We start from the raw sequence: 114,411 nt of genomic DNA on the forward strand, positions 1-114,411 counted from the left end.
ACCTCTCCGGCGGCGAGCGCCAGCTGGTCAGTATCTCGCGGACGATGCTCTCGGACCCCGAGATCATCATCATGGACGAGCCGACCAGCGCCCTCTCCGTCGAGGGGGCCGAGCGCGTGCTCGAACTCATCGACCGGATGCAGAGCCAGGGGATCTCGATCATCCTCATCTCGCACAACCTCGACTACATCCGGCGGGCCGCCGACCGCATCCACGTCCTGCACCAGGGCACCGACGCCGGCGTGATCGACGGCGAGACGGCGACACAGGACGACATCGTCAAGCGGATGGTCGCCGGGATGCCCGACGGCGACCAGGGCGGGCAGCCGGCCGACGGTTAGCTCACTCTCGCTTGACGTACAGCACCGGGACGGGCGCGTTCAGCAGGACCTGCTGGGCGTGGTCGCCGAACATCGCCTTCCCGGCCGGCGACCGCTTGGTGCCGCCGACGACGGCCACGTCGGCCTCGACCTGTTCGATCTTGCGTACGATCTGGTCCGAGGCGTTCCCGCCGGAGACGCCGCGGATCTCGTAGTCGATGCCCAGCGACTCCAGGCGCTCGGCCGGCTCCCTGACGCTCTCGTGGCGCTGTGCGACCTCGTCCGGCGTGAGCCCGCTGGTCGTCGTGTCGATGTCCATCTGTTCCATCACCGTCTCGTAGTCGTCCCGGGGGAAGACGTACAGCAGGTAGACGGTGGCACCCGCGGGCTCCGCGAGGTCGATGGCGGCGTCCACGAGGGTGTTCAGGCTGTCTCGGTCTTCGGGGCCGATCGCGAGCAGGACGCGGTCGTGTGCCATACGCGAGAGACTCGTGGGACGGGCAATTAGGTGTTTGGGGTCCTACTCGTAGGTTCGCCGGCCGACGGCGTTGTCCTCGACGTAGTCCCAGTCGTAGTCGACGCCCAGGCCCGGCCCGTCGGGTACCGGCACGGTCCCGTCGGCGTCGATCGCGTCGAGGTCGTCGGCGTAGTCCCCCTCGTACACCGGCGGCGTCGTGTTGGGCGCGTCCGGGTGGACCAGCGCCAGTTCGTAGAACGAGGTGTTGCGCGTCGCCGCGATGCAGTGGCGCTGGGCCGGCCCCGGGGCGTGGAACTCCACGTCCAGACCCAGCCCCTCGGCCGCGGCGACGATCTTCATCGCGCCGGTGATCCCGCCGTCGTACTCGGGGTCCGCCCGGAGGAGGTCCGTCGCCTCCGTCGCCGCGAAGTCGACGTGGGGTTCGAGCCCGCGGACGTGCTCGGTCTGGAGCAGCGGCGTCGACAGCGTCTGTCGGAGCTTCCGGTGACCGTGCTGTGAGATGCCGCCGTCCCGGTAGGGGTCCTCGTACCAGCGGTAGTCGTGATCGTCGCAGGCCCGACCGATCCGGACCGCCTCCGCGAACGTGTCGAGGTCACAGGCCGGGTCGACCATCAGCGCCATCCGGTCGCCGACGCGCTCGCCGACCGCGCGGACGGTCCGCTCCAGCAGGTCCGGGTCGCGCCAGTCGCCGTCCCACCCGTGGACCTTGAACCCCGGATAGCCGCGGTCGAGACAGACCTCGGCGAAGTCGGCGTACGCCGCCGGCGAGTCCAGCCCGCCGCTGCGGTCGCCCTGGTAGGTCGAGGCGTAGGCCGGCAGCCGCTCGCGGTACGTCCCGAGCAGTTCGTGGATCGGGGCGTCGTACTTCTTGCCGGCGTAGTCCCACAGCGCGATGTCGAGCGGGCCGATCCCCATCCGGTCGTACTTCCGCAAGGCGCGCTTGACCTCGCTCCAGTGGTGTTCGTGCCTGGCGGGGTCCCGGCCGACGAGGTAGTCCGCGACGATGTTCATCTGTGCCGCGCCCGGCGAGTTGCTCCCGACGTACGCGCCGACGAGCCCGTCCGAGCACTCGACCCTGACCGCGAACAGGCGGCGCTCCATCGTCGATCCGGGATCGTAGACGATGTCGAACCCGCCCGGGGGCGTCCCCACGTCCGGGAGCGGGTATGCGAACTCCACCGTCTCGATGCGCTCGATCGTGGCCACGGTCACACCCCGTGGATCCGCTCGAAGGTCCGGTGGGCCAGGTAGGAGTAGTCCCGCGCCGAGAGGAACGGGGTCTCCTCGACCCACGAGAGACAGGCCTCGTAGTCCGCCCAGTCGTCCATCCACGGGTAGTCCGAGCCGAGCAGCAGGCGGTCCGCGCCGAACCAGTCCACGAGGTTGCGGACGTACCCCCACAGGTCCTCGTATGGCCAGGCCTCCTCGCTGGATCGGGGGAGCGAGCTCACCTTGACCGCGACGTTGTCGTGGTCGGCCAGCGCCTCGAAGTCCGTCCACGGGGCCTCCTCGGGGTCGGTCGTCTCGTCCGGGAAGGCCATGTGGTCGACGACGAGCTGGACGTCCGGGTGGCGTTCTGCGAGCGTGGCGAGCATCGAGAGCTGCTCGGCCTTCGGGAAGACGAACACGGCCGTCTCCTGCTCGGCCGCCTCGGCCCACACCGGAGCCAGCTCGTCGTCGAGGATCCAGTCGGCGGTGCGGTCCAGCTCCGTCGAGTGCTCCTCGTACGCGAGACAGGCGTGCATCCGGACGCCGAGCATCCGGTCGTGGCCGACGACCCGCCGGAGGTCACTCCGGACGTCGTCGGGGTCGCCGTAGAAGTCCATCAGCCCGACCCCCCAGAGGCGGTCCGGGTACGCCTCGATGGACCGCATCGTGTACTCGTTGGCCCGGACGCCGCGGCCGTACATCGGCGTCGTCACCATCACCGCCTCGTCGACCCCGGCGGCGTCCATATCGCCGACGAGGTCGTGGGCGGTGTAGGGCCCTTCCCAGCCCGGCGGGAGGACGGTCTCGGGCCAGGGCAGTTCCGCGGTGTTCGGTCCCCAGGTGTGGGTGTGGGTGTCGACGAAGCGCATCGTCACTCCAGGTTGCCGCCCCCGCTGACGCGGACGATGTCGCCCACGACGTAGTCCGCGCGGTCGCTCGCGAGCCACAGCACCGCGTCGGCGAGGTCCTCCGGCTGGCCGAGGCGGCCGAGCGGACGCTGTTCGCCTCGGGCTTGCAGTATCTCCTCGGCAGTGCGGCCGGGGTCGTCTCTCGCCGCCTGTTCTGCCTCGTGGCGGGTCTGTGCCGTCTCGGTCACGTCCGTCGAGATCGCGTTCACCCGGATGCCGTGTTCGGCCAGTTCCTGGGCCATCCGCCAGGTCAGCCCGTTGATCGACGTCTTCGAGATGCCGTAGAGCCCGAACGGGCCGGTCCGCCGGTCGCCGGCCTGGCTCGTGTGGTTGACGATGCAGCCCTCGATGCCCTCGTCGATCATGTGCCGAGCGACGCGCTTGGCGGCGTAGTACTGCGCGCGGACGTTGACGGCCATCGTGTGGTCCCACTGCTCGACGTCGGACTCCACGAGCGACTCCTCCTCCGGCCAGACGGCCGCGTTGTTGACCAGCAGGTCGATCTCCCCGAACTCGTCGACGGTCCGGTCGACCAGGTCGTCGATCTCGTCGGTCGAGCCGACGTCGGCGGCGACGCCGACGACCCGGCCCGTCCCCCGCTCGTCCAGTTCGGCGGCGACTGACTCGACGTCGGATTCCGACCGTGCGTTGACGACGACGTTCGCGTCGGCGTCGGCCAGGCCGGCGGCGATGCCGCGCCCGATCCCCTTCGTGGACCCGGTGACTACGGCGGTCTCGCCGCTGTAGTCGTAGTCTGTGTGACCTACCATATCACGTCACACGTCTCGCCACGCCGAAATGAATCCTCCGGTGGTGCTGGCCTCGGCACCTACGTTTATCTGCGGGGGTGTCACATAGTAGGCTATGGCGTCAGAGATTACCAGCATCGAGTCCGTCGAGTTCTCCTACCCCATCGAGGACGTCGGGACGGACCAGCACGGGTTCAACCTCGTGTACGAACCGGGCGCGGTGACCGAACGGAAACTGTTCGGCCTCAAGATCCACACGGACGAGGGCATCACCGGGGAGTACGTCGGCGGGAACTCCCCGGCGGCGGCACAGATCAACACCTTCGCCGACTACCTCGTCGGGAAGAACCCTCTCGAACGGGAGCGTCACTGGAGCGAGATGAAACGGGCGCTGCGGAAGTACGACCGGATGGGCATCGGTCCCATCGACATCGCGCTGTGGGACTACGCCGGCAAGAAGTACGACGCCCCCATCCACGAGATGTTGGGCACCTACCGGACGCGGTTCCCCGCCTACGCCTCGACCTACCACGGAGACGAGAACGGCGGGCTCGACACGCCCGAGGCGTTCGCCGACTTCGCCGAGGACTGCCTGGAGATGGGGTACGGCGGTTTCAAGATCCACGGCTGGGGCGGCAGCGAGGGGTCCCGCGACCTCGACCGGGAGGTCGACGCGGTCCACGCCGTCGGCGAGCGCGTCGGCGACGAGATGGACCTGATGCACGACCCGGCCTGCGAACTGGAGACCTACGCCGACGCGCTGAAACTCGGCCGCGCGCTCGACGAGGAGGGGTTCTTCTGGTACGAGGACCCCTACCGGGACGGCGGCATCTCTCAGCACGCCCACCGGAAGCTCCGTCAGGCGCTCGATACCCCGATCCTCCAGACCGAACACGTCCGCGGGCTGGAGCCGGCGACCGACTTCGCCGCCAACGAGTCCACGGACTTCCTGCGGGCGGACCCCGAGTACGACGGCGGGATCACCGGCGCGATGAAACGCGCGAAGGTGGCGGAGGGCTTCGGGATGGACGTGGAGTTCCACGCGCCCGGACCGGCACAGCGCCACTGTATCGCGGCGATCCGCAACACGAACTACTACGAGCTCGCGCTGGTCCACCCCGACTGCCCGAACACGCAGCCGCCGGTGTACGAGGGCGACTACTCCGACATGCTCGACACCGTCGACGACGAGGGGATGGTCACGGTGCCCGAGGGACCCGGCCTGGGCGTCGACTACGACTGGGACTACATCGAGTCGAACGCCACCGGGAGCGTCCACACCTACGACTGAGATGACCTACAGAGCCGGCATCATCGGAACCGGAGGCATCGCTGGGATGGGCATCCTCGGGATGCACGACGAGGAGGAGATCGGCGAGAAGAAGGTCAGGGCCAGCCACGCCGGCGGGTACGACGCGACGGAGGGCGTCGAACTGGTGGCCGTCGCCGACGTCGACGAGGACACCCTCGAGCGGTTCGGGGAGGCCTGGGAGATCCCGCCGGACCGGCGGTACGTCGGCCACGAGTCGATGCTCGCGGCGGAGGACCTCGACCTCGTCTCCGTCTGCACGCCGTCGTACCTCCACGCCGACCACGTCGTCGACGCGGCCGAGTCGGCGGCAGACCCCGGGCTGATCTGGTGTGAGAAGCCCATCGCGTCGTCGGTCAGCGAGGCCGAGGAGATGGTCGCCGTCTGCGACGAGACGGACACGGAGCTCCTGATCAACCACTCGTTCCGGTTCACGACGAAGCTCCAGCGGCTCCGGGAGCTCGTCCAGACCCAGGACCTGCTGGGTGAGGTCCACGCCGTCGCGACGCAGTTCCGGATGGAGCTGTTGCGCAACTCCACGCACCTGCTGGACACGCTTGTGTACCTGCTGGACGCCCGCGCGGAGCGCGTCTCGGGCTACATCACCGGCGAGAACGAGGCCGTCGACTCGCTGCAGGCCGCGGAACGCGTCGACGACGCCGGCGGCGGGGGGTTCGTGGTGATGGACGACGGGAGCTTCGTCACGATCGACTGTACCATCCCGCGGGAGCCGTCGTCGATGACCCTCCAGTTCGTCGGGAGCGACGGGAAGCTCTACCTCAACAACGACGACGGGGAGTGGCGCTACTGGCGGCTCGACGACGGCACCCACGTGGAGGACGACCTGCCGGGCATCGAGGGGGCCTGGACGTGGGACGAGGACTACCGCGACGCCTTCGCCAACGCCGCCGCCGACGCCGTGGCCGTCCTCGACGGAACCATCGAGAACCCCTCGACTGGCGAGGAGGCGACGCGATCGCTGGAGATCATCGTCGGCTTCTACGTCTCCCACTACACCGGCGGGCAGGTGTCGATCCCGCTGGAGCGCCCGCTTCGAGACGTGACTATCACCTCCTGGTAGCGGGTCGGAGCCGGGCCGGGGATGGAACGCGGCGGCGCGGCGTGAACCGGGGTTTCAGACCGTCGCCACGCCGTTGGCGAGGCTGCCGACGTTCTCGATGTCGATGTGGACCTCGTCGCCGGCCGCCAGCGAGAACCCCTCCTCCGGGACGAGCGAGGTGCCGGTCAGGAGGACCGCCGACTCCGGGACGGTGTTGTGCCGGCGGAGGTACGAGACCAGTTCCTCGCAGGTCCGGACCATCTCGCCCGTCGACGTCTCGCCCTCGTAGACCGTCTCGCCGTCGCGCTCGACGGTCATCGTCATCGCGAGGTCGTGAGGATCGCCGACGGACTCGGGCGTCGCCACACAGGGTCCCAGCGAACAGCAGCGGTCGTACACCTTCGCCTGTGGGAGGTAGAGGGGATTCTGCCCCTCGATGGAGCGGCTGCTCACGTCGTTGCCGACGGTGTAGCCGACGATCTCGCCCTCGTAGAGGACGACCCCCAGCTCCGGCTCCGGGACGTTCCACTCGGAGTCGCCGCGAACGCCGACGGCCTCGCCGGGACCGACCACCCGGTCCCAGGTCGCCTTGAAGAACACCTCGGGGCGGTCGGCCCCGTAGACGTCGAGGTACATCTCCGGCATCCCGCTCTCGGCCTCGCGGGCCTGCTCGCTGATCTCGTAGGTGACGCCGGCGGCCCACACCTCGTCGACGAGCGTCGGGACCCCGACGGCCGACGGTGTAGGTACGGACACCGACTCGGCCGTGTCGAGGAGGTCGCCGGCCACTTCGTCGACGGTGCTGTCGCTCACGTCCGCGACGTACGCGAGGTCCTCGAATGCGGTCACGTTGGGCCGCGCAGTCGTGAGGTCGTAGGCGTCGGCCCCGTCACGGGCGAGGAGGCGGGGACCGTCGGCTCCGACCGTGCGATAGTATCGCATACCCTCTACTGCTACAGGCAGCGACTTGTCGGTTCCGGTGCTCGTCCCAAAGCTTCTCGTAAGTCGGGCGTGTCGATACGGCTGATGACGGACACCTACCACAACTACGTGAACGGCGAGTGGGTCGCCGCCGAGACCGGCGACACCTTCGAGGTCCGGAACCCCGCCGACCGATCCGACGTCGTCGGCCAGTTCCAGCAGTCCGGGACCGCCGACGCCGAGGCCGCGGTCGAGGCCGCCGACGCTGCGAGCGAGGACTGGGCCGGCACACCCGGTCCCGAGCGCGGGCGGATCCTGCGGGCGGCGGGCCAGCGCCTCGCGGAGCGGAAGGACGAACTCACGGAGACGCTCGTCCGCGAGGAGGGGAAGGCCCGCCCCGAGGCCGCCGGCGAGGTACAGCGCGCCGTCGACATCTTCGCCTACTACGCGGCGAAAGCCAGCGACGTCGGCGGAACGGTGAAGGCCTCCAGCAGCGAGGACACGCGGCTGTACACGGTGAACGAACCGGTGGGCGTCGCGGGCCTGATCACCCCCTGGAACTACCCCATCGCCATCCCGGCCTGGAAGATCGCGCCGGCGCTGGCGACCGGGAACACGATCGTGTTCAAGCCCGCCTCACAGGCCCCCGACGTCTCGCGGAAGCTCGTGGAGTGTCTCGACGAGGCCGGCCTGCCGGACGGCGTCCTCAACTACGTCACCGGCCCCGGGAGCGAGGTCGGCAAGACCTTCTCGACCCACGAGGCCGTCGACGCGGTCTCGTTCACCGGCAGTTCGGCCGTCGGCGACACCGTCGGCCAGCAGGCCAACGAGACGGGCAAGCGCGTCCAGCTGGAGATGGGCGGCAAGAACCCCGCCGTCGTGATGCCCAGCGCCGACGTCGACGAGGCCGTGGACATCGCCGCGAGCGGTGCCTTCGGCGTCACCGGCCAGGCCTGTACGGCCACGTCGCGGGCCATCGTCCACGAGGACGTCTACGACGAGTTCGTCGAGGGCGTCGTCGCGGCGGCCGAGGAGATCGAGGTCGGCCCGGGCCTAGACGGTGCCGAGATGGGGCCACAGGTCAGCGAGAGCGAGCTCGACAGCACGCTGGAGTACGTCGACGTCGGCGTCGACGAGGGGGCGACCCTGGAGACCGGCGGCGGCGAGGTCGACGCCGGCGACGGGTTCTTCGTCGAGCCGGCGGTGTTCTCCGGCGTCGAACCAGACATGCGCATCGCCCAGGAGGAGATCTTCGGGCCGGTGCTCGCGGTCATCCCGGTCGGGAGCTACGAGGAGGCCGTCGAGGTCGCCAACGGCGTCCGGTACGGCCTCTCGGCCAGCATCGTCACGCAGGACCTCTCCGAGGGCAACCGGTTCGTCGAGGACATCGAGGCCGGCGTCGTCAAGGTCAACGAGAAGACGACCGGGCTGGAGCTGCACGTCCCCTTCGGCGGGATGAAAGACTCCTCCAGCGAGACCTACCGCGAGCAGGGCGACGCGGGGCTGGACTTCTACACCATCTCGAAGACCGTGTACATGAACTACTGACCGCCGTTTCTCACTGTTCGTACCAGACTTCGAGAATACCAATTCAGCGTATCTTTCTCGCGGCTGTCCCCCGGACCGTCCGATATCGAGTCGTCCGATCACCCGGACAGCGGGTCGTCCGACCAGCGGACGAGGCCACGGTCCCTCGGCACCAGAGTCTGTTTCGACCCGACCGAGTCGCTCCGAGACATCACACGCAGTAGGTGTAGAGATAGGCCGGAGCAGCACGTTCAGCTGTTGACTCGGGAGAGATGCGGGGAGCGAACGGGGGACGATCGAATCGGTTGCTGTGCGTTTCGTCGTTCGGTGCGGCCGCCGACTTCGGCGTTCGGCGGGGCCGTCGATCTCGGCCACCGACGGTATCGTGCATCCGCAGGTGGTTCGGCATCCGCGCGTGGTCCTGATTTCGAAGAGTTGTAGTTCTTCTTAATCTCATCCAGATGTGACAGTAATCGTATCTATTCTGGGGCGCGGATCCCTACCGCCGTGTCGGTCGGTCCGTCACTGCCGTCTCATTCGGTTGTAGTTCCCTTGTCGTCTCCTTCGATTGTGGTTCGTCCCTGTCGTCTCGTTCGGTCGCGGTCAGCAACTGCCGTACCGCTCGGTCGTGGGATCGGCGAGGGAACCCCGTGTTCGAGGGGCGACGAAAACCGCGCCCGTTCAGGAGCCGACATCCGACAGTAGTATAGCTATAAAGTATAGTTCATCTGTCCAGCGAGCCGTAGTCACGAACCTCCCGACGCCGTGGCGCGAAGAGCGCGGCCGTCCGATAGATTTTAACCAACAAAACTACGTTTCGCCGGCTACTGTTGGTTAACACGAACCGATGTCCGACGATCCACCGCGACCGCCGAGCGACCTCCCCGCCGAGGTCGTCGACGCACTCGACGACTGTTCGCCCGAGCGCCTCGCACAGATCGCGACGTACGCCGAGGAACTGGCCGAGTATCGAGAGCGTGAAGCCCGTCCGACGGGCGACGGGGATCGAACCGGGACGGACCGGGAAGATCTTCCTCCGGACGTTCCGTCGAAGGCGACGATCACGGTCAAGGAGATCAACGGCAACCGGTACTACTACTGGCAGTGGCGAGAGGGCGATTCGATCGTCTCGAAGTACAAGGGACCCGTGGCCCCGGACGACTGAGGAGTGGCGAGCCGCCGGCGAGTGGTCCCACACCAGCAAAGGATCGTCCGGACACACTCGGCCGGACACACCTCTATCGATCTGAAGCGACAGGGGTCGTCGTCTGTTCCGTAGCAGGGCCAGTGAGGAGCGGACACCCACACCCCTCTATCGATGTGTTTCGGAGCGGGGTGTCGGGCCGGTCTGGAGGGAACCGACGGGAACGAGAGACGGTCGTCCCGGAAGATATCCTGTCGAGAGAGTCTGAGAGCGGGAGTGAGGGAGGAGTAAGCGTGAGAAGAGAGGGAGGAACCGAACAGATCTACTGAGTAGGGTTCGTCGACGGTCGGAACACATCGAACACATCGATAGAGGGGTGTGTGTGTTCGTTCTAGTCTAGAGAACTAGAAGAAGAAGGAAGACGTCCCACGCTAGCACTGAGTGAGAGACCGGGAGAGTCCGTATCCGCCTCTCACCTCGTGTGAGACCCTCTCGGTACCACTCACGCTCTCTCCGCTCTCGCTCGACCCCCCTCCACCCATCCGTCGCGAACACATCGATAGAGGGGTGTGTGTGTTCGGTCCCTGCGTGGACACATCGTTGACTGTTTCAACGACTCCTCTCTCCCGTGGCCACGAGAGTCGCAGATCGCCTTCTTCAAATCTTATCGACGCCGATCTCACTTCGATAGGGGTGTAGTAACGCTTTTCCCGCTCCCGCGTAAGGTGTGTGTATGGATTCCGAGGACTCCGACACGCTGCCGGACTCGTCCGGACCGTCGGAGGAGGAGACGACGCAAGCGGACCTCGCGAGTTCTTCGCAGTTCGACACCGAGTCGGCGGACGGGGAGACGGACCAGTCCGAATCGCCGGGCGATCCCACTCGGTCGGGACCGGTCCGTGCTCGATCGGAGACGGACGAGGCCGAATCCGACGCGACGACGTCGATCGAGGATATGCTCCTCGAGTTCGACGAACAGGAGGGGCTGATCCGCGAGCGGGCGCTGCTCGATCCCAACCACGTCGTCGAGGAGGACCGCATCGTCGGTCGCGACGAGCAGCTCCAGGAGGTCACGAAGATGCTCCGGGTCGCACTCGGGAACAACCGCCCGCCGAACCTCTTCCTCTACGGTCCCTCCGGGACGGGCAAGTCACTCATCACCAAGGCCGTCTGTAACAAGATCACCAAGATCTGCGAGTCCCGCGAGATCGAGTTCGGGACGATCGAGGTCAACTGCCAGGACCTCGACACGCTCGGCGTGGCCGTCTACGAGCTCGTGACCGAGGCCGCCGACGAAGCCGGTGTCGACGTCGAGGTCCCGAAACACGGCGTCTCGACGAAGGAGAAGTGGGACGAGCTGTTCCGGATCGTCAACGAGAACTTCGACTCGATCGTCTTCGTCCTCGACGAGCTGGATATGCTCGTGGGCCGCCGCGACAAGCAAGATCCGGCCTTCTCACGGTTGCTCTACCAGCTCTCGCGAGCGGGCGGCGACGGGGAACTGGACGCCTACATCTCGGTGGTCGCGATCTCGAACGACACGAAGATGATGGAGTCGGTCGGGAGCCGCGCGCTCAGTTCCTTCACGCCCGAAGACGTCCACTTCGACGACTACGACGCCAACCAACTCCAGTCGATCCTCCGCCGCCGCCAGGACGCGTTCTACGAGGACGTCCTGGCCGACGACGTCATCCCGCTCGCTGCGGCCTTCGCCGCACAGACACACGGCGACGCGCGGAAGGCGATCGATCTGATGCGGGTCGCCGGCGAACTCGCCGAACGGGAGGGCGATGCACAGGTCCGGGAAGAGCACGTCCGGCAGGCACAGGACAAGGTCGAGAAGAACCGCGTCCTCGAAGTGGTCCGTGGTATCAGCACCCAGAAGAAGCTGTGTCTCTACGCGACGGCAGCTGTGGCGGCCGAATCGAACAACGGCTCGGCGCGTAGTACGACTGGATACAAAGTATACCAGTTCCTCACGGACTCGATCGACGCCGACCAGTACCACCAGGAGACGTACGTCAACAAGATGAAAGAGCTCACGACCTACTCGCTGGTCGACTTCGAGCGCCGCAGCCACGGCCCGAGTTCGGGGATGTTCCTCGAGTTCCAGTTCGGCGAGTCCCCCGAGACGATCCTGGAGACGCTCCGTGAGGACTCCCGGATCGATATGGTCTCACAGGACGAAGTCACCTCCGTCGTCCGGGCACAGGTCAAGAACGAGACGTGACTAGTGGGGTCCGGGCCGACGGTGACACACCTCTATCGAAGTGTTCGAAGCGCCGCCGCGAGTACCGAGTACCGAGACCGATACGAACACACCTCTATCGAGATGTGATTCGGCTTCTGAGGGTCTGTGCCGACGATACTCCGCGATCGACTTCCAGCAGAAACAGTACTCGTACGAGGCGGAGTCGCGCGATCGACTGCCGGTCGCTCCCGGGACACACCCCTCTATCGAAGTGTACTGGGATCTCGTGACCGAGGTGCACGCGATCGGGACGTTCCGAACGGATACACCCCTCTATCGATGTGTTCGGAGCGCCGCTCTCTGTCACTCTCGACCACGACCGGAGCGCGACCCGACCGCCGCTCCAGCGGACTCCGTTCCGTACCGTCCCACGCTACCTGGTCCCGGACTCGCAGTCCGCGGCGACCGGATCCTCGTACGTTAACCAACAGACGCGGGGAGAGTCCGACACTGTTGGTTAAGCCCGCGATCGCGCTGGACTCCCGCTCGGCAGTCACCCCGGTCACGCCCAGTCGGGGACCGTCCACCGTCCGAGAGACGCGTGGGTTCGGGCTCCGTCGCCGACTCGTGTCCCCCTACTCCGCCGGCAGGACGTTGAAATTCACCGCCAACGGCGGACTCGTCCCGGCTAGGACGAACCGATGCGTGCCCGGCGTGAACGTCACGTCGGCCTCGGGTCCACTGACGCCCCGCTCGTCGGCCACGCCAGCCGCCGACAGGGGGACCGTCGTGGCCAGGGTGTCGCCCGGACCGATAACGGTCGCACACAGGTCGTGCCACCGCTCGTCGGTCCACACCACGTGGTTCCACGTCCCCTCCTCGTACGACTGGACGGCCCAGGGGACGTTACAGCCCAGATCGATCCGTCCGGACGTACCGGCGTGGTGGACCTCGAACGCGATCGAACCACCGCGACGAGCCGTGTCGGTCGGAGCCCGGAGCCGAAGCGGCTCCCGCTCGTAGACGACCTCGCCGTCCTCCAGGTACGCCGGTTCGGAGGCGGTATCGGCGGGCACGGGATCGACCCCGACGGCGGTCCCGACGACACCGCCCCCGAGGAGTACCGCGCCGGCACCGAGTATCTCTCTGCGTCTCATACCGTCCCTCTCGAGACCACCCGAGATAACGGATCGCGACGCTCAAAACGGCTCTTGAGCGTATCAATCGAACTCGAACAGGCGGCGCAACTCGCGTTCGATCTCGGACGTGAACTCGGCCAGCACGCGCTCGGCACGCTCGTCGGAGCCGGGCAGTGACTCGATACGCCCGTCGACGTCGTCGGGGAGCGTCACGCGGAACCGCCCGTCGCCCTCGTAGACCGGCTCGCTCTCGCTGAGGATCCGCCGGTCGATGCCCCGTAGGACTTCCGAGTCCCGCTCTCCGTGGAGCTCCTGATAGGCGTTCGAGTACGCGGTCTCGAGCTCCTCGAAGTAGTACGTGTACTTCTCCTCGAACTTCTCGGGATCGAACTCGGTCACACGCGAACGGATGGCCCCCGCCGACAAAACGCTGGACATTCCGGGACAGTCTCCCTTCGGCGCTCGCTGCGCGCGGCGAACAAGAGTTCGGCCGCCCCGTCGGTGGCCGTCCCGGTGACCACCGCTCGGAGGCCCGCACAGTCGGCGTCCGCGACACCGACCCGCTCCGCCGGCGGCGTGCCCACGTCGACCGTGATCTACCCGACCCCAGGCGTCGTGAGTCCGCTGACACCGCGTCGCTGGCCGCTGACGTAGACCCCCGTCTCGGTCGCTGCCACGTCTCTGGGCGCGACCGCGAGGTCGGTCCGCCACCGCTCGCTCCCGTCCGTCGCCGAGAGTGCGATCAGCGTGCCGGCCTCGCTCCCGGCTTCCGCGCTCGCGCCGTATCCGACGAGGAGCGTCCCCCCGGCGACGGCCGGCTCGGCGACCCTGAAATCCGCGTCGGGCTCGTCGACGGTCGCGGCGTCCGCGATCGGCTCGCGCGTCAGCCACTCCAGGCCCCCGGTCGCTGCCCGGAGCGCGAAGACGACGAACTCCGACGCGGCCTCGTGGCCCTCGCAGACGAACAGGCGGCTCCCGTCGGCGGCGAGCGACGAGAACGCGGCCGCGCCGGAGCTGGCCAGCCCCGCGAACTGCCAGTCGACGGCGCTGGCTCCCGACACACCGGCCGCGAGTGTTCCCGTCGCGTCCGTCGACCAGATGACGCCGCTGTCCAGCGCCGTCGTTCCCTCGCCGGTCACCAGCGGCCGATCCGGGTAGCGAACGGGGACCGTCGTCCGGTCGACGGCCGGCGCTCCGTCGTGCAGGCGAACGCCGAGGAGGAGCTGCTCCGGTCGCCCGTAACTGGCCAGCACCCGGTCGTCAGTGATCGCCATCCCGCCGGGGTCCTGAAACACGCGTGCGTCGTCGAGTGCGTCCCCGAGGTGGATCCGCCAGCGCTCGCGACCGTTCTCGGGGGCGAGCCCGTGGAGTCCGTAGCTCGTCTGAACGTACACACAGTCGGGCGTCGCTCGCGGGATCGGCGCGAAGCGCTCCGGCGGGTCGTCGGGAGCGGTCAGGTAGCGGTCGGGGACGACTTCCGAGACCCGCTCGTAGAGGTCGATCCGCCACCGGACGGTTCCGTCCGACACGTCGACGGCGATCACGTCCGTCTCGAAGTCACCGAGGTACAGGGTCCCGTCGACGACTCCCCCGAAGTGGGGGTACAGCGAGCCCGAATCCCGAACCTGCCGCCGCCAGCGACGGGTCCCGTCGGTCACGTGGTATCCGGTCAGTACGAGCCCCGCCGCGTACTCGGTGCCGACGACGACGGTGTCTCGGGTCACGGCAGCGAGATGCGTCGACTCCGGTGACTCGTCGTCGGGTGACCGCTGGCGACCCCGCCAGTTACCCGTCGGCGGGTCGTCGTGAGCGACGGCACTGCGCGCGGTGTTGCACAGTCCCGCCCGTGGGAACACCCACTCGCTGTCGGGTGCTGTCCAGTCCGTCCCGAGCGAGTCCGGCGGTCGTGACCTGTCCCCGTCGTCGAGGGACCGCGACGGACAGCCGGCGAGACAGGCGACCCCGGCCGTCCCGAGCATCCGGAGGGCAGTGCGGCGAGTCGGAGGGCACATCGAACCGGACGTTGGCTCGTGTGTACAAAAACGATTTGGCGACCCACGACACTCTCCGGGGTCCCGAGGGGAGAGCGAGCGGGCCACGCGGCGACGATCGGACGACGGCGATCGAACTCAGCAGCGCCGGTCCGCGGTGTCGGTCTCGCTCGGCATCACCGTGACCTGTCCCCGTCCTCGACTTCGACGACGAACGAGCCGTTCTCACCGTCCTCGATCGTGCTCTCGTTGACTCGGAGGTGGATCGATTCGCCGGCGGTGACTCGCGTGACGTTCCCGGCGTGACTCGTCGCGTCGTCGGACGCGTTCGCCTCGCTCGCGGTGGTGTGGGCACCGGCGTCGAGTGACACCGCGTTCGAGGCGTCGAGCGTCACCGGCTCGACGACGGACGTGACGGTCTGTTGATCGAGCCTGACGTCTGCAACGACGCGCGCGTTCCCGGGCGTCTCCATCGGGGCGATACTGACGGACACGACGCCGTCGTGCAGCTTCGAGGCCGTCACCTCGAAGTGCACCGCCGCGTCCGCGGCGAAGTGGCGTCGGACCTCGTCGTTCGCCCAGGCGATCTCTACCGCTCGATCGCCTGCCTCGCCGGTCAGTTCGTCCGGTGTGACGACGTCGACGGTGTGGTTGGCGGGCAATCCAGCAGCCGACCCCGCGTCGGCTGTCGCAGTATCCGTGGTCGCGGTGGCGACACCGCCCACGCCGACCGTGAGGAGTGTCGCGACCGCGAGTGTGAGGGCTTTCGTGTGCATCGGTTCGAACTGTGTCGCGGCGACCCGTCGGGGCTCCGTATCCCGCGGCAGTCAGGGGCCCCGCTTCTCGGCTCGCCGCGGTCGTACGTTGTCTGAAAGCCCTCAAAGCCCTTGATTGGAAAGCGGATCGAAAGCCGTTTGGAAGGGCTCGGAAACCGCTTTCGGCGGGGTGCCTGGTGTGACCGATCCGCGTCGGTACGACTTCTGCAGGCGGTTCGCGGCACGCGGTCGCCCTTCCCTCCGAGGTCACTGGAGTCGAATCGTGTTCCCCATCCCGTCGCGTTTTCGCTCGACGAGTCCCCGGTGTTCCAGCTTGTCGAGCGTCCGACTGACCGTCGCCTTCGAGAGGTCGGTCTCCTCGACCAACTTTCGCTGGGCCATCGTGCCGTCGCTCTCGAGGAGCAACCCGTAGATCGTCTCCTCGTTGTTCGCGAGTCGTTCGAGCGTGTCTTCCCACCGATCTTCTGCCGACGACTCGGCCGCGGGGTCGGCCGAGCGACTCACGCCCGCCGGTCCACCGTTCGGCTCGGCGGGCGGGCGAGACTCCGCCGCCGGGGCGGGTTCCTGTGACGCGAGAACGTGCGTCTGGTCGTGGACGACGAGATACGTGCCGCTGATCCCCGCGAGGAAGGCACTGGCCACGGCGATCGAGACGTCCAGGTAGGTGAAGAACTCGCCGACGTGCGTGGTCTGCGTGCCGCTCTCGCCCAGCGAGACCACCACCGGCGACGGTGAGACGAGCTGGACGGTCAACACCAACACGGCACCGACGAACACCACGGCGGCCAGCAGATGCGTCTGTTGGAGGGCTCGAAAACGCATAGGTGATCCATCCGACACCGACCGTTTATTTTTGTCGGTCCGTATCGCCGCAAGAGCCCGCGAAACGACCGTGAAACGCGTTTCCAACCGATTCCGAACGCGTTTCACCCGGGCACTATTGAGGTCTTTCAGCCAACGGTGACGGTGTGAACGAGATCGTCCGGTCGCGGTTGCTCGTCCTGGTGACTCTCACAGTGATCGGGGTCGGCCTGGCCGGTGGCGGCGTCGCCGTCGGGCTCGCCGGCCCGCTCTCGACCACGGGCCCGTCCGCCGAGTTCGTCGTCTCCGAGGGAGACGTGACCGTCTCGACCGGTGACCGATCGGAACCGGTCGTCGAGAACCTCTCCGGCGTGACGGAGGTCACGATCGAGGAGACCGACGCCGGCCAGTTCACGGTCCGGACGAGAACGGACTCCCCGCTGACCGACGCCGAGCGGAGGCGCGCACGAGCGATCGCGACCGACAACGCGACAGTGGCGCTGGCACTGGACGGGATGGACGCGTACGAGCTGTCGGTCGAGCCCGTGTACCGAGTGAACCGAACCGCGTCGACTCGACGGACGTTCGAGATCCGGACCGACAGCAACCGGACCGACGGTGTGTTTCGTGGCGAGGTGGTCGACGACGAGACCGGGACCGGCGACTCGGACGGCGGAACGGTGACCGTCGAACGCGCCCCCGACCACGTCGACGACCGTGCGGTCGTCCGCGTTCGAGACCCCGACAGAGGCGATCGACACGACCTCCGATACACGGTCGACGTGAACCTGGCGAACGGAACGGTCACGGGCATCACCGACTGGGCGGCCATCAGACGGGAGTCGGCGACGGACTCTTCCTGACCCTCACTCTTTTACCGTCACCCGCCTTCCGAGGCGGGTGTGTCGCTCACCAGCGATCGAGCGGACGGGATCGACGTCTGGAGCGGGAGACTCCTGGCGATCGCCGGCGTGGTCCTCCTCGTCGAGGCCGTCGGCGGTCTCTCCGGCGAGAGTCTCAGCGGACTCCCGTTCTCGTGGCTGCTCACGACGATCCCGTTCGGCGTCGGATTCGCTCTCGCCCCGCTCGTGTTGCTCCGGTCGTACCGCTACCTCGACGACCACGCCCCGCTGTCGGCCGTCGTCGGGGCCGCCTTCGTAGCGGCGCTTCCGGTCGGGACCGTCGTCTTGGTAGTGTGGGGCCTCCTCGGTCTCGCCGTCGGCCCCGTCCCCGGGATCGCCGCCCTGCCAGTCAGCGTGGGGACCGTCTTCTTCGCGCTGCTGGCCGCGTTCGCGCTCGGCGTCGGGACGTTCGGCCTCACGTTCCTCCGGGACGGACGCACACGGCTGCTGGGCGCATCGCTTCTGACCTTCGCGTCGGCGTGGGCCCTCCCGCTGGCCGTGGTCAGACTGTCTGGCGTCTACCCGGACTGGCTCGCGACCGTTCTCGTGGTCACCGTGGCGACGGCGATGATCGCGGTCGGTCACTGCTTCCCTCCCGTGGGACCCGGGCGTGGACAGTGATTCGGAGTCCCAGTCGGGGCCGCTCTCCACGAGACACTTCTCGTACTCGACTCGACCGTCCCGGTCCCGTGCCCGCCACCGTGGGACGTTCCATCGAGGAGCGCCTCCCCGAGCGTCGCCGCGTAGAGCGGCGACGTCAGTTCGGTCGGCTCGATCCGCTCCGCCTCGGACCCCTCGTCGAACCGGAGCCCTCCAGATCGACGGGTCCCGATCGTCGTGTACGGCCGCTCGCTGTCCCGGTGCCGGCGGTGTGAAAGTGGCAAGCTCCCGAGTACTTTCCCGGGGGATTATATCGGCTACCCACGTTGACTAAGACGACACCCTCGAAATCGTGCCTCACACCACAGAAGGGGTCCGGGTCCTGCTCGTAGATAGCGACCCCGACTTTCTGGAGACCGCCGCGTCACACCTCGAACAGGCGGCCGAACCGCTCGCGGTGGAGACTGCGACGAGCGTTCGGGCGGGACTGGACACGTACGAGACCGGTGAGTTCGACTGTGTCGTGTCTGGGGAGGAGCTGCCCGACCGGTCCGGACTGGCGTTTCTCCGGGCCGTCAGGGAGCGGGACGCCGACATACCGTTCGTTATCCTCACCAGTCACGACGAGGCCGGGGCGACCGAGGCCGTCTCGGCCGGGGTGACCGATTACGCTCGGAAGCCGACCAGCGACGCCCAGTACGACATACTGGCGAAACGGATCACGAACGCGGCCGTCGGCCACCGGGCTCGTCGACGGACGAGCTGGCTACGGTCGGTGATCCAGAATATCAGTGAAGGGGTGTACGTGCTCGACAGCGACCACCGGTTACGGTTCGTCAACTTCCGGATCGCGACGACCGAGGGGGCCTCGGAAGACCGGTGGCGTGGGCAGCACATCTCGTATCTCGCGGAGACGGGCGTCCTCTCGGAGGCCGAGGTCACGAGAGTACGACGAGCCGTCGACGAGATCCTCGGCGGCGACGCCGAACAGGTCCACGTCACGATCCAGCCGTCCGTTCCCGACCCGGACCGCACCCTCGAACTCCGGCTCACCCGCATCGAGGCGGCGGACGGAGAGGCGCTCGTCCTCGGGACGACTCGGGACATCACCGCCCGAGAGGACCGACAGACGGAGCTCCGGACGATCCGGGCGCAGTACGAGACGCTGATTCACCACATCCCGGACATGGGCGTGTTCCTGTTCGACGAGGACCTCGAATACACGCTGGCAGGGGGCGCAGAGCTGTCGGAGGTCGATCTCGCGGCGTCCGAGTTCGCCGGACAGACGCCGTTCGATCTGTTCCCCGACGAGCTGGCGACGGAGCTCGCCGAGCACTACCGGGCCGCGTTCGAGGGTGTAGAGAACACGTTCGAACAGGAGTACGAGGGGAGCCACTATCGGATCAAGACGCTGCCGGTCCGGAACGACGCGGACGAGATAATCGCGGGGCTCGCGGTCTCGGAGAACATCACCGAACAGAAACAGAACCAGCGGCAGTTGCGACGACAGAACGAACAGCTGGAGGCGTTCGCGCGGGCGATCAGCCACGACCTGCGCAACCCACTGACAGTGGCGACGGGCCAGCTCGAGTTGGCCCGGCAGAGCGGTGACAGCGAGCACCTCGACAGTGTCGACCAGGCGCTACAGCGCAGTCAAGATCTCATCGACGATCTGCTGGCGCTCGCTCAGTCCGGCGAGCAGCTGGGCGACGTGACCGAGGTCAGACTCGCCGACGTGGCGAGGCGATGCTGGCAGACCGTCGACGTCTCGGAAGCGGGACTCGTGATCGACTCGGATCGGCTGCTGCGCGCCGACGAGAGCCGGCTCCGCCAGCTCATCGAGAACCTCGTCCGGAACGCAATCGAGCACGGCGGTACCGACGTGACCGTCACCGTGGGCGCACTGAGCGACGGGTTCTACGTCGCGGACGACGGCGACGGCCTCGGCGATACCGACCCCGACTCGCTGTTCGAGTTCGGCTACTCGACGAACACGGACGGGACGGGGTACGGACTCGCGATCGTCAGCCAGGTCGCCGATGCACACGGGTGGGACGTGACGACGACGGCGAGTGCTGCGGGCGGCGCTCGCTTCGAGATCACCGGCGTCGACGGACGGGTGGACCCGGACGACGAGGAGACCGAGTGAGCGTCCCGGCGGCACGATGCAGCGCCCGTGTCCCTATTGCCGCCACCGGCCCGGCTGACGGCTTCGTGCCACCGAGCCGATGCTGAGGGCACAGCCGCTCACCGGGTCCGGATATCCACCGCTGACAATCGGACTGCGTGCGCTCCCCCGTCAGAACAACGAGACGAGTGACCGCCACGACGGCCCCTCGACCGGAACCGTCGGTGTCTTCCCGGCGTCGGGTACCGTCGACCCTCGGTGCCTCGGGAGCCGCGGGCTGTAACGGCCCCACGGGCTCCGACGCCACGGACACCGAACCGACAGCGACCGCTCGGCTGACGCTGACGGAAGAACCGAGCACGCCCTCGTCGACACGGACCGCGACGGACGCCGCCCTCGATCTGGCTTCGATTTCGGTGACGCCGGACCCGCCCCGACAGTGCCCGCCCGTGGAGTGTCTTCCGGCAGCCGCCGGTCCCGAGTGGGTCCGGAGCCCGTTCGAGCGACAGTCGGTCGGCTGGCAGTGACGGCGGCGCAACTCACCGCACGTTTCCGACGACCGTTCGAACCGACCGAAACGCCGAACGTGAACTGAATTCGATATGTCCGAGACGGGAGAGCTTGATATGCTAACGTCTTTAAGATAGCCGGTCTCGCCTCTCGCGTCCTTCGCCCCTGATCGCCCCGAAAGTTCCCGGACTGTCCCGTAGGGCGTCCGGCCGAGAGGTATGTGAAACGATGTCACACAGTCTCAGCTTTGATAAAATGGTAGTTTGCTTTACAAGCGTCGAAGCCAAGCCTACGCCATGGTCGTATCAGCCGTTCGACGTAGTTTCGGGGCGAAGCTCGGTGTCGCGTACGTCGCCACCGGCGCGCTCGTCGTCGCGGTCGGGGTCGCGACGAACGACGTGGCGTCGACGGTCGTCGCCGGCATCGCGGGGCTCCTCACCCTGGGGTCGATAAACGCCGCCGAGAGCGTCGCCAGCGTCAAGGAACTCTCGAAGCAGACGGAGACGGTCGCGGACGGCGACCTCGACGCGACGGTCGCCTCGACGCGGACCGACGAGTTCGGGCGGCTGGCGACGGCGATCGACGAGATGCGCCGGTCCCTGCAGGAACGGCTGTCGGAGATGGAGGCCACACAGGCCGACGCCGAAGCGGCCCGGGAAAACGCGGAACAGGCCCGCGAGGAGGCCCAGGAAGCCGAGCGCGAGGCCCGGGAGATGGCGGAGGACTACCGGCGGATCGCCGAGGGGTACGGGGAGACGATGGAGCGTGCCGCCACGGGTGACCTCACCCAGCGGCTCGACGAGGAGACGGAGTACGAGGCGATGGCGACTGTCGCAACCGCGTTCAACCGGATGATGGACGACCTCGAAGAGACGATTCGGACCGTGGCGGACGTCTCGGCCCGGATCGAGACCGAGACCGAGGAGATCACCACGGCCACGCGTGACGTCGAGGACCGAGTGTCCGACGCAGTCGACCGCTCGGAGGAGATCAAAAGCGGCGCACACGAACAGCAGACCCAACTGGAGTCGGTCGCGGCCGACATCGAAGACGTGAGCGCGTCGGCCGAGGAGATCGCGGCGACGGTCAACAGCCTCTCGGAGCGCAGCCGCGAGGTGGCGAACGCGAGCGACGACGCACAGCAGTCGGCGGAGTCGGCGCTGGACGAGATGGCCGCGATCGAGGGCGACGTCGAACGGACCGTCGAACAGGTCGAGTCGCTCCGGGCGACCGCGACCGAGATCACGGAGATCACCGACATCATCGCCGACATCGCGGAGCGGACGAACATGCTCGCGCTGAACGCCTCCATCGAGGCGGCCCGTGCGGGCGAGGGTGGCGACGCCGGTGACGGCTTCGCGGTCGTCGCCGACGAGGTGAAGTCCCTGGCCGAACAGACCCAGTCGCGAGCGGACGACATCGCCGAGATGGTCGAGGAGGCCGCCGCACAGACCGAGGCCGTGACCACGTCGATCCAGCGGACGCGGGACCGCGTCGAGACCGGGTCCGACACCGTCGCGTCCGCGCTCGGCGACATCGAGACCATCGCCGACTCCGTCGAGGAGATCTCCGACTCGCTGCAGGACATCGATCAGACGACGAGCCGACAGGCCGACACCGTCCAGTCGACCGCGTCGACGGTCGACGACGTCACGGCGATCAGCGACCGGACGGCGGCGAACGCGTCGGAGGCCCTCGACGTGGTCCGCTCGCAGCGGGACGTTATCGGATCGGTCTCGGCCTCCTTGCTGGAGTTCCGCGACAGCGACGTCGCACGACTGCAGACGCAGATCGACACGTTCACGATCTCGGAGCAGGGCGACGGCCGCGCCTCCGTCGCCGCCCCGGCGGGGGGTGACGACTGATGGACCCCTCGACGCTCGCCTACTGGACCGCGGCGGCCGCATTCCTCGTCGGAACGGGGGTCGCCGTCCTGTTCTACCGGTCGCTCGGGGAGAGCGCGGCGCGGTCCCGACTCGCGTACCTCGCGGTCATTCCCGCGTTCGCCGGGCTCTCCTACGTCGGGATGGCACTGGGGATCGGGACGATCACGGTCGAGGGCACCCAGTTCGTCGGACTCCGGTACCTCGACTGGGTCGTGACGACCCCGCTCCTGGTCGGCTACGTCGGCTTCGTCGCCGGTGCCTCGCGCCGTGCCATCGCGGGCGTGATGATCGCCGACGCCCTGATGATCGCGTGTGGGGCCGGTGCGGTCCTCACGACCGGCCCGTCGAAGTGGGTGCTGTTCGGGGTCTCGTCGGTGTTCCACGTCTCGCTTTTCGCCTGTCTCTACTACGTCTTCCCCCGACAGGTGCCCGACGAGCCGCGCCAGCTCGGGTTGTTCAGCCTCCTGAAGAACCACATCGGCCTGCTGTGGCTCGCGTATCCGTTCGTCTGGCTCGCGGGGCCGGCGGGGCTGGGGTACACCACGATCGCGGGGACCGACATCACCTTCGCGTTCCTCGACGTGATGGCCAAGGTGCCCTACGTGTACTTCTTCTACGCACGCCGGTCCGTGTTCGACGACGGGCTCCTCACCACGGCGCGGGACGGCACCATCTCACCCGCAGACTGACCTCGGAGACAGATATGCTTCGCACACACTCACGTCCAGAGACGAACGCCCGGGGCACTGAGCGCGGCCGGCAGCCCCCAGGAGTAGAGAGCACATGACCGACTCGAACGCCGACGGGACTCCCGAGCGACCATACCGTCTCCTCCACGTCGACGACCAGCCGGACTTCCTGAGCGTCACGCGGTCGTTCCTCGACCGGGAGCTGCCGGCGGCGGAGGTCGCCACGGAGACCGAGCCGGGTGACGCGATCGCGCGTCTGACACAGGGGTCGTTCGACTGTGTCGTCAGCGACTACGATATGCCCGGGATGGACGGACTCGAACTGCTGGAGACGATCCGGGCCGACTACCCCGACCTCCCGTTCGTCCTGTACACGGGCAAGGGGAGCGAGAGCATCGCGAGCAGCGCGATCAACGCCGGCGTGACCAGCTACCTACAGAAGGGTGGTCCGGAGCAACACCGACGGCTCGCCAACCGGGTCGAACACGCGATCGAAGAGTACCGTGCGAAACGCACATCGGAGCGGTACTCGGCTGTGCTGGGGGCCCTCGACTACCCCGTCTGGGTCGTCGACGTGGACGGCACCTTCGAATACGTCAACGACCCGTTCGTGGACCTGACGGGATACAGCCGCACCGAGTTGCTGGGCAGCGAGCCGGGGCTGATCAAGACGGACGAGAGCGTCGAACGAGCGAACGAGGCACTGCGATCGGTCCTCTCGAGCGACGGACCGGACACCGAGCGGTTCGAGGTGACGATCCAGCCGAAAGACGGCGCGGACGTCCCCTGCCGCGACCACCTCGCACCCCTCCCGTTCGACGACCGGTACCGCGGGTGTGCGGGGATCCTCCGCGACGTGACCGAGCAGCGAGAGCGACGGGAGAAGCTGGAACAGCAGAACCAACGCCTGGAAGAGTTCGTCTCCCTCGTCTCCCACGACCTCCGGACGCCGCTCAGTACTGCGAGGGGGGCGGCCGAACTGGCCGCCGAAAGCGGCGACCCGGAGTACTTCGAGAAACTCGAGACCGCTCACGAGCGTATGGACGGGATGATCGACGAGCTCCTGACGCTCGCCCGGGAGGGCCGGCGGGTGACCGTCGCGGAGCCGGTCAGGATCGACACGGTCGCCGCGGACGCCTGGGAGGGGCTCGCGACCGAGCCGGCACGGCTGACGACCGACGCGCCGGTCGTCGTCGAGGCCGACCCCGAGCGGCTGCGGCGGCTGTTCGAGAACCTGTTCAAGAACAGCATCGAGCACGGTCGCCCCGACGGGCGGTCGTCGAGCGGCGACACCGCCGAGCAGCGGGACGACGGTGTGGAGATCGCGGTCGGCACGACAGCCGACGACGGGTTCTTCGTCGCCGACGACGGGCCGGGTATCGACGCCGACCGGCGCGACGCGGTGTTCGAGCCCGGGTTCACGACGGCGAGTGACGGGACCGGGTTCGGACTCGCGATCGTCAAGCGGATCGCCGAGGCACACGGCTGGGAGGTCGTCGTGACCGAGAGCGACGCCGGCGGTGCCCGGATCGAACTCACCGGTGTCGACTTCGCTCCCCCACGCGAGTCGGCCGACGGGACCTCCACCACCTGAACCGGACGAAGCTCGCCCCGAGGTTCGCCGCGATCTGGGCCGGCGTCGTCGACACGACGGCGTACACCGGCCTCTTCGAGGCGGTCGGCGATCCGGTCCACTTCGAGGCGGACGTCCTCGCGAAGTACGCGCAACGGGGCCGCGGGCTCCCGGACGCGCGGGCCGGCCTGTGGACGCCGCCGTCGCGCGAACCGCCGAGAGACCGACCCCGCCGCTCCGGCCGCGATGATCCAGGCGACACTCTCCCGACTCGACAACTACGGGCCGTGGACGGCGACGCCTGCGCCCCGGCCCGAGATGGCCCTCCGGACGCTCCAGTGAGTCGGGAACGCACAGGACGACGCGCGACGCGGTGTCTGTCGCGGGAGCGCGACCCCGGGCCCGAACCGGCCGGACGTCGCACACTTCGACGTCACCGGCGAGTATACGGACGAAGACGACGCATACGGACAGTCTCTGTCCCTCTCGTCGACCTCCCACACGCTCGCGAGCCACTTCTACCGGACCCACGACGGCCTCGCGTTCTTCGTCCGCGGGGACAACGTCATCGCGGTCTGTCCCGGCTGTCCGACTCGACGTACCGATCGATCCTCGACCGAGTGAACGGGGCGTCGGCGCTCGCGTTCCGCGTCGGCCGCGCCGCCACGGCCGTCGAGGCGGGGATGGCGGCGAGACACGCGCCCGAGGACGGCCGCACCGCTACGTACCGGTTGGTAGCCACTCGCAAGCTCAGTCGGCGTTTGAGCGTTGACAGCGCCTTTAGTGGTGGCGTTCGACCTTCCGATCACCGATGTCCCTCCTTCGCGTTCTCTACCCCTGTCTGCTCTCGGGGGTGAACGTCGGCGTCGGCTGGCTCCTCTACCAGCCGCTGGAATCGACCGTCGGACTGGTGTTGCTGCTCGTGGGCCTGCTCGTCTCGGTGGGCGTGCTCACACAGGCGGTCGGGGGCACGCCGGCGTCGGAGCAGTGAGCGGTCGGCAGCCGCGACCGGCGGTCAGTTCCCGCCGACAGTCCGGTTCTCCGGGCGCGGCCCCGTCGGGACCTCTTCGCCCCAGTTCCTGGCCCACTCGTCGAGTTCCGCCAGCGCGTAGCTCCTCTCCCTTCGTGGTGAGGCCGTAGTAGACGGCGATCGGAGCATCTTCCTCCATCCGACGGCGACGGAAGTGCTACGTGGCTTTCCCCAACTCGATAATCCGCGTGGCCGAGAGGGCAGTCGGAGGAGCGAGATTCGAGACCATCGGTGTCGACGGGTAAGCGGGCTGTCGCGGTTGCTGTACGTCAATTACGGAAAGCCGCGCGAAACCGTATGATCCCAGATACGGTCAGCTATACCTGATCTCCTGTATCTCGCCTGAGATATTATGTGGTCGACGCTCAACGCTGAGTTACGATGCGCGATCGAATCGCCAACGTGGGTATCGGCCGTCAGAGTGCGATTGTTCCCGGAGGCGAGTAATATGGGCAAGCTCATCGATGGGGAGTGGGTCACCGGCCCCGAACGGGGACACGACAGCCAGGGGTTCGATGACTGGATTAGGGACCGGTCCGAACACCCCAACGCGAAGTACGTGGCTGAGTCGGACCGTTACCACCTGTACATCTCCCGTGCTTGCCCGTGGGCACACCGAGCTGCTCTCGTCCGCACTCTGAAGGGACTCGACGACGAGATCTCGGTAGATATCGTCGACCCAGTGCGGCGGGACGATGGCTGGGAGTTCACACCCTCGAAGGACCGTTGTACGCCGGATTCGGTGCACGGGTTCGAGTATCTCCGCGATGTGTACACGACGGCCGATCCCGCCTATACCGGTCGGGTGACGGTACCGGTCCTGTACGACACGGAGACGGAGACCATCGTCAACAACGAATCAGCGGATATCGCCCGGATGCTGGACCGAGCGTTCGGTTCGCTCGGGTCGCGCGATGTCGAGTTGTATCCCGAGGCGAAACAGGATCGGATCGATTCGATCATCGGCGAAGTCCACGACGACATCAACCTCGGGGTGTACGAGGCTGGGTTCGCAGAGACGCAGGTGGAGTACGAGCGAGCCGTCGAGACGCTCTTCGACGGCTTGGAGAGGTGGGACGATGTCCTCCAGGATCGCCGTTTCCTGACCGGCGATCAGCTGACACTCGCTGATGTCTTCCTCTTCCCCACGCTCTTCCGGTTCGACTCGGTCTACTACACGCACTTCAAGTGCAACGTGCAGCGGCTCGTCGACTTCGAGAACCTCTGGCCGTACGCCCGTGACATCTACCAGCTCCCGGGTGTCCGGGAGACGTGTGTGTCCGAGCACGTGAAAGAGCACTACTACCGGAGCCACGAGGAGATCAATCCGACCGGATTCGTTCCGGTCGGGCCGGACACCGACTGGTCAGCAGCGCACGACCGCGACCGACTCGGTGGGACGATTCCCCCCGTCTCGGTCGACGGCTGACCGCGTCTGAGTCGGTCTGCAACCGGTGCAATCCCGACGGGCGAACTCCCGGAGGTGGACGATGCTGCTCACCCCTGAACACGACTGCAGACTGTTCCGGATGTACTGGCGGGACAGCGATGATCCGGACTCGCTCGTTCCGGCAATTCCCCTTGACACTCTATGTCGATGAACCGCTCGGAAACAGACTCTGGGTGGTGCTGGCGATAGCGGTACTCCCCGTTCCGCCGGTCTCGGTGCTGTACACACTGCGCGATGACGGGCACGGCCGTCGGTGCGTATTCGGTGCGGACTGGCTGTCTAATCTACGGCGTCGTGAACCTGTTCGTCGTCGCACTGGTGCTCGGTCCTCTGGACAACCTGTTCGCGTGCGTCAGCGTCGTCGTTGTAGGGTGGTCCCGAGCACCAGCGTGGTCACCTGGAAGTACTGTACCAGACACCTCTGAGCACAACACACGATGGCTGCAACATCCGAGTCACCCGTTCGCCCCTCGATCGGGTCCAACTCGTCTATCAGCAGTTCGACGATACTCTGTGCGAATTCCCGTGCCTCGTTGCGGAACTGTCGTTGCTCGTCAGTCAATCGGAACCCCTACAGGTGAGAACATATCTTAATATTTTGATACTAATGTTTTTTACTGGGTCTCAATTCGGTAGCAGCGGTTATATAATCCCCCAGCGGTCTACCGCGGTATTCCGAAGAAAACCTGATTTAGTATATGTTGTCTGAGATATATTCGAGACGGATTCGCAAGTGGACGTGTATGACAGAAGCGACAGACGCGACGGTCACACTGACCCAGTTCACCGATCCGATGTGCACTTGGTGTTGGGGGTCAGAACCGATCATCAGACACCTGCAGACAGTGTACGGGGACCAGATCGAACTGCGGTTCGTGATGGGCGGACTCATCGAGGACTTCGACGACTTCTACGATGCGGCGAACGATATCTCCGAACCGGGCGAGGTCGGCCCACACTGGCAAGAGGCCTCCGAACACCACGGGATGCCGGTCGATACCACCATATTCGACGAGGACCCGGCGCAGTCGACCTACCCCGCAAGCATCGCATACGTTGCTGCGCGACAGCAAAGTCGTGACAAGGGCCAACGATATCTACGGCGACTCCGGGAGGCGTACGCGACGGAGGTTCGGAACGTCAATCGTCGAGATGAGCAACTAGAAATCGCCAGGTCAGTCGGACTGGATGTTTCTGCGTTCGAAACGGCTGTGGACGACGGCAGCGCCCGAGCGGAGTTTCAAGAGGATCTCGCGAAGGCCCGGGAGTCCGGTGTTCGTGCCTTCCCGACGTATCACGTCGACGGTCCGGACGGTGACCGTCGTGTATCGGGATTCCAACCATTCGAGCGGTTAGACGCTGAACTGCGTGCAGTCGCACCGTCGCTAGAACGCGCCGAACTACCGGAGATTCGAGAGTTCATCGATCGATACGATACCGTCGCGACCCAGGAGGTCGCAGAGGCCTACGACCTCAACTACGGCGAGACGTGTCAGGTGCTCGAATCACTCGTTGACGACGGTGATATCCGGAGCGAAAAACGCGGGAACGGATACCTCTGGATGAGTTCTTCGGAGGGCCGATGAAACGCAATTTCGCTTCTGGTCGGCGTCTCTGGACAAGGCACAGATCGTGGTGGTGACGAGACCAGAGGATGTCTCGCGAAGACGCTGATACAGTTGCTATGACGGGACAGGATAGTGACGAGGCGTCGGTGCCTGGAGACGGCGAGGAACTACGTTTCTCCCGGAGCGGCGCAGTATCGGGATTCCTCTCGTGTGTCCCCGTTGCGCTCGGCGTCGGTGGCTACGGACTCATATTCGGCGTCATCGCACGTGAGGCCGGACTGAGTGTCACCACGGCAGTCCTGATGAGCGCGACCGTCCTGGCCGGCGCAGCACAACTGATCGCCGTTGGACTCTGGGACTGGCCGATCCCCGCCGTCGCCGTCATCGGAACGACCTTCGTGGTCAACCTTCGGTATCTGCTCATGGGAGCGTCGTTGCGACAGTGGTTCACGCGTCTCTCGTCCCGGCAAGCCTATGTGAGCCTGTTTTTCATGGCTGACGAAAATTGGGCGCTGACGATCGAAGATCTCAGAGAAGGCACCGGCCGTGGCGCGTTTCTTTTGGGAAGCGGGCTCGCGATCTGGGTCTTCTGGGTGCTGGCCACTGCCATCGGCGCAGTTGCGGGTGGTCGTATCGCTAACCCGGAAACCTACGGACTAGGGTTCGTCCTGACTGCGATCTTCCTCGCGCTCCTCGTCGGGTTCTGGGATGGACGCACTTCGCTGGCCCCGTGGGCTCTCGCTGCCGTCGCCGCGGTAACAGTCGAGACGATTCTTCCGGGCCGGTGGTACATTCTGGCTGGTGGAGTCGCCGCATGTTTGATCGAGGTGATCCAGGATGGTCGCTGAGGTCTCCCCGGCCGCAGTGATGGTGGTGTTCGGGATGAGCATCGTCACGTTTGCGACGAAGGCCGGTGGGTTCTGGGCGATTGATCGAATTGATCCGGGGCAATCAACTCGAGACGCGCTCGATGCTCTCCCGGGTGGAATCGTCGTCTCTATCCTCACGATTCGCCTCCTCGAAGGCGGGCCATCCGAGTGGGTCGCCGGAATCGTCGTGGTTCTCGTCGCTCGCGCCACGGAGAACGTTCTCTTCGCTCTAGTCGCTGGTTTGGGGACCCTGTTGCTCGTCCGATGGGGACGGCCCGTGCTCTGAAACTCTTTCCAGGGATTTCCCCTAAAGCCGTGTGCGGCGTGTCCGTGAGTCATTCTTGGAGTTGCCCAGTATAGCAGAGGAACCCCGGTGGGGTATAGTCTGACTGAACATTACATGCCATCGATTCGGCTCTCCCGACGTCGGAATGCCGGCAAAGGAAAGGCGATATTCGACGGCCCAGACCCGAGTGACGGCCAATAGACGAGCGCTTCGGGTTGTAACGGACGATTGAACGGCCACAGGACGGGCACACAAATGACCGGGCCGGTCAGCGAGGGGTTGGACGGCATCGCGGTCGGCGAGACAGGTCTCCCAGGTAGTCGGTACGATCGGTTCCCTCGCTACCCGAGGGTACCCAATCGCGGAAGTGACCGAAGAGTCGACTAATGAAGAGACCGTCTTCCTATCGCTGTACGGCCGCCCCCCGACGGCCGAGGGACTGACAGAGTTCCGGACAGTCCTTGTCTCACGTCGGGAAATCCCGGACTCTGTCACGACCGTCATCAAGCATACTTCCCAGGAAGAGAGTTCAACGATGGATGTCTTCCGGATGTGGGGTCGCTGGTTGGTGGCGGGGTCCTGGCTACCGCTTTACTCTCCGGAGTTCATTTCGAGCTGCTGGAGAACATCGGTGCGACGAAGACGGCTCTCGCCTACTACGCACACCCGATCTCGACCGCAATCGCGGGAAACATCTACCTCAACGAGCGAATCACGACCCTCACTGTCGTCAGGGTCGCCGTGGTCTTCACTGGGTTCATCCTTGTCAAGCGACAGAATGTCCCGACAGCGCTCTCTGCGGTTCCTTCGAAGTAGCCGTTCGCATCTTCTTGTTCGCTTGTGGGCTCTCTGGGCGCACTGTCACGGCTCTATGAGTCCTGTCGGGTACTGGTATGACTCACTCGACGGCGACCGATAGGTTCGTGATATCTCCATAGATAGCCTCTCAAACCGGTATACTGCAGCACACCTGGTGTCGTATAATTTGCCTGAAATATATCTGTAGCTGGCCGGTATCCTCACTCGCAACGATGTCGATATTAGACATCCGCTACACGACAATCGGAAGCGAGGCGACGACCAACCCTCCGCGCAGTTATCTCGGAGGTGAGAGCTGATGGCGTTCTCCTCCGCGGTGTCCGGGACGGCGTTCCTGCTCGGCCGGGCACTGTTCGCGCTCGTCATCGGCTACCTCGCGCTGGGGAATCTGCTCGATCTGGAATCCTCCGTCGGGTACGCGAAGAGCAAAGGGGCACCACTCGCATCGATCACCGTCCCGGTCGGGAGCTTCGGACTCGTCGCCGGTGCACTGGCGGTTCTCGCCGGTATCTATCCTGCGCTCGGTGCTATTGCGGTGGTCGGCTTCCTCGCCCCGATTACGGTCATCATGCACGACTTCTGGACGATGGAGGGACAGGACCGTCAGAACGAACAGATCCACTTCCTGAAGAACGTCGGCCTGGTCGGCAGCGCACTGGTCTTCCTGGCGCTCTCGACGCTCTCGTGGCCGTTCGCCGTCGGCGTGGGGCTCTGAGACGGATGGGAACGACCGGGACATCGACGAGCACCACGTCCACAGTCGGCGTTCCGTGGCGGTCGCCGACGCTGTTCGCCATCCTCGCCGCCACCCTGATGACACCGCTTGACGTCCCGCTCATCAGTCCCGCGCTCCCGCAGATCCAGTCGACGTTCGGTGTCTCGGCTCCCCAAGCCGGATCCTTCATCACGGCGTACGCGGTCCCGGGAATACTGCTCGGGCCGGTGATCGGTGCCCTCGCTGATCGATATAGTCGACGATACGTGCTCTCTGGCTGTCTCGTCGTGTTCGGGACCGCCGGCACCGCAATCGCGTTCACCAACGACTTCACGCTCGCGTTGGGACTTCGAGTTCTCCAAGGTTGTGCCGCCGGGAGCATCCTCTCTGCCTTGGCGATGACCGTCGTCGGTGACCGGTACGAGGGCCCACAGCACGACTCGGTGATGGGCGTGACGTCGGCGATGCTGTCCTTGGGGACTGCTATCTATCCCGTCGTCGGTGGTTTTCTCGCCGCCCGCGCGTGGAACGCGCCGTTCCTCGTGTACGGCCTTGCACTGCCTGTCGCGGGGATCGTTTTCTTCGCGCTTGACGGGGCAGCGTCGTCGGCGTCGACGACCGACCGAGGATACGTTCGGGAGGCACTGGCGGTAATTCCGACCCATCGAGCTGTTGGACTCTACGGTGTGATGTTCCTCTCGTTCACACTTCTCTTCGGCGGTCTCTACACGGTCCTGCCGTTCTATCTCTCGGAGACGTTCGAGCTCTCCGCTGCTGCAGTCGGTGCCGTCACGAGTACGGTCCTCCTGGTGACCGGCATCGTCTCGACACAGAACGGGAAGCTGACCGTCCGTGCGTCGGTGACGACACTGCTCGGGACCGGCTTCACGTGCTATGCCCTGGGTCTCCTCGGCGTCGCTTTCGCGCCATCGTTCGCAATCCTCGTCTTCTCTCTGTGCGTGTTCGGCGTCGGGAGCGGGCTCGTCACGCCGACGCTGTTCGGAAGCGTCAGCGCAATCGCCCCCGACCACGTCCGTGCGGGCGTGATGAGTCTCCAGACGACCACGATAGGCGTCAGTCAGGTAGCTGGACCCGTCCTGTTCACGTTCGTTGCCGGTGCCGTCGGCTATCGGGGCTCGTTGCTGATCGCGAGTGGCGCGGCCGTCTTCGGTACGGCCGCACTCGGGGTGGTGAACCTGAACACCTGACAGCCGGCCTGAACTGCCGTAATAGTCGGGTCGTATGGACGGTCCACTCGTTCCGCCGGCGGTCAGAGCTTCCGAGGATAACGAGCAGAATTATCAGGAGTGTTACTTTAACTCACTTCGCCGAGAACTTATCAGATCTCTCCCCGTGTATTCTCTCAGCGATGGCGTCACCCGAGGACGAACACGATGCTGCGCCCTGTGGAGGGGCCACGATAGCCGACGGGCACATCGTTCCCTCGACGCAGTCCTCGAGAAAGTCGGTGAACGGACCGGAACGACCCGGTCCGTCGACTACGCTGGTATCGATTCGCGCTGTGAAATGACCGCCCCTCGTACGACCACCTGACCATGTCTGCTCAAAACGACTCCCGACGGAAAGAGATCGAGCAAGAGAACGCATCGGCCTGCCCAGTCATCAACGCGATCGACCAGATCGGCACCCCATGGCGGATGAACGTCATCCACGCCCTGCGAGACGGGGAGAAACGGTTCAACGAACTCAAGCGTGCGACAGGCGCGCGCTCGAAGACCCTCTCGGACGTCCTCGACGAGCTCGTCGACAACGACGTCGTCGGCCGGCGTATGGAGGAAGATGCTCCGATCGCCGTCTACTACGACCTCACCACCAAGGGCGACGAACTTCTCGAGGCACTCGAGGCACTCGACGAGTGGGCCCAGGACTGGGGGGAGGAGGTTCCGTCCGGATCGGGTCCTCGGTCATAGAGGCGACACCACTGACGGCTCCGCGGTCTTTTCGATGGGACCCCAACGATAGTGGATACAGGTGGGCCCCATCGTGGGATGGAAAGGTACCCGAACCGGAGCGACGCTGGCGGTGACTCCCGTCCTCGGAACGGACCTTGGAGTCCATCCGTTGGTGGCGGTCAGTCAGCAATTGCAGAGGCACCGCCTTCTGCCGCGGCTCGAGACAGGTCCTACCTGGATGTTTTGGATCGTCGCTGCTGGCCCCTGAGCGGCATAGTTTTTTGCAAGCGCGGAAACCACTCGGCGATATGACTGATGACTCTTCTCGCAGAGCCGAAACTGCCGCTGACGCGGAGTCAGCCTTCAAAGTCCTGAGCCACGACCTCAGATTGGAGATCCTCCTCGCGCTGTGGGATGCCCGGGATTATAGACTATCGTTCTCCGAACTCCGGAAAGCCGTGGGGGAGCGGGATTCGGGTAGTTTCAACTACCATCTAGAACAGTTGCAAGACCACTTCGTGACGAAGACCGAGCGTGGATACGAACTCCAGTACCCCGGGCATCGTGTACTCGACGCCATCCAGAGCGGCGTCTTCCACAAGGAGACGAGCATTGGGCCGGTGAGTCTCGATGAAGCCTGCGGGGAGTGTGGCGGGACGCTGACGTTCGAGTACGATACTGACTGCATCGCTCGAATCCGATGCACTGACTGCAGTAACCGTATCCTGGAGTGGCCGTTCGACCCGGGTGGTACGGCAGATCGCGAGCCCGATGCAATCGTCGCTGCATTCGATCGCCGAACCCGGGACATCTGGGCCTGTGCACTCGACGGCATCTGTCCGTTTTGTGCGGGACGAGTCGAGAGGGAACTGACCAGGTCTGTTCAGGAGCAAGGGGCCTGTGTCGGGGTGGTAGAGCAGTTCGAACGGTACGACGAGTATTTCGCTAGTGACCACCCAGCCATTACTTCCGTCAACTGCAATCGGTGTAGCTTCTACAGCTTCGTCCCCGTCGGTGTCGTGCTGTTGAACGACACGATGGTCGCAATCCGACTCCGAGACGCCGGACTCGACGTCGAGGCGACCCCGATGTGGGGGCTCGGCTTTATCGTCGACGCGGCAGCACTCACCATTGATGAAACCGACCCCATACGTATCGAGGTCGCGATTCCGGACGTCAACGAGGATCTGACGTTCACAGTCGACGAGAAACTAGCAGTAACGCAAAAAAGCGCACCTGACGGTAGGTGAGTTTCTGGAGACGGCTCGACTAGTCGGGCCAATGATGAACCCCAGAACGGAGTTCGCTTCTTCGAATCACCCCATTCGACATCACTACCTTCTCGGTGTGCCCTGTGACCACTCCTCTCATCGCCGTCACTCGTTCCGACAGCCGACCGTCGATAACATCAGATACTTTACTGGAAACACTTCCACCGAGAGGTTATCTGGGTGCAGTGCCTTGCTTGTTCCCAGCTATGAAATTAAAAGGAGATGAACATATAGTCGCCCTGTGCGGCAGTCAACGCGACAGTAGTCATACTCATCGAGCGCTTTCCAAGGCGCTAGACGCGGCTGAAGACCGTGGAGCGACGACTGATTTCGTCGAGGTTGCCAGTCTGGACCTCCCGCTGTTTGACCCGGATCACAGCGACGCCGGTGATGCTCCGGAACTCCGCGACCGGATCGGCGAGGCCGATAGCGTCCTGCTTGGTTCACCGATATACCACGGTTCCTACGCTTCGCCGCTGAAAACCGCGGTTGACTACTGTGGGTTCGACGAGTTCGAGGGAAAGACCGTCGGACTGTTGGTTGTCGGAGGGGGTGACTTCCCGACGCCGGCCCTGGAACACCTCCAATCAGTCTCCCGAGAACTGAGTGCTTGGGTGCTACCCAGTGGAGTTGCGATTCCCAGAGCCCACGAGAAGTTCCAAGATGGCCGCCTCACCGACGAGCACCTGGCCGAGCGGATAGACACCTTGGGGGCGGAGCTTGTCCGGTACGCTGGGGTCGAATCGTATCCCGAGACAACGACTGGTTGTGCTATTCCGAGGCCCGATTGATTATGTGTGCGGAGTCAGAGTCCAGACAGGAGGATATCGAACAGCAGAACGATTCGGCATGTCCAATCGTCAGTACCATCGACCAGATCGGCACTCCATGGCGGGTGAACGTGATACACGCCCTCAAAGACGGCGAACAGCGGTTTAACGAACTCAAACGTTCAACCGGTGCGCGCTCGAAGACCCTCTCGGATGCGCTCGATACGTTAGTCGAGAGCGATATCGTCGACCGGCGAGTGGAGGAAGATGCCCCGATAGCTGTCTACTACGGTCTCACCACGAAGGGGCAAGAACTAAACGAAGCGTTAGGGGCATTAGAGGAGTGGGCCAGAGACTGGGACGAGGAGTTCTCATCCGAGTCTGATGGGCCGCTGTGACCTCACGCAAGCCGATTCAAGTTAGCCGTTTAGAAGCCTGGCTATCGACTGTTGTCGAGTCCAATTCCCGGCCAAGGTGCTCGGATTCGACGAGATCGGCGACGGGTTCGGGCCTATTGCCTGACGAATCATAACGGCGTCGCCCCTCGACCTTTTTCGCCAGTTCGTCACGACTGGCAGTGATGAAGTCCCGACGTCGTCAGTGTGGGCCTGCGGGCAGTGAATCCAGACGTCGCTTCCCGTTTTCGTCGTGGTCAGGTAACACAGGTGTAACTCCCTGACGGGGATGTCGCAGAATCGTTATGCAGCACCCCTGAGAAGGGAGACTATGACTTGCTCGTATCTGGAATACCGGAGTGAGTCGGATGGTGAGCAGTTCGACCAGCCTCGGGCATACTGCACCGCTACAGACCAGTTCGTCCAGGCGATGAGAGCGGATATCTGCAACGACCGGTACGGTCTCGATCACGCGGTCCACTGCGAAATCTACCGTGAGAATACCGAGGACTTGACACCGTGACTTACGAGAGCTACCTTGCCGGCACGCCGCTCGTCGTCACCGCGGCGCTGACCGGTGGTGTCCACGGGAAGGAGGCGAACCCGAACCTCCCCGAGACCCCGAAAGAGATCGGGCGCGCGGCCGCCGCCGCCGAGGCCGCCGGCGCTTCGGTCGTCCACCTGCACGCCCGTGAGCCGAACGGCGAGCGCAGCTTCGCGACCGAACGGTTCCAGGAAATCGACGACGAGATCCGCCGACACGCCGACGACGTGATTATCCAGCACTCGACCGGGGGAACGGGCGCACCCGATGCGGACCGTCACCTCCCTTTGCGGACCGATCCGCCCCCGGAAATGGCATCTCTCGACATGGGGCCGCTCAACCGCTACGACCATCTCACCAGTGAGAACACACGCGGGCTGGTTGACTCGTTGCACGACGAGATGCGCGATCGTGGTATCAAACCCGAACTCGAGGTCTTCAATGACGGCCACCTGAACGAGGTCCACGGGCTGCTCGACCGGCGCGACCTCGCCGACCCCGTCTATACGACGCTCATCTTCGGACCCGGAACGCTGACACCGCCGCGGCCGCGGAACTTTCTGAACGCGATCGACAACCTCCCCGAGGGCGCGCTGTTCAATACGCTCGGGTTCGGCCGTCACCAGTTACCGTTCGCGACAATGGGGACGCTACTCGGCGGCCACGTCCGCGTCGGTCTTGAGGACAACGTCTACTACCGCGAGGGAGAGCTCGCCACGAGTAACGCTCAACTCGTTGAACGAGTCGTCCGTATCGCGGACGAGCTCGGGCGGGATGTCGCGACCCCCGATGAGGCACGTGACATCCTCGGTCTCGACCCCTGAAACCGACGTATCTGCCCCTTATGATTCGATAGAACACGTTTGAAATTAGAGCTGGTCCTGTGAACCGAGAGCATCAGCGGGAAATGTCCGCGTGTTCGGACTGTCTGTATCGCTTCGTGCGTATCCGGTAGCACGTCCGAGGCACGTAGTATCGCGGGATGTCAATTGCCTGCAAATGACGTAGTTGTTCTGCAGCGGGGCAGGAGTCACTTGGTGAATTCGCTGAATTGCTCGATCTCTTCCTGTGTCCCGCTAATGAGTAACGCATCGTTCTCGCGTACGGTGAATGACGGATCGATCCCCGAGATTATCTCGCCGTCGCGCTCGACGGCAACAACTGTCACTCCGGTTCGCGTGCGCACTCTCGACTCGGCGAGTGTCTGCCCGGCAAGCTTTGGGGCCTCCCTGTGGACGATCTGCACCCGCTCGGAAGGTGAGAGAGGTCCCCCAGCAGGGAGGATCTCTCCAGCAATCATCTCTCCAGTGACCGTCGCAAGCGCCAGCACGTAGTCAGCACCGGCCCGGTACAGCTTGGGAATACTATCGGCTTCGTTCGCCCGAGCGATGATTTTCACTTCGGGGTTGAGTCTCCGAACGAGAAGTGTGGCAAACACCGCATCAGTGTCGTCTGGCAACGCGAGGATCACAGTCTGTGCCGTTTCGATATTCGCGTCGAGGAGCGCCTCGGGGTTCGTCGCATTACACGTGACATCGACACTCGGCTTGTCCTCGATATCCAGTGTTGTCGGCTCTATCTCGGCGCGTGCCAGCGCGTCCGTGACTGCCGACCCTACCTCGCCCATCCCGGCAACCACGACGCTGTGGTGACCGTGAACGGGTCGGTGGATTCCCGAATTGCCCAGCTGCTTGAGCCGGTCTAGTTGTGGTTTACGACCAACGGCGAGCAGGATCGTTTGTCCGTCGAGAACCGTTTCCGGTGGAATTGGGCTCGTAAATTCGCCCCCGATCCACGCCCCGAGTAGAGCCGCACCGGTCCGCTCGGCGACCTGGTTTTCGGAGAGTGTCTCGCCGACGAGTCCACTCCGAGGCTGGATGGGGACTTCGACGATTTCGAACTCTTCAGAGAGTTCAACGACATCGTCCAAGTTCATCGGCTCCATCGTCGTCGCCTTGTCTACGAGCCGTTCGCCGAGCAATTGATTCGGCGAAAAGACCCGGTCAGCACCGGCATGGCGGTGGTAGTCGGCGAGGTCGTAATCTTCGATGATGCTGATCGTGTATATCTCGTCTGTCGCCTCCTCTGCTGCGAGAACGATGCTAACGTTCACCTCGTCGGATGCATCAGCCACTACGGCTGTCGCGGTGTCGACCTGAGCCTTCCGGAGTGTCTCGGTTACTTCGGGGTCGCCGTACACGACAGAGTGGCCCTGTTCGTACAATAATACGGCAGTCTCCCGGTCCGACTCCACGATGACGTAATCAACGTCGTGTTCACTGAGCTCAGAAATCAACGCATCGCTCTTTCGTGTGTACGAACAGAGGATGACGTGTCCGTGAACGTCATCAACGGCAGTTGGGGGGTCCGTCGCGAGAACATCCTCAATCAGCGGGATAACGAACACGGGGAGGGCAGCGAAAATGAGAAGAATACCAGTTACTTGCATACCCATAACAAGTACGTTCATTATGGGGCTCGTCCACGGTGCATCCTCTCCGTATCCGACGGTTGTAAACGTCTGAAAGACGACCTGGAAAGAGTTTACAAGCGGCTGAGGCCGGTTTTCTAAGGTAGTCATCCCGTAGTCATATGCGAGGGTGAAAACGACGATCGTTCCTACGACCGTAATGAGGTAGTAACGGGCGTACTGTGAATGCTTAGCCATGGTCGCCAATTCCTCTTGTGTAGGTCACAGCCAATATCAGGGCTGTCCGGTTCACTCCGAATATTCGTTTGAACAACAGAAAAGCGACCGGTCGTTCCAAGTTCGGCAAGGGGGATCGACGGCTGGAGGCTGTCAGAGCACTCTGTCCCGGACTCAACGACACTGGGACCGGTGCGTGTTTATGCCGAGGAAAGTCACCGACTGCGTGGCGAACTGAGTGTAATCTTTCGAGCACTTTTTACTGAGTTCTCAGGAGTCTATGATCCGTTACTTCGTACGTCAGGAGGGTGGCGAATGATATGACTACGAACCCCAAGGCGGTCAGTGCTTGGAGTCGAGCGCCGATCGGAATCAAGAGAACAATGACGGCCGCAACTACCAGCCCGGGTGCGGGTATTTGAGCAGTTTCACGCCGCTGAAATTCGCCACGGCCGAATAAGAAGAGCGCTCCACCGCCGTATAGGGCAACCGTCGGGAGCATCTCCAGGGCACTCCCGAGATGAGAAATAGCCTCTCTGATACCGAGAGCAGTGAAGATGATTCCACAAACGATGAGAAAATGGATGTAGCTATAGGAGACGAGCGCTCGAAGCGCACGCTCGTGTCCTTCTGTATCTGCGAGTCGCCGTTCTGCCGCCGAAACGAGATAGTCAAAGTACAGCCACCAAAGCGTGATAACGAACCCCATTCCGAGCACGATACCGAGGATTTGGGCCGGATCCAAGCTCAGTTCTGTTGCACTGAACCCCATCTTAATCAGTATCTCTCCGAGCGCGACGATGATTATGAGGCGATACCGTTCGACGAAGTGCTGAGCATCGATGTAGAAGCCTTCATTCCCGCGGATGTACGGCACACCGTAGTCGATCGCAAGCGCACTGGCCCAGAGTGCTCCCTGGGCAGCCCCGTTGAGAAAGCTGGCAACGATTAAAAGTGCTGGCCCACCGAGAAATCCAGGTGCCAGTCGTCGAACACCCTGTTGAGTCTCCGGTTCAGTACCGAGGATATACAAGCCTATATGTAGGACTCGAACCACGAAATACGCGAGACTGAAGAGTAATGCGTGGCCGTCAAAAGCTCCCGGGACGGCTACTGCAACGACGAACATACTTGTTGTCGCAGTGAGAATGACGAGCCGCCCAGCGAGGGTCTCTGCGGCAGGTATGGCGTCCGTCAACCAGGAGTAGGTTACCCACGCCCACCAGAGCACTCCCAGCAACGCTATACCACGAGCCATCCCTTCCCAAGTTAGATTAGCTGATAGAAAATCTACAACCTGGATGAATCCAAACACGAACACCAGATCGAAGAATAGCTCTAGTGTACTGACCTCCTGTGACTCTTCACGAGTCCTATTTGGAACATCGAGTAGTTCTGAGACCATCTGATATTCCCTCACACGCGATCTATCAACAAATGTCGAGTCGGCAATTCGCGGTCCCTCTCGGCGAGCGAACTGATGATTTGTAACTCTTGCAGAAGGGATTCAGGTACGGCTCTTCCGCACCGCCATCTCTCGAATTCAATTGAAAACCTCTACTCGGCTCCTGCCGATGATATTCACGACGAGATCGTCGTGTTCGAACTCTACCAACACCTGGGCGTCCGCGGAACGCAGCAGCGCATCTACTGCTCCAATATCAATCGATTCATATATCGGCTCTATCTTCGCTGGATGAGTATTTTCTATATCGGCGATAGCCTCGGCAACAATAGCTTCGATCGACTCCTGACTATCGATATGGCGGGTTAGCGCTGGCGTATCTTCTCTTTCCATAGATCTCTTTGAGATTTGGGTCCGGAATTGAGTCCTCTCCACCGACGTATTGGAAGACGGAATTAATGAAATTTATGTGATATGTGGGTGACCTGGTGACGGGCCTGTTACTATATGTGGTCAAGGAAACCAGCGTCGCTCACGACAGGCTCTCGGCCTGCTGTATGCTACTGAGTGACGTAAAATAGTGCATCCCACCTGGTTTTCCTCCCGTTACTACCGTATTTAACGGTCTATAGGCCGGAGTGAGTGATAGCGATGGATATCGTGTTCCACCTGTCCAGCAGCCAGAGTGTAGATGGAGCAGAAGCGCTTGCGAACGTATCCAACCTGTTGGGTGATGAGACCGCTGACGTGGACTCAGTCGTGCTCATCGCTAACGGCGGTGGCGTACAACACCTCCGGTCTGATTCAGATGTTGCTGACCGTGTTCGTGTATTGATGGAACACGGTGTTGAGTTCAAAGCGTGTCGGAACGCGATGAACGCCCAGAACATATCATCCGGCGACCTCGTTGATGGTATCGGAACCGTCCCCAGCGGCATCGGTGGGGTGGCCAATCTCGAATCGGACGGCTACTCGTACATCAAAATCCCCTGACAGAGCACGCTGCCAGAACCGAACAAATATGATGGCGTTTTGATACCACCATTTCCCCGTGCTCAATTTGGCCTTCTCGAGCGGCCAGCATCTCGTGGTCGACTGTTGAATGACCGAGTACGCGAAATCCACCAACCATCCCTTCGGCCCGAGAGATCGTTCCCTACTTGCGTACGTTGTCCTGCAGCCAATCCAGCTGCTGGAGTCGAACTATAGATGTTCGTCAGCCCAGCATTCGATCTCGTCGAACACCGGGCACAGCGACGCACCGCTATCGGTGAGAGAGTAGTAGGTGGCGATCGGTTTATCCTCGACACGCCGCTCAACGAGCCCGCCATCCTCGAGATCTTCAACGACACGCGATAGTGTTCGAGAGTTAGCACCCGTTGATCGCTTGAGTTCGTTGAAACGCTTTTCTTCCGAATTGACGAGATCGTAGAGCACAATCAGCCGCCACTCTGATCCAATCTCGTTCACAGCTTCGACAACCGAACACGCGTTCGGGCTTTTGTCCTCCTGTGCTTTCTCGTCCCGGGAATTAATCGATGCCATCGAGATTGTCTGCTGTCATCTTATTGCTGAAGATACAAATAGGTTCGTATTAGAACCAGGTAATATAATGTAACCAGATATCTAGAGGCAACCCTGCTGTTACTCTCAGTATTGACGTACTTATGAATCTCTCCGAGGTGAGTGCGTGGTGAGGACTGCTGGAAGCGGGAGCGTTCTGCACGTGAACACACGACTCCCCTTCGCTGGTGTCCCCGCAGATATTGGAAACCCGTTCACTACTGTAGTCTTAGTAGACACCGACCAGCTTCCCTTTCATCCGCAGCCAGATAACTGAGAGACAGTACTATATTTTAGCGGTCCATCCGATAATTACACTCGTGCAAACAGTCCTCATCACCGGCGCGACCGGGAATATCGGCTCCGTCGTCGTCCGATTACTCGCTGATTCAGACGTATCCGTGAGAGCGATGACGCGGAGCCCAGAGCGCGTCGGTTGGAGCGAGAATTTGGACGTCGAGGTTGTCAAAGGGGACTTCATGGCTCCGGAGACGCTGGATAACGCGCTCACTGGAACCGACCAAGCGTTTCTACTCTCCCCGAACGTGAAGCACATGGCCGAGATGCAGTCGAACTTCGTCGCTGCTGCCGAACGTGCAGATATAACACACCTCGTCAAACTTTCAGCTGCTGGAGCAGATCCCGATACATCGTGGGACATCGCACGGTGGCACGGACGCGTCGAACAGGAAATAGCCGCGTCGTCCCTCGATTACACGTTCATCCGCCCGGTCAGCTATATGCAAAACCTCCTGAACGATGCAGAGACGATTCGGTCAGAGGGCCAGTTCGGTCGAGCTACGCCGGCAGACGCCAAAATCAACGTCGTTGATACGCGCGACGTCGCACGACTCGTCGCCACGGTACTCCGTAATAACGAGCATCGTGGGGCGGTATACAAACCCACCGGCCCCGAACCAATCACGTTCGAGGCCATGGCACAAGCGCTTACCGAGGCTACCGGTACGGAGGTGGCGTTTCGGGAACTGGCTCCCTCGGAAGCCAAGCGCGCGATTATAAACGACGGTGGTCCGGAGTGGCTGGCAGATGCGATGGTCGGGCTTCAAGTCGCGTTCGGGGATGGACTCGCCGACCTCAACACGAATGACGTGCACCGAGTCACCGGCGAACCGCCCGGGAGTTTCGCTACGTTCGCGCGGGATCACGCCGAGGTATTCACTCCTAACTAACCCGTTGAACACCTGGTGTCCCTCCCTACACCACTCATCAAATTAATCATATTACGGCGCTTAGGAAACCATCCGTGAAGCGAATACCTTACGTCGTAACCCGTACAGGTCGGCGCTCGTTTGAGGGCTCCGGCCCCACGAGGAACGGCCGCAGGTCGAACTGGATTGCACTGTGGAGTGATTCCGACGTAAAGTCGAGTAGCTGCCGACGACCGCTCGTCTGTCCTGCATCCTATAATGACTGCTGACGGATTTTTCCGACCTGACTGGATTTCAGTTTCGGAGAAGCTCTCACCTCCCCTCCACGGGTTCGGAGTGCTCGCAAGTGTCACAGCGTTAATTCTACGAGACGTCACAGATCCGGCGATCGGATTCCCGATCGCAATCGGTCTCCTCACCGGTGTCGGACTACTGTCGTCGTCCCCGTCCACGGAAAGACCAGCAGTCCTTCGCGTAATTTCTGGTGGGCCGACGAGTGGCGGCAAGAAACAAGGCGCGACGATCAAGCTCGTGTTTGCGATTGCGTTACTCTATGCGTCAACGTATCCCACGTTGTTCGGAAGTGGGCCGCCAGTACCGACGGACCTGCTGCTCGGCTTGGCGCTGCTGTCTTCCAGTATCGGAACCACTCTCGAGGCGAAAGCAATCGACAACCGACTAGAGAGTACCGACACCGTCAGCGAGTAGGGCCCGTGTATGCGAGTGAAAGACAGAGTGCGACCGAGTCGCACTCGACGAACCTTCGCCGCTGTACAAGCCACAAAAGACGGCCACGACGTTCAGGCAGTGCTCGACGCCTCGGGCGCAATCAACGACCTCGGACGCGAAGCTGCACTCTGGCGGACGCAGGACGCCGGTGTGACGCCAACGAGCTACAACGCTATCGCATCCGAGTTACTCCACGACTGGGCGGACGAGGAAGGAGACGACCAGGTTACGAAAACGCGAGCGACTGAGGACCGACCACTAGTCCCACCACATAGGACGGCTCCAGATTGTATCTTTTAATATCAAATAGAAACCACGGTACAACGTCGCAACACTCGAACTCGATTCGTTGCAGTGATCAAGAGCAACGGATGACTTTGCGGCCGTACACAGTGTGTATTCAAGCCCCGGGACCGAACTGTCGGTGAACGCGCGGACAGTCGGTTCTCACTCCTACAGAAACCGTTTCCCCCGTGCTATTTCAGTGCTCTCCAGAGCCGATAGACTCGTGATCAAACGGTGGAAGGTGCGCCTCGATCTCCGCGCGTTCGTTCTCCAGCCACTCCGGTAGCGTGAGCCTCGAACCCAGTTCGTCGATGCTCTCGTCCACTGTGAACCCGGGCTTCGTCGTCGCCATCTCGAAGAGGACGCCACCGGGTTCCCGAGAGTAAATCGATTGGAAGTACTTCCGGTCGATGACTTCGGTAACGTGCTGACCGTGGTCGGAGAATGCATCTCGCCAGCGTTCCTGCGCCTCCACATCGGTCACCGTGAACGCGACGTGGTGCACTGTTCCGATTCCCATCCGTCCTCGCTCCAGGTCCGTCTCGACGAGATCAATAACCGATCCAGGGTTCTCGCCAGCCGCGCGATAGCGTCGTCGCCCGTCCGATTCACCATCCAGTTCATAGCCCAACACGTTCGTGAGAACCGACGCAGTCGGCGCGAACTCCGGGACTGCCAGAGTCACGCTATGGAACCCCCGGAGTTGGTGGTCAGCTGGAATCGGGCTGTCGTCCCACGGCTCCGCGTCGGCAGCGGCCGCTGCCTCCGAAGCGACGAGTTCGAGACCGATTCCGTCAGGGTCTTCGAACGCAAGGACCGCCTCACCGAACCGTTGGCTCTGTTCGACGTCTACACCTCTGGATTCGAGTCGGTCGACCCAGTACTCGAGGGAGTCCGGTTCGATCAGGTACGCCGTAGCCTGGGCCTGTCCAGCACCGAACTCCCCTCTTCGGCCGCGGTCGGTCCACGGGAAGAATGTGAAGTTCGTCCCGGGAGTCCCCTCACCGTCTCCGAAGTAGAAGTGGTATGTCTTCGTGTCGTCGTGGTTGACAGTGCGCTTCACGAATCGCAGGCCGAGTGTCTCTACGTAGAACGAGGCATTACGCTCTGGGTCGCCTGCGATCGCGGTCACGTGATGCAGCCCCGGCGTAGTTACCGTCATCGTGGTATTGCATAGGCGATGGATGGGAATATGATTTCCCGGGCGTTGGTATCACCTGGTAACGCTAGCGAAAGTCGCCGACGAGGACGTCGCCAAACCGTTATTCAGTTTCCCCAGAAAGGCACTCTATGGCGTCTCAGTACAGGTCACGGCGGGATGAGTCGGGCAGAGTTCGGTTCGACGACTCTTGTGTATGCTGTAGTGACACGGGACACCTCATCCAGTCGATTCGTGCCAACAGATGTACCGTCCGTCCCAGCCCCTATCGCGTGAACTACTTGACCCTGTATAGTAGCGGTCACGGCACGGCGGCAAATCCGAACCACACTCGGGGGTGTCCTGTGTACTGATGTCGAGTCGATTCGATTTCGGTGATCGAGTCGTCCTCGTGACGGGCGCGAGTGGCTCACTCGGCACCGCCACCGTCAGACAGTTCCACGACGCCGGTGCAACCGTCTGTATGAGCGCCCGTAATCCTCCGGAAGACAGCGAAGCGGCTGACCTCCTCGCTTCAGATCGCGTCCATTTCTATCAGGGGGATTTCACCGAAGAGCCCGCGGTCGAACAAGTGTTTGACTCACTCATCGACGATCACGGGCACCTCGATGCACTCTGTACGCTCGTTGGCACGTGGGAAGGCGGTAATCCGATCGACGAGACCGACGTCGATGCGTTCGATTTCCTCATAGATGTGAACCTCAAGACGACTTTCCTCGCCTCGAAGTATGCCATTCCACATCTCCGCGAATCCGGTGGGACTCTGGTGAGCGTCAGTTCCCGTTCCTCGCTCGAAGGTGGTGAGGGCGATGGTCCGTATCGGGCAGCGAAAGCCGGCGTCCGACTGCTGACCGAAACGATTGCCGAGGAGAACCTCGGGACGGTGCGTGCAAACGCGATCGTGCCGGATGTCATCGATACGCTGGCGAACCGGGAGATGGTGCCCGATGCCGACCCAAGCGCTTGGCCGACGCCAGACGAGATCGCACGCGTGGTCCTTTTCCTCTGCAGCGACACTGCGAGCGTAACGAGCGGTGCCGCGGTTCCCGTCTACGGGGAGATGTGACAGGATGACCTGACCGAGTACCTTGGGCGGCTCAGTCCATCGGATGACGCATTAGCTTGCCGTGTTCGACTTTCATACAGTGGTCCTGAACCACGTCTACTCCGTTTGCTTCTGCCGTTCTTGCAGCCGCTTCGTTCCGAATCCCGGTCTGCATCCAGATGGCCTGAACGTCTTCACGCGCTACCACTTGGTCGACGATGCTCGGGACCTCCTCACTCGGTCGAAATATCTCGACGATATCGATGGATCGGGGGACGTCGCGGAGTGAAGCATAAGCTCGTTTTCCGAAGATCTCGTCTGCCGCGGGATTGACCGGTATGATTTCGTAACCGTGTCGTTGCAGGTACGCGGGGATAATGTGAGCGGACTTCTCGTATGACCTCGAGGCTCCGACGACTGCAACGGTGTTGAGTTCGAGAACCCGTCGGAGCCCATCGTTCTCCTCGATTGGCATACGGGATCTACTCCAGTCATACAAATCAGCGTATCGCCAACGGCTACTCCACGTACTCGGTTCGACGCGCTCTCGTGGCACTTAGTTCAGACGCGTGCCATCACTCCCGGGTGTGAAATGAGCGATCGGCCCCGCCAGAGAAAGCACCCATCACCCCGAGTCTGTCTCGGGGGCGATTACCGGTGGTTGAGTTGGTGCCACCTGATTTCCCTAATATTACATATCTTATAATTTTGTGTCCAGCATAACTGCTAATGTAATGGAACTACCGAAGGCGAAAGACAACGGAACCGATGCGACCGGCAACCCGCGGCTGTACGGTACGGACGCACTCGGCGACAGAGCCGCGATCCAAGCGCTGACCGCGTCACTCGAATTCGAACATCGATTGGTCGACCGGAGGGACATCTCCCCCAACTCTTCTCACCCGAAGACCACGGACGACCGACCAGTGCTCGCTTTCGCGTGACGATGGACACAAACGGACTCCCGCAGGGGGCACGTGTCGGACGGACAGCACTCACTGTCTCGGACCGCGAGGAGATGACCGAATTCTATCGGCGCGTGGTCGGTCTCAGTATGCTAGACAAGTCTCCCACGACCACGGTGCTCGGAGTCGATGGGGACCCTCTCCTCATCCTCGAGGAGCACACGGATAGCAACGCACGACCTGGGCCGACTACCGGGCTCTTCCATATCGCCTTCAGGGTGCCCTCCCGTGGAGCACTCGGGGATGCTCTCGAACGAATCCGAGAGCACTGGCAGCTCGATGGTTCGGCCGACCATCGGGTCAGTGAAGCGCTCTACGTTACAGACCCCGAGGGGAACGGCGTCGAGATCTACCGGGACTTCCCGGAGGCGGACTGGTCTGTCGCCGATGATGGTAGCATTCGACTCGGAAATGACCCACTCGATGTGAACGAGATAGCTGCGGTAGCTGCTGGTGAGACGCAGGCTCCGCCTGAAACAGATATCGGACATCTCCACCTCGAGGTGTCCTCACTGGACGAGTTCAAACGCTGCTACGTCGATACCCTCGGGTTCGAAGTGAAATCGGAGTTGAAAACCGCAGTCTTCGTCTCCGCCGGGCGGTATCACCACCGCATCGCGGCGAACACCGGACACAATAAATCGGAGCCACGCCGCGGCCGGGGGTTATCCTGGTTCGAAATTGTCCTGCCAGAGGCGTCGTCGCTCGAATCCCTTCGAACCCGTCTCGCAGCCAGTCAGTGGACGATAACCGAGCTTGAAGAAAGTATCTCGATAACGGACTCGGACGGCATCGAGATACGGTTCCGACAGCAACAATGACAGGTCCACATCAGGATCGTCCCCTCGTGACGGCTGGCGCACCCCTTGATGCCGCTGAGGCTGCGCTCGTTCTCGTCCACGGTCGGGGATCGACTGCCGGGAGTATCGTCCAGATGGCAGATGAATTCCATCGACACGGTGTCGCGTATTTCGCGCCCCAGGCGGCCCGAAATACGTGGTATCCGAATCGATTCACCGCGCCGGTCGAATCGAACGAACCCGGGCGCTCCTCTGGCTTGGAGGCCATCGACGACGCCGTGTCGGAAGCCAATGATGCAGGTATTCCGACCGAACGGGTCATCGTTCTGGGCTTCTCTCAAGGGGCGTGTTTAGCGTGCGAGTACGTCGCGCGAAACCCACGCTCCTACGGCGGACTCGCAGTGCTGAGTGGCGGTCTCATCGGTGAATCTATCGACCGAGGCGATTACCAGGGCGACCTGAAAGGGACCCCTGTGTTCCTCGGGTGTAGCGACGTTGATCCGCATATCCCCGAAGAACGAGTCCACCAGTCGGCTGAAGTTTTCCAGCAGTTGGATGGTACGGTGGTCAAACGTCTCTACGAGGGGATGAGTCACAGTATTAACCAAGACGAGAGAGAGTACGTCTCGGGGATGGTCGCAGACCTCGTCGAGTAGGTAGAACTGGAGGAGCGTTGTGGAGTATGATTTCCGGGAGTGAGGTAGTGACTTCCGTGTCGGGCATTCCGACTGGCTACATTTGTACGGATTGATCGAAACGTCACCGTGACGCGTCCGGGAGTGAGGTGGGAGTGGGGATGGGCAGGGGCCCGGACGCGGAGGTCTGACAGCACGGTGCCGTGGACGGGAGTAGCTCCACGTGTTTGGCGTCCGTCTGAGGGTGGGACGCCATTAGCGTCTACGTCCCGGGGGTATTAATATGTCATATATAGCTAAAGTTACGAGGTTGCGCTGATGTAACCACCACACCACTAGCCCACTGACACCTGATAACGCTGATGTTAGTTAGTGTGCTAAACACCACTTAGATTATAAATGTGTTCGAACATAAAGCGAGGACGACTTGGCCGACTATACACCAGCCCTGCATCACGTATCAGCGATAGCTGGCGATCCCCAGCAGAACGTCGACTTCTTCACCGAAGTCCTTGGGATGCGACTCGTCAAGCAAACCGTAAATTTCGATGAGAAATTTATGTACCACCTCTACTACGGGGATCACCGGGGTTCACCAGGCTCTCTCATCACTTTCTTTCCCAACCAACGAGGGAGAGAGGGGCGAATCGGTCAACCCCAACCCTCCGCAACGACGTTCGCGGTACCGAACGGGGCCATACCGTATTGGCAGGAGCGACTCGACGATCGAGGCGTCGACGTCGATGAGCCAATCGAACGGTTCGGCGAGACCGTGCTCCAGTTCCGTGACCCCGACGGCCAACGACTAGAATTAGTCGCTCGCGAAACGGACCGGCCTCCAGTGACAGAGTCGTTCCCTCGTAAATACGCAATCCGTGGCCTCTGCGGTGTCACGCTGTTGTCGTCAAGCGTGTATCACACTGCAGCACTGCTAGAGATTCTTGATTTCTCGCCGGTCGACCAGCAGGGCGAACGTGTCCGCTACGGCACACCGGATTCGTCTGTTCCCACGATGGATCTGCTCGATACAGAAACATCGTACGGACGGGAGGGAAGTGGGACCGTCCACCATGTCGCGTTCCGAAAGGGAACCCGATCACTCGAGAAGTGGCGCGAATATCTTTTCGACGCTGGTCTGGAGCCGACGCGAATCAAGGACCGACGGTACTTCAAATCGCTCTACTTCCGTGGTCCGGGTGGAATCCTTTTCGAGATCGCGACCGAGGGGCCTGGATTCACCATCGATGCGGACAGATCAGAACTAGGGGCAAACTTGCAGCTTCCGCCACGGTACGAGCCCGATCGAGAGATGATAACCCGACAGCTCCCCGAACTGGCTCTCCCAGATGAACCAGTTGGGCCAGGTCTAGTGCAAGAATGATGCTCTATCCGCTGGCTGGAGGACGGTTCCGTCTAGAATCCCTGTAGGCCATGAAAATCTCCGCGGGGAACGAGAGGACTCTCGGGCAGACCCGCGCGGGGATTCGGGTCGTTGAACCCACGCGGTGCGACGTCGTTCGGGGAATCCGGATAGAACAACGACGCGAACGCGTGAATATGTTCTCGACCGACGCTCAGTTCCGTCTGCCCGCCACCGTACATCTCGATTCCTTCCTCCAGACAGTACTCGATTGTTTCGAGTGCTGATTCGACGGTACCGAACCGTGAGGGCTTGATGTTCAACCACTCGGGGTCGAACGGAAGCTGCTTGATGCTCTCGACACTCTTGATTGGATAATCCCAGGTCACGCGACGTTCGTGTCCGTCGAACAGGGGCCGTGTCTCCTCCGTGAGCTCGGGATCTTCGATGAGAGCGTCAGGGAACCCATCGATTACGCGTTCGTAGAGGGCTGGGTCAGCTGACTGGTCGACTGGCGTGCCGCTGTATTTCCCTTTCAGATCGACCACTCGAACGGCCCCAGTCCCGGCTAGCTCCCGAATAGTTTCGTCCGTCCAGCTGGAAGTGGGATCGAGTTTGAATTCCAGTGACGGAATCATCTTCAACCAAGTGTGGACGCGATCGGTGCTCGGCGGGTCCCCGAGTCTCGTGCTCACAGTGAACCTGACCGGGTCGTACTCGCGGCCTAGCGCGTCGGCGAGGTCGCTTTCCGCTTGCTTCAACGCCAGATCGAGGGCAGCACTTTCGAACGCCCACCTTCTGTACGGGTGTGAGTCGTCTCGTTTGGGGGTCGCCGCTGGGAAGAGATCGGTATTATCGAGAGTCTCGGAAAACGACGTATGTGTATACTGGCCCGCGATTGGGAGCCGGGTCGCGTTTTCGACAAGTCTCCTGTGTAGCTCGGGCTCGTAACTGACGTCCTCCCCGAGACCTGTCTCACCGTCGCCCGAGAGTCGAACGACGCTCGTTACCCGTTTGAATTCGCTCGATGTCTCCTTCTGATAGAGTCCCAGATCGTAGTTTTCGATTTGAAGCGATAGCTCGGACAGGGGATCATATAATGTCATTCTCGGTCGTTTGTTCAACGTATGCGGACGGCCAGCCGAAACCAGCCTGATCGGTTGCTTCTGATTGGGGCGTCCATCGAAACTCCCGATTCGATGCTTTCGAGAAGGCGGCGAAACCGGCCCGGCGGCTGTTGCCTCCGAGAGCAGCTGCTCCCTCCACGAAAGCGTCATCGTCGGAGTGTTTGTCGAACGATTGGTCACTCACTGTCTATTCCACGAACGCCGTTTTCTGATATGGTGGTCGAGCGAGATTCGTATGTGATTCACGATTGGTTTGGATAGGGATTAATGCTATCTGACACCGACGTTACGTAGTACGACAGGTGTAACCGCCGAAGCAAAATGCGACGGAACAACCCTCTGTTCCAATCGAAAATCGAATGGTTTCGTCCTGTGACTCGGCTGTTCTATCGATTATATTGAAGCAGTTACCTACGATCTATCGAGTGCTGGCTACTGGCCGAAGGCTTCCATCGGGGAACTCTCTCCAGAGACTAATCTTCGCTCGAGAAACCGATTTCACTGTGGGTCCCATCGCAGAATGGTTTGTTCGCCGACCCTCCACACCGACAGAGTGCAGTCGAGGACTCTCGGACCGTTTCCGTTTCGCCCGCCTGCTGGAGTTTGAATCGACCCTGAACCTGGACAGGGCCGTCGGGTATCGGCTTGACCGTTAGCACGCCGTCAGCGTCTTCTCCGCGCGAATCTATTTCGGGGGCTGTCTTCGATCCAGCTGCCTCAAAATCTACGTCGACGTGACTATTGTCACACAGTGGTTTGTTCTCCGACGCCCCACATCGGCACAGCGCAACGCGGGTGTCCTCAAGCAACGTCGTATCGTCTGGGGTTACGATTTCGATATCCCCTCGAAGATACAGTGGCCCGTCAGGAGAGACGATGATGTGGTTCTCGTCCGGAACAGACTCTTCGGGTCCGCTATCTGTCCGTTTGAACTTCAACGCACCAGTCGGGCAGTCCACGATGACCTCTGAGAGGTCGCCAACGTCGGCATTATCCGGATCGATCCAAGGTCGCTTGTCAGGGTCGAACACGTCGGGAAGCCCCCGCACGCACTCTCTGGCGTGAATACAGCGGTTGGCGTCGTAGCTCACTTCGATCTGTTCTCCGGAATAATAGTGGATGTCTTCGTCCATAGTACGCTTCCTACTGCTTCCAGACTGATGTACTCTGCCAAAAAGTGTCAAATTTGGGGTATTACGACCCTGATTATAACTGCCTCGAAAACCCCGCTAATGGGTGTCGCCACTGTACCTGACCGACGTTCGATCAACTTTCGGGGTTCACACTGTGGATCAAAGGCTTGACCAGTTCCCTGCGAGTGACTCGAAAATAGAACCCTCTCGTTTGTTCTACTAATCGGGGGACACTCCAAATAAGGGTGGATGCTGAACGAAGGGGAACACACCTTGCGGTGCGACCAACACTAGCGAAGGGCACTATCACGACGGTGGGAAATATGACTGGCACTATCGCGGGACGGTTGTCGATTACTCGGGTCACGAGGCGATGTTCCGACGACGATTCTTCGTCACCTGACGCGACCTTCCGTCTCCTGTCGGGCGTCCGTACCGGTGAGACCGCGAGCGAAATCGGTGAGGCCAGTACCACAGACCCAAGCGCGGTCGCGTCGGCGTTCCGGGAACATAACGCAGTCTGTGAGTTCGAGGCGTGAACCAAACAGACGACCGATTGCTTACGACGTACGACACGACTGACGTTGATCTGTACGCGTTCGTCGAGAGGGTAGAGTTCCCACCGAACTCCCAATCGAACCTGCCCGCTGCCCGTCGACGAGGATGTCGTATCCGAGCATCCCCGCCAACAGTGTGACCAGGTCGACATCGACGGTACCGTACTCTTGTGATCCGGTCATTAGCTGTCCGTCGGCGGGCCGTCGCGTTAATGTAGCGGCCGGACGGTCCGGACTTGAGGAGGCCTCACTCTGTCTCGGTGGGTCTCCTCCGGCGAGAGAGCAAGTGAACACTGCTGCTGGTACGGACAGTCACGACACCACTTCCAGTGGTCTGCACCGTATCACCGGCAGGTCGTGGCCGAGTAACAGCGGCCCGTATCCCATCATATAGTCGAGGTACTGATTGCCGTCGACATCGACGATGTGGGCTCCTTCACCGTGATCGACGAACGACGGATACGGCTGCGGGTCGGGTCGGACTGGCGAGTTCACCCCCCGACCAACGATCCGAGCGCCCCGGCTATATAATCGAGCCGATGCCGAACCCGAACGGTCGAACCGCTCGTTCCCGGAGCCGGTCACGGTTCACCCTCCGTCTTGGTGTCGGACTCCGTGACCTGCTGCTCGAGATTGTCGAACAGCGTCCGGAGCCGCTGCTCTAACGGCTCGGTCTTTTCGACCGCCGCCCGCATCGTCTCGTCGTCTTGGACGAACGGCCCGTCGGGCAGGTCGCCGCTGTTTTCGATGATCTCGTCGACGGTCGTCGACGAGGACTCGAGATGGAACTGGAGACCGACGACCCGGTCGCCGTAGACGAACGCCTGATTCGCACACGCTTCGGTCCGAGCCACTCGGGTCGCGCCCTCGGGGAGGTCGAACGTGTCGCCGTGCCAGTGGAACACCTCGTACGTCTCGCCAAAGTCGGCGAACAGCGGTGATTTGGCTGCTTCGGCAGTCGCCTCGACGGGGAACCAGCCGATCTCCGAGATGTCGGCTTCGGAGACCTGGCCGCCGAGCGCCTCGGCGACCAGCTGAGCCCCGAGGCAGATTCCGACGACCACCTTGTCGGCGTCAACCGCCGTCCGAATGAGGTTTTTCTCCGCCGTGAGCCAGGGGTACTCGTCGGTGTCGTGGATGCCCATCGGCCCGCCCATAACGATCAGCCAGTCGAACGTGCTGAGGTCGGGGAGCGATTCGCCGTCGTACAGGCGCGTCCCCGTCAGGTCGTGGCCCGGAATCGGTTCGTTGCTCACTGATGATCGCCTGTCTGAGTCGAGGTGAGTTGGCGTTGTAAATCAGGTAGTAATTTTGAAGCCAGTAGGTCCGAGATTCTGAACAAGGTCAACTCATGCGAATCGGGGAAACAGAGTGGAACGGGATCTGGGAAGTACTAGGCTGTAAATGGACGTTTCACATCATCCGATTACTGGCCCAGGAAGACGCCCAGTTCAACCACATCAAGCACGCAATCGAAGGGTTGCCAGCGAGTACTCTCTCAACCCGGCTGAAAGCACTCCAGCGTGAAGGAGTCGTCACCCGCGATGTCGACGAAACTGCATCGCCACCGACGGTGACGTACTCGCTGACCGAGAAGGGAATCGAACTTGCAGAGATTATCGCTCAGATCGAAGAACTCGAATCACGGTACTCGTAGTGGAGTGACACAATTACGGGAACTAGCTGACTGGCTGCTAGCTGTCAAATTTTTCAAATGAAATTAGAGAGATGACACGCATCGAAACCATCCTCCGAGGTTGTGATCTGACTTCAACGGACTACGATTGCGCTGTCAGAAGTCGTGTGCGAGCTCCAGCGGATGCAATCAGCAGTCAGCCACCGATGGAGTACTGCCTGCTCTGTTCGTAGCAACGATCGAGAGGCTTTCGTCGAGGGTTACGGTGAGCGTATCACCATTTTCGGTAAGCGAGAGATCAATTCGCCAGGGGTCGGTCGATTCCACGATTGTACAGTCGTCGCTCACGCACCAGTTCAATCGCCAGTACGGTGTGGTGGCGAGGTCGATCCCGTGGTCACGATAGAATGAGACGACTGGAGACTGGTCAAGCAGAGCGATGCCGATGGTCGAACACAAGTCGTGATGGCACTGACGGCACGTGTACTCGGCCCTGAGGTCCGCATCCAGACAGCAGTCTCCACCGCGGACGATTTCAGTCTGCATCTGGCCACTACACTCCGGACAGACACCGTCTCTGGCGAGACTGTGGAGATGTCGAACTCGCTGGTCGAACGCAGAGAGGGTCTCCTCGTCGTCGCGACCGATCAGTCCGCCCGGTGGAAACGAGTATTGTCCGTGCGTGCGGCCACATGCCGGACACCCGATTGCGAGTTGTTCGTCACTGTAGGTCCCGACAAGCGGATTTCCACACTGTGTACAGTCGTCACCCGTCTCGATTGGTTCGAGATCAGGATGGGCATTAAACGACCCCTCGACGGCTGCCCGCACGACACTCTCCCCGGCTGTTCGGAGTTCATACCCCTCGTCTGTCTTCCGAACGAAGTGGCCCCTCAGCTGACCCAGATGGTAATTGAACGTCGCACTGTCGTTCGCATCAGATCTCTCGTAGAGTGTGGTGAAATCGATCGGCTGCTCGTCGGTGTGCCAGAGCGCCTCCAGAATCGCTATCCGTATTTCGTTACCGATTAGCGAAAACGCCTCGGCAGGTCTCAGACAGTGGTCCGATTCCCGGGCGAGTTCCATCGCCTCCAGCCTGTTCATACTTCCAGTTGTGTCCAGACGCGCTAAAGTCCTCGCTCGACACCATTTTTGTAATAGAAGTGATGTGACCTCGAATTTCTGTCACATCTCCCAAAACGAATTTTTGCAAATCTCGTTACAAAATATCAATTCAGCGAGATTTTTTGTGACAGTAGGCGGTATCCACTACCTATGTCACCCGGAATCGAACCACAGGTAGTTGCACTCTGTGGGAGTCTACGCGACGATAGTCGGACAAGGGTCGCGCTGACGGAGGCGCTGGCGGCATCCGAAGAGGTCGGTGCTGCGACCGAACTCGTTGACCTGCGCAACTACGAGTTACCTAGTCTGAACGCAGTCGAGACGGCTGTACCCGACGCCGAGAAGTTGCGAGAGACGATCAAACGGGCCGACAGTGTCCTGCTCGGGACTCCGAATTATCACGGGTCCTATTCTGGAGCCCTGAAGAACGCACTCGATTACTGTGGGTATGACGAGTTTGAGGAAACGACGGTCGGGCTACTAGAAGTCGCTGCCGGTGGATTTCCCGGGTCTGCCCTCATACACCTCCGGACCGTCAGCAGAACTTTGGGCGCGTGGACCCTGCCAACCGAGGTTGCGATTCCTGATTCACATTCGATGGTGGGCGACAACCGAATCAAAGATCAGCACATCGCCAAGCGGACGAATCGACTCGGCCAAGAAATCGCTCTGTACGCAGGCGTGGCAGCGTATCCCGACATAGCCGATCGAGCCAGTCCAACCGACGGTGCAACACACCACTACTAGATATGAGAGCGATACGACTTCAGGAAACCGACGGGATCGACGCACTAACCGAGGAGGACGTCTCCTGCCCCGAACCGAGCCCCGACGAATACCTCGTCCGAGTACACGCGGCCGGAATCAATCCCCTCGATTGGCTTCTCTCCCGGGGGATGCTTCCACACCTGCTCGACACTGACCTCCCGTGGATCCCCGGCTGGGACGTGTCGGGCGTCGTTGAATCGGTCGGCTCCGACGTGTCCGAATTCGCTCCCGGCGACGCCGTCTTCGGAATGTCACGTCTTCCCGGTGCCGGAGGGGCGTTCGCCGACCACACCACGATGTCGGCTGATGAAATCGCGGCCAAGCCAGAAGGACTCAGCCATCACGAGGCTGCGGCCGTCCCCATGGCAGGGCAGACGGCCTTCCACGCACTCTACGAAGAAGGTGACGTTGACTCCGCAGAGCGAGTACTCGTCCACGCAGCGAGCGGTGGTGTCGGACACATGGCTATCCAGTTCGCAGAACATACGGGAGCACACGTCATCGGAACCGCCTCCGGAGACAACGAGGCATTTCTCCGCGAACTCGGAGTCGACGAGTTTGTCAACTACCGATCGGAGCGATTCGAGGAGGTAGTGGACGACGTCGACCTCGTCCTCGATGCCGTCGGCGGGGACGTTCTCGAACGGTCAGTCGAGGTCTTACGGTCGGGCGGCATCGTCGTCACGCTTCCGGAACCGCCCTCGCAAGCGGCGGTCGACCGATACCACGACGAATACGGCGTCGACGTCCGATTTTTTGATGTCATCACGGATTCGGACCCGGAGACGCTCCGCCAGGTTGCCGCTCATATTGACGCCGGTGTGGTTGCTCCCAGAGTCAGTGACGTGTATTCACTGTCTAAGATGCAAGACGCACTTGACAGGAGCGCAGGGGGTCACGTCCGCGGCAAACTCGCGGTTGGGCTCACGGGAGGAGTCGATGACTGAGGACGCATTCCGACTCGGGAGTATCGACCACGTCGAACTGTCAGTCCCCGACCGCTACGAGGCGGCCGCCTGGTAGAACGATGCACTGGGACTCAAGGTTGTCGAGGCGTTCAAACATTAGGCCGAGCTGAGTGCGTATCCATTAATGAGATCCAGCGACGTCGGCAGATCTCGCCCTCACAACGGGTGTGACGGGCTCGTTGTGTTCCACCCGCCGGTGCTGAACGCCACCAGGGGTCTGCTCGGGTAGGGCCCGACACCCTCTGCAAGACCGGGGCGATCTGTCGGTTAGCGACTGGCCTACTCCTCGGCCCCGAGTGCTTCGTCGAGGCGCTCGCGGACGCGATCGAAGTGGTCGCCGATGCGATCTGGCATCGGCCCGAGTGTATTGTCAGCCACAGGTTGGCTCGTCAGTCCCGGTACTCCTCGACATCGACGACCCGCTTGGTTTCCTCGTGCGTGAGGTCGCTATCGGCCGAGACCACGGGCGCGTCCAGCTCCCGACCGACAGCCGCGATCAGCGCGTCGAGCCCACCGAGGGACGGACCCTCGGGGCCGATCTCGCCCGCGATCTCCCCGGCGAGGGCGGCCGTGTGTTCATCGACGGCGTGTGTCTCGCCCCACGCCAGGTCGGCGCGGGCACCCTCGACGTCGCCGTCTGGAACGTTGGCTTCACCGACCAACACCTCGGCGTAGGCGGGGACCGGCATCACCCACCACTCGGCGTCACCGCCGTTGGCCTCGTAGAACTCTTCGTCGCCTCGACACCCGCCAGGTAGTCGATGAGAACTTCGCGTCGAGAACCTTCATCCGTCCGCGTCCGCGCCGTCGTCACCGGCCAGTCGTCACATCCGCGCTTTCCGTTCGTCCTTGGCCCGCTCGCGCTGCTCGCGAACGCGCTCGGCCTCCTCATCCGACCACCGGCCGAACCCGTCGTAGAAGTCACCTGCCTCGCTCTCGCCGAGGACACGTTCGAGGACATCGTTGTAGGACTCGCCCTCGCGTCGCTGCCGATCGAGGATACGCTTCACTCGGTTGCTAACTCGAATCTGTTCGTCCGCTGTCACCGTTTGCGTCGACATTCACATTAACACGGCTTAGTCATTAGGTCGATTATCGGTCGCTTCCCTGCCGATTTCGACCCCTGACCGGGGATTCAAGCGGATCGCGTGAGTGTCCCGAGACGAGATGGTGTCTCAGGCCGAGATCGACCGGCTCCGAACGGAGGCCAACACGATCCTGACGCGCATACAGCGCGTCGACGAGGCACTGGAACGAGCCCGGTCGGAGGAAGGAGAGCACTGGGACCAGAGGGAACTGGAACTCACACTCGAGACACCGCACGGCGAGTCGATCGAGGTCACGCTGTCACTCGACGAAGACGCCGCGAGTAACGCCCAGACACGGTACGAGCGAGCGAAGGAACTCGAAGCGGAACTGGAGCGACGAGAGGCGGTCGTCGGCCAGCTCGCACCGATGCCCCGGGACCCGGTCGCGTATCTCGTCTGCTATCACCTCGACACCGTCGAAGGCAACTATCCGAGGTCGATGGCCGGGCACCTCGACGCCGAACGCGGCCACGTCGAGGACCTCTGTGAACAACTGGACTCGGCGGGACTGTTGGAACGTGTCGAATCAGGAACGGTCAAACAACGACGAGTGAAGGCCAAACGAGCCGACGAGGTGCGCCAGCACCACACCTACTATCGGCTGTCTCGGGAAGGCGATCACCTCCTCCGGTTTCTCGGCGATCGGGACGGCAAACTGAACGTGTTGCGGCATCTGCCCGATGGACAGACGATCGCCAGGCGACTGGCTCGCGGCGGGCCGGACTACCCACGGATGACTGCTAACGAACTGGAAATGGAGTTCGAGTACGTCCGGCACCTCTATCGTGCGCTGCAACGCGTCGGGCTGGTGACGGTATATGAAGGGAGTACCATCAAGGGCAGCGAGCGAAAGCTCAAGCCCAAAGACGAGACTCACAAGAAACACACCTACTACGTGACGACAGATATTGCCGAGGAACTCCTCCGGGAGCTGACGCAACAGGATAGGGATAACCCGTCATCATAGGTGCCCGATTTAATGCCACTCGCGTGATCTCTCCCTGCTCTGTCGTTTCTCGGTGCCTCGACAGCTACGTTACTGGAACAACGTGGTCGAGAATGCCCGTTCCGGAGACCAAGTCGGACGCAGCCTCCTGAAGGACACTGGCGAGAAGGCACCGCTCAGTGGCATCACTATCGTGACGAGGAGCTCAAATTGACCTCGTGACAGGAGCCAGCTGAGGCGCACATCGCGCCGGAACCGACGCTGTCGGGGAGGTAGGCGTCGCGTGGCTTCCCGCCGTTCCCGGAGGTGTCTTTCCCGGTATGGACGCGGAGCCGGTATTGGCCGCTCTCGGTCTGCGTGACATCGACGGGTCGGACCTGTGGTATCTCGAAGGCACGCAACCCGACGAACGCACCCAGTTGGATGATGAGGTCGTCCCGTTGGGAGCTGGTGGCCCGGCGGAGGTCCTCGATCTCGCTGTCGGTGAGCCACACTTTGTGTTCGTTCCCGGCGGTGGATTCGATACGAATTACGATTAGTTCGGTAAACCGTAATAGACAGCGTCGGTAAACCGTAATAGACAGCGCCGAATCCGCCTCGAACTGCCCGCCATAGCACGCGCTTGTGCCAGCCGCTAGATTCTTCCGTTGCGGAAACTGAAGAAGTCGTTATCGAACTGGCGGAGACTTTTCTCAGGAGCTGGCCGTCTCCCAACCCACACATCAGCGACAGGTTTGGTAAGAATACAAAGCATATGTACAACTAACGATGGCAAGTAGTACAGATGAACCGACAGTAGTACGAGTGTCCCAGAAAGGGCAGGCCACGATCCCCAAGCGACTGCGCGAGGAGTTCGACATCGAGACACCGGGTGAGGTGTTCATCTACGAGGAGGGGGGTCGGATCGTTATCGAGCCCGTCCCTACGATCGGTGATCTGCACGGCATCCACGCCGGCGAGCACGAACCCGGCGAGGTAATGGAGAAAGTGCGAGAGGTGAGGGAAGACGAAAAGGAGCGCGAAGCAGACCGAGTTGAGCGGCTGCGCCCCTCTGCGGACGAATGAGCCCGGGATACGTCTTCGACACGGAGGCACTCATCGCGTTCCTGTACGACGAACCCGGTCACGAGTACGTGGCCGATCTCCTCGACGATGTCGAATCCGGGCAGGCTGAGGGCCTCCTCTCGGAGACAAACGCGAGTGAGGTGTACTCCCTCGTTGGTTGCTTCGAGGGCACAGATGCGGATGCCCCGACGACAGACTCGTTCCGGGTGGCCGATAGAGACCTCCGAGCGCTCAGACGCCACGGCGTTGTCATCGAGCGGGCTGACTGGCAGCTCGCCGGCGAGGTGAAAGCCGACGGTGATATCTCACTCGCTGACGCGCACGCCGTCGCTCTCGCGCACGAGCGGGATGCGACACTGGTGGTAGGCGGTGACGGCGACTTCGATGAGCTGCCGCTCGAGATCGATACCGAGCGGTTCCGCGACCACGGTGTCTAACCAACACGGCCTGGTTCTACGCCCCCGTTTGTAGAACAGGTCGTTACCCATCGATGAGAGACAGTATGTCGCGTTTCTCATCGGGGATCGGATTCCGATAGGTCACGTCCTCGTCGGCGCACAGCTCATCGAAGTCAGCATCGGTCGTGATCAGGTAGTCAGCATCGTACGAGCGAGCGAGGGCGAGAACGAACGAATCGTAGACGTCGTGGTTTTTCTCCGCGCTGATATCGTATGCTTCGAGCAACGTCGTCTGCGTGGCGCTGATGATCCGAGCCGGACTCTGTACGAGGGACTGGATTGCATTCCGGGCGGCGACCGGTTCAACACCGAAGTTCTGGGTCATGATATACTGCGCTCGAAGCGGGTAGTAGTCAAAGACGAGCAGGACGTTCGGGCCATCGAGGGCGTTTTCGATCCACGGGTAGACATCGTCGTACGCAGGGTGATCGTCGGTCAGGCCGATCGCGAGGATATTGACATCGGTGAGGACGGAAACCTCGGTCGGAAGCGACTCGGCCATCGATTCAGCCGTCCATCGGGCCGAAGAGCGCTTCACCAGCGTCGGCGGGAGTGGTGTTTTCCCATCGATCTCGGCCCGCTGTAGCAGTTTCGAGTTTTGCGCTGGGCTTGGGGTTGACTTCGAGGACTGAGCCAACCAGCGTGGCCGGAATTTCGTCGTTCGCTTCGATGCCGAGCTGGTCTCGGATCTCCTTCGGGAGTGTCACCCGCCCTCGGTCGTCGACTTTCAGCGTGATCTCCTTACCCTCGGTCGCCGTAGCATCTGTCTTTCCCATTTTAGAACACCTATTACCCACTACTGAGCTGACATACAAAACTCTTGCCTCTGTGCTGGTTCTCTAACCAACACGGCCCGGTTCTGCCCCCCCCTTCGTAGAACAGGTCGTTACTGGCGTTCTGTAGGAGACGAGAATCCCTACCTGCTATTACACCTATTACACTCGATGACGAACTAGCGACTATGCCAATCGACATCGACCGGTTCGAGCAGGACTCGAGCGAGGAACTCCGCTCGGGCGGTCGAACGAACGCCGAGGAGATCATTACGTTCCTCGCTGCCAACCCCGAGCAGGCGTACACGCCCAAGGAGATCCACGAGGCGACCGACGTCTCACGCGGGAGCGTCGGGGTCGTCGTCTCCCGGCTCGAGGACCGCGAGCTCGTCCGCCACCGGGGGGAGTACTGGGCGATCGGCGAGGCCGAGGACATCGACACCACGCTCTCGTCGCTGGCGACCGCTCGCGCAGCGACCGACCGCTTCGGCGAGGAGAATCCTGACGAGTGGGGCCTGGGCGTCGACGAGTCCGCGGCGTCGTCGGAATGAGCTACGACCAGGGCGACGTCTGGTGGGGCCCGACGCCGCACAAGTCGTCAGTCTCTCCGTAGGCCCAAACGCTTAGGTACTACATTATGTAGTACTTCGTATGAGCACCGAGACAGACGAGAAGACGACACGCATCACACGGAAGGGGCAGGTAACGATCCCGAAAGAGCTACGCGAGGAACTCGGCCTCGAGGAAGGCGACGAGGTCCGCTGGGAGAAAACCGAAGACGGGATCCAGGTGCGAAAGGCGACTCGCTCCGCCGGCCGCGGGATGCTCGTCGACGACGATGTGTCCGACGCAAAGCGGGAGGAGATGGCCGATGAGATGGAAGCCGACATCCGCGAGCAGCGCCGGACGGAGTGGCAGCCTGAATGACACGCTACACCGCCGACGGGGTGGCGATGGCGCGGTACCTCGTCGACGCGCTCCCGACGGCCGCGGACGAAGCGTTCGAGCGGAGCGAGCAGGGCGTCGACGTGATCGAAGCGCCGACGGTGGCGGTGAGCGAGGCGATCTGGACGGCGGTCACGAAGGGTACGATCGCTGGTATCGACGTCGACACGACACCGAACGCCGTTCTCCGTGGGCTCGTTCACGACGGCCCGGTGCAAATCGCCCCGACCGACGAGCAGGATCTCGCGGTCTACGGGAGTCTCCTCGACCATCACACACTCCACGACGCGCTGTTGATCGCAAATCACCGCGTGCGAGGCACTGCTGCGATAATCTCGAACGACGCTGAATTCGCTTCTGAATCTGTCATCTGGGACTGAGGTCAAAGACTGAGAGACGAGGACGCGGCGGCCGCTCACCGTCGGTCGAGAGGGGTGGGTCTGGCCTACACAAGGCCCCAACGACACGATTCGTGAATTTCGTCGCTATTCGGAGAGATCCCCGCTCAGGAGCGGCCAGTTGCGGCGTCGAGTTCCTGATCCCTGATTTGAGGGTTGATTGACCACCTCGTTAGCCAATATTCGGCCGTCTACGACCGTCGGTGTTGGTTAGACTCAGCTCCGCCGTCGCGACGGTCACGAAATGCGGCCGGCGGATCTGGGTCAGCTCCAGGTCACGGCGTCGTCCTCGAGTGCCCATACTCAGTCTTATCTGTGAACACCACGGACGAGATCACCGAAAAAAGAAGTTGTGACCCAGTCGCTACCAGACGATTCGATCACTCGGGAGCTGTGAGTTCCCTAGAGCGAACCCCTACTCCCAGACCTTTCTGATCGACTCGATGTCGACCGTGTCAGCCCCGATGGTGGCCGTGATCCGATCGTCTTCGTAGCCGCGGCACGCCGAAATCTGCTTTCGAGCCTGCCCTGCATCGCTGGCCACCGCCAGCGTGTAGAAATCCCCGATCGGGATCGCGAGTGTCACATCCGTATTCGACGTCGCGTCTACCTGCACGGCTTTCTGGGCGACGGGCTGGTCGTCACGGCGCAGCGACAGCTCGACCGTGACGGCGCTGTCGGTCTGGTTGCGGACCTGGACCGAGACCTCGCGGTTGCCTGGGCAGCCGATGACGGGCTCGTCGTCGCCGCGAATACTGACGAGCAGCATCGGGTAGGTCTGTCTCGATGGGATCCGCCACTCGGTCGTCGTTGAGCGACCGTCCCCGACGGTCACGGTGACGGTGTACTCGCCAGCGGTGGCTGTGACCCCATCGAAGGGTATCGACTCCCCGCTCGCGAGCGTCTGGGTACACTCGAAGAACGTCGTGTCGTCGTGGGCGATCGCGAGCGTGACGGTTGTCTCTGAATCGGTCTGGTTCCGGAGTTCGGCACTGCCCGGCTGGTACGTCTCCTCCGCGCCTGGAATCGCGTACGGCAGTTCGTGGCCGGTCGCACACGGGGACGGCGTGTCTGTCGGCTCGGTGGGTGTTGTCGTGGGCGCTGCAGTCGTTTCTGTCGGGTCGGTCTGGTCTGCGGGCACTCCCACACAGCCAGTCAGTCCAGTCCCGAGAGCGAGACTCAGGGATCGCAGGAGGGCACGACGGGACGAGCGTGGCACAGCGGAGTCACCGAGTCTGCCGGAATAGGTTTTGTGTGGCGACACCGGCCGGTCGGGTGGGATGACGAGTACCGAATATTGTCAGAAACCAGGTACGAGAGACAGAAAGTAGCTTCAATACGATGACTTGGTTATTTCAGTCTGGTCCCGCCGAAACAGTTTCTCAGGGGTGTGTATCAGTCAGTCAGCCGCCGTATCTGCAGCCGGAACTGGGGCTCTTCCGGCTGACCTGGTGGGAAGCTCAGACTCCCGTAGGCGTTCTCGACGATCCACTTGACCAGCCAGAGGCCGATATCGTAGCCGTGTTCCAACTGTGTCTCGTACCCCTGTTGGATCGCCTTCTGGGTTTGCTCTGGAATGACGACTCCTGGCGTATGGAAATCCAGCGTCGCGGTATCTGGCCGGGGTGTCGAGAGGGTAATCGACACCGTCCCAGGATCGGTCTCTTGCAGCAGGACCAGTGCGATAAGTATTTCGTGGACTGCGATATCGAAGTTTTCGTCGACAAATACGTCGATGTCGTAGCGCCCAGATATGGTAACATTCGCGTCCGGATGGTCGATCTTCAGTTGGTCGATGGCTCGGTCGATAACCGGTCCGAGTTCTGTGTGTTCGGTCCGACTCTGGCCGATCGTCTGGCGAATATACCGAGCTTTGTCCGACATCCCAGCAATTTTTTCACAGTGCTGGATCGCAGCGTGGACCCGCTCTCGCATCGGCTCATCGAAGTCACCCATCTCGGCGAGAGCATCTAACGTTCCAGCAATCACGGTCAGGTCGTTGCTGATATTGTGTCGCAACACGCGATTGAGGACCGTCAGGCGTTGATCACGCTGCTCGATATCTCGGTGGGCCTGCGTCAGGTCGTGCATCTGTTCGAGCATCAGCCGTGCATTCAGTTCTGGCCGCTCCGTTGTGGTGTACTCACTCGGCGAGATGTAGTACGGATTCTCGCAGATCATATTTCGATACACGACCTGTTCGTGGGTCCAGAGAGCCTTTGCGATCGATTCTTCGCTGAACCGCGTTAGGTCGTACTGGCAGAGCGCGTGAACCGGGAGCGTCGGACAGATCTCGTCGAAATCTGATTCGAACCTGACGATGTGATCGAACGACGACTCGGTATGAAAACACCACGTGTTTTCACCCGCGACGAACAGGCCTTCGTACCCCGCCTCGACGCTGTCGTCACAGGCCGATTCGAGTCGCGAGACCATTCGATCGGGATCGAACCCAGACTCCAAGTACACATTCGAGGCATCGTCGATGCACAGGTCCGACTCTTCACGCCGTTGAGCTACGTCAATCCCGGCGGCGCTGAACGCGCTCTCGACCGCTGCAGGACTATTCTCGTCGGTCAGATACAGGCATTTGTAGTTTGACTGGAGGCCGTAGTCGATAAATTCGGCCGCGAGAGCGAGCTGTGCTCTAGGTGATTCGTAAAAATACGCGAGATGGCGTGCGAGGTCTGTCTCGTTGAGGGTGGCTCGGAAATCATCCACCGTGGGAGTCGCAGCGTGAGGGAGGTGAGTCGAGTCGCTCACCTCGGGGCGTCTCATATTACCTCAAATTTATCATCTCTGATAAGGCTGTTGGACAGATACTCCACTCGAATAGTGGTTCCCGAGCAGCTTGACCCGTCACGTCCGTTGTAGACTTTGACTGTATTGTGTGGTTCACAGTAACACTACTCAGTAGAAACCTAGCGGATGATACACGGCCTATGATGACTGATTCGCGCTGTGCATCTTGCATAGTTCTCGAGATCTCCACCGAACTGGTAGACTATCCGGGGAGTAGGACGCATACCGACTGAGCAGGTATTTTGCTTGTGAGGGGTAGATCGAACAACAGTGACTCCGATTGGTTAACCAACAACTTGCCGCAAACGGCCGGTCTTGTTGGGTAGAATCGGCTACGCTGTTGTGACGACTACGAAGTGAGGCCCACGGGACTGGCTTTAGCGTGTGTTGGTGATAGACGAGTGATTCTTGTGAGCAACGAGAAAGCGAACTGGATCTGCTTGAATTCTATCCTCTGTTGAACAGCGCACTACAAGTCAATAGTTTAGAAACTCTTTTTTCAGTTGATTAGGTGCCTGTCAACAGATGTCGAACAACAAGACAATCCTGTTGGTGGCGCTGCTGCTGGTTTTCGGCGGCGGCACACTCGCCTATGTCGTCCAGACTGACGGCGGGAGCATCGAAACGCGAGACGTTCGCTTCGCTGCGTCGAACGGGCAGATGATAGACGGCACACTGTACATTCCACCTGGGGCTACTGCCTCGGATCCTGCACCGGGCGTGGTGGCGATACACGGTTATATCAACACGCGAGAGACACAGTCGCCCTTCGCCATCGAGTTTGCCCGGCGCGGATTCGTCGTCCTCGCGATAGACCAAGCCGGACACGGTCACTCCGATCCGCCGGCCTTCGGGAACGGATTCGGTGGGCCTCCGGCTCTCTCGTATATGCGGTCGCTGGCGTTCGTCGACGACGAAAATATCGGACTGGAGGGCCACTCGATGGGCGGGTGGGCAAGCGTCTCAGCGGCTGCTGCCCACCCAGATGGGTACGAATCGGTCGTTCTGGAGGGTTCGTCGACGGGGAGTTTCCCGGGCGTGCCAGCTGGCAACGAGACGTTCCCCCGGAACACTGCCGTCGTGTTCAGCGAGTACGACGAGTTCTCGACGCTGATGTGGGGAGTCCCCCACGCGTCGAACGTCGAGCGGAGTGAGAAACTTCAGACGCTGTTTGGCACGAACCAGACAGTCGAGGAGGGACGGACGTATGGAAACGTCGAGGCTGGGACGGCGCGACGACTGTACACCCCCGCGACGACTCATCCCGGCGACCACCTCTCGACAACAGCCGTCGGTGACGCCATCGAGTGGATGCAGCTCACGCTCGAGGGGGAAGACGAGATGCCTCCGGGCAACCAGATCTGGTGGCTGAAGGAACTCGGGACGCTCGCTTCGTTGCTCGGCGGCGTCTTGTTCCTGTTCCCATTCGGGGCGCTGGTTCTTCGGAATAACCGCCTCTCGTCGGTTTCACGCGAGGTCCCAGACGCTGCAGGGCTGACCGGAAACGGCTGGTACGGGGCCGTCGCCGTCGCCGCGCTCGTTCCCGTCGTAACCTATTTCCCGCTCAATCTGATCGGACAGGGGTTCGTCCCGACCAACTGGTTCTTCCCCCAGCAGATCACCAACGGTGTGATGGTGTGGGCACTGGGCAACGGCCTCGTGACTGCCGGCCTGGTTGGGGTGTGGCACTACCGCTCCGACAGAACGACTCTCGCCCAGTATGGCTTCGATACGGGTGATAGTCGGCAGACACTCCTCCAGTCGGCTGCCGCAGCGGTAACTATCGTCGGTGGTTTCTACGGGCTCCTGGCGGCGGTGGGCTATCTCTTCGACACCGACTTCCGCTTCTGGGTGTTCGCGATGAAGCTTCCGACCACCACGCAGTTCCGTATCGCACTGATCTATCTCGTCCCACTGACGCTGTTCTTCCTCGCGTTAGAGCTGCTGTTGCACGGGCAGCTCAGACGTGGTGATCGGTCCTTCCGGACGGCACTTGGTCAGAACTGGGTCGCCGTCGTCGGCGGATTCATCCTCTTGTTGCTCGTCCAGTATGGCGTCCTGCTGACCGGGAGTCCGCTCCCCTTCGGTCAGCCACTTCTGACGATCGTCGCCTTCCAGTTCGTCGCGTTGCTCTCCATCGTGACTGCCATCTCGACGTATTTCTTCCGGAAAACCGGGCGAGTGTGGGTTGGTGCGTTCGTCAACGCGCTCCTCGTGACGTTCGTGTTGGTCGCTGGGACTGCAACGCACGCACCGCTATAATCCCGACTGCATCGATTCATCGTTGACCTCGTCGTTTCGGGTTTGGCGGCTCTGTTGAAACTCTCGAATGGTAACAGGGCATACGAATTTGCCGGTGGAATTATGCGTAGGACTGTCTAACTCCACGGTATAGACTTCTCACGCCGTTCCCGGTTCGTCATCTACGAGTCTCTGTTCATTATCCTCGGATTCGCAATCGCCGCTCAGATCGCGCCCCCAGACGTCTACAGCCAACTACTCGCGACGTTGGTGATCCTCACGATTTCACTCCCACTTTCCTACTGGCTGGTGTACAAACGTCAGTAACAGAGACACATCCGTTCTAATATTGAGCAACTATATTTTCAGCGATTAGAAAATGGTTAGCTATCTGGGTATCTCTCGGCAGGACGTCGGAGCAGGCCTCGCTGCCGGCGGGTCAGCTCTCCTTGGTGCCGTCCTGATTAACCTCTGGAACTCCGTCCAGACGTTCAGAGCCCGCGGATTCAGCTCCGTGAGCTTAGGCGGAGTATCGACAAGGAAGCGAGAACCGCTTTCTCGGGGGTATCTTCGCACCAGTTATCGCTGTGTTCGTCGGGACCGTTGTCTGGCGCGTGATGATACCGGATGAGCCGAACCCACGCTACGGCGCCGCGGCAGGCGTCGTGTCAGCGTTCGGTACGCTGGTCGTCTTCGCGGCTTCGATCGGTTTTATGTTCTCTCTGAGACATATTTTCGCTGGCGCGCCCGCTGGTACCATTTCCGAGTTGCTGTTCTTGGCCGTTCTAATCGTTGTATTCGGTGGCCTCATTACCGCCCCATCATCACCCACTCGGTGCGCTTGTGGGATACGGCTACGAGCGGTACATCGTAGAAGGCCAAGGGTGATTACTGAATACGGCTCTGTTGAAACCCTCAGCAGTTGATAGAGCTGACGTGCTCAATAGAGAGCGCGAGTCGGTCAGCAACAGCCTGCTGGCAACGAAATTCTGGAGCTGTCGGGACAGCGCCCCTCACTAAGAAGCCGAGGGCGAGAAGCCAACGCCCCGCGAAACCGTGTAATACTTCTCTTTAGTAGCAATCCTACTTCGAACACCCTCATACAGACGTGCAATACACGGTTGTACTCGTGAGAAATATTTTTATATCGGAGTGATCTATCCGGTTCGATGACAGATAATCGGTCGGGTGTCACCAATCATATCTCGGAGGCAGAGTCGGTTCTCCTGCTGGCTCCGTCCGAGACAGCACCTGACAACCGGGCGTGTATCGACTTCCTGACCCAGTCACCACCCGACGAGACGAACGTGTTGAGTGTCACACTCGAAATGACGCCTGACCAGCGGTTGGGCGTCTGGCAGCAGGCCGTCGGGGAGACACTTCCACACCAAACAACGATCCTCGACGCACGGCCCGGTACCGATGCGTCGGTCGGCACAGATACGGTCACGTCGGTACCGGAGCTCGAACTCGATGTGTTGCGGCCCTCTGCGGGAGTCACCGATCTCGGATTGACGATCGCCCGGATACTGGGGGCCTGGAGTGAAACCCCGCGTCCCACACAGGTCTGTCTGCATTCGGTTACGGAACTACTGGCACGTTTCGACGAGCGGGATGTTGTCGAGCTCATCGCGGGACTGAACGACCTCCAAAACGATCTCGATGTCTGCGCGCATCACCATCTTGATCCGACAGCCTGTGAGGACTCGGTCTTGCCGACACTGCGCCCACTCTATGATGCCGTGCTCGAACACGACGGTGAGGGCTGGATCGTCTCCGAAGCAACTGATACCGATGTCTCACCGTCGTTCCGTCGCACGACACCGCCTCCGGGTGGCACGTCGGTCGTGACGGCCGAGCGGCCCGAGACAATACCGATGCCGTACTCGTTCGATGGGGTCTTGGACTTACTCTCGGACCCGATCCGGCGGACCATTCTCTACTATCTCAAGGACCGAGACCGCGGCGAGATTTCGCTCGAGACCGTTATTGACGATGTCCACAGGCGAGCAACGGCCGTTCCGGCTCGTGATCCACCGGCACGGACCGTGCTCGAGACGAGCTGTCACCACAATCATTTCCCGATGTTAGCGGAGGCGGGCGTCATCAGGCTCGATCGTGAGGGGGGCACACTCTGGTACGAACCGAACGAGGCACTTGAATCGTGCCTCCGATACGTCGAAACGCTGGAACTCGGCTAACATCCTGGAGCTATCAGGCGACACACCAGCTACATCAGCAACGCTCGGTTCGGAGGGGGCAGGAGTCAGACGATGAGCCGGACTCAAGTGGCTGGATCTCGATGTCGTTCTGGCCGGAAATGGTCACCTCGTATTCCGGCACCTCGAATTTCACAATCTGGGCCGACGATGATTGGTTGACTAAGGTGTTTAGAGCTTCCGGGTCGATATACTCGTGGAGTATGAAATCCAGGGCTGCTGGCGTCGTGTTTTCCTGTTGAGCGATCCGCTCGAGAATTTCTGACGTAACCGTCTCGGTCATACCACCTCAAAGGCTGGACTGGGTAAATAACCCTCTGTCGAACGATTCGAGCCAGCGAAATCGTGTGGAAAACAGGATGAATCTTACTTACTGGCTCCTGAACGTCTGGAACAGGTACATACCGGTTCCGAGAGAGAGTCCAGCGAATAATAGTGCTCCAGTGAGCTTGGAGGTGACAGAACTGTTAGCTGAGAGGTGCCACAGTACAGCAACGACTGTTACAGATAGAATCACACCCCAATCAACAAAGTTGAGGGAACGGTATCTCTCCACAGTATACGACCCTACTGCTGGCATTAAGGCTGTTACGTCCGTTAGCTGTACTGCGCAGATCACCCGCGAACGATTGACCCAACGGCCCCGCTTCGTCGGCGTCGACTGCGTAGCCGGGCCTAACCAACAGAGCTGCCGGTTCGCCGCCGGATGTTGGTTAGTCTCATCGGGTCGCTGTCGTCCAAGCTGCCGTCCAAAAGATCGAAGCAGCTACTCGGTGGGCGAATATTCTACCAATCTGATAGCAGCTTCCGAGAGCTGTGCTGAATACAGAGGCAGTATACAGCACTTCGGTTCTGCGTATGGTGCCGGGCACACGGTATATTCTTTGAACTAGAGAACAACGTATACACGGAGTATGGAGTTACTCGGGAGAATCGTCGCCGTCTGTAAACAGTACGGCCCGAGCCGGCTTCCGTACGCACATCGGCGGGATGTCGGTGCCGGCTATGCGATGGCAACTGTCGCAGCACTCACGACGACGGCGTTTATTCTGGTGACACAACTCGTCGGTATCTCGACGATTATGTCCTCGTGGTATGAGGCGTACGATGGACCGCTACTCGAGCAGGTCATCGGAATGATCGCGACGATTCCAGGCGGATTTCTCGCTGGGTTCGTCGTCTGGCGAGTCCCGAGACTTCGCGTGTGGCGTGGCGTTCCAGCCGGGTTCGCGGCGATGCTCTTGATGTATCTCGCGAGCGCCCTGCTCGATCTCCTGGTGATATTGCCGCTTCAGCAGTTGGCTGCCGGACCTACCGGGCCGCTGTCGGAGTTTCTCTGGCTGCCGATAGTAGCACCGATCTGGGCGGTGGGCTTCGCGTATGCTGCGTTCACGACGACGTTCTGGCTCACTTTGCCGGCCGGTGCGCTCGGGGGATACATCCACGAGTACAGTCGAACGGAGTCCATAGCATCGCAATAGCCCAACCGCTGGACGTTCGGTTGGTAGATGACTCCCGATCCTGGGCGAGCGTTGCGTCTGCTGTCGATCTGACCCCTCATCTTGCATTCGTACCCGGTATGGAGGAATACCTTCTCGAACTCCTCAATTTGTGTCAGTACCGGGATGCCCGATTCGGAGGGGGAGTCAGCACCGTAGATTCACACTTCGTATGACAGGTAATTTAAACTTCCATCATATACCGGTCACACGATGAGAATCCGCGAGACAGTACTCGGATACACTCCTATAGTACTCATGCTTGGTGGGACGATCCTTTACTTCGTTCCAGCCACCTGGATCGAACTACCCATCGAAACAGGTACCCTCGGAATGGCCCTGTTTGCACTCGGTGGGCTGTTGTTGTACGCCGGTTGGTACGACAGGCTCGACATCGAATCAGACACGAGTGCGGATGAAACCACATACAGGTTCGACGCCGAGTCGGACAGGATTGCAGATGACAGCACATCTCCTGCCCCTGCTCAAACTACTGGGTACCTGGCTACGGTAGGCAATTACGGCCCTTGGATACTCGTCTCGATTGGAGCTGTACTAAGCTGGGGGCAAGTACGTGACCCAGATAGAGTGGGTCTGGTGGACAGGGTACCGCTTGAACTACCCTGGGGGGAACAACCGGTAGTTGGGTTCGGATTTATCCTAGCCGGATTAGCGCTGTTCGTTCTCATCCACGTAGTAATCCCATTTTTCCAGAGCGATTAGTACGCGATACCCCGTTGACTGTTCAGGCTGGCTGCCACAGGGCGCGCGAACGGTTACTATGATAGGCTGCCTCCGTTGGGTTCTGTGCGAGATACGCGCTCTCTATTCAGTACACCTTCAACAACCGATCTCCAATTGAGGGTTTCAGCAAGGCCAAACTAACCGAATCAGACCAGCGAGCGATACACGGTCCCGCGACCGTTCCCGTCACTCTCGATGAGTTCGTACCGCCGGAGGCTCTTGAGGTAGCGTCGCCGGCTCGGCTTCGATTTCGGCCCATCGACCTGCTGTTCGTACCGTGCGTGGAGCGTGCCGGCGTCGATCTCGCCAGCCTCGCGGATGATGCGGAACAGGTGGCGCTGGTGAGTCCCCAGCGAGTGAATCTTCTCCTGTATCACGGCCTGCTGGGCGTCCTCCTCGACCGCGTCGACCACCTCGGGCGTCAGTTCCCGCATATCGTGCTCCTCGACGTAGACGGCGGCCCTCCGTAGATGAGCGATCGCCGCGCGAGCGTCGCCGGCTGCGAGGTCGGCGATGTACTCGACGGCGCTGTCGGCGACACGCGACGCGATCAGCCCGTGGACCACGCGATCGTCGAGGATGTCCACGAGTTCGGCGTGGCTGTACTTGTCGGGGCGAATCGTCTCGGCCGCGCTCAGCCGCGAGTGGACCTTCTGGTCAAGGTCCGCCCGCCAGCCGTCCTCGTCGGTGGTGATACAGATGAGTTCAACGCCGGGCACCTCACACAACACGTAGATTGCGTCCGCGTCGATCACCGCGACCTCGTCGAGCACGACGATGAGACTGTCCTCGCACTCCCGGAGCCGGTCGACGGCCACCGACGTGGGAGACCCCTCACGGCGGAGATCGGCCCCAAGCCCCACATCTCGAACGGCATAGTGCATCACCGCGGCCTTCGAGTTGTCGGCCATCCCGTTGACGTAGGCCCAGCGGACCCCGATTTGCTCGGCTTCGAACTGGTTCAGCGTGTACTTCGCGACGGTGGTCTTTCCCGCGCCGGAGGGACCGAAGATGCAGATGTGGTCGCTCCAGCGAGCCTGGAGCGGCGAGAGTGCCGACGAGAGCTGGCCAATCTGGCCTTCTCGGTGTTGTAGCCACACTCGAGATTGGTGAGTACAGACGGGGGCGTTGCCGACCAGTCAGAGTGAGAGTTCGGTCTCGCGGAGCACCGTGTCTGAGCGGTCGTCGTAGTGCTTGCGGCCGATGTGGTCGTCCTCCAAGTTAGCCATCACCGTGCTATGCAGTTCGGTGACGGACGCGTACGCTGTCTCGTCGCCTCGGGTGAGGACTGTCTCGAAATCGCTTGCCTCACCGTTTGGCGACTCGATGGCCACATTCCCGACGGCCTCGATGATCGCTTCCCGATCCATCGGGAAGGAGCATTCCTGTGCGAATAGCTCGCGGGCTTCAGCGGGTTGAAGCGCCATCGGATTCCGGGCTTACTCTTCCCGACGGATACACCTTGGGCTACAGCTGACCTTCCGTATCAACCCAGCACTGTGTCGGTGTCAGGGGGGTCGGATGCAAACGTAGTGAGTAGTATAGGTGCTCAGATCACGCTGGAATAAATGCAGTTCTGTAGTCGACTTCCCCATCAAGTCGTGCATCGGTTAGTGTAGTCGGCCCGCGAATTGTCCGATACTTCCGGTAAGGGATCGAAGCCGGTATTGTCAGAAAAGGCCGCGGAGCCCGACCATCATTACGATAATTGCCAACATAAACACAGTCTGGAGCAGGCCCCACTGTTGGGCTTTGCCGAACAACACATCGATTCGCTCACTGTCGGGGCTGTCTTTGTTGAGTTCAACTGCCATCTTCGTCGTCACGATGTGGAGTGGACCGAAGCCGTTGATGAGCATCAGCATACCGATTCCGAGAGAGCCCCACAGCCAAATCGTGGGCTCGGTCCAGTAGCCCAGCAGCGATGCGAGCCCGATTCCAGAACCGATGACACCGACGCTGAGTGGTTCAGCAACGGCAATCATCTTCGGGATCAGCTGGTGATTGACCGCACCTGCAGCATCGTCGGGGGCCGCATCAAGAGATGGGCCCAGAACGAACTTGAAAAAGAAGTCAAGGCCAAACCAGAACGCTCCGAGCGTTACGTGGGTGTAGAACATCAGTGATGTGATGCCCGAGAGATACGCGAGGATCGGGATGCCGATGGTGATGAGAACGGCGGCAATCGTGAACTGCCGATCGGCTAAGTCGACAATAAGTCCGAGTTCTTCTCGATGCGATGTCGGCGTACTTGTTGTCGCCATAGACAAGGCAGTTTGACCCAATCAAATAATACTAATGATTATATGTCATTTCTAATTGATTGTGTCTTCATAGCAGGTTATTTGATCCGCCTCAACGGTGAGTGACGTAGTCGTTCAGGCCGCGCTGGTCTGAAAGCCTGTCCTGTAGTAACGACTTCTGTATCAAGTCGTGAATCGATCAGTACAGCACATTCAGTTAGTAACCAAATCGACGCTCGTGATCTCGAATCGTGCACCGCCCGCGGTGCCTTCCGTGAGACGGATCTCCCAATCGTGGGCCGCAACGATCTGTTTGACGATACTCAGCCCGAACCCTGTCCCATCGTCGCTGCTTGAATGCCCTGGAGTGAACACGTCATCGTACTCGTCTGTGGGAATTCCACAGCCGTCGTCTTCGATATAGAATCCGTCGTCAAGGCTACCGACAGTTACCGTCACCCCGCTACCACCGTGTTCGACTGCATTACTGGATAGGTTTTCGAACAGTTGCATAAGCCGACTCTCGTCGGCGTAAACCATTCTGTCAGCCTCTATCACAAGCGTAGCGTCCGTCGTTTTGACGTTCTTCCAGCACTCCTGGGCTATCCTTGCAAGATCAACTGGCTTAGAGTCAGTGACTGGCTCGTCTCCGCGAGCCAGCCCTAGAAGATCCTCAATCAGGTCCTCCATTCGATCCAGAGCACGTTCGGTTCGCTCCAGATGCTCGCTGTCACACTCCTCCTTTGCGAGATCTATACCCCCTACGGCCACACTGAGCGGGTTCTGAAGATCATGCGAGACCACGCTGGCGAACTCATCGAGGCGCTGGTTCTGCCGTTTGAGCTCTCGTTCCCGCTCCTTGCGCTCGGAAATGTCGCGCAAAATGCCGACTGATCCCTCGAAACACTCGCCCTCGTAGGGCAAGACACCCATATGGTCCTCGCAGGGGATCGGCTCACCCTGCTCGGGCTTGATCTCGATCTCGAACTGCACGCTGTCGGGCCCGTCCGACGAGAGAAGGCGTCCGAGATTGGTTTCCGCTCGGTCGACTGCCTCCGCTGACTTGATCAGTTTTGGCGGCGCTCCGATGATCGTCTCACGGCCGTATCCGACCATCTCGACGAACGCGTCGTTCACATATTCGAACCGTCCTGCCTTATCGAGAACGTAGACCGGATCGTTGATCGTCTCGACAAGCGTTCGAAATTGGGTGAGTTCGGTCTCCTGCTGCTGTTGGACAGAGCGATCCCGAACCGAACAGATTAGCTCACCGGTATCCGTCTGTGCAACGGTGTGGTCCTCGGGAAAGGTCGTTCCATCAGCCCGGAGGCCAGTCGTTTCCCCGCTCCAGTAGCCTTTCTCGGCGACCGTCGGCAAGATCACGTTCTGTGCGACTGCTACCTCGTCATCGGGATAGATCAGCTCCCAGTGTTCCCCGTTCATCTCGTCGGGTTCGTACCCGTAGATATCCGCGTACGCCTGATTGACATAGATGAATTCCCCGCCCTGATCGAGGATGCTGATACCTTCCTGTGCTGTTTCGATTGCTTTGCGCTGACGCTTACGGTCTTTCTCTGCACGATATCGTCGGACGGCGTTTCGTAGTCGGTTCGCCAACACGGTGTACTGGTCAGTCCCATACTCTTTCTGGAGATAGTCCGTCACACCAGCGGAGATGGCTTCGCTGGCGACCTCCTCGGAACCTTTGCCAGTGAACAACACAAATGGCAGATCAGGAGCCTCCTCACGGACGGATTTGAGGAATTCGATGCCGTTCTGTCCGGGCATCTCATAATCAGAAACGATACAGTCGAAGTCATCGTGGGAGAGATGGTCAAGCCCCTCGCTAGCACTCATCGCGATCTCAACGGTGAATCCATCGTACTCGCGTTTCAGAAAGTCAGCAGTCATCTCAGCGAAATCCGGCTCGTCATCGACGTGGAGAACGCGGATATTCGCCTGTTCACCCATATGTGACTCTCACCAACGGTCAATAATAAGACTGCGCCACCAGTTATCAAGCAAAATATTCTCACGCGAATCTTTCGCCGGTGGCCGTCGTCACGGTTAGGTCGATCTCCCGAGCAGCGTACCGGCGTGACTGCTCGTCGTCGGTGATGTTGACGACGCCGGCGACGACGCACTTCGCCAGGCCGCCCGGACGTTCGCGGCCGTCACCGACCACGAGCTGGCCGTCGCCGACGGGGGTGACCAGCGGTGAGGGCTCGTCCCGCGGGCCGGCAGCAACGCTGGGACAAACAGAACTGGAACCCGGGAGGGAGTGGTTGTCAGAGGCACTGTCTCACCGAATCGGTGATGCCCCAGGTTCCTACGCAACAGTACGCTAACCTCCGATATAACCGTTTGCGAGTGCGCACAGCCAGCACGAGTCACGGCAGATACCGGCCCCAGCGACCGGGTCGCCGGGACCGTATGCGGCGTGCCTCTGACAACTGCGCGAAACAAAGCGAATCGCTCTGTATCGGCACGCGTCCAGACGCGCTCCTGCGTAGATGTAATTGTCGGTACAGGTCCAACAGAAGTCGGCACGTTCCGGGAGGTGCGGCCTGATGGCGATCGAGGAACGCGACACCAGCGCCGTCGTCGCGGCGGCCTGCCCGTACTGTGACGCACCGCTGCCCGAGCAGACGTCGCTGGCGATCCATCTCGAACGGGACTGTCCGGCGACGAGCGGTGACGAGCCGGGGGTGCGGTATGAGCGTCACCCCGCACTCCGCGAGCACAGCCGGCGGCGGTGGATGGGGACCCACTGGTGACGAGGTGTGGGTCCCACGCCACGGAAGCGAACTCGCGATGGTGCAGCTGGGTGAGGTACAAGTACTGGCTGTGGCGCGGGACCCAATCGAGGGGTCGGGAGTCGTGCAGAATAAGCTTTCTCCCGCCACCGGCGGGCCAGCGGAGGTGGCCCGATGACCCCGGAGGTCGGCGAGGTCGTCGCGATCACCACCACCGCCAGCGAGCCCCAGTTGCTCGTCACCAATGTTGAGGCCGACGCCGTCCGGGGCGTCCTCCTGGCCGACCTGGCAAGCGAGACGCTGCACCGGCTCGAACACACCGCCGGCGACCGCCAGCGCCGCCGGCAGCTCGCAACGGCCGAGCAGGCAAGCGCCGACCCCGACCAGCAGGAAGACGCCGAGACCCTCCCCGAGGGGCTCGAACCCAGTTCCTCACCGTTGGACTTCTTCGCGAACTGCCGGGAGACCAAGCGCAAGGAGCTGTTCGTCGAGCGCTCCAACCGACAGAACACCTACGCGCGATCAAAGTCGCGAAGCGCTGGAAGGAGTTCGCCACCGAACGGACCGACGGGAGTGGCGCGTTCTTCACGAAGGCAGACATCACAACCGCCCTGACCGCCGAGTTGGGGAAGGAACCCCATCGGCAGACGGTCAAGCGGGTCTGGGAGACGCTGCTCGAGTTAGGCGGCGACGACCTCGCCGCGAAGACCAGACAGGTCGGCCGGCAGCAGGAGCCGATGGAGATACTCGCGTTCGACAGGCCGACCGCCGAGGGCCTGCTCGACAAACGCTACGTCGGCCTCGACCTCCTGGACGGGAGTGCCGGGAAGGCAACGACCGGCGGCGTCACCCCCGTTGTGACGGGGAGTGCGGACTGACCCCGTGACAGGAGCCAGCTGAGGAGCGATCGCGCCGGAACCGACGCTGTCGGACGCGGCGGCACGTGCCCTGCCGCCGCTGCCGCCGCTGTTCGCTCCCTGCAGGACCCGGGAGCGACCCCCTGTTTTTAGGCGTGGGGTGAGTGGTCGTAACACGAACGGAGCGACTCCAGCAGATCTCGTCCTCACGACGGGTGTGATGCCGACGGTCCCACACAGGGAGCATAGCTGCCCGGTCTGCGTTCGAATTTGGGTTAGCGCGGGATGTCCGATTTTCTGTATATATATGTATATCGGACACCGTGCAATCTAACCAAATTTCACCCAGGCGTTTTTTGTCTTAGGCTGGATACAGTACCTGCAAGCAAAATGGCGGGCGACACACTTCCCGACGAGGCCCCCGGCGAGTACATCCCGTTCGGACAGCGGCCGTACTATCTGCCGGATCCACTGCCACCGGCACGGGAGCTCGAGTTCGATGCCGACTTCCAACAGTTGCTGCAGGATGCAATCTATCAACTCGGTCGCTTGGAGGGAATCGGTGACGAGACAGAAGCAAACCCACTCCTGTACACGACGATGGTCCGCCGAGAGGCCGTCGAGTCGGTCGTCCTCGAGGGTGCTGACATCGAGATCGAGGACGTGTTTCGCTCGCAGGACCTCGCCGATAGCGGTACCACGCGGAAGGACGTCCAGGAGGCGCTGAACTACGAGCGGACGATCACCGAGGGTGCGAACCACCTCGGCGAAGGTGACCAGATTACGCTCCCGCTGGTACAGGAGCTCCACGAACTGTTGATGGCGGACGTCCGCGGCCACTGTGAGTTCCCCGGGGAATTCCGTGCGAAGCCGATCAACCTTCCCGCTGCCTCGTCGTTCCAGGAGCCGTTTGTCCCGCCCGCACCGGACCGGATTCCCGAGCTGATGACGAACCTCATCGAGTACTGCAACACGACCAGCGAGTACCACGATCTCGTCCAGTTCGGGCTCGTCCACTACCAGTTCGAGACGATTCACCCGTTCGAGGACGGGAACGGCCGGCTGGGGCGTATCCTCATCACACTCCAACTAATCCAGAACGGCTATCTCACACAGCCATATCTGTATCCGAGTGCCTACTTCAACCGCAACAAGATCGAGTACGCCGACCGGATGCGGACGGTCAGCGAAACCGGTGCGTGGGAGCCCTGGCTGGAGTTCTTCGTCGAAGCCCTCCGCTCACAAGCTGCCGAAGCGGTCGAGCGAACGAACGAACTCCGCGACCTTCGGCGGGAGTACGAGCGGACCTACGGGCACGAAAAGACAGCTGCCGACCGGCTGGCGATGCGGCTGTTCAAACAGCCCTACGTGACCACGAACGACGTTGCCGATCTGCTGGATGTCACCGCACAGACGGCACGGAACGCGATTCAGGAACTCGAAGCGCAGGGCGTCCTGACGGAAACGACCGGGAAAGAGCGGTATCAGGAGTTCAAAGCCGTCGATATCTTCGAGATCCTCGATCGACCGCTGGAATAGATCTCTATTTTCAGGTGGCTCAAACCGGTTTTGTACCCTGATTCAATTTTTAGTGAAGTGCTCCGGAAAAACCAGTTATGTCATCAGATGGGCTCTCAGGTGACGTACGGCAGCGGTTGGGCTGGGCGATCCGGGAGGCAGTCGTTATCACAGGCATCTTCGTGTTCTGGCTCGCGATTGCTCTCATTATAGTAACTGGTTTGAGTCTTATCGCGTTCCTGATTCAGACGCTTCGGCTCGACCCGTTACGATTCGTCTACGAGTTTGCACAGCGGGGCGATGTTGTCTGGGGTGCTGTGTTACCGTTTGCCGGCGCTACGGCGGGGATCTACGCTCTTGCCCGGGTCGGGACAATTCTCATTAGTCGGTACCAGTCTGACTCAGGTGAGTGACCACCGGCAAGCAGCTCTCGTTGAACGATGCTCAATCTAAAGGGGAGTCGCGCTGTAGCCACTCTGATAATTTTGAATGTTATTCTTAAACCCGAGTGCTGCTGACACCCGCTATATCGGTCACGGTATTTCTGACAGCAACTGAGTAGGGCGGAAACCCACTGCTGTATACAGAGCGCAAGTCGGCCACGGGGTTCACGGCTGGAGGCGAACGGCTGAATCAGCAGATCAAGGGTGCGCATCCCGTATCGGAGGCGGCTAAACTGTGGGTGATAGAACCGATAGACACAGAGCTGTATTCTGGTAGTATCAGGTCGAGGCTGAGGGCGGAGCGGCTGTCGAAACACCGACAACCACTGGGACGATTTTATCTCCCTTCCGAGTCATAGCACACTAATGCAGATATTCGACGTCACCGTGGCTGTCCTTAGCATCATTCTGTACATTCTTTTTCTCTTCGTCCTGTCGCTCGGGATCTGGTTGGCGCTAACCGGCGGCATCGGACTAGCCGGGGGCGTGCTCTCCGTTCCGGTGCTATACCTGCTCCCGGACGTCCGCCGGTTTCTCGTCGAAGCTTCCGGTGGCCGGCCGGACGACGGGACCCCGGCCTGGCGAGTGGCCCTCAGACCCCGATATCTACTCCTGTCGATCGCGTTTGGCATCGTCTACGGGTTTAGCTTTCTCGCGCTGTTCATCCCGTTCAGCCGGCTGGGGCTGTTTCCGGGCCGTGGCGAACCGACCCCGTCGGTCGCGCTCCTGCCGGCGGTGTTCATCCTGGCGAGCGCGTTGTTCGCCTACGGCGTCCACCGCCACTCGTCGGCGTGGACCGGAACGGCTACGAGGCGATCGGTGCTGGCCCAGTGGGTGGTCTTTCTGAGCGTCGTCGTCACCGTCGGGACCGCTATCCCGTACGCGCACATCCTCACGTAGCTTCACGTAGCTCGGGCGAAACGCTGGGGACACCTCGATCGAACGAGGCAGCGGGTGACTGAGTGCGCTGCATCCACCCTCTGTATCGGGCACGCCGTTACTGACAGACCCAGGTGGGTTCAGTCGGTCTACGCTGAATAGAGAGCGTGACCTGTGGACACGAATCCGCTCCTTGCCCACGCTGTACGGCTCAGCCAGTCGCTGTCTCGCTCCGACTACCCGCTCTCCGAGTCGGTCGACTCGTCCAGTCGCCAGGTGACGCCGAGGGCATCGATCAACCGACGGGGGTTGCGAACGTGGACGAGCGACAGTGATTCGTTCGAGTTGGCGTCGTCGCCATCCAGTTCTTCGGGGTCAGGGACCGTGAGTCGGAACCGCGGCGTGTTGCCGTCGTCCATTCCGCCTAGTCGGACCGTTCTCGTGTCGACCAATCGGTCGACGACGTCCGCTGTGGTCTCGAGATCGGTCACGGCGCTCCGTTCGAGCCGAGCCTGTGGCTTCTCGAGGACCCGATCGTAGACGACGAGCGTGCCGTCGTATCCCCGGTATTCCACGGTCCCGTATCTGAGGTACCGCGAGACCGTCCTGACACTGGCGAAGACGGCGACGATGCCGAGGAAGACGAGGCCGACGGCCGTCGCGCCGAACGCGAGGAAGAACCCGGCCGCGAGGTAGACGACGAGGACGCTGCTGGTGAGCGTGTATCTGCCGCCACGGTAGAGCGCGTCAAGCAGGGCCGCGGCTCGTGGTGGCCGGGCGCGGACCACGGGCTCCCCAGGGGGCACCTCAACGGGGACCGGCTTCGGTTCGGTCTCGGCGCTCCCGTAGAGCCGGTAGAACAGTCCGCGAGCGTCGGGGTCGCGTGCCACCTGGAACCGTCTGAGGTCGTAGAGGAACTTCCCGCCGACCAGGAGCCCGAGGACGACCTCGCCGCTCACGGCGGTCCCCTGGAGTGGTCCGGCGACGAACAGCAGTGCGCCGACAGCGAACAGGTGTTTGAACGGGACGAGGACGACCGACCGCGGTGAATGCTCTCGGTACCCGCCGCGGGTGAAGTACTCTCGGGCCGTCTCGACCCCCTCGGCGAGGAAAACGCCGACGCCACCGAGCAGTATCTGCTCGACCACCGGGGTCGTTATCGTTGGGTCGGTGAACGCGAACACGAGGAACGCTGCGCCGACCTCGAGGGGCGCGAGGAAACACACCGTCAGGAGCAGAGTCGGAACGTTCCGGAGGTAGACGGGCGGGAGGGGCCCCGGAAGGGAGACCGCTCCGCGTTTCGTCTGGAGCGGCCCGAGGAGTCGGTCGTCCCCGTCGATCATATTCCGGGGGCGCTTGGCGGCGAAGGGGATCTTCACGGCGGACCAGACGACGACGGCCCAGATTTCGAGCACGAATACCCCGAGGACGACCGCTATCGGCCAGTCGAGGAGGAGCACACCGACCGGGACGACCAGTCCCGGGAGGAGGGCGGTGAATGGCATCCAGCGGAGCGTGGCGGGACGCGACACACCCGACGGTCTTGGCGGACGAAAAACAGCCTTGCGGTCGCTGGGGCCCCGAGTGGTCTACGGCCCGAGAGGCGGCCGCTTGCTGACTGCACCCTCTGTATTCAGCACGTCGTATCTCTCAAATGCTGAGGAGTCCGAAAGAGTGGGCACGATTCACCGGACAAGTCGTTAGGAGGACCGAACACTCATATCCGATAGATGCACTCCGAGACACGGTTCGACACCCTGACCTGAGCCGCGAGTCCTGGAAGGAGATCGCAGCCGTCGAACACGCGCGGCGGACGGGCGACAGCGAGACGTTCTCCCGCGAAGAGATCCTCTGCGACACGAGTGAGGACGGCTGGACGTGGCAGTTCCGCGCCCCAGCGGAGCGGACGTACGACGATCTCGACACCCACGCCAAGAACCGTGTCACCGACAAGCTCGATGAGATCGTGAACGATCAGTGGCGTGAGCCCGACGATTATCTGGAACCGCTCACAGGCGCTCCTCACGCGAAACTTCGTATCGGTCAGTTCCGTCGTGGTGTTGAGTGTGACTATGCGGAGCAGATCCTCGATATCTACACAGTGGGACGGCGAGGCGGCGCATACAAAGTCGACGACGACTAAGAGCCGACGCCACGACGGACACTCACCGTGTCGATCCAACTACCGACGACGAGACCACCGCCCAGTCAATAAGGTACGATGGCACCTCTACTCGCGGAGCGGTGTACGTACCGACTAGACACGCGACAGCGAGCAGGAGAAGTGAGTTGACCCCGGCAGACACAGCGAAGAGTGGACGCTCATCGAGACGGACCGTCGTATCGCCCCATTCCGGCGTGGAGATGGCCATCGAGTTGCGTCCATCCTTGGCGGCCGTCCGCGTAGATCGCGGGCGGAGTCGTCGCTTCGAACGTGTTGAAGCTGTTCGAGAGCCAGAATCCCCACTCGTTCCAGGCTTCGAATCGGATTTCGTCGATGGTAACGATCGCTTCGGTTGGCGTGTCGTACGTGGCTGCGGCGACTGTCGTGAACTCCCAGCACGCGTCCGAATCGTCCCACGCGTACTCACAATCGGTCGAAGAGACGTTTCCGAGCGGCGCGAGGAACGACGCGTTCCCGATCGGATACCGCGTTTCGATGTCGTGGTCAACCGACTGTTGCCACGCAATCGAGTACCGAGTCGGATCGGAAGAGAGCTCTTTGTTGGTCATATTCGCGGGAATCTCGTCGGGGCCAATCTGTTCTCGGTCGATTACAGAGCCGTTCGGTGCGTACGTCCAGAGGACGTACCGGTCTTCGCCGACGAGTCGGTCGACGTGGAGTCGAAGCATCGAACCGTGGGCGGTCTGGACGATGGCCGCGTCCCAGTTCGTCAGCTCCGTGCCGTCGTCGTCGTAGATCCACAGGTCCGATGCGGCGTCAGCGTCTACGTCCGTGCCCGCGGGAAACGGGAGATGGAACGTGGCGTTCTCGATCGTCGTATTCGTGCTGATAGACGTCGTGTAGGAGTATGTGGACGTGTGAGAGTACGCGAAATCCGGTGGGAAGAGGAGAAAGCCGACGGCTGCGATCGGTACAAGGACGACGAGGAGAGCGACCCCGATGATGAGCAGTTGCTTTGAGGAAACCATACAAAGAGTACGATAATATCAAATATAATACTATTGTGGCTCTGGATAGCACCCGGCAGCATCTGTACGGTCGTTCTGGCACGACCGGAAGCTGATTGGGGTGTTTTCTTTCGGCGAAGCAGAGCTACCCGCGTTTTTCACACGCGGTAATCACTCTTAGCTACCGGTGGGAGACCGGCATCCTGTGGGGTCGGTGGGTCGCGGTCGGCGAGGCGGTCAGCGCCGTAGACGAAGACCAGCACGATCGCAATCAGCACGAGTGGAACTGCTCCGGTGACTTCGGCGAGCAGGTTCAGCCAGGGGTCAGGCACACCGTTTGGAATGAGTGCCTCTGGGTCGGCGGGGTGGAAGATACCCATCGCATTGACGCCAGCGTGGAACACCGCGACGGCGAGCACGCTCCCGCCGGTGCTGTTGTACATCCACGTCCAGAGGATGGACCCAGCAAGGATGGAGACCATCCAGAGGAGTTGCTGGGAGAGCGGCCAGCCACCGTGGGTGGTCGTCGCGTTCAGGAACAACGGGAGATGCCACGCAGCCCACGCGACGCCAACGATGACACTCGAGGTCAGCGCACTGTAGGAGTCCTGCAGGATCGGGAGCATAAAGCCACGCCAGCCGAGATCTTCCTGGCCGCCACCCCACACGGTCCCCCACACTAGTGCGAACAGATAGATGAAGGGTGATTCGAATTCGGTGAGGTCGATCGGGCCGCCAGCCAAGACGAACAGCAAGACGCCCAGTGAGAGAATACTCAACGGGAGCCCCAACGCGAGCGCCCACCATTTCGCCCCGATTCGCCACTTGAACATCTGGCCGACCCACTTACGGAGGCTCCCACCGGAGGCCCAGATGACGACTGCCGCGCCGATCGGCGGACCGAAGCCGCCGAAGCCGATCAGGATCGAGTGCGTCCAGGAGGCTGCCATCCCCGAATACGCGAGCGCCCCCTGGATCGTCCAAGTGAACGCATACGCGACCACAACGAAGCTCAGGAGACGGTGGTGATCGATCCACGAGCGGAGACTAGCCATACCTCCGATTGGGAGATACATCGTAATTAACGGTACTCCCGGGTGTCGAGTTTTCGGCACTACACTCTTCTCAGCTCCTCTCGAACTCTCTCATATGCCCGACAACGTTCCCGTCTCCTTGGACGGTTCCCCGCTTGCCCAGCGTGCACTCACGGACGCACTCGAGACGGCTGACGTCGTCTTGATGGGCGACGACATCGGGAGAATACCCTACGTACTCGGACTCGGTCGGCGGACGCGCCGGACGCTGACAGTCAACCTCGCGATCGCCTTCGGTGCGATCGCGCTGATGGTCGGTACGATTCTGTTGCGAGGCATTCCCTTGCCGCTTGCTGTGGTCGGCCACGAGGGATCGACGGTCCTCGTTTCCCTGAATGGCCTTCGATTACTCGGCTTTCGAGACTAGGATGTGGCGTCTAGTCACGCCGTCTCGACGGTGAACAACGAGTCGTCGTCGAGGACAACTTGTACGCGACGGTGCCAGGCCTCTGCGAAGGCCTCCCGTTGCTTCTCGCTTGCGGACCCCTCTAGAATCCCCTGGAGGTTCCCGATTGCGGGTCCACCGTCGGGAACGTCGCTGACGTGGTAGGTCACTTCGACGGTCTCGTCCGTGTCGGTTCGCCCGAACCGGAACGTCGGCTCCGCCGTGTCCGGGTCGAACGCGTCGAAGGCGAGGAGGTCGCGGCGGCCGCCGTAGCCGCCGGCGAGCCCGCTGAACCCGTCGTCTTTGGTCGCGCCAGTGACGTACGAGATGATGCGGCTCATAACGCCGTACGCAGCATCGTCCTGCGGGCCGGCCGCCTGCACCTCGATTCCGCTCCGAACTGGATAGTCGTCGGGATACAGGGCGTCGAGTCCGAGCTGGGCGATCCGGTACGCGCCCGCGGCCGTCGGACAGGAGTGTCCCGCCTCCTTCACCGCGTCTCTATAGGTGATGACGAACGGGTCGCCCGGTTCAAGGACGCCGAGGGCCTCCGCGACGGGGTCGCGAATTTCGATCGGATCGACGTCGTAGTCTACCTTCCAATTGGTTCTGGTCTGGGTCTCGGCAGTCGCAGTCGAGTTCGCTGTCATAAGTGGTGGTGGTGATCGTATCTAGTGGTCAGTGGCGAAGCAGTCGCATCCCGTTGAGGATGACCGCGAGGACGCTGGCCTCGTGGACCAGCATCCCCGACGCAAGGGTGACGTAGCTGGTGAGCACGCCGGCGAGGAGGACGGTGACGGTCAGGACTGCGAGCCCGACGTTCTCGAGGACGTTCCAGCGCGTCGCCTTGCTGAGTTTGACCGCGTAGGGGATGCGGTCGAGGTCGTCGGCCATCAGCGCCATATCCGCCGTCTCGATGGCAGTGTCCGTCCCGGCGGCACCCATCGCGATGCCGACGTCGGCGGTCGCCAGCGACGGCGCGTCGTTGATGCCGTCGCCGACCATCGCGACCACGCGCCCGTCGGCTCGGTAGGCCTCGATGACGGTCTGCTTGTCCTCGGGGAGGAGTTCGGCGCGGTACTCGTCGATGCCGACCTCTTCGGCGACGGCGGCGGCCGTCCGCTCGTTGTCGCCGGTGAGCATCACCGTCTCGATGCCGACGTCCTGAAGCGCCGCGACGACGCCAGGAGCAGCCTCCCGGAGCTCGTCCCGCAGCGCGATTGCGCCGATGATGTCCCCGTCCCGGACGACGTGGACGACCGTCTCGCCGCGCCTCTCACGCTCGCGGACGTAGTCGGCGACCGGACTGGGGACGTCGATGTCGCGGTCGTCCAGCAGTGCGCGGTTGCCGACGACAACTTCGTGGCCATCGGTATCGGCGATGACGCCCTTACCAGCGACCACGTCGAAGTCGTCGGGATCGGGCACCGACTGGAGGCTGGCGTCCGTCTCCTCCGCCTGGGCGACCGCCGTCCCACCGTCCGCCGCAGCAGTCGGCCCCTCGCGGGCCGCGTCGACGATGGCGTCGGCGAGGTGGTGTTCGCTCTTCTTCTCGGCGGTCGCCGCGAGCGAGAGGACCTCGTCGTCGGCGACGCCGAACCCCTCGACGTCCGCGACGGCGGTCTCGCCCTTCGTGAGGGTGCCGGTCTTGTCGAAGGCGACGAGGTCGATCTTGCCGGCGCGCTCGAGGTGTTCGCCGCCCTTCAGCAGCACGCCCGACCGGGCGGCGTTGCCGATGGCCGAGACGATGCTGACCGGCGGCCCGATGACCAGCGCGCCCGGACAGCCGATGACCAGCAGCGTCAGCGACAGGATCGCGTTCTGCGTGACCGCATACGCGCCGATCGCCAGCACGATGACGCCGGGCGTGTAGTACTTCGCGAACCGGTCGATGAGACTCTCCGTGGGCGACTGGGCCTCCTGGGCCTCTTCGACGCGACGGATGATACGTTCGAGCGTCGTATCCGAGCCCGCACCCGTCGTCCGGACTTCGAGCGCGCCTTCTCGGTTGACAGTCCCGGCGTAGACCTCGTCGCCGTCGGCCTTGTGGACGGGCGCGCTCTCGCCGGTGACCGGTGCCTGATTGACGGCGCTTTCGCCGTCGACGACCTCGCCATCGACCGGAATCTTCCCGCCCGGCTTCACGACGACGACCTCGCCCTCCTCGACCTCGCGGGCGGGAACCTCCTGGAGTTCCCCGTCGCGACGGACGGTCGCCGTCTCGGGGGTCATCTCCAGCAGCTCCTGGAGGGCCGTCCGGGTCTTCCGCATCGTCCGGCCTTCGAGGTAGCTACCGAGGCTGAACAGGAAGACGACGGCCGCCGCTTCCCAGTACTCCCCGATGACGATGGCCCCGATCGCCGCCAGCGTCACCAGCGTCTTGATGCCGAGCGTCCGGTTCGTGACCTCGTGGTAGGCGGTCTTGGCGACGTCGTAGCCACCCACGATCGTCGCGAGGACGAGGATGGCGGCGCTTGCCATCTCGAAACTCGTGAGGTAGCCCAGACTCCAGCCACCGCCGTACAGCAGGCCGCTCGTCGCCGTGACGATGGCCTTCCGGTGTTTCCGGTAGTACTGGGTGATCGATTGTTTGGTCATAGAGTTAGGCGGGCTGGGGCGTGTACCCCTGGTTTTCGATGGTCTGTGCGAAGGCGTCGGGGTCAGCGACGCTGTCGTCGTACTCGATTTCGACGCGGCCGGTCGCGTAGTGGACTTCGACGTGCTGGACACCGTCGACGTTCGACAGGGCGCGTTCGACGGTGCTCGCACAGGTCGGGCAGTCGAAGTCGAGGACGCGGAACTGGGTCGTGTCGCTCATCACAGTTCGAGGTAGTGCCCGTACCCCAATAAGTATTTTTTAGATGATATGTTTGAATACGGATATAGGTGGTTGGAACAGTCAAACGGGTCGTCTAGGGCTTTCGGTATCGCGAGCCCGGCGACCTGCGCTCTAAGCAGCGTCCCGCTAGCTTTTCCCGCCTGCTCATACTCAGTTCTCGTATGAGTGGTTCCAGCACCGACCACCGGCTTGAGGACATCGCGGTGCGAGACACGCGGGTTTCGGACGCCATCGACGAACCGATGCGGGCGATGATCCTCGATATCCTCTCTGAGGAGGCGCTGACCGCAACTGAGGTCCACGGCCGCTTAGAGGACCGCGGCGTCGACCGCACGGAGAACACGGTCCGTCATCACATCAACGAGTTGCGGGATGCCGGTCTCGTCGACGTCGTCCGCTTCGAGGAAGGGCGCGGCGGGACGACGAAGTACTACCACGCGAATACGATCGTCCTCTCGTACTCGCTGCCGGAGTCGGCCGACGACGCTGTCGAGGAGATGATCGAGGCCGTTCAGCCCCAGATCAGGGACTCACTCGACACTCTCACAGAAGACCACGACGACGCGATAGCGGAGCTCGTCGCAGATATGCAGCCGTGTGAGCACTGTCGGACCCAGAAGTACGAAACCTACGTGCTCCTGACTGTCCTCCGCCGGGCGTTCGTTCGTGCACACCGAGATTCTCAGATAAACAAGTGGTGAATCTGCGATTTGGTTTGTTGCGGCTGCACGTATCACTTTGAATCTAAAGTTTGCCCCCGAAGAGACCGGTATGATCGAAGGGGAAATCCGCTAAAGAGAGGGAGCCGTATGTACCTCTGTATGACGACGACCATCACCGTGGAAGGAATGTCGTGCGGTCACTGTGAACAGACGGTCGAAGAGGCCCTTGAAGAGGTCGCTGGCGTGACTTCTGTGACCGTCGACAGGGAGAGCGAACAGGCGAGTGTCGACGGTGAGGCAGCGGTCACGGCCCTCGTAGCGGCCGCCGAAGACGCGGGATACACCGCTCACGCCTGAGTATCGTGCGCTGCGGATCGCACGGGTCGCTCCGAGACGACGACTAACCGTCGTCTCCGGAGCTTGTCTACGCTGGTCCTGCTGGCGGTTTCAGGGCCGCAGATTCAGGAAGCCGGCGGATCCACCCCTAAAGAGCATATGACCTATGGACGACCACAAAGATACAGCTGAGAATTCTCCGGGAGAAGAGGACCAGCAGGATACCACCAGCCACCAGCACGAACACGGCGACCACGAGGGACACGGCGAGGGGCACGGCGGGATGCACGAAGGCCACGAGCGGATGTTCCGGCGGCGCTTCTTCGTCTCGACGCTCCTGTCGGTTCCCGTTCTCCTGTACAGCGAAACGCTGCAGGAGTGGCTCGGCTTCTCCGTCCCAGCATTCCCGGGCAGCGAGTGGATCAACCCCGTCTTCGCGGTCATCGTCTTCGCGTACGGTGGCGTTCCGTTCCTCCAGATGGCACTCCCGGAGCTGAAAGACCGGTCGCCGGGGATGATGACGTTGATCTCGATGGCGATCACCGTCGCGTTCGTCTACAGCCTCGCAAGCGTGGTTTTCCCCACACAGTCGGCGTTCTTCTGGGAGCTCGTCACGCTGATCGACATCATGCTGCTCGGCCACTGGATCGAGATGCGGTCGGTCCGGCGGGCCTCCAGCGCGCTCGACGAACTGGCGAAACTGATGCCAGACACCGCCGAGCGCATCACCGACGACGGGGGGACCGAGGAAGTCCCCGTCGGTGAGCTCTCCGAGGGCGACCTCGTGCTCGTCCGACCGGGCGCGAGTGTCCCTGCTGACGGCACCGTCGAGGAGGGTGACTCCGACGTCAACGAGTCGATGATCACCGGCGAGTCGAAACCGGTCTCGAAAGAGCCCGGCGACGAGGTCATCGGCGGCACCATCAACGGCGACGGGAGTCTCCGTGTTCGCGTCGGTGCGACGGGCGAGGAGACCACACTCGCGGGCATTATGCGCCTGGTCGAGGAAGCTCAACAGAGCAAGTCCGAGACCCAAGTGCTGGCCGATCGGGCAGCCGGCTGGCTGTTCTACGTCGCGCTCGGGGCGGCAGTCGTGACCGCGATCGCGTGGACGGTCGCGGTGTCGTTCGACGCGACGGTCATCGAGCGAGTCGTGACGGTGCTCGTCATCGCCTGCCCACACGCCCTCGGGCTCGCCATCCCGCTGGTCGTCGCGATCAACACCTCGCTTGCGGCGCGCAACGGGATGCTCGTTCGCGACCGCATCGCGATGGAAGACGCACGGGATCTGGACGCCATCATCTTCGACAAGACAGGGACGCTCACCGAGGGCGAACACGGCGTCGTGGATATGGCGACCGTCGACGGCGTCGACGAGGACGACGCGCTCGGGCTGGCGGCAGCCGTCGAGAGCGACTCCGAACACATGATCGCCCGAGCGATCCGCGAGGCAGCTGACGGGCGTGATCTTAGTGCACCTGACGCGACCGATTTCGAGGCGATCAAAGGGAGAGGGGTTCGCGGGAACGTCGACGGAAGCGAGGTGTACGTCGGCGGGCCGAACCTGTTGGCCCAGCTCGATAGCGAGATCCCCGACCATCTCCAGCGCTTCGCCGACGAGGCCGGACAGAACGCCCAGACAGTGGTGTATCTCGTTCGTGACGGTGAGCTGATCGCCGCCTTCGCGATGGCCGACGTGATCCGCGAGGAGAGTTTCCGCGTCGTCGACGCACTCCACGATCTGGGCATCGAGGTGGCGATGCTGACTGGCGACTCCCAGGACGTCGCCAACGCTGTCGCCGACGAACTGGGCATCGACACGGTGTTCGCGGAGGTCCTCCCCGAAGACAAGGACGAGAAAGTCCAGGAACTCCAGGACCAGGGGAAGCTCGTGGGGATGGTCGGTGACGGCGTCAACGACGCGCCGGCGCTGACGCGGGCCGACGTCGGCATCGCCATCGGGAGCGGCACCGACGTCGCCGTCCAGTCGGCGGATGTCATCCTCGTTCAGAACAACCCGATGGACGTGGTGCGACTCGTAAAGCTCAGCAAGGCAAGCTACCGAAAGATGCAGGAGAACATCGTCTGGGCGGCCGGCTACAACGTCTTCGCGATTCCGCTCGCAGCAGGCGTGTTGGCACCGATCGGGGTTCTGCTGTCCCCCGCAGTGGGTGCGCTCTTGATGTCGTTGAGCACAGTAATCGTCGCGATCAACGCACAGCTCCTCCGCCGCGTGGACCTGTCCATCCCTGAGCTTCCAAGCGGGACACCAGCTGCGGAGGCACAGCCCGCTGACTGAGGGTCTTTCTGGCTACTCCAGGAGGGATTCCGCTGGGGTGACTGTCGCGTCCGACAGACCGGTGGGCGCTACGCGGGCACCGATTCTTTGCTCTCCAGATACCGGCTTTCCCATTCAGTCGTGCCTCTATTTCACCCTGACCGCGCTGGTGACCGTATAGACGTTCGTCCGCTTGTCGAGTTCACTCTTCTCTAGCAGTCCTTTCTCGACGAGGTCGTTGGGGACGCGTCTGCTCTCGACGGTGTCCGCTGTATTGGCGAGGTCACGGATCTCCATCAGAACAGCACGGCGCTCTATTTCACCTTCACTGACGGCGACGCCGAGCGCCTCTGGATCTGGGCGAACCGCTACCGGAAGATGGACGCCGGTCTCGAAGACGGGACCGAGCTGGTCCTCGAATGCGATATCGGCTACCGCCCAGTTGCGGATATCTAAGAAATATTATAGTATATCGAGTCTCCCGCGCTAAACCGGGTGGCGCGGACTCCCCCGCTGGCACCGGCCGGCCGGGGCGGTTCGATCCGGCGAGCCCTATCGGAGCCACGTCGGCGGAGCGACGGTGGTGCTGCCAACGTCCGCGACTCGCAGCGTGACCACGACACGTCGACCGGTGTCGGGGTCACGGTAGGATCGCCGGACCAGCGTGACGGCACCCGTCTCGGTGACCAGGACGGTGCCACGGAGCTCCTCGACACCGACCCACGAGTCGCCGTCGACGTGGAGCCAGGTGCTCGTGATGCCGCTCTCCGTCGTCTGATTCGTGATCCGAGACGCCTCGACGGAGAGGTACCACCGGTGGAACTGCTCGATACGGTCGACGTACGGGCTGTCGTTTTCGAGCCGCTCCCGCTGGAGCCCGGCGGACGTCCGGACGACGCGGGTAGAGCCGTTCGCGTACACGTCGTCCCGGACGAGTCCCGGCACGTCGCCCGCGACGTCGCCGAGGTCGGTCCGACTGGCACGGTACCTCGTGTCGTTGGCCACCCGCACCGTCTGTATGCTCGTGCCGACTGTCCGGCCGTTCTCGAACTCCCGGTAGACGAGGGTCGCGCGGAACGACTGCGGGCCGACCTGCGCCTCGTGGGCGTTCGCCAGTCGCATCGCATCGGTGATCCCGTCCGGGCCGACACCGGGCGGCAGCGTGGCCGGCTGGCCCGGCCGTTCGCCGTGGGCCGTGTCCGCGGGCGTCGGCGTCGCGACGGTCTCGACCGGCGTCAGTTCGGCCGTCCCCGGCTCCGCTCCGAGTCCCGTTCCTCCGGTGGGAGCGCCCGGCGGTGCTCCCCAGACGGTCAGTGCGGCGACAGCGACCACGAGCGCAGCGACCACGATCGCACCGGCCCGGAGCCGGCGCGGTGTCACGGCGGCGTCGACGGCCCGGAACAGCCGCTCGTCCGGGCGCGCCGACCGCCGGGTCGAGCCGCTGCCCGTCCGCTCCGTGGTCTGTGCCCCCCGGTGTGCCGTCGGTTGCCGACCGTCTCGGGGCTGTGGCTCGGCGGGCGGCTCCCGTCCGTCCTCGTCGGTGCCCTCTGCCACGACCGCCTCACCGAACCGCTCTGTCAGGAGTTCGGTCGCCGTCTCGTCCCCGACGGCGTACCGGAGCCAGGTCCAGAGCCGGTCCAGGTCGACTGTCTCGGCGTCGTCCGGCGGCCGCCTGCGACCGGCGGTCACGAGGGTGTCGGCCGCCTCGGCCGCGGGCGTTCCCGCGACCGCGACCCGCTCCGCTCCGTCGCCGGTCGAGCGCGTGAACGCCGGCCCGTCGACCCGTCGGACCTGCTGACCGCGTGCCGCGCAGACGGCCGCGACGAAGTCGGCGAGCGTCTCGTCGTCGGCGTCGGCACACACCTCCGCGAGACGCTCCCGTCCGCCCGGTGGCATAGCCACAGCCAAGCGCGCCAGCCTCAATACTGTTCGGTCGCTCTCTCGGCGTCTGCCACACCCGCACTCGATCCGTCGTCCCCTCCACGCTCCTCGCCCGAGCTACTGTCCCACGGGAGCCGTTGTCCCCTGCCGATACTGTAGCCTCGTTGAGGGTGTATGAACTTCGAGGAGTTCACCGGCCAAGTCAGCACCGTCTCGCACGCCCGGGTACCGGCGAAGCGGTCCGGGCGATCAGAGCGACCCTGATGAGGCTCGGTCGACGATCCCGGAGTACCCGGCGCGATCGACGAAACCGCGGTGCAGATCGGCACCGAGCAGCACTGGCTATACGCCGCGATCGGTGTCGAGACGAAGCTGCTGCTTGGTGCGGTCGTTTCCGAGCGCCGTGGGACGGATCCAGCTACCGCGTTTCTCGTCGACGGGAATAGGCTATCTGACCGCGCTCGCACGGTGTGATCTCCGCGGTCACCTCGACTACGTCGAGCGAAATCTGGTCGAAAAGTGGTTCCAGACGCTCACCGTGGGGATCGTTAAGGAGCCAGGAGCCAAGCAGGTGCTGCCGCTGTGTGTACGTTCTGTATCGGTCACGCCAGTACTGACGGGGGTTGGGGAGCTACTGATGGTATCGCTGCGTACAGAGCGCGGGCCAGCCACCGGCGATTGGTCCGATCGAGGTCGGGACGGTCGGGAACATCACAGCGCTTCCGATGAGTGTCTCTGCGAGGGTTCTCGGTACGGACTGTGGCTATCGCTCCGATAGCCGTACTTAGAATGGTGAGCTGGGAGTGAATGGCAGTTTCTCGTGGCTTCACTGATTGAAGCCAGACAGAACGTTTGGTACGGCACAACACATATTGACGCGACAGGAGATGGATAAGATATCGTGTCCGACGTGCGAGACCCCGACGCACTCGCAGATTTGCTCGGCGACGAGTGTGCCCGCACGATTCTCGTCGAAGCGAAGAAGGAGCCTTGCTCTGCGGCGGAGCTCAGCGAGTATGCGGAGGTCTCGGAGCCGACAGTCTACCGGCGTCTTGAGCGGCTTCGCGAGTACGACCTCGTCGCCGAAGATATTCAGCCAGTCACTGATGGGAAGAACTACAAGGTCTATCGGACGGAGCTTGACGGCATCGAACTCGATCTCGACGAGGATGGCTTCGAGATCACGGTCTCGCGACGGGAACGGATGGTCGACCGCTTCACGCAGTTCGTAGAAGGTACCTGATATGTTCGACATACTGGTCCAGATCGATCTCGAAACGCTACGAACAGTCCGTCAAGTGAGCGAGGTAATCCCAGTGATTCTCGGGCTGGCAATCAGTTACCTCGCGTACACAGCGTACCGGCAGAATCGGAGCCGTCCGATGTTGTACATCGCGGTCGGGTTCATATTAGTGTTGTTCGTGCAAGCTCCGCTGGCCCTGATACTGATCTATCTGCTGGAACTTCCCACTCCGGTGCTCAACACCATTCTTCAACTCCCGGAATTCGCCGGCTTAGGGCTGATTCTATACGGGCTGTGGGTGCCTCGTCGAGACTGAGGGTGATATCCTCCCCGCCCTGAAGGCGAGGATTTCTCCTTGACTCTCCGAAAAAAGCGAGTGGGACAGTTTCCGACTTCGGAACTCGCCCCGAACTTAACACTTCATCGGGGTGGTAGACTATCGCTTTCCTCGTACCGGTAGCTCTCGTTTCTGGACAGTGAACCCCGAAACGGTCGGTGGCCGCGACGGGCCGTGACGGTCTCGTCCGTGCACTACCCACTGTCGCCCTAACTCTCATCGCCGTGAGGAACGCCGCCGATTGGTGGTACGATGCCACGACCAGCCCCGAATGTAGCGGTTGGCTTCAGCAAGTGAAGCCAGGCACGTCCGGACTTACTTCTGCCCCTCCAAGCAACTACCGCAATGAACGGACGCAGACCGACTCTGGCACGACTCGCGAACGATTACCCGGTCGCCCTGTTCGCCCCGTTAGCGTTGGTACTCTCCTGGGGCGTTTGGGTCGGCGTCTTCTCGGCAACGCCGGCGTGGTCGCCAGCGTGGCTCCTCGGCGCTGGCGTCGGGGCTTGGGGGCCTGGGATTGCAGGTGTCGTCGTTCTTCGCCTCCGTGGCGACTCCGTGCGATCGTGGCTCTCGGACGGCTTCAGAACACACAGCGTGATCCGGTCGATGGCCCTCGCGATCGGTGTCCCTGCCGTTATCACCGTCGGTGTCGCCGCGGCTGTCTTCGCTTTCGTGGGCGTCCCCAACCGAGTGTCCCTCGGCCAACTGGCGCCACAGCTCGTGGCGAGCTTCGTGATGACGACACTCTGGACGGGGGGGAACGAAGAGTTTGGCTGGCGGGGATTTGCACTCCCACATCTCCAAGAGCAGTACAGCGCACTCGTTTCGGGCCTGCTCGTCGGCGGCCTCTGGACGGTGTGGCACGCACCACTGTTCGTCTACGGTCTCTACACTATGCCCCCAGCAGTGTATGCGGTGAGCGTCTTGGCGCTCTCAGTCGCTCTCACGTGGTACTACAATACCACCGATGGGTGGATTCTCGGTGCGATACTGTTTCACGGCAGTGTCAACACGTTCCTGAACCTCCCACCGCGTGTCGTCGGCGGTGAGGAAGCCCTCAGTTCCCTCCCGATCCCGTACTTCGGGGTAGTCGCGGTCGTTATGAGCGGTTTTGGCGGCATCCTGCTACTACGCTATGGGAGCGAGACGCTGACCGATGGCGACATCGTGGGCCGCACGTGGACTGACCGCGGGTCGGCATCCCACTCGGATTCAACCGGTGAGAGTGAACGTGGTCGGTCGCACGCGGCTGAGGGGTGACGGTACAGAGACATATATTGCACCGATCAGCGTGTCATAGAATGGTTCTCGTCTTCTTCGAAGGGGCCGATACAGGTGACAGATCTATCGCTACGTGCAGGGCGCATAGTCAGCATAATCCAGTAGCAATCAGCGAAGGGGGGTGACCGATCAGCATAAGAGGTCCACAGAGCAGACGACCCCTCCCGAAGTGTTTTACTGCGCTCTCGTCTAAGGGAGGGTATGGCTCAGGCCGACACTGGCGATTCAGACTCACCACGGCGTGAAATTCGTCTGGTACAAGAGGACGATGGCCGGTGGTCCGCCATCGACGAAGGGGTTGGTGTGGCGAGTCACGGAGAAACACGGTCTGAAGCCCTCGTAAACTTAGACGAGGCCGTTGCGCTGCACACTGGAGAAATCGGTGACCCGGTCACGGACGCCGATTTGCGTGATTTAGGGCTCGATCCCGAGGAGATCTCCGACGAGCCACAGGAACCCGAAGCACCCTGGTTTTCCGAGTAACTGTGCCAGCGCCGTATTCGTCCCGAGAGCTCGTCGCCGCACCGACCGAGATGGGGTATCAGCCCGTCGACCGCGCCGGAAGCCATCTGAAGCTTCGCTACGTTCACCCAGAGACAGGCGAGATCCGGAACGTCACGATCCCACTGGGGAAAGAAGTCAGCGGCGATACACTCCGGAACATCGCGGACCAGTGCGGTGCGAACGACTTTCAGTCGTGGTGTGCCTGGATTGACGAGCTCCTCTAATCGGTCTCGCCGAACTCGATCCGACGTGCGTGCTCACTACGCACGCGTACTGAGTGGGATATTTCGGTAGGGTCACCGGTGAAATCAGTTCTCCGTGAATGATTCTATGACACGCTGAACGGTAGGCGAGTGGCGGAAGCATCGCCGATCGCTGAACGAAACATAAATTCGAAGCGGGTCTGCTGCGCCCTCTCAGTCACGATTTGTGGACGCGCATCCGGACATCCTCGGACGGCTGCAACGTCAGTTCCATGTTTATCTCGGGCTGGGGCGAACTCAACAACTCGAAGTCCACACGACGGGCCACAATCGGAACGATATGTTTCAGTTCCATCATCGCGAAGTGCATGCCGATACACTGGTGGGGCCCACCGCCAAACGGGAAGTACGCAAAGTCCGGCCGCTCGTCGCTTTGCTCCGCAGTAAAGCGCTCAGGCCGGAATTGGTCGGGAGCGTCGAACCATCGGTCATCGGTATGGACGGTGAACTGTGGCAGGAGGACTTTCGTCCCCTCCGGGATACGGTAGCCACCAAGCGCTGTGTCCTCGGTGGCTTCGCGGAACAGCATTCCGGCGGGCGGATACAGCCGCATCGCCTCTTTGGCGACGCGCTCCGTCACCGAGAGGGCAGCAAGATCGTCGGCCGTCGGTGGACCGTCGAGCACGGTCGTCACCTCGGTCTCTAGTCGATCCTGCTCCGCCGGATTGGTTGCCAGTAGGAGCCACGTGAACGTCAGCGCCATCGCGGTCGTCTCGTGCCCCGCGATGAGGAACGTGATCAGGTGATCGTGGATCTCCTCGTCGCTCATAGAGTAGTCGTGGTCGTCCTCCTTTTCGAGCATCATCGTCAGGAGGTCGTCGTACTGGTCTGGATTCGCCCGTCGCTCTTCGATGAGTGTGTCCACGGTCGCATCGAAGGCATCCATCGCCCGCTTGTAGCGGCGGTTCCTGTGGGTCGGTACCCACGACGGCAGCAGCATTTCGACGGCACCGGCACCACTCATGTCGGCCATCGCCTGGAGTTCGTCGGCGGCCTCGGTAATCACCTCCCGTCGCTCTCCGAGGTCGAAATCGAACAGCGAGTTCGTCAGAATCGAGAGCGTCAGCCGGGAGAACTCCTCGTTGACGACGATTTCCTCGCCGTCGTCCCACTCGTCGACCAGCCGTTCCGTGGCGGCAACCATCGCCGAACTGAACCCCTCCAATCGGTCCAAGCCGAACATCGGCTGGAGGAAGTGTCGCTGCTGTTTCCACTCCTCGCCCCGGGTGAACGTGAGTCCCCGCGGTGCGATCTCATAGTCGAGAAATTCTTTCAGCTCATCGAAGTTCCACCGCTCGTAGGTGCCCTGCCCCAGCAACACGTCACCGATGTAATCGGGGTGGAAGACAGCGACAGCGTCGATACGCGGGAACTCACAGTGGACGACATCGCCGTACTCCGCCAGCTCGTCGAAAAATCCCATAGGCTGCCTGATGTACTGATGTGTATTTCCCAGCACTGGGAGGCCATCCGGACCGGGTGGGAGTTCTCGATCGTCACTCCCCGAAGATGAACCCATGGTACCACCACCCACGTGGTTATGAATGAGCAATATTAGGGATTTTCACTCTGAGGAGTCTGTCCTCTACGACCGGAACCCGTAGACGGCACGCCGGAGACCGGCCACCTCGAACGTACGGTCGCAATCTGGACAAGCCCGCTGCTCGTGTCTCTTCGATCAGGTGATCGTGGGGGCGACGAACCCGTATTCGCGGAGTCCGACCCGGCCCACAGTTCGACCGAGCGAAAAATGCTACCGGTGATTGCGAGGTAGACGGCATCGGGCGTAGCAGCGAAGATCGTCTTGGTGGCGCTATCCGTCCCCTCCTCGCTATATCCGTCGGCGCTACAGAGTATGCTATGCAAGCGCCGGACAGTTCGTCACAACGACGACGTAAATGCCGTGAGTCCGGCCCTGACGAGTTTCGCCTCACCTTTCTGGAGGTGATCACTCGCCGTGTTCGGCGCACAGTCTAACTCCGCCGCGATATCGGTATGGGTCGCCTCACGCGGCGTATCGTAGTATCCCAACTCGACGGCAACTTCGAGCGCCTCCCGTTGTCGGTCGCTCAGCGTCGTCGCCGGATTCACGTCGGCACTCGGAAACTGTTGAATCGCATCGATCTGGACGGAAACGCTCTCTGGAAGGCCATCAAGCGTCGCTTGCAGCGTCGCGGGGTCCCCGACGATGTGGCCGTGAATACGCCCATCTCGGTAGACGAGTGGTCGCCGAACCACCAGTCCAGTGCGGTCGATCGCGGTTGCGGACCCGCCGAATATCGGGAGCTCCGCGTCACGGAGTTCGATGAGTGCGTACGATACCCGAGCGTCGGCAGCCGAGAGTTCGACCGATTCGACTCCAGCCGTCTCTCGTGCCAATTCAGCGAACCGGCTACCATCGCCGGCGATTCCGTAGATATGGGTCGACAGCTCCGAATCGCCACGGTTCCAATCGATGGCCCGTGCTTCGTCGTGAGCCTCTGCCTCCAGCAGGTACCGCAGGAACGAGGGGGCGCGGTCGACATCTGGACGGACGGTGATCCGGATGTGCTTCATAGCTGTTGACGATGGTCTGTATGACGCTTCGCTACGGCTAAAGTTCACCCCCTCTACTGGGCGGTTCCGTAGACGTGACCCCTCTGTTCACCGCCCGGAGCTATCCGCTGCTGTCCATCTCTCATAAACCCCTGGGGTATCATCCACAGAACCGCTACTGGGGTCGCCTCGCATACGTTCGATGTGATGGCGATGAACCCAACCGCGAACGACATACGATGGCGCACCGGACTGGCGACTACTATCGCGGCAACCCACCAGTCTGAGGTGACTGCTGTATGAGGGCCGTTCGCTACCACGACTACGGCAGCGCAGACGTGCTCCAGGTCGACGAGGTCGACCGGCCGACGCCCGACCGCGACGAAGTCCTGGTCGAAATGCGGGCGGCCAGTGTCAATCGCGTCGACGTGATGTTCCGGTCCGGCCAGTACGGCGACCTTCCGCTCCCGTCGATTCCTGGCGGTGACGGTGCCGGGGTCGTTGCGGCGGTCGGCGAGGCCGTCGAGGCGTTCGAACCCGGTGACCGCGTCTTCGCGTCCGGTATGGATCGTGCCGAGGGCGGCACCTTCGCCGAGTACGCCGCAATTCCGGCAGAGAAACTGGCGCGTCTGCCAGACGATGTGTCGTGGACGGCGGGCGGTGCTATCGGTAACGTCGGGGCTACTGCTTGGACGGCACTGGAGGAACTGGTCGGCATCCAGGCCGGTGACCGCGTCCTCATCCACGGCGGCTCCGGCGGTGTCGGCCACGCCGCAGTCCAGATTGCCGCACACAGCGGGGCCGAGGTTATCACCACGGCTGGGTCGGAGGAGGCTCGGGCCCGGCTCCAGGAACTCGGCGCGACTGTGGCGTTCGATTACGAGAGTGACTCGCTCGCTGAGGACATCCTCGCCGTGACCGACGGTGCCGGTGTCGAAACGGTCCTTGACCATCGGCTTGGGGAGTATCTCGACCTCGATCTGTCGGTCGTCACCAGAGACGGGACGATCGTCAGCACGATGGGCCATATTCCAGAGACGAACGGCCGTCCCTTCTACAATACGGAAGTGACCATTCAGCCGCTGAAGATGGATAACCATCCGACTCGACGGCCGGTGCTGGAACGACTCGCCCGTCTGATGAACCAGGACGTCTTGACGCCTATTGTCGCCGACACGTACGCGTTCGACGATGCTGCTCGGGCTCACCAAGACATACTTGCCGGCGGTTACGTCGGGAAACTCGTCGTAACCCCGTGACCACCAGAGAAGAATACCGACGGCGGTATGATCAGTTAGAGTTCCACCGATCGGTAGCTCACAGGATCGAACAGCCCATAGATCCGTGTGCGTCACGGCGTAGCATACGATAGAAATCCATCGGATTTCACAGGCCAGTCACAGCGTTCAAGATATGTCTAGTACGGTACTAGACATCCTGATTCACGACGCGACAGTATTAACAGTCGACGAGAACGACCACCTGTACTGCAACGGCACGGTTGTCGTCGACGACAGGAAGATCGAGACGGGGCGACCGTCCGACCGGTGGCATAGCCACAGCCAAGCGCGCCAGCCTCAATACTGTTCGGTCGCTCTCCCGGCGTCGGGCGCACCCGCACTCGATCCATCGTCCCGCCGTCCGATCTACAACAGCACCCCCGAGAGCGCAGACGGCGAGGGCTGGGGCAAGCTCTTCGCCGTGATCGGTCCGGGGGCTGGGACGGGAGCCGAGAGGCGTAGCCGTCAGCTCCGACCGCCGGGATGCCGAACGGTCCGAGTCAGGGCCGATCCCACCCGGGTGGTCCGTCCTCGAGGCTCCGGCGGGAGGACGACGACTCGGGTCCTATCTCTGTCCGACAAAAAGACAGAACACTCAAAATTATATAATACTAGCAATAACAATATATTTCTCGCCAGGTCCGGTCCCGGTGCCATCGCTGTCGAGAGCGGATCACGGACCACAGTCGCGCCGCCCGGTTGTCGCTCAGGGGACTGTGCGGACGCCGATCCGAAACACCCGTGAAAAGACCCGAGAGAGGCTTGACGGCGTGATAGTCGCGTGTGGATGGGGACTGTCCGAGTAGACACCCTGTCGTCGTGGGCGGACCCCCCACACGGAACCGAGAGACGTCACGTCCCTATCCCTCGGGTTCCTCGTTCGGGAGAAGCCGACGAACCGTCCCGGGCTGCGGAGAGCGAGGTTACGACGGTCGTCACGTCCAGCCAACGGAACCGCTAGCTAAATACAATAGAAAATCATATATTGTATCTGTCTAATTTCGAAACTACCCGGAGTTCTTATCTATCTACGAGGACGTCGACTGCGGGGCCGAGGAACACCGTGTCGAAGCGGTGCAGGCGGACCTGTGCGAGACGCCGGCGCGTCGTTCGATGCACCACGACGACGATCGATCGTTCGGTTCGGCGGGCCGACGCCGCGACGCGCTCTCTCTTTCCGGGTGATTGGCGGCGTCACCCGCCGCGTCCGGTCGGTCCGACGAGGAGGCGGCGAGAGTCGGAGGGACCGTTCACGGCAGCTGGCGGTTCGGGTGCGGAATAACGCCGCAGGCGTCGGTCACCGTGGCCCCGCGTCGTCTGGAGCCGACCGGCCCGGCGGGGGACAAGTCATATGTGACGCTGTCGTATCGTGTGACACCGCTATGATCTCTCGGCGAACGATCCGTAACGGAGCGATCGGCGCAGTCCTCGGCACTGCCCTCGGTTTCGTCCCGCTGGTGTTGTTGATCGCGCCGATCGTCGGCGGCGTCGCTGGCTATCTCGAACGCGACGGCGTGAAGCCGGGCGCGGTCGCCGAGGGAGTCGCCGGCCTCTTGATGGCCGCGCTCACGACGCTCGTCACCGGGACGGTGCTGTTCGTGCGATTCGGCGACCTGTCTTTCGCGTCGCCCGACGTCCTTCACCGCCACGCTCGTCGCGGACGAACCGATCGACACCGCCGACCTGTTCGACGACGAACCGCTGCTCGTCCCGGGGGCCGACCGGACTGAGGTCGACTGTTTCAGGGGCAGTTCGGCGACACACCGCTGCTTCGAGTACGACGGCCAGGTGTACGCCGACTATGAGACCAGCGAAGCGGCGACGGTCTACGTCTCCGCGCAGCTCGACGGGGGCAACGAGTGGTTCGCCGGGGGGTGGACCGGCAACGAATATCGGGAGTGGTCCCGGGTCCAACTCGACGGTCCGCAGTCGGGCTGGCGACGCACGGACGGCGAGGTCGAAGATACGTGGTCGGCTGATTGGTTCGTGGCAGCTGTTCTTCGAACCACGAGTAGCTCGCGAGGCTCGGTCAAACGATTACGCCTGACTGCAACAGGGCGACCAGTGCGGTCAGGACAACGGTTCCGATCACTGTCGTCACGAAGATTGTGGTACTGAGATATTCGGGGGCCGTGATACCGTCGACCGCCCTGACATCGGCGTACTCGATGATCAGCGCCAACGGGATGACGGCCGCAGGGGTCGCACATTCGAGTATGAACACCCGGGCGACGGTCGGATTGTCGAATCCAAGCGCGAGTGCGATCCCGATCCCGATCATCGGTGCAACGCCGAGCTTCAGGACCGAGGGAGTGACCGTGCGAGAAACGGCCGATACGTCGGTGTCTGCCAACTGGACGCCCAGTATCAAGAGCATTATCGGGATCGAGGAGTCGCCGACGAGTCGGAGTGTCTCCATTAGTGCAGTCTCCCCTGTCGGAACGAGACCGAGACCGCGTACCAGGACCGCAGCGATGACGGCGTACACAAGCGGTAGGCGGAAGATTTCTTTGACAGAACGGAGAGCGCTTCGGTCCGTCCCGCGTGACGCGATATACACGCCGAGCGTGTAGACGATCAGGTTCTGAATCGTCAGGTACAGTACCGCAGTGGTTCGTCCGACGTCTCCGAACGCGAATTCCGAGAGCGGAATCCCGATGAACCCGGAGTTGGGGATTGCCGCCGCGAGCATCATCGCGCCGAGTAGCGGCCCGGACTCACCGACGAGTCGACCAGCAATCCAGGCGACACCCACCATAACGAGAGCGTAAGCGATGACACCGACACCGAGTTTCACGATCGCGGCCCCACTCAGGTCAGTCGTCGCGATGCTGTGGAAGGCAAGCGCAGGGACCAGTACGTAGAGCCCGACGGTGTTTAATGACGTAACGTCGATGTCAGCCACACGTGTCAGCAGGTACCCGACTGCAGCGATGACGAGAATCGGGCCGACGGCACCAGTAAATGCAGAGATCAGTGACATTCGTTGCTAGTAGTGTGTCCTCCCGCGTGTGTAATAGACGCCGCCCACCGCTCGTGGACTTGGCTATAGACCATCTGTGTGTAACGGCACTCCACACTGCTTTCGTATTACTCATTTGGTTTACCCACGAGAGATCACGGCTCGATCAGATCACACGAAGAGACGACGAACGGGGGCGGTCCCTCGGCAATCCCCAGTTGATGGGGCACGACGGCAACTTCGGATATTTCACCTCTTGGGGCTACAGACGGTCGGAAACGGCCTCAATCGGATGTGGGGGAATGTCATCCACGCCGTCGCGGTCCCCCAACTGAGAGCGGCAGGATCCGCCAGGGGCGACGATCCCGTCTGCATCACTGGCGGCGACCTCCTCGAACAACAGGCGGCCGATAGCCTGTGAGAGGTCGTAGTGTTCATCGTGGTAGCCGAAACTTCCGGCCATCCCACAGCAGGTGGTCTCCAGCGGATCGACGGCGTATCCGACACGCCGGAGGACGCCGACGGCGTGGTGGTCTTTGTTCGTGGCCTTCTGGTTGCAGTGACCGTGATAGCTCAGCGACCCGGCCGTACCCAGAGATCTGTCGTCGATCGGCAACGATTCGTCCAGTCGGTGGAGATCCAAATACTCCATCACACCGTAGGCGCTGTTGGCCACCCGTTCGACAGCTGGCCCGTTGAGGAGATCGAGGTACTCGTCTTGGAACATCACAGCGTCGGACGGTTCGACGAACGCGATGTCCCAACCGTCAGCCACCCGGTCGGCTAACGTGTCCGTGTTCGCCCGTGCCCTTTCGCGCGCAGTATCGAGCAGTCCCGACGAGAACGCCGCGCGACCGGACGGCACCGTGCCGCCGGGAATATCGACGTGGACACCGGCCGCTTCCAGCGACCGGACAGCAGCTTTCCCCGCCCGTGGATACGAGTAGTTCGTGTATGTATCCGGGAACAGCAGAACGCTATGGTCCGCATCCGCCCGCGGAACCGACGATCCGCCGCGCTGTTCGAACCAATCTTCGAGCGTCTCTCGCCGGAACGGTGGTAACTCTCGTTCGGGGGCAATACCGAACAGTTTCTGCATAGCGGTTCGGGCACCGGGAACCGCTGTTACCCAGTTCGACAACGGTGCGAGTGCGGAGCCGATTCGGGACGCGGTGTCGATGTTGGCGAACAGCCGCTCCCGGATGCTGACACCCTCCTTCTCGTGGTGTAGGTGTTTCACCTCGGCCTTGAGCTTCGCCATATCGACGCCGGTCGGACAGTCGCTCTTACACCCCTTGCAGCCGACACAGAGATCCAGCACCTCCCTCTGAAAGCGCTCGGAGTGGAGTTCGTCCTCGGGTAGGTCCCCGCTGATGGCCGACCGGAGCAGATTCGCGCGACCGCGTGTCGTCTGTATCTCTTCTTCCGAGGCGCGGTAGGTCGGGCACATCACGTCCTCGCTGGTCTGGCGGCAGGTCCCGCATCCGTTGCAGAGCTCCACGAGATGTGAGAAACCACCCTCCTCGTCGAAATCGAGTGTCGTCTGGGGCTCCAGTGACTGGTAGTCGGCCCCGTACCGGAGGTTCTCTCGCATATCCGCACCGACGCCGCGATTCGTATCTGGGCCGATGTCGTCAGGCCCCTCGCGGTAGACGACGTTCCCCGGGTGCATCCACCACTCCGGGTCGAAGGCCGTCTTGACTCGCTTGAACGCGTCCCACAGTGTCTCCCCGTACATCTTGGGGGTGAACTCCGTGCGGGCCATCCCGTCTCCGTGTTCCCCGGAGAACGATCCGTGGTGTTCGAGCACGAGGTCAGTCACGTCGTCGGTGATCGAGTGCATCGCCTCGATCCCCGCCTCGTCCTTGAGGTTCAGTATCGGCCGGATGTGGAGCGTTCCACTGCCCGCGTGGGCGAAGTACGCGGCCGACGTGCCGTGGTCGTCGAGGACCGCCTCGAACTTCTGAACGTACTCGGCGAGTTCCGATGGCGGAACCGTGGCGTCCTCGATGAAGGGGTACGGTTTCGGGTCACCCTCCAGGGACATCAGGAGGGGGATCGCCGCCTTACGAAGCTTCCATATGTCCGCCTGCTCCTCGTCGGTGTAGGCCTCGACGACGTCGAACGCCGCGCCAGCGGCGAGGAACCGGTCGTTGGTCTCGGCGATAGCCGTCTCGAAGTCGTCGTGGAGTTCGGAGTCGTATTCCAGCATCAGCGCGGCCGCGGTCCCATCGGGGATCGGCTCGACGTACTCGGAGTACCCATCAGACTCGGCGGCCAGTCTGAACACCTCGTCGTCCATCAATTCCACGGCACTGACGTCGTACTCCAGTGCGACTGGGACGGCCTCCATCGCCGCGCCGAGATCCTCGAAGCAGTACAGCGCCAGGGCTGTCTCCTCGGGGACGGTCACCAGCGACAGCTCTGCCTCGACGATGACGCCCAACGTCCCTTCGGCCCCGACGAACAGTTTCGCGAGATTCAGGACTCGCTCTCCGTCGTCGTTCTCGTAGACGACACGGTCGAGGTTGTACCCTGTGACGCGTCGTTTGAGGTCCGGGTAGCGGGCCGCGATCTCCTCGGTATTGTTCTCGACGACCTGCCGTACGGTCCGGTAGATCTCGGCCTCGCGGTCGTCCTTTGCGACGATGTCGTCCCACTCGTCGGAGTCGATGACGACCTCGCGGGCGTGAATGAGTGATCCGTCGGAGAGAACAGCTTTCACCGCCTCTGTGTACGCGTCAGTGATACCGTATCTGACCGAGTGCGCACCCGTCGAGTTGTTCCCGATACCGCCGCCGACCGTTGCTCGGTTTGAGGAGGCGGGATCGGGCGCGAATTTCAGGCCGTGCGCCGCGAGTTCGTCGTCGAGGTCGTCTTGCACTACGCCAGGCTGGATTCGGGCCCGCCGATCATCGGGACGGACCTCCAGAATATCGTCCATATGCTGCGACACGTCGAGGACGACGCACCCCGGCCCGACCGTCTGTCCGGCCAGTGAAGAGCCGGTCCCTCGTGGGAGAATCGGAACGCCGTGTGACGTCGCGACGTCCACCGCAGCCTGCACGTCGTCGACGCCTGTCGGATATACGACCCCAGCCGGTTCTGCGCGATAGATACTCCCGTCGGTCGCGTACAGGATCCGCGCGTACTCGTCGAACTCAACGCCGCCGTCGACGCGCGACCGGAGTTCCGCGGCGAGTTCGCGGAACGCCGAGGCATCGGGACGGGCGAGTTCGAGTTCGCGTGCAGACCACGTAGAGTCGGATCTCTCAGTTGCCATACCCCTGATTCCGGAGTACCGACAAATAAAACCTGTGTTGGACGGTGTCAATCGACAAGGTCGGGGAAGAGCAACGCCGCTACGGACCTGCTGTTCGAACCGAGACCCGGGTTCCGTGTGAGTCAGTTCCCGACGTCTGTCGCACGCTCCACGACATCGCTGCCGTACATCTCTTCGAGAGCCTCGTGCTGGTCGGGACGATGGTCGTAGACGTCCTGGAACAACGTGACAGGCGTCTGCGCGGCCTGATAGGTCGCCTCGTCCCACATCCGGTCCTTCGTGACTTCTACCTCGACTCCATCGACGACGAGCGTCGCGGCCCTGGTCATCGCGATAGCGCCCTTGCCTGCCTCCTTGGCAGCCTCGAACTCCTCCATCGAGTCGACGATGTCGTTGAGACTCGGGACGTACGCCGTCCGGTCCAGTAGTTCCTCGCGGAGGTCGTCCTCACTGAGGCGATGCTCCTCGTTTCCGATGTGCAGGTCGTACTCGTCGTCTGCCGTCTGTTCCAGCGAGACTGCGTCGTCGTCGTACACCTGTTGACCGTTCACCTCTTCGAGTTCGACCTCACGATCACCAACGTCGAGAAGCCAGCGGCCGGTCTCGGGCGGCAACGGGGCCGTGTTCGCTTCGACGACCTGCCCGGGAGTCAGCGACCAGATACCCGTCATCCCCTTCGCTCGGTTGTCTGCCATCCGCTCGTGGTAGCCCTCCACGTCGCGGATGTCGTCGTACGGGCCGTCGACAGCGATGAGACCGGCCGCGCTGGCTCCCCGTGAGGTGTTGTGACGGAGTTCGGCCCACGGCGGAAGTTCACCTGTGGGCGTCATCGCGCGCATATCCTTCGTGTAGTCCACCTCGCCGTCGACGAGCAGGAAGAGGCGTTCGAGGTTGTTCGAAGGTTTGCCCATCTCCGCTCGGAGGTCGCCGAGGGCGAGTTCTGCCTCACCACTCTCGACGATCACCGACATCGAGAGGCTCCCCTCTTCGAGACCGTGTTCGTTCTCGATGATGGTGAAGAACTCGTCGGCTTTCTTCCAGTCGTCGATGTCGCCGACCTCCGGGATGACGAACCCGTCGATGTGTTCGACAGCGCCGTTGTCCGGGTCAGCGACCTCCAGCATCTGCTGGAACCCCTGATACCGCGTCGTCGGCGACTCGCGGTGCCAGACGACACGCGGGTGAATCTCACCGGGGAAGTCGGTGCCGTGTTCGGCGACGACCTCGACGATGTTCTGGACACCTTCCGCACGCATATTGGGTGCAGTAGCGTCCTCGTTGTCGGGGACCCAGACATCTGGGGCCTCCATCCCACGGAGTTGTGCCGCACTTCGAATCATCTTCGCCGTGTCGTCCTCGCCGTCGACTGCCGTCGGCGAGGTGAAGAACGTTCGGACGAACTCCCTCTCGTAGTGCCTTTCGACGCTCATAAGACACGACAGACAGAGTAATGGGCATCACTAATACCCGGCTGTACAGGCAAATATAGCTGTATCATCGCGACTAGCAGCGGGTAGACGACAACGGCCACACGCGTGATACACTCAGACGGCTCTCGATCGCTTCGCCCACCCGATGCGCGTTATCGCTTCTGCGCCGAGCTGACCGAGGAGACCCGCGGCTTCGAGATCGTGTTCCTCGAAGGCGTCGACGACTATGTCGCCGGCGCTGAGCACGCCGTGGTTCCCGATCGGGACGTACAGCCCCGACCGCAGTTCGCCACGATTGTGATCGTCTTCGGTCATCTCGTGGTCTGTGTGGATCTCTGGGTCACCAGTCCGGTAGGTTCGTGCTGCGGGCGTTTCCTCGTCGATGTCGTAGTTCGGCCTGTCGCCGGCCCGCTCCAGACACTCTTCCGTCGCTTCGATAGTCCGGAGCGTGTTGGTGTTCTTATCGGCCAGCCGAACAGTCGTATTGACCAGTCCGAGGATGTTCTTGGCAGCGTCGGCGAGGATTTCGGCGACTTCCTGACGGGAACTCGCCTTTCGGAGCTCCTGGCTGGTCTCCCGGAGTACCTCGATACGCTGTTCCCGTCGCTTCTCGTCGGTGATGTCTCGAACGGCACCGTGGAGAGACACAGTCTCGCCTTCTTCTACACAGGGATCACAGTGCATACGTATCGAGTGCTCTGTCGTCCCTTCACCGACGAGTCCCACATCGATCGTGAACGCCTCCTGGTCCGCTATCGCTGCTTCGAAGGCAGTCGTCGCGCGTGACTCGCCAGTCTCCGTGTAGTGAGAGACGAGTTCTGAGAAAGAGAACGTTCGCTCCGGATCAACGCCGTGGATCTCTTTGGCCTTGTGACTCCACCACATCTCGTCAGTAGTCACATCGTAGGACCACACACCGACGCCCGTGAGTCGTTGGATGCTTGATACCATCTCACGGTACTGTTGGCTCTCCTCGGGCGATACCTCGTGTCGATTCACGTCCTCATCGAGGGGTGAGAAGTCATCCATAGGACCCGGTAACACAGACTGTGCTGTAAAACCTTTCGTATCTCGCAACACTACTCGTCAGCGTGCACACTGAGCACTATACGGACGTTTTCCGTAGCGATGGGGATGACACCAGTTTTCCGTGCCGACGTGGTCTCGCCAGGGGGTAAGTCTGTGCTCGGGAGTCACTGAAGAAAGTATCAAAACACGTATACTTAACGATTCCGAGACGAACGTCCGTCGGGTCCTCGTCAGAAATAGCGGGCTACTGGTCCGACTCACCGTTCTCATTATGCGAACGTCGTTATCAGATCGTGCCATTCGCATTATGATAACGGTTATTTATCTACCATCACAAACAGTGGTGTATGATCGACGAACCGCAGGGGCGAACGCTCAAAACCACGCGGAGGTCACTCGAAATACTCACTCTCATTCTGGAGTATAACGGACTCACGCTCGCGGAGCTGGACGAGATGGTGGAGAGCCCCAAGAGTTCTATCCACAGCCACCTCAACACGCTTCGCGAGAAGCGATATCTGGTCAAGGAGAACGGTACATACAAGGTGAGTTTCAGACTCGCGCTGCTGGGCGAGCAGGTCAGGTATCGATACCCCAGTGACGCGACCATCGAAGAGAAGGTTGAGCAGCTGGCCGAGAGGACGGGTGAAGAGACGAACTTCACCATTTTCGAGCACGGACGGTTACTTATGTTCTACGGGACTTCCGGTGACGCAGCGGCGAAGGAGAGCGACATCAACTACCGCTCGGAGTACTACCTCCACAACACAGCGGCGGGCAAGGCAATCCTCGCCGAACTCGACCACGACCAAGTCGAACGCATCGTCGACAAGTGGGGTCTGCCACAGGAATCCGAAGCGACGATCACTGATCGCGATCGACTCTTCGAGGAACTGGCGGAGATCGCGGCACGCGGTTACGGAACCGTCGACGAGGAGTTCGCACCCGGACTCGTCGCCGTCGGCGCACCGGTCCACGACGGCGAGGGAAACATCATCGGTGGCCTGAGTGTCGGCGGTCCGAAGTACCGCGTCGATCAGTCCCGAATCGAGCAAGAACTGGCCGAGCAGTTGCTCGACTCCGCTCGTTCGCTCGAATCGGCACTCCAGGCGTGACTACTCAGCCACCACTTGAGAGGCGATGATTCACTGCCGCTATCCCGAGAAGTGCACGATCGATCTGACGGGGACCGGTCGAAGAATAATGTATGTACGTGTGTTATACAACCGTTACACTGCAGTGACTCCGTCCTGCCCTGAAAAACTGTAGGCTAATATTGTGGGGATCGTCGGGGTTTCGGTTTTTTAGTGGAGTATGGGACTCTGCCCAGTAGAGTAACACACGTACGCTTGTTATCGAAATCCCTAACGGGACAAGCGAAATTCGCAGTAGCCGACACGGGGCGAAGAGGCGTCGGTGTCGAGGTGACCGGACAACACCGTAGAGTCATCTGATCCGGCGACTGAGCTGGTGTCTGAGACTGCGAGAGACGTACATTAATTACCATCACATTATGCGAACACCTATTCGAGTGTCCCGCTGACGCCGCTGAGACGTCCAGTCAGTGTACGTACCGAGCACCGACCTGTGGACTTTCAACAATCGGTTCACATAATGTGACCAGTGCCCGCGACGTGGTTTCCACGAGACGAGCTGTGTCAACTCCGAGTCCGCCTGTCGTCGTCCACGACATTTTGATGAAATAATAATGTCATATCGGCCGACTCAGCACGGTCCAGAGACACGGTGAGGACGGCTCGGGGTCGGATCGATCCGCGCTGTGTTCTGTCCGATGACAGCTGTTGATCACCCACAAGCCGTTTCGATGTATACAGCTCAGTAACCGTACTGGGAAATATGACCTCACACTCGTCTCGACGGTGGTGCTGTAGAACTGGATCTCTTCGGGAGCGGAGACCGGACCGACCCAACGTGCGACAACTGCGAGGACGGTGGGAGTAACGCATCGAACGCAGTGAGACGGTGGGGTGGTGCAGCAAAATCACAACCGACCTCGCGGCCCCCACACACTCTATCGGTAAAAAGCCCAAAACCTTTTGTAACTGGTATGGTTTAGCAAATGTCGTATGTCGGGAGTCAACAGGCGCAACTTTATGAAGTTCGCCGGAGGGGCTATGGCCAGTGCAGCGCTGGCAGGCTGCTCTGGGGACGGCAACGATGGCGGTAACGGAGGAAACGGCGGCGGAAACGGTAGCACCGACGGTGACGGTACGAGCGGGGGCTCGGGCGGTATGCAAGACGGAACTCGCCCGCTGAAGTGGATGGGGCCGGCGTGGGGCGTCCGCGGCGGACAGGGTGACAAGTACACAGAGGTCACCGGTATCGAGACCAGTATCACCAACGCCGCGATCCCCGAGACGACGCGTCGGATTCTGAGCGGGGGGCGGTCGAACTTCGACATCGTCTCGAACGACAGCCCTGGTGGATCGGCGATGGTACTGGACAACGACGCGACGTACGCTGTGTCTCCCTCCGACCTCGATCGGTGGGAGTCGGAGTACATCTCCGATTTCTTCACGAACCCGGTCGAGCGCGTCTCGTACCTGGACGGACAGGCCGAGGCGATGAACGAGCTGATCTACGAGGATCCGGAGACGATGGAGGACCTCCGCTGGCCGCCGTACGTCTATGCGTTCGACGGGCCGGCGTACAACCCCAAGCACATCGACGAAGTGAGCGAGTGGTCGGCGCTCTTCGCAGACGAGTACCAGGGCCGGGTTGCCCTTGACGCGATCCCGACGGTGGTGATGGGGGAGACCGTCCTCCACCTCTTCGACAACGATATGATCGACATCGAACGCGGGAACCTCAACAACCCGAGCAAGGACCAGATCGACACGATCATCGACTTCCTCATCAAGGAGAAGCAGGAAGGACAGTTCCGATCGACGTGGACCTCGTACGGCGAGTCGGTGACACTGATGGCGTCCGAGGAGGCGTGGATCGGTGACCTCTACCGACCGGCCTGTATCGACGTCCGCAGAGAGGGGACCCCGTGCGAGTACGCGAATATGACCGAGGGCGTTCAGGGATATCGGTCGTGGTTCGGCGGTATGGCGCCACTGAAGCCGGGCGCTAACGAGCGGAACAACGTTGCCGAGGCGACTGAACTCCTCGATATGCACTACGGTGCGTGGTTCCCCGGCTTCATCCAGCAGTGGGAGTACTGTGTCCCCCACTACCCCAACACCGATCTCGTCCGTGACGGTTCGGACGAGACGGGACAGGGTATGGGGCCGGAATACTACGACTGGGCGTATCGAGGAGAGCGAACGTACGAATCCGTCGAACAGCCGGCACTGTTCGACCCGATGGAGTACGACTGGTCGATGGAAGAGAGCGATCCGTCACCCGACGGGCAGAAGCGCGACGGGCCGGATATCGAGACTCGAATCGATTCGATCGGATTCATCCAGAAGTACCCTGACAACGCCGAGTATATGAACGAACGTTGGGCTGACTTCGAGTCTGCCTGAGCGCGGAGCGACTGCCTCGCTACTTCATTTTTATCGAGAGCCAGACGCCGATGGTGTTCTACACTGTCCGTCCCACTCGACCAGAGACGGTGTTGCATCCTTCTTAGAGAGCCCATCGAGGCCGAATGTTACGCCACCCGTGTGCGAGAACGGGACGGTTCAGTCCCAGCGCGTCTCGTTTTCGGCGCGGTAATCTTCGTGACGCTCGGCGGCCGCCGGGTGAATCGAATCGTCCGGGGAGTCCGGCACCTCGCTGAACGTCGCGTCGAGACTGTCGTCGATCCGGAGGACCAGATTCGCTACTTCGGTAGCCTTGTGGTACTGCTGCTCTCGGAGACCGGCCGGATCGAGGACGCCCTGTTGCCACACATCGTCGATCCGGCCAGGCGGTGCGGCGATCCCGGTCGTCGTCTCTCCGCCGGTGTGTCGCTGCCGGAGTGTCGTCACCGTGTCGATGGGGTTGAGACCGCAATTCGACGCGAGCGTCCCGACGACTCGCGTGAGTGCGTTCGTGAACGCAGTCAGTGCGAGGCGCTCGCGCGACTTTTCGCCGGCGCTTCGCGATCCGATCCGTCTGCTCACTGCCATATGCGTCGCCCCGCCGCCTGGGACGACGCCTGCCGGGAGGGTCGTCTCTCCCGCAGCGATGGCGGCGGCGTTCGCCGCCTTCCGTATCTGTGTCGTCGCCAGCTCACCCCATCGATCGGTCACTCCACGTAGGAGAACAGCGACGGCGTCCGGGTCATCACACCCCTCGAAAAGCACC

Annotated in this window: 109 protein-coding genes and 11 pseudogenes (2 of these 120 running past the window's edge); 70 read left to right on the forward strand and 50 right to left on the reverse strand. The window is 61.9% G+C overall.

The window, feature by feature from the left end:
- Nucleotides 1-341: the end of an ATP-binding cassette domain-containing protein gene (locus P0592_RS18005; protein ID WP_276274096.1), read on the forward strand. It extends 448 nt beyond the left edge of the window; 341 of the gene's 789 nt are visible here — the last part of the coding sequence; the start codon falls outside the window, past its left edge; its stop codon occupies nt 339-341.
- A 1-nt stretch (nt 342) separates the two neighbouring features.
- On the opposite strand, the gene P0592_RS18010 is transcribed toward P0592_RS18005, so the two are convergent.
- From P0592_RS18010 to P0592_RS18025, 4 genes are read right to left on the reverse strand one after another with little or no spacing between them, the layout of a single operon-like run.
- Nucleotides 343-798, reverse strand: coding sequence for a universal stress protein (locus tag P0592_RS18010; RefSeq protein ID WP_276274097.1), 456 nt, complete (start codon nt 796-798; stop codon nt 343-345).
- Nucleotides 799-840: 42 nt separating this feature from the next.
- Complete coding sequence (locus P0592_RS18015; RefSeq protein WP_473092245.1) at nt 841-2,010, reverse strand: enolase C-terminal domain-like protein; 1,170 nt, start codon at nt 2,008-2,010, stop codon at nt 841-843.
- Nucleotides 2,007-2,876 (reverse strand): amidohydrolase family protein, encoded by an 870-nt coding sequence (locus P0592_RS18020; protein ID WP_276274098.1) that lies wholly within the window; start codon nt 2,874-2,876, stop codon nt 2,007-2,009. The genes P0592_RS18015 and P0592_RS18020 overlap by 4 nt, the downstream gene beginning before the upstream one ends.
- Nucleotides 2,877-2,878: 2 nt before the next feature.
- Entirely contained in the window at nt 2,879-3,685 is an 807-nt protein-coding gene (locus tag P0592_RS18025; protein WP_276274099.1) for an SDR family NAD(P)-dependent oxidoreductase, read from the reverse strand.
- Between the two features lie 94 nt (nt 3,686-3,779).
- Here P0592_RS18025 and P0592_RS18030 point away from each other — a divergent pair, with 94 nt between their 5' ends.
- Nucleotides 3,780-4,955 carry a mandelate racemase family protein gene (locus P0592_RS18030; protein ID WP_276274100.1) on the forward strand — a complete coding sequence of 392 codons (1,176 nt, stop codon included), beginning with the start codon at nt 3,780-3,782 and terminating at the stop codon, nt 4,953-4,955.
- Nucleotide 4,956: 1 nt separating this feature from the next.
- The gene (locus P0592_RS18035; protein WP_276274101.1) at nt 4,957-6,054 is read left to right on the forward strand and encodes a Gfo/Idh/MocA family protein; all 1,098 of its coding nucleotides are present in this window, start codon (nt 4,957-4,959) and stop codon (nt 6,052-6,054) included.
- Nucleotides 6,055-6,108: 54 nt separating this feature from the next.
- On the opposite strand, the gene P0592_RS18040 is transcribed toward P0592_RS18035, so the two are convergent.
- Nucleotides 6,109-6,975, reverse strand: coding sequence for a fumarylacetoacetate hydrolase family protein (locus P0592_RS18040; RefSeq protein WP_276274102.1), 867 nt, complete (start codon nt 6,973-6,975; stop codon nt 6,109-6,111).
- A gap of 84 nt (nt 6,976-7,059) precedes the next feature.
- Here P0592_RS18040 and xacF point away from each other — a divergent pair, with 84 nt between their 5' ends.
- From xacF to P0592_RS18055, 3 genes are all read left to right on the forward strand, one after another.
- On the forward strand, nt 7,060-8,502 hold the full coding sequence (gene xacF / locus P0592_RS18045) for a 2,5-dioxovalerate dehydrogenase (RefSeq protein WP_276274103.1): 1,443 nt from the start codon (nt 7,060-7,062) through the stop codon (nt 8,500-8,502).
- 826 nt (nt 8,503-9,328) lie between these two features.
- Nucleotides 9,329-9,646 (forward strand): DUF6788 family protein, encoded by a 318-nt coding sequence (locus tag P0592_RS18050; protein ID WP_276274104.1) that lies wholly within the window; start codon nt 9,329-9,331, stop codon nt 9,644-9,646.
- Nucleotides 9,647-10,580: 934 nt separating this feature from the next.
- Entirely contained in the window at nt 10,581-11,855 is a 1,275-nt protein-coding gene (locus P0592_RS18055) for an orc1/cdc6 family replication initiation protein (RefSeq protein ID WP_419181148.1), read from the forward strand.
- A 596-nt stretch (nt 11,856-12,451) separates the two neighbouring features.
- On the opposite strand, the gene P0592_RS18060 is transcribed toward P0592_RS18055, so the two are convergent.
- From P0592_RS18060 to P0592_RS18080, 5 genes are all read right to left on the reverse strand, one after another.
- Nucleotides 12,452-12,973: a hypothetical protein gene (locus P0592_RS18060; protein WP_276274106.1), complete on the reverse strand. Its 522-nt coding sequence runs from the start codon at nt 12,971-12,973 to the stop codon at nt 12,452-12,454.
- 63 nt (nt 12,974-13,036) lie between these two features.
- The gene (locus P0592_RS18065) at nt 13,037-13,354 is read right to left on the reverse strand and encodes a DUF5783 family protein (RefSeq protein ID WP_276274107.1); all 318 of its coding nucleotides are present in this window, start codon (nt 13,352-13,354) and stop codon (nt 13,037-13,039) included.
- 197 nt (nt 13,355-13,551) lie between these two features.
- Nucleotides 13,552-14,967: an outer membrane protein assembly factor BamB family protein gene (locus P0592_RS18070; protein ID WP_276274108.1), complete on the reverse strand. Its 1,416-nt coding sequence runs from the start codon at nt 14,965-14,967 to the stop codon at nt 13,552-13,554.
- 155 nt (nt 14,968-15,122) lie between these two features.
- On the reverse strand, nt 15,123-15,722 hold the full coding sequence (locus P0592_RS18075) for a hypothetical protein (RefSeq protein ID WP_276274109.1): 600 nt from the start codon (nt 15,720-15,722) through the stop codon (nt 15,123-15,125).
- Between the two features lie 246 nt (nt 15,723-15,968).
- Nucleotides 15,969-16,544, reverse strand: a complete 576-nt coding sequence (locus P0592_RS18080) for a helix-turn-helix transcriptional regulator (protein ID WP_276274110.1) — start codon at nt 16,542-16,544, stop codon at nt 15,969-15,971.
- A 146-nt stretch (nt 16,545-16,690) separates the two neighbouring features.
- Between P0592_RS18080 and P0592_RS18085 the strand changes: the two genes are divergently transcribed.
- The 22 genes and pseudogenes from P0592_RS18085 (at nt 16,691) to P0592_RS18185 (ending at nt 37,265) form a co-directional block, all read left to right on the forward strand.
- Nucleotides 16,691-17,386, forward strand: a complete 696-nt coding sequence (locus tag P0592_RS18085; RefSeq protein WP_276274111.1) for a hypothetical protein — start codon at nt 16,691-16,693, stop codon at nt 17,384-17,386.
- 39 nt (nt 17,387-17,425) lie between these two features.
- Nucleotides 17,426-18,046, forward strand: coding sequence for a hypothetical protein (locus P0592_RS18090; RefSeq protein WP_276274112.1), 621 nt, complete (start codon nt 17,426-17,428; stop codon nt 18,044-18,046).
- Between the two features lie 331 nt (nt 18,047-18,377).
- Nucleotides 18,378-20,174: a hybrid sensor histidine kinase/response regulator gene (locus P0592_RS18095; RefSeq protein WP_276274113.1), complete on the forward strand. Its 1,797-nt coding sequence runs from the start codon at nt 18,378-18,380 to the stop codon at nt 20,172-20,174.
- A gap of 785 nt (nt 20,175-20,959) precedes the next feature.
- Nucleotides 20,960-22,528 (forward strand): methyl-accepting chemotaxis protein, encoded by a 1,569-nt coding sequence (locus P0592_RS18100; protein ID WP_276274114.1) that lies wholly within the window; start codon nt 20,960-20,962, stop codon nt 22,526-22,528.
- Nucleotides 22,528-23,238 carry a bacteriorhodopsin gene (locus P0592_RS18105; RefSeq protein ID WP_419181147.1) on the forward strand — a complete coding sequence of 237 codons (711 nt, stop codon included), beginning with the start codon at nt 22,528-22,530 and terminating at the stop codon, nt 23,236-23,238. Before P0592_RS18100 ends, P0592_RS18105 begins: the two co-directional genes overlap by 1 nt.
- Nucleotides 23,239-23,332: 94 nt before the next feature.
- Nucleotides 23,333-24,832 carry a hybrid sensor histidine kinase/response regulator gene (locus tag P0592_RS18110; protein WP_276274115.1) on the forward strand — a complete coding sequence of 500 codons (1,500 nt, stop codon included), beginning with the start codon at nt 23,333-23,335 and terminating at the stop codon, nt 24,830-24,832.
- 225 nt (nt 24,833-25,057) lie between these two features.
- Entirely contained in the window at nt 25,058-25,153 is a 96-nt protein-coding gene (locus tag P0592_RS18115) for a GTP cyclohydrolase IIa (protein ID WP_276274116.1), read from the forward strand.
- A gap of 15 nt (nt 25,154-25,168) precedes the next feature.
- Nucleotides 25,169-25,435 (forward strand): annotated as a pseudogene (locus tag P0592_RS18120) (GTP cyclohydrolase IIa); the annotation flags it as partial.
- A gap of 187 nt (nt 25,436-25,622) precedes the next feature.
- Entirely contained in the window at nt 25,623-25,802 is a 180-nt protein-coding gene (locus tag P0592_RS18125; RefSeq protein WP_276274117.1) for a hypothetical protein, read from the forward strand.
- 487 nt (nt 25,803-26,289) lie between these two features.
- Nucleotides 26,290-27,270 (forward strand): glutathione S-transferase family protein, encoded by a 981-nt coding sequence (locus tag P0592_RS18130; RefSeq protein WP_276274118.1) that lies wholly within the window; start codon nt 26,290-26,292, stop codon nt 27,268-27,270.
- Nucleotides 27,271-28,034: 764 nt separating this feature from the next.
- Entirely contained in the window at nt 28,035-28,877 is an 843-nt protein-coding gene (locus P0592_RS18135) for a DsbA family oxidoreductase (protein WP_276274119.1), read from the forward strand.
- A 98-nt stretch (nt 28,878-28,975) separates the two neighbouring features.
- Nucleotides 28,976-29,707 (forward strand): AzlC family ABC transporter permease, encoded by a 732-nt coding sequence (locus tag P0592_RS18140; RefSeq protein ID WP_276274120.1) that lies wholly within the window; start codon nt 28,976-28,978, stop codon nt 29,705-29,707.
- On the forward strand, nt 29,697-30,014 hold the full coding sequence (locus P0592_RS18145; protein ID WP_276274121.1) for an AzlD family protein: 318 nt from the start codon (nt 29,697-29,699) through the stop codon (nt 30,012-30,014). The genes P0592_RS18140 and P0592_RS18145 overlap by 11 nt, the downstream gene beginning before the upstream one ends.
- A gap of 358 nt (nt 30,015-30,372) precedes the next feature.
- Nucleotides 30,373-30,507, forward strand: a pseudogene (locus P0592_RS20260) (citrate synthase/methylcitrate synthase); the annotation flags it as partial.
- Nucleotides 30,508-30,566: 59 nt separating this feature from the next.
- Nucleotides 30,567-30,830 (forward strand): EamA family transporter, encoded by a 264-nt coding sequence (locus P0592_RS18150; protein ID WP_276274122.1) that lies wholly within the window; start codon nt 30,567-30,569, stop codon nt 30,828-30,830.
- A 301-nt stretch (nt 30,831-31,131) separates the two neighbouring features.
- Nucleotides 31,132-31,548 carry a DoxX family membrane protein gene (locus tag P0592_RS18155; RefSeq protein ID WP_276274123.1) on the forward strand — a complete coding sequence of 139 codons (417 nt, stop codon included), beginning with the start codon at nt 31,132-31,134 and terminating at the stop codon, nt 31,546-31,548.
- 5 nt (nt 31,549-31,553) lie between these two features.
- Nucleotides 31,554-32,756: an MFS transporter gene (locus P0592_RS18160; protein WP_276274124.1), complete on the forward strand. Its 1,203-nt coding sequence runs from the start codon at nt 31,554-31,556 to the stop codon at nt 32,754-32,756.
- A gap of 348 nt (nt 32,757-33,104) precedes the next feature.
- Nucleotides 33,105-33,479: a winged helix-turn-helix transcriptional regulator gene (locus tag P0592_RS18165; protein WP_276274125.1), complete on the forward strand. Its 375-nt coding sequence runs from the start codon at nt 33,105-33,107 to the stop codon at nt 33,477-33,479.
- Between the two features lie 290 nt (nt 33,480-33,769).
- Nucleotides 33,770-34,711 (forward strand): winged helix-turn-helix domain-containing protein, encoded by a 942-nt coding sequence (locus tag P0592_RS18170; RefSeq protein ID WP_276274126.1) that lies wholly within the window; start codon nt 33,770-33,772, stop codon nt 34,709-34,711.
- A gap of 227 nt (nt 34,712-34,938) precedes the next feature.
- Entirely contained in the window at nt 34,939-35,523 is a 585-nt protein-coding gene (locus tag P0592_RS18175) for an NADPH-dependent FMN reductase (protein ID WP_276274128.1), read from the forward strand.
- A gap of 2 nt (nt 35,524-35,525) precedes the next feature.
- The gene (locus P0592_RS18180) at nt 35,526-35,900 is read left to right on the forward strand and encodes a winged helix-turn-helix transcriptional regulator (protein ID WP_276274129.1); all 375 of its coding nucleotides are present in this window, start codon (nt 35,526-35,528) and stop codon (nt 35,898-35,900) included.
- A gap of 516 nt (nt 35,901-36,416) precedes the next feature.
- Nucleotides 36,417-37,265 carry a beta-keto acid cleavage family enzyme gene (locus P0592_RS18185; protein WP_276274130.1) on the forward strand — a complete coding sequence of 283 codons (849 nt, stop codon included), beginning with the start codon at nt 36,417-36,419 and terminating at the stop codon, nt 37,263-37,265.
- Nucleotides 37,266-37,471: 206 nt separating this feature from the next.
- Here P0592_RS18185 and P0592_RS18190 read toward each other — a convergent pair whose 3' ends face one another.
- The 3 genes from P0592_RS18190 to P0592_RS18200 form a co-directional block, all read right to left on the reverse strand.
- Complete coding sequence (locus tag P0592_RS18190; protein ID WP_276274131.1) at nt 37,472-39,109, reverse strand: potassium channel family protein; 1,638 nt, start codon at nt 39,107-39,109, stop codon at nt 37,472-37,474.
- A 238-nt stretch (nt 39,110-39,347) separates the two neighbouring features.
- Nucleotides 39,348-40,493, reverse strand: coding sequence for a low temperature requirement protein A (locus tag P0592_RS18195; protein ID WP_276274132.1), 1,146 nt, complete (start codon nt 40,491-40,493; stop codon nt 39,348-39,350).
- A 138-nt stretch (nt 40,494-40,631) separates the two neighbouring features.
- Nucleotides 40,632-40,886 carry a HalOD1 output domain-containing protein gene (locus tag P0592_RS18200; RefSeq protein ID WP_276274133.1) on the reverse strand — a complete coding sequence of 85 codons (255 nt, stop codon included), beginning with the start codon at nt 40,884-40,886 and terminating at the stop codon, nt 40,632-40,634.
- 258 nt (nt 40,887-41,144) lie between these two features.
- On the opposite strand from P0592_RS18200, the gene P0592_RS18205 reads away from it, so the two are divergent.
- Nucleotides 41,145-41,486, forward strand: a complete 342-nt coding sequence (locus tag P0592_RS18205) for a DsrE family protein (RefSeq protein ID WP_276274134.1) — start codon at nt 41,145-41,147, stop codon at nt 41,484-41,486.
- A 210-nt stretch (nt 41,487-41,696) separates the two neighbouring features.
- On the opposite strand, the gene P0592_RS18210 is transcribed toward P0592_RS18205, so the two are convergent.
- Nucleotides 41,697-42,038 carry a winged helix-turn-helix transcriptional regulator gene (locus P0592_RS18210; RefSeq protein ID WP_276274135.1) on the reverse strand — a complete coding sequence of 114 codons (342 nt, stop codon included), beginning with the start codon at nt 42,036-42,038 and terminating at the stop codon, nt 41,697-41,699.
- A gap of 338 nt (nt 42,039-42,376) precedes the next feature.
- Between P0592_RS18210 and P0592_RS18215 the strand changes: the two genes are divergently transcribed.
- Nucleotides 42,377-43,246: an SDR family oxidoreductase gene (locus tag P0592_RS18215; protein ID WP_276274136.1), complete on the forward strand. Its 870-nt coding sequence runs from the start codon at nt 42,377-42,379 to the stop codon at nt 43,244-43,246.
- Between the two features lie 1,189 nt (nt 43,247-44,435).
- Here P0592_RS18215 and P0592_RS18220 read toward each other — a convergent pair.
- Nucleotides 44,436-45,401 carry a ring-cleaving dioxygenase gene (locus tag P0592_RS18220; RefSeq protein WP_276274137.1) on the reverse strand — a complete coding sequence of 322 codons (966 nt, stop codon included), beginning with the start codon at nt 45,399-45,401 and terminating at the stop codon, nt 44,436-44,438.
- A gap of 349 nt (nt 45,402-45,750) precedes the next feature.
- Here P0592_RS18220 and P0592_RS18225 point away from each other — a divergent pair, with 349 nt between their 5' ends.
- Nucleotides 45,751-46,464: an SDR family oxidoreductase gene (locus P0592_RS18225; protein ID WP_276274138.1), complete on the forward strand. Its 714-nt coding sequence runs from the start codon at nt 45,751-45,753 to the stop codon at nt 46,462-46,464.
- Nucleotides 46,465-46,495: 31 nt separating this feature from the next.
- Here P0592_RS18225 and P0592_RS18230 read toward each other — a convergent pair whose 3' ends face one another.
- Complete coding sequence (locus P0592_RS18230) at nt 46,496-46,918, reverse strand: CoA-binding protein (protein ID WP_276274139.1); 423 nt, start codon at nt 46,916-46,918, stop codon at nt 46,496-46,498.
- A gap of 259 nt (nt 46,919-47,177) precedes the next feature.
- Here P0592_RS18230 and P0592_RS18235 point away from each other — a divergent pair, with 259 nt between their 5' ends.
- From P0592_RS18235 to P0592_RS18250, 4 genes are all read left to right on the forward strand, one after another.
- Nucleotides 47,178-47,387, forward strand: a complete 210-nt coding sequence (locus tag P0592_RS18235) for a hypothetical protein (RefSeq protein ID WP_276274140.1) — start codon at nt 47,178-47,180, stop codon at nt 47,385-47,387.
- A 2-nt stretch (nt 47,388-47,389) separates the two neighbouring features.
- Nucleotides 47,390-48,229 carry a VOC family protein gene (locus P0592_RS18240; RefSeq protein WP_276274141.1) on the forward strand — a complete coding sequence of 280 codons (840 nt, stop codon included), beginning with the start codon at nt 47,390-47,392 and terminating at the stop codon, nt 48,227-48,229.
- On the forward strand, nt 48,226-48,864 hold the full coding sequence (locus P0592_RS18245) for an alpha/beta hydrolase (protein WP_276274142.1): 639 nt from the start codon (nt 48,226-48,228) through the stop codon (nt 48,862-48,864). The genes P0592_RS18240 and P0592_RS18245 overlap by 4 nt, the downstream gene beginning before the upstream one ends.
- A 406-nt stretch (nt 48,865-49,270) precedes the next feature.
- Complete coding sequence (locus P0592_RS18250; protein ID WP_276274143.1) at nt 49,271-50,224, forward strand: VOC family protein; 954 nt, start codon at nt 49,271-49,273, stop codon at nt 50,222-50,224.
- Nucleotides 50,225-50,256: 32 nt separating this feature from the next.
- Here P0592_RS18250 and P0592_RS18255 read toward each other — a convergent pair whose 3' ends face one another.
- The 4 genes and pseudogenes from P0592_RS18255 to P0592_RS18270 form a co-directional block, all read right to left on the reverse strand.
- Nucleotides 50,257-51,309, reverse strand: coding sequence for an enolase-like domain-containing protein (locus P0592_RS18255; RefSeq protein ID WP_276274144.1), 1,053 nt, complete (start codon nt 51,307-51,309; stop codon nt 50,257-50,259).
- Nucleotides 51,310-51,803: 494 nt separating this feature from the next.
- Entirely contained in the window at nt 51,804-52,463 is a 660-nt protein-coding gene (locus P0592_RS18260; protein ID WP_276274145.1) for a CDGSH iron-sulfur domain-containing protein, read from the reverse strand.
- Nucleotides 52,464-53,368: 905 nt separating this feature from the next.
- A pseudogene (locus P0592_RS20300) lies at nt 53,369-53,530 on the reverse strand (glutamate-1-semialdehyde 2,1-aminomutase); the annotation flags it as partial.
- A gap of 71 nt (nt 53,531-53,601) precedes the next feature.
- Nucleotides 53,602-54,276 carry a type 1 glutamine amidotransferase gene (locus P0592_RS18270; protein WP_276274146.1) on the reverse strand — a complete coding sequence of 225 codons (675 nt, stop codon included), beginning with the start codon at nt 54,274-54,276 and terminating at the stop codon, nt 53,602-53,604.
- Between the two features lie 95 nt (nt 54,277-54,371).
- Between P0592_RS18270 and P0592_RS18275 the strand changes: the two genes are divergently transcribed.
- The gene (locus tag P0592_RS18275) at nt 54,372-54,677 is read left to right on the forward strand and encodes a winged helix-turn-helix transcriptional regulator (RefSeq protein WP_276274147.1); all 306 of its coding nucleotides are present in this window, start codon (nt 54,372-54,374) and stop codon (nt 54,675-54,677) included.
- A 168-nt stretch (nt 54,678-54,845) separates the two neighbouring features.
- Here P0592_RS18275 and P0592_RS18280 read toward each other — a convergent pair whose 3' ends face one another.
- Nucleotides 54,846-55,760: a DUF7351 domain-containing protein gene (locus tag P0592_RS18280; protein WP_276274148.1), complete on the reverse strand. Its 915-nt coding sequence runs from the start codon at nt 55,758-55,760 to the stop codon at nt 54,846-54,848.
- A 171-nt stretch (nt 55,761-55,931) separates the two neighbouring features.
- Here P0592_RS18280 and P0592_RS18285 point away from each other — a divergent pair, with 171 nt between their 5' ends.
- Entirely contained in the window at nt 55,932-56,528 is a 597-nt protein-coding gene (locus tag P0592_RS18285) for an NADPH-dependent FMN reductase (protein WP_276274149.1), read from the forward strand.
- Between the two features lie 2 nt (nt 56,529-56,530).
- On the forward strand, nt 56,531-57,496 hold the full coding sequence (locus P0592_RS18290) for an NADP-dependent oxidoreductase (RefSeq protein ID WP_276274150.1): 966 nt from the start codon (nt 56,531-56,533) through the stop codon (nt 57,494-57,496).
- Nucleotides 57,497-57,906: 410 nt separating this feature from the next.
- Here P0592_RS18290 and P0592_RS18295 read toward each other — a convergent pair.
- Together P0592_RS18295 and P0592_RS18300 are read right to left on the reverse strand one after the other, a co-directional pair.
- A pseudogene (locus P0592_RS18295) lies at nt 57,907-58,306 on the reverse strand (PIN domain-containing protein).
- Nucleotides 58,307-58,341: 35 nt separating this feature from the next.
- Nucleotides 58,342-58,578, reverse strand: a complete 237-nt coding sequence (locus P0592_RS18300) for an antitoxin VapB family protein (RefSeq protein WP_276274151.1) — start codon at nt 58,576-58,578, stop codon at nt 58,342-58,344.
- Nucleotides 58,579-58,684: 106 nt separating this feature from the next.
- Between P0592_RS18300 and P0592_RS18305 the strand changes: the two genes are divergently transcribed.
- A complete protein-coding gene (locus tag P0592_RS18305; RefSeq protein ID WP_276274152.1) occupies nt 58,685-59,572 on the forward strand; it encodes a DUF2250 domain-containing protein in 888 nt (295 codons plus the stop codon).
- 236 nt (nt 59,573-59,808) lie between these two features.
- Here the strand turns inward: P0592_RS18305 and P0592_RS18310 are convergent.
- A pseudogene (locus P0592_RS18310) lies at nt 59,809-60,081 on the reverse strand (site-specific integrase); the annotation flags it as partial.
- Nucleotides 60,082-60,319: 238 nt separating this feature from the next.
- On the opposite strand from P0592_RS18310, the gene P0592_RS18315 reads away from it, so the two are divergent.
- Together P0592_RS18315 and P0592_RS18320 are read left to right on the forward strand one after the other, a co-directional pair.
- Nucleotides 60,320-60,616, forward strand: a complete 297-nt coding sequence (locus P0592_RS18315; RefSeq protein ID WP_276274153.1) for an AbrB/MazE/SpoVT family DNA-binding domain-containing protein — start codon at nt 60,320-60,322, stop codon at nt 60,614-60,616.
- Nucleotides 60,613-61,053, forward strand: a complete 441-nt coding sequence (locus P0592_RS18320) for a PIN domain-containing protein (RefSeq protein ID WP_276274154.1) — start codon at nt 60,613-60,615, stop codon at nt 61,051-61,053. Before P0592_RS18315 ends, P0592_RS18320 begins: the two co-directional genes overlap by 4 nt.
- Before the next feature lie 43 nt (nt 61,054-61,096).
- Here P0592_RS18320 and P0592_RS18325 read toward each other — a convergent pair whose 3' ends face one another.
- Together P0592_RS18325 and P0592_RS18330 are read right to left on the reverse strand one after the other, a co-directional pair.
- Nucleotides 61,097-61,576 carry a type II toxin-antitoxin system VapC family toxin gene (locus tag P0592_RS18325; RefSeq protein WP_276274155.1) on the reverse strand — a complete coding sequence of 160 codons (480 nt, stop codon included), beginning with the start codon at nt 61,574-61,576 and terminating at the stop codon, nt 61,097-61,099.
- A 4-nt stretch (nt 61,577-61,580) separates the two neighbouring features.
- The gene (locus P0592_RS18330; RefSeq protein WP_276274156.1) at nt 61,581-61,850 is read right to left on the reverse strand and encodes an AbrB/MazE/SpoVT family DNA-binding domain-containing protein; all 270 of its coding nucleotides are present in this window, start codon (nt 61,848-61,850) and stop codon (nt 61,581-61,583) included.
- A gap of 185 nt (nt 61,851-62,035) precedes the next feature.
- On the opposite strand from P0592_RS18330, the gene P0592_RS18335 reads away from it, so the two are divergent.
- The 3 genes from P0592_RS18335 (at nt 62,036) to P0592_RS18345 (ending at nt 63,172) form a co-directional block, all read left to right on the forward strand.
- Nucleotides 62,036-62,398, forward strand: a complete 363-nt coding sequence (locus P0592_RS18335) for a MarR family transcriptional regulator (RefSeq protein WP_276274157.1) — start codon at nt 62,036-62,038, stop codon at nt 62,396-62,398.
- Nucleotides 62,399-62,498: 100 nt separating this feature from the next.
- Nucleotides 62,499-62,774: an AbrB/MazE/SpoVT family DNA-binding domain-containing protein gene (locus tag P0592_RS18340; protein WP_276274158.1), complete on the forward strand. Its 276-nt coding sequence runs from the start codon at nt 62,499-62,501 to the stop codon at nt 62,772-62,774.
- Complete coding sequence (locus P0592_RS18345) at nt 62,771-63,172, forward strand: hypothetical protein (RefSeq protein WP_276274159.1); 402 nt, start codon at nt 62,771-62,773, stop codon at nt 63,170-63,172. The genes P0592_RS18340 and P0592_RS18345 overlap by 4 nt, the downstream gene beginning before the upstream one ends.
- Before the next feature lie 433 nt (nt 63,173-63,605).
- Here P0592_RS18345 and P0592_RS18350 read toward each other — a convergent pair whose 3' ends face one another.
- Together P0592_RS18350 and P0592_RS18355 are read right to left on the reverse strand one after the other, a co-directional pair.
- A complete protein-coding gene (locus P0592_RS18350; protein ID WP_276274160.1) occupies nt 63,606-64,337 on the reverse strand; it encodes an Ig-like domain-containing protein in 732 nt (243 codons plus the stop codon).
- Between the two features lie 248 nt (nt 64,338-64,585).
- Nucleotides 64,586-65,968 (reverse strand): MEDS domain-containing protein, encoded by a 1,383-nt coding sequence (locus tag P0592_RS18355; protein ID WP_276274161.1) that lies wholly within the window; start codon nt 65,966-65,968, stop codon nt 64,586-64,588.
- A 549-nt stretch (nt 65,969-66,517) separates the two neighbouring features.
- On the opposite strand from P0592_RS18355, the gene P0592_RS18360 reads away from it, so the two are divergent.
- The 3 genes from P0592_RS18360 (at nt 66,518) to P0592_RS18365 (ending at nt 70,434) form a co-directional block, all read left to right on the forward strand.
- Entirely contained in the window at nt 66,518-68,254 is a 1,737-nt protein-coding gene (locus tag P0592_RS18360) for an alpha/beta hydrolase family protein (RefSeq protein WP_276274162.1), read from the forward strand.
- Nucleotides 68,255-68,413: 159 nt separating this feature from the next.
- On the forward strand, nt 68,414-68,560 hold the full coding sequence (locus tag P0592_RS20265) for a DUF7534 family protein (RefSeq protein WP_419181149.1): 147 nt from the start codon (nt 68,414-68,416) through the stop codon (nt 68,558-68,560).
- Nucleotides 68,561-69,402: 842 nt separating this feature from the next.
- Entirely contained in the window at nt 69,403-70,434 is a 1,032-nt protein-coding gene (locus P0592_RS18365; RefSeq protein WP_276274163.1) for a DUF7504 family protein, read from the forward strand.
- A gap of 34 nt (nt 70,435-70,468) precedes the next feature.
- Here P0592_RS18365 and P0592_RS18370 read toward each other — a convergent pair whose 3' ends face one another.
- Nucleotides 70,469-70,735 carry a HalOD1 output domain-containing protein gene (locus P0592_RS18370; RefSeq protein WP_276274164.1) on the reverse strand — a complete coding sequence of 89 codons (267 nt, stop codon included), beginning with the start codon at nt 70,733-70,735 and terminating at the stop codon, nt 70,469-70,471.
- 631 nt (nt 70,736-71,366) lie between these two features.
- Here P0592_RS18370 and P0592_RS18375 point away from each other — a divergent pair.
- Both P0592_RS18375 and P0592_RS18380 read left to right on the forward strand, forming a co-directional pair.
- Complete coding sequence (locus tag P0592_RS18375) at nt 71,367-71,933, forward strand: hypothetical protein (RefSeq protein ID WP_276274165.1); 567 nt, start codon at nt 71,367-71,369, stop codon at nt 71,931-71,933.
- Between the two features lie 231 nt (nt 71,934-72,164).
- A complete protein-coding gene (locus P0592_RS18380; RefSeq protein ID WP_276274166.1) occupies nt 72,165-72,674 on the forward strand; it encodes a hypothetical protein in 510 nt (169 codons plus the stop codon).
- 167 nt (nt 72,675-72,841) lie between these two features.
- Here the strand turns inward: P0592_RS18380 and P0592_RS18385 are convergent, their stop codons facing one another.
- The 5 genes and pseudogenes from P0592_RS18385 to P0592_RS18405 form a co-directional block, all read right to left on the reverse strand.
- Nucleotides 72,842-73,795 carry a Cdc6/Cdc18 family protein gene (locus P0592_RS18385; protein WP_276274167.1) on the reverse strand — a complete coding sequence of 318 codons (954 nt, stop codon included), beginning with the start codon at nt 73,793-73,795 and terminating at the stop codon, nt 72,842-72,844.
- Between the two features lie 39 nt (nt 73,796-73,834).
- Nucleotides 73,835-74,122: a DUF5789 family protein gene (locus tag P0592_RS18390; protein ID WP_276274168.1), complete on the reverse strand. Its 288-nt coding sequence runs from the start codon at nt 74,120-74,122 to the stop codon at nt 73,835-73,837.
- A gap of 243 nt (nt 74,123-74,365) precedes the next feature.
- Nucleotides 74,366-74,959, reverse strand: coding sequence for a hypothetical protein (locus P0592_RS18395; RefSeq protein ID WP_276274169.1), 594 nt, complete (start codon nt 74,957-74,959; stop codon nt 74,366-74,368).
- Between the two features lie 192 nt (nt 74,960-75,151).
- Entirely contained in the window at nt 75,152-76,909 is a 1,758-nt protein-coding gene (locus tag P0592_RS18400; protein WP_276274170.1) for a hybrid sensor histidine kinase/response regulator, read from the reverse strand.
- Nucleotides 76,910-76,979: 70 nt separating this feature from the next.
- Nucleotides 76,980-77,084, reverse strand: a pseudogene (locus tag P0592_RS18405) (ArsR family transcriptional regulator); the annotation flags it as partial.
- Between the two features lie 424 nt (nt 77,085-77,508).
- On the opposite strand from P0592_RS18405, the gene P0592_RS18410 reads away from it, so the two are divergent.
- From P0592_RS18410 to P0592_RS18430, 5 genes and pseudogenes are all read left to right on the forward strand, one after another.
- Nucleotides 77,509-77,715 carry a hypothetical protein gene (locus tag P0592_RS18410; RefSeq protein ID WP_276274171.1) on the forward strand — a complete coding sequence of 69 codons (207 nt, stop codon included), beginning with the start codon at nt 77,509-77,511 and terminating at the stop codon, nt 77,713-77,715.
- Nucleotides 77,716-78,045: 330 nt separating this feature from the next.
- Nucleotides 78,046-78,572: pseudogene (locus P0592_RS18415) on the forward strand (hypothetical protein); the annotation flags it as partial.
- 369 nt (nt 78,573-78,941) lie between these two features.
- Nucleotides 78,942-80,090 carry a Fic family protein gene (locus tag P0592_RS18420; protein ID WP_276274172.1) on the forward strand — a complete coding sequence of 383 codons (1,149 nt, stop codon included), beginning with the start codon at nt 78,942-78,944 and terminating at the stop codon, nt 80,088-80,090.
- A 77-nt stretch (nt 80,091-80,167) separates the two neighbouring features.
- Nucleotides 80,168-80,482: a hypothetical protein gene (locus P0592_RS18425; RefSeq protein WP_276274173.1), complete on the forward strand. Its 315-nt coding sequence runs from the start codon at nt 80,168-80,170 to the stop codon at nt 80,480-80,482.
- 396 nt (nt 80,483-80,878) lie between these two features.
- Nucleotides 80,879-81,412 (forward strand): hypothetical protein, encoded by a 534-nt coding sequence (locus P0592_RS18430; protein WP_276274174.1) that lies wholly within the window; start codon nt 80,879-80,881, stop codon nt 81,410-81,412.
- Between the two features lie 215 nt (nt 81,413-81,627).
- Here the strand turns inward: P0592_RS18430 and P0592_RS18435 are convergent, their stop codons facing one another.
- Entirely contained in the window at nt 81,628-82,923 is a 1,296-nt protein-coding gene (locus tag P0592_RS18435) for a DUF6498-containing protein (RefSeq protein ID WP_276274175.1), read from the reverse strand.
- A gap of 122 nt (nt 82,924-83,045) precedes the next feature.
- Here P0592_RS18435 and P0592_RS20175 point away from each other — a divergent pair, with 122 nt between their 5' ends.
- The gene (locus tag P0592_RS20175; protein ID WP_336406683.1) at nt 83,046-83,534 is read left to right on the forward strand and encodes a type II toxin-antitoxin system RelE family toxin; all 489 of its coding nucleotides are present in this window, start codon (nt 83,046-83,048) and stop codon (nt 83,532-83,534) included.
- A 179-nt stretch (nt 83,535-83,713) separates the two neighbouring features.
- Here the strand turns inward: P0592_RS20175 and P0592_RS18445 are convergent, their stop codons facing one another.
- Complete coding sequence (locus P0592_RS18445; RefSeq protein ID WP_276274176.1) at nt 83,714-84,544, reverse strand: hypothetical protein; 831 nt, start codon at nt 84,542-84,544, stop codon at nt 83,714-83,716.
- Nucleotides 84,545-84,681: 137 nt separating this feature from the next.
- Nucleotides 84,682-85,578, reverse strand: coding sequence for a CPBP family intramembrane glutamic endopeptidase (locus tag P0592_RS18450; RefSeq protein WP_276273962.1), 897 nt, complete (start codon nt 85,576-85,578; stop codon nt 84,682-84,684).
- Between the two features lie 157 nt (nt 85,579-85,735).
- Here P0592_RS18450 and P0592_RS18455 point away from each other — a divergent pair.
- A pseudogene (locus P0592_RS18455) lies at nt 85,736-85,984 on the forward strand (heavy metal translocating P-type ATPase); the annotation flags it as partial.
- A 14-nt stretch (nt 85,985-85,998) separates the two neighbouring features.
- Here the strand turns inward: P0592_RS18455 and P0592_RS18460 are convergent.
- Genes P0592_RS18460 through P0592_RS18470 form a run of 3 tightly spaced genes read right to left on the reverse strand, consistent with a single transcriptional unit; the run spans nt 85,999 to nt 88,820 of the window.
- Nucleotides 85,999-86,652 carry a hypothetical protein gene (locus P0592_RS18460; RefSeq protein WP_276273963.1) on the reverse strand — a complete coding sequence of 218 codons (654 nt, stop codon included), beginning with the start codon at nt 86,650-86,652 and terminating at the stop codon, nt 85,999-86,001.
- Nucleotides 86,653-86,680: 28 nt separating this feature from the next.
- Nucleotides 86,681-88,600, reverse strand: a complete 1,920-nt coding sequence (locus tag P0592_RS18465; protein WP_276273964.1) for a heavy metal translocating P-type ATPase — start codon at nt 88,598-88,600, stop codon at nt 86,681-86,683.
- Nucleotides 88,601-88,604: 4 nt separating this feature from the next.
- The gene (locus P0592_RS18470) at nt 88,605-88,820 is read right to left on the reverse strand and encodes a heavy-metal-associated domain-containing protein (RefSeq protein WP_006183492.1); all 216 of its coding nucleotides are present in this window, start codon (nt 88,818-88,820) and stop codon (nt 88,605-88,607) included.
- Nucleotides 88,821-89,002: 182 nt separating this feature from the next.
- Here P0592_RS18470 and P0592_RS18475 point away from each other — a divergent pair, with 182 nt between their 5' ends.
- From P0592_RS18475 to P0592_RS18485, 3 genes are all read left to right on the forward strand, one after another.
- Nucleotides 89,003-89,542 carry an ArsR/SmtB family transcription factor gene (locus tag P0592_RS18475; RefSeq protein ID WP_276273965.1) on the forward strand — a complete coding sequence of 180 codons (540 nt, stop codon included), beginning with the start codon at nt 89,003-89,005 and terminating at the stop codon, nt 89,540-89,542.
- Nucleotides 89,543-89,662: 120 nt separating this feature from the next.
- On the forward strand, nt 89,663-89,860 hold the full coding sequence (locus tag P0592_RS18480; protein ID WP_276273966.1) for a heavy-metal-associated domain-containing protein: 198 nt from the start codon (nt 89,663-89,665) through the stop codon (nt 89,858-89,860).
- Between the two features lie 145 nt (nt 89,861-90,005).
- Entirely contained in the window at nt 90,006-92,138 is a 2,133-nt protein-coding gene (locus tag P0592_RS18485; RefSeq protein ID WP_276273967.1) for a copper-translocating P-type ATPase, read from the forward strand.
- 68 nt (nt 92,139-92,206) lie between these two features.
- On the opposite strand, the pseudogene P0592_RS18490 reads toward P0592_RS18485, so the two are convergent.
- A pseudogene (locus tag P0592_RS18490) lies at nt 92,207-92,369 on the reverse strand (PadR family transcriptional regulator); the annotation flags it as partial.
- A 21-nt stretch (nt 92,370-92,390) separates the two neighbouring features.
- Here P0592_RS18490 and P0592_RS18495 point away from each other — a divergent pair.
- The gene (locus tag P0592_RS18495; protein WP_276274180.1) at nt 92,391-92,573 is read left to right on the forward strand and encodes an exodeoxyribonuclease VII large subunit; all 183 of its coding nucleotides are present in this window, start codon (nt 92,391-92,393) and stop codon (nt 92,571-92,573) included.
- Between the two features lie 96 nt (nt 92,574-92,669).
- Here P0592_RS18495 and P0592_RS18500 read toward each other — a convergent pair whose 3' ends face one another.
- Entirely contained in the window at nt 92,670-94,013 is a 1,344-nt protein-coding gene (locus P0592_RS18500; protein ID WP_276273968.1) for a hypothetical protein, read from the reverse strand.
- Nucleotides 94,014-94,172: 159 nt separating this feature from the next.
- Between P0592_RS18500 and P0592_RS18505 the strand changes: the two are divergent.
- The 7 genes and pseudogenes from P0592_RS18505 to P0592_RS18535 form a co-directional block, all read left to right on the forward strand.
- A pseudogene (locus P0592_RS18505) lies at nt 94,173-94,279 on the forward strand (DUF2267 domain-containing protein); the annotation flags it as partial.
- Between the two features lie 16 nt (nt 94,280-94,295).
- A pseudogene (locus tag P0592_RS18510) lies at nt 94,296-94,545 on the forward strand (IS6 family transposase); the annotation flags it as partial.
- Nucleotides 94,546-94,899: 354 nt separating this feature from the next.
- On the forward strand, nt 94,900-95,241 hold the full coding sequence (locus tag P0592_RS18515) for an ArsR/SmtB family transcription factor (protein ID WP_276273969.1): 342 nt from the start codon (nt 94,900-94,902) through the stop codon (nt 95,239-95,241).
- Nucleotide 95,242: 1 nt separating this feature from the next.
- Nucleotides 95,243-95,557, forward strand: a complete 315-nt coding sequence (locus P0592_RS18520; protein WP_276273970.1) for a DUF7521 family protein — start codon at nt 95,243-95,245, stop codon at nt 95,555-95,557.
- A 366-nt stretch (nt 95,558-95,923) separates the two neighbouring features.
- Entirely contained in the window at nt 95,924-96,841 is a 918-nt protein-coding gene (locus P0592_RS18525; RefSeq protein ID WP_276273971.1) for a CPBP family intramembrane glutamic endopeptidase, read from the forward strand.
- A gap of 222 nt (nt 96,842-97,063) precedes the next feature.
- On the forward strand, nt 97,064-97,345 hold the full coding sequence (locus P0592_RS18530) for a type II toxin-antitoxin system HicB family antitoxin (RefSeq protein ID WP_276273972.1): 282 nt from the start codon (nt 97,064-97,066) through the stop codon (nt 97,343-97,345).
- 2 nt (nt 97,346-97,347) lie between these two features.
- The gene (locus P0592_RS18535; protein WP_419181142.1) at nt 97,348-97,590 is read left to right on the forward strand and encodes a type II toxin-antitoxin system HicA family toxin; all 243 of its coding nucleotides are present in this window, start codon (nt 97,348-97,350) and stop codon (nt 97,588-97,590) included.
- A gap of 196 nt (nt 97,591-97,786) precedes the next feature.
- On the opposite strand, the gene P0592_RS18540 is transcribed toward P0592_RS18535, so the two are convergent.
- Together P0592_RS18540 and P0592_RS18545 are read right to left on the reverse strand one after the other, a co-directional pair.
- Nucleotides 97,787-99,148 carry a cytochrome P450 gene (locus tag P0592_RS18540; RefSeq protein ID WP_276273973.1) on the reverse strand — a complete coding sequence of 454 codons (1,362 nt, stop codon included), beginning with the start codon at nt 99,146-99,148 and terminating at the stop codon, nt 97,787-97,789.
- 362 nt (nt 99,149-99,510) lie between these two features.
- Nucleotides 99,511-100,185, reverse strand: a complete 675-nt coding sequence (locus tag P0592_RS18545) for a helix-turn-helix domain-containing protein (protein WP_276273974.1) — start codon at nt 100,183-100,185, stop codon at nt 99,511-99,513.
- 278 nt (nt 100,186-100,463) lie between these two features.
- Between P0592_RS18545 and P0592_RS18550 the strand changes: the two genes are divergently transcribed.
- Complete coding sequence (locus tag P0592_RS18550) at nt 100,464-101,423, forward strand: quinone oxidoreductase family protein (RefSeq protein ID WP_276273975.1); 960 nt, start codon at nt 100,464-100,466, stop codon at nt 101,421-101,423.
- A 1,271-nt stretch (nt 101,424-102,694) separates the two neighbouring features.
- Here the strand turns inward: P0592_RS18550 and P0592_RS18555 are convergent.
- From P0592_RS18555 to P0592_RS18575, 5 genes are all read right to left on the reverse strand, one after another.
- Nucleotides 102,695-103,087 (reverse strand): hypothetical protein, encoded by a 393-nt coding sequence (locus P0592_RS18555; protein ID WP_276273976.1) that lies wholly within the window; start codon nt 103,085-103,087, stop codon nt 102,695-102,697.
- 386 nt (nt 103,088-103,473) lie between these two features.
- Nucleotides 103,474-104,427, reverse strand: coding sequence for an AEC family transporter (locus P0592_RS18560; RefSeq protein WP_276273977.1), 954 nt, complete (start codon nt 104,425-104,427; stop codon nt 103,474-103,476).
- A gap of 241 nt (nt 104,428-104,668) precedes the next feature.
- Nucleotides 104,669-107,689 (reverse strand): FAD-binding and (Fe-S)-binding domain-containing protein, encoded by a 3,021-nt coding sequence (locus P0592_RS18565; RefSeq protein WP_276273978.1) that lies wholly within the window; start codon nt 107,687-107,689, stop codon nt 104,669-104,671.
- Between the two features lie 122 nt (nt 107,690-107,811).
- Complete coding sequence (aceB, locus tag P0592_RS18570; RefSeq protein ID WP_276273979.1) at nt 107,812-109,119, reverse strand: malate synthase AceB; 1,308 nt, start codon at nt 109,117-109,119, stop codon at nt 107,812-107,814.
- A gap of 114 nt (nt 109,120-109,233) precedes the next feature.
- Complete coding sequence (locus P0592_RS18575) at nt 109,234-110,070, reverse strand: GAF domain-containing protein (RefSeq protein ID WP_336406684.1); 837 nt, start codon at nt 110,068-110,070, stop codon at nt 109,234-109,236.
- Nucleotides 110,071-110,495: 425 nt separating this feature from the next.
- Here P0592_RS18575 and P0592_RS18580 point away from each other — a divergent pair, with 425 nt between their 5' ends.
- Both P0592_RS18580 and P0592_RS18585 read left to right on the forward strand, forming a co-directional pair.
- Nucleotides 110,496-111,263, forward strand: coding sequence for an IclR family transcriptional regulator (locus tag P0592_RS18580; protein ID WP_276273981.1), 768 nt, complete (start codon nt 110,496-110,498; stop codon nt 111,261-111,263).
- Nucleotides 111,264-112,235: 972 nt separating this feature from the next.
- Nucleotides 112,236-113,645, forward strand: coding sequence for a substrate-binding domain-containing protein (locus P0592_RS18585; protein WP_276273982.1), 1,410 nt, complete (start codon nt 112,236-112,238; stop codon nt 113,643-113,645).
- 159 nt (nt 113,646-113,804) lie between these two features.
- On the opposite strand, the gene P0592_RS18590 is transcribed toward P0592_RS18585, so the two are convergent.
- On the reverse strand, nt 113,805-114,411 hold the 3' end of the coding sequence (locus P0592_RS18590; RefSeq protein WP_276273983.1) for a TCP-1/cpn60 chaperonin family protein. The gene runs 1,127 nt beyond the window's last position; only the last 607 of its 1,734 coding nucleotides appear in the window; its start codon lies beyond the right edge, outside the window; the stop codon is at nt 113,805-113,807.

The sequence above is a fragment of the Haloarcula litorea genome, from assembly GCF_029338195.1.
Taxonomy (GTDB): domain Archaea; phylum Halobacteriota; class Halobacteria; order Halobacteriales; family Haloarculaceae; genus Haloarcula; species Haloarcula litorea.

Coding starts and splice junctions, on each gene's coding strand:
- P0592_RS18245 (WP_276274142.1), top strand. CDS start 48,226: ATGACAGGTCCACATCAGGATCGTCCCCTCGTGACGGCTGGCGCACCC.
- P0592_RS18255 (WP_276274144.1), bottom strand. CDS start 51,309: ATGACATTATATGATCCCCTGTCCGAGCTATCGCTTCAAATCGAAAAC.
- P0592_RS18410 (WP_276274171.1), top strand. CDS start 77,509: ATGGCGATCGAGGAACGCGACACCAGCGCCGTCGTCGCGGCGGCCTGC.
- P0592_RS18355 (WP_276274161.1), bottom strand. CDS start 65,968: ATGAGACGCCCCGAGGTGAGCGACTCGACTCACCTCCCTCACGCTGCG.
- P0592_RS18155 (WP_276274123.1), top strand. CDS start 31,132: ATGGCGTTCTCCTCCGCGGTGTCCGGGACGGCGTTCCTGCTCGGCCGG.
- aceB (WP_276273979.1), bottom strand. CDS start 109,119: ATGAGCGTCGAAAGGCACTACGAGAGGGAGTTCGTCCGAACGTTCTTC.
- P0592_RS18460 (WP_276273963.1), bottom strand. CDS start 86,652: ATGACAGCGAACTCGACTGCGACTGCCGAGACCCAGACCAGAACCAAT.
- P0592_RS18225 (WP_276274138.1), top strand. CDS start 45,751: ATGTCGAGTCGATTCGATTTCGGTGATCGAGTCGTCCTCGTGACGGGC.
- P0592_RS18395 (WP_276274169.1), bottom strand. CDS start 74,959: ATGGCGACAACAAGTACGCCGACATCGCATCGAGAAGAACTCGGACTT.
- P0592_RS18180 (WP_276274129.1), top strand. CDS start 35,526: ATGTGTGCGGAGTCAGAGTCCAGACAGGAGGATATCGAACAGCAGAAC.
- P0592_RS18060 (WP_276274106.1), bottom strand. CDS start 12,973: ATGAGACGCAGAGAGATACTCGGTGCCGGCGCGGTACTCCTCGGGGGC.
- P0592_RS20175 (WP_336406683.1), top strand. CDS start 83,046: ATGCTGAGGAGTCCGAAAGAGTGGGCACGATTCACCGGACAAGTCGTT.
- P0592_RS18420 (WP_276274172.1), top strand. CDS start 78,942: ATGGCGGGCGACACACTTCCCGACGAGGCCCCCGGCGAGTACATCCCG.
- P0592_RS18075 (WP_276274109.1), bottom strand. CDS start 15,722: ATGCACACGAAAGCCCTCACACTCGCGGTCGCGACACTCCTCACGGTC.
- P0592_RS18525 (WP_276273971.1), top strand. CDS start 95,924: ATGAACGGACGCAGACCGACTCTGGCACGACTCGCGAACGATTACCCG.
- P0592_RS18585 (WP_276273982.1), top strand. CDS start 112,236: ATGTCGGGAGTCAACAGGCGCAACTTTATGAAGTTCGCCGGAGGGGCT.
- P0592_RS18345 (WP_276274159.1), top strand. CDS start 62,771: ATGACACGCTACACCGCCGACGGGGTGGCGATGGCGCGGTACCTCGTC.
- P0592_RS18425 (WP_276274173.1), top strand. CDS start 80,168: ATGTCATCAGATGGGCTCTCAGGTGACGTACGGCAGCGGTTGGGCTGG.
- P0592_RS18235 (WP_276274140.1), top strand. CDS start 47,178: ATGGAACTACCGAAGGCGAAAGACAACGGAACCGATGCGACCGGCAAC.
- P0592_RS18125 (WP_276274117.1), top strand. CDS start 25,623: ATGTCCCTCCTTCGCGTTCTCTACCCCTGTCTGCTCTCGGGGGTGAAC.
- P0592_RS18575 (WP_336406684.1), bottom strand. CDS start 110,070: ATGGTATCAAGCATCCAACGACTCACGGGCGTCGGTGTGTGGTCCTAC.
- P0592_RS18260 (WP_276274145.1), bottom strand. CDS start 52,463: ATGGACGAAGACATCCACTATTATTCCGGAGAACAGATCGAAGTGAGC.
- P0592_RS18055 (WP_419181148.1), top strand. CDS start 10,581: ATGCTCCTCGAGTTCGACGAACAGGAGGGGCTGATCCGCGAGCGGGCG.
- P0592_RS18340 (WP_276274158.1), top strand. CDS start 62,499: ATGAGCACCGAGACAGACGAGAAGACGACACGCATCACACGGAAGGGG.
- P0592_RS18315 (WP_276274153.1), top strand. CDS start 60,320: ATGGCAAGTAGTACAGATGAACCGACAGTAGTACGAGTGTCCCAGAAA.
- P0592_RS18430 (WP_276274174.1), top strand. CDS start 80,879: ATGCAGATATTCGACGTCACCGTGGCTGTCCTTAGCATCATTCTGTAC.
- P0592_RS18550 (WP_276273975.1), top strand. CDS start 100,464: ATGAGGGCCGTTCGCTACCACGACTACGGCAGCGCAGACGTGCTCCAG.
- P0592_RS18540 (WP_276273973.1), bottom strand. CDS start 99,148: ATGGGTTCATCTTCGGGGAGTGACGATCGAGAACTCCCACCCGGTCCG.
- P0592_RS18105 (WP_419181147.1), top strand. CDS start 22,528: ATGGACCCCTCGACGCTCGCCTACTGGACCGCGGCGGCCGCATTCCTC.
- P0592_RS18220 (WP_276274137.1), bottom strand. CDS start 45,401: ATGACGGTAACTACGCCGGGGCTGCATCACGTGACCGCGATCGCAGGC.
- P0592_RS18200 (WP_276274133.1), bottom strand. CDS start 40,886: ATGGAAAGAGAAGATACGCCAGCGCTAACCCGCCATATCGATAGTCAG.
- P0592_RS18360 (WP_276274162.1), top strand. CDS start 66,518: ATGTCGAACAACAAGACAATCCTGTTGGTGGCGCTGCTGCTGGTTTTC.
- P0592_RS18380 (WP_276274166.1), top strand. CDS start 72,165: ATGAGAATCCGCGAGACAGTACTCGGATACACTCCTATAGTACTCATG.
- P0592_RS18400 (WP_276274170.1), bottom strand. CDS start 76,909: ATGGGTGAACAGGCGAATATCCGCGTTCTCCACGTCGATGACGAGCCG.
- P0592_RS18370 (WP_276274164.1), bottom strand. CDS start 70,735: ATGACCGAGACGGTTACGTCAGAAATTCTCGAGCGGATCGCTCAACAG.
- P0592_RS18195 (WP_276274132.1), bottom strand. CDS start 40,493: ATGGTCTCAGAACTACTCGATGTTCCAAATAGGACTCGTGAAGAGTCA.
- P0592_RS18285 (WP_276274149.1), top strand. CDS start 55,932: ATGTCACCCGGAATCGAACCACAGGTAGTTGCACTCTGTGGGAGTCTA.
- P0592_RS18205 (WP_276274134.1), top strand. CDS start 41,145: ATGGATATCGTGTTCCACCTGTCCAGCAGCCAGAGTGTAGATGGAGCA.
- P0592_RS18140 (WP_276274120.1), top strand. CDS start 28,976: ATGACGGGACAGGATAGTGACGAGGCGTCGGTGCCTGGAGACGGCGAG.
- P0592_RS18445 (WP_276274176.1), bottom strand. CDS start 84,544: ATGGTTTCCTCAAAGCAACTGCTCATCATCGGGGTCGCTCTCCTCGTC.
- P0592_RS18020 (WP_276274098.1), bottom strand. CDS start 2,876: ATGCGCTTCGTCGACACCCACACCCACACCTGGGGACCGAACACCGCG.
- P0592_RS18190 (WP_276274131.1), bottom strand. CDS start 39,109: ATGGCTAAGCATTCACAGTACGCCCGTTACTACCTCATTACGGTCGTA.
- P0592_RS18290 (WP_276274150.1), top strand. CDS start 56,531: ATGAGAGCGATACGACTTCAGGAAACCGACGGGATCGACGCACTAACC.
- P0592_RS18165 (WP_276274125.1), top strand. CDS start 33,105: ATGTCTGCTCAAAACGACTCCCGACGGAAAGAGATCGAGCAAGAGAAC.
- P0592_RS18010 (WP_276274097.1), bottom strand. CDS start 798: ATGGCACACGACCGCGTCCTGCTCGCGATCGGCCCCGAAGACCGAGAC.
- P0592_RS18375 (WP_276274165.1), top strand. CDS start 71,367: ATGGAGTTACTCGGGAGAATCGTCGCCGTCTGTAAACAGTACGGCCCG.
- P0592_RS18040 (WP_276274102.1), bottom strand. CDS start 6,975: ATGCGATACTATCGCACGGTCGGAGCCGACGGTCCCCGCCTCCTCGCC.
- P0592_RS18175 (WP_276274128.1), top strand. CDS start 34,939: ATGAAATTAAAAGGAGATGAACATATAGTCGCCCTGTGCGGCAGTCAA.
- P0592_RS18450 (WP_276273962.1), bottom strand. CDS start 85,578: ATGGCTAGTCTCCGCTCGTGGATCGATCACCACCGTCTCCTGAGCTTC.
- P0592_RS18240 (WP_276274141.1), top strand. CDS start 47,390: ATGGACACAAACGGACTCCCGCAGGGGGCACGTGTCGGACGGACAGCA.
- P0592_RS18475 (WP_276273965.1), top strand. CDS start 89,003: ATGAGTGGTTCCAGCACCGACCACCGGCTTGAGGACATCGCGGTGCGA.
- P0592_RS18560 (WP_276273977.1), bottom strand. CDS start 104,427: ATGTCACTGATCTCTGCATTTACTGGTGCCGTCGGCCCGATTCTCGTC.
- P0592_RS18565 (WP_276273978.1), bottom strand. CDS start 107,689: ATGGCAACTGAGAGATCCGACTCTACGTGGTCTGCACGCGAACTCGAA.
- P0592_RS18335 (WP_276274157.1), top strand. CDS start 62,036: ATGCCAATCGACATCGACCGGTTCGAGCAGGACTCGAGCGAGGAACTC.
- P0592_RS18050 (WP_276274104.1), top strand. CDS start 9,329: ATGTCCGACGATCCACCGCGACCGCCGAGCGACCTCCCCGCCGAGGTC.
- P0592_RS18300 (WP_276274151.1), bottom strand. CDS start 58,578: ATGTCGACGCAAACGGTGACAGCGGACGAACAGATTCGAGTTAGCAAC.
- P0592_RS18520 (WP_276273970.1), top strand. CDS start 95,243: ATGTTCGACATACTGGTCCAGATCGATCTCGAAACGCTACGAACAGTC.
- P0592_RS18320 (WP_276274154.1), top strand. CDS start 60,613: ATGAGCCCGGGATACGTCTTCGACACGGAGGCACTCATCGCGTTCCTG.
- P0592_RS18070 (WP_276274108.1), bottom strand. CDS start 14,967: ATGTGCCCTCCGACTCGCCGCACTGCCCTCCGGATGCTCGGGACGGCC.
- P0592_RS18145 (WP_276274121.1), top strand. CDS start 29,697: ATGGTCGCTGAGGTCTCCCCGGCCGCAGTGATGGTGGTGTTCGGGATG.
- P0592_RS18470 (WP_006183492.1), bottom strand. CDS start 88,820: ATGAGCGACACGACCCAGTTCCGCGTCCTCGACTTCGACTGCCCGACC.
- P0592_RS18100 (WP_276274114.1), top strand. CDS start 20,960: ATGGTCGTATCAGCCGTTCGACGTAGTTTCGGGGCGAAGCTCGGTGTC.
- P0592_RS18330 (WP_276274156.1), bottom strand. CDS start 61,850: ATGGGAAAGACAGATGCTACGGCGACCGAGGGTAAGGAGATCACGCTG.
- P0592_RS18110 (WP_276274115.1), top strand. CDS start 23,333: ATGACCGACTCGAACGCCGACGGGACTCCCGAGCGACCATACCGTCTC.
- P0592_RS18545 (WP_276273974.1), bottom strand. CDS start 100,185: ATGAAGCACATCCGGATCACCGTCCGTCCAGATGTCGACCGCGCCCCC.
- P0592_RS18160 (WP_276274124.1), top strand. CDS start 31,554: ATGGGAACGACCGGGACATCGACGAGCACCACGTCCACAGTCGGCGTT.
- P0592_RS18035 (WP_276274101.1), top strand. CDS start 4,957: ATGACCTACAGAGCCGGCATCATCGGAACCGGAGGCATCGCTGGGATG.
- P0592_RS18025 (WP_276274099.1), bottom strand. CDS start 3,685: ATGGTAGGTCACACAGACTACGACTACAGCGGCGAGACCGCCGTAGTC.
- P0592_RS18390 (WP_276274168.1), bottom strand. CDS start 74,122: ATGGCGCTTCAACCCGCTGAAGCCCGCGAGCTATTCGCACAGGAATGC.
- P0592_RS18500 (WP_276273968.1), bottom strand. CDS start 94,013: ATGCCACCGGGCGGACGGGAGCGTCTCGCGGAGGTGTGTGCCGACGCC.
- P0592_RS18305 (WP_276274152.1), top strand. CDS start 58,685: ATGGTGTCTCAGGCCGAGATCGACCGGCTCCGAACGGAGGCCAACACG.
- P0592_RS18480 (WP_276273966.1), top strand. CDS start 89,663: ATGACGACGACCATCACCGTGGAAGGAATGTCGTGCGGTCACTGTGAA.
- P0592_RS18530 (WP_276273972.1), top strand. CDS start 97,064: ATGGCTCAGGCCGACACTGGCGATTCAGACTCACCACGGCGTGAAATT.
- P0592_RS18210 (WP_276274135.1), bottom strand. CDS start 42,038: ATGGCATCGATTAATTCCCGGGACGAGAAAGCACAGGAGGACAAAAGC.
- P0592_RS18580 (WP_276273981.1), top strand. CDS start 110,496: ATGATCGACGAACCGCAGGGGCGAACGCTCAAAACCACGCGGAGGTCA.
- P0592_RS18080 (WP_276274110.1), bottom strand. CDS start 16,544: ATGCGTTTTCGAGCCCTCCAACAGACGCATCTGCTGGCCGCCGTGGTG.
- P0592_RS18365 (WP_276274163.1), top strand. CDS start 69,403: ATGACAGATAATCGGTCGGGTGTCACCAATCATATCTCGGAGGCAGAG.
- P0592_RS18280 (WP_276274148.1), bottom strand. CDS start 55,760: ATGAACAGGCTGGAGGCGATGGAACTCGCCCGGGAATCGGACCACTGT.
- P0592_RS18130 (WP_276274118.1), top strand. CDS start 26,290: ATGGGCAAGCTCATCGATGGGGAGTGGGTCACCGGCCCCGAACGGGGA.
- P0592_RS18275 (WP_276274147.1), top strand. CDS start 54,372: ATGCGAATCGGGGAAACAGAGTGGAACGGGATCTGGGAAGTACTAGGC.
- xacF (WP_276274103.1), top strand. CDS start 7,060: ATGACGGACACCTACCACAACTACGTGAACGGCGAGTGGGTCGCCGCC.
- P0592_RS18030 (WP_276274100.1), top strand. CDS start 3,780: ATGGCGTCAGAGATTACCAGCATCGAGTCCGTCGAGTTCTCCTACCCC.
- P0592_RS18170 (WP_276274126.1), top strand. CDS start 33,770: ATGACTGATGACTCTTCTCGCAGAGCCGAAACTGCCGCTGACGCGGAG.
- P0592_RS18230 (WP_276274139.1), bottom strand. CDS start 46,918: ATGCCAATCGAGGAGAACGATGGGCTCCGACGGGTTCTCGAACTCAAC.
- P0592_RS18135 (WP_276274119.1), top strand. CDS start 28,035: ATGACAGAAGCGACAGACGCGACGGTCACACTGACCCAGTTCACCGAT.
- P0592_RS18465 (WP_276273964.1), bottom strand. CDS start 88,600: ATGACCAAACAATCGATCACCCAGTACTACCGGAAACACCGGAAGGCC.
- P0592_RS18115 (WP_276274116.1), top strand. CDS start 25,058: ATGATCCAGGCGACACTCTCCCGACTCGACAACTACGGGCCGTGGACG.
- P0592_RS18485 (WP_276273967.1), top strand. CDS start 90,006: ATGGACGACCACAAAGATACAGCTGAGAATTCTCCGGGAGAAGAGGAC.
- P0592_RS18325 (WP_276274155.1), bottom strand. CDS start 61,576: ATGGCCGAGTCGCTTCCGACCGAGGTTTCCGTCCTCACCGATGTCAAT.